We start from the raw sequence: 115343 nt of genomic DNA, 5'->3' as shown, positions 1-115343 counted from the left end.
TAACCACGCGAGTTAACATTTTACCGAAAGTTACAATGGTTACATCAGTACCTTCTTTGGTTACTTTTGCTTTACCAATTTCGATATAATATTCTTCAGCCGGAACATCACCTTTATCGCCGTACATTACTTCAGATTCCATAAAAATTACTGGATCTGGATCGATAATAGATTGTTTTAATAATCCTTTTGCATCGTATGGTGTAGCCGGAACGACTACTTTTAAACCTGGAGTATTAGCAAACCAGTTTTCGAAGTTTTGTGAGTGTTGTGCACCTAATTGGCCCGCATTACCTGTTGGGCCGCGAAAAACCATTGGGCATGAGAACTGACCACCACTCATTGATAAAATTTTAGCTGCACCGTTGATAATTTGGTCGATAGCTACCAATGAGAAGTTGAATGTCATAAATTCAACAATTGGAATAAGGCCTGCTGTTGCAGCACCAGTTGCAATACCTGCGAAACCTAATTCGGCAATCGGGGTATCGATAATGCGTTTCGCACCAAATTCATCAAGCATGCCCTGACTTACTTTGTACGCTCCGTTATATTCTGCTACTTCTTCACCTAATAAAAAAACGCGGTCATCTTTACGCATTTCTTCGCTCATGGCTTCGCGTAGTGCTTCTCTAAATTGGATTTCTCTCATTGTAAATTTTTATAACGGTGGCAAATATAATTATTAAAAGCATTGAAACCAAAGGCTATAATGCGTGTATTTTGTAATAATTGTGGTTGGTTTTGATGGAATATTTGGCTTTTTACTTTTTATTTAGATTGTTATTATCGAAAGGCTAAAATATAATTTCGCGGTGCATTAACTTAGGTTGTTTTTGTATTACATTTTGTTTATTTCTCCAAACATTTAATGATTGGGATTTAGTAATCCATAAATTTCGCTATCTAAAAATTTCCCTCTAAAATAGTAATCTTGTTTAAAGTGAGCTTCTTTTAAAAACCCATGTTTTATAAGCATTTGTCGAGATGCATCGTTGTCTACATTTATATTGGCACTAATTGTATGCAGGTTGATGTCTTGAAAACCAAAATCAATCGTTTTTTTCAAAGCTTCTGCAATAATTCCTTTTCGCCAATAATCGGGATGAAGCATATAGCCGATTTCCGCCCTGTGATTTGCAAAATCCGTTCGCCAATAACCGATAGAGCCAATCATTTGATTCGGATTTTTTTTCAAAGCGATTACCCAGGCTAAATTATCACCGTTTTCAAAACCCAGGTTAAACTTGGTAATGAATATTTTAATTTCCTCTAAATCTTTCGGCCTCTCACGGTCAATATATTTCATAACCGTTTCATTGGTTCGCATGGCGAATAAAGTTTCCGCATCAGAAATGGCATGTTCCCGAAGGATTAATCGTTCCGTTTCGAGGATAGGGAATTTTGTGAAGTTGAGGGTTAGCATTTTTTATTCGTTTCGTATTTCAAATTTATACTTATCTGCGAATTCTTTTACTTCCATTGCAAATGATTTTTTAGCATGATGTTTCTCTTGGTTTTTTATATAACTTGTTACAATTTCTAATTGCGATTCACTTACAGATATAGCGAAATAATCATCCTGCCAATTAAATGTATCAGTAGTTAGTTTGTTTTTGTTTATCCAATAAGCTGATTCTCCTTTAATCAGTTGTGCGGTCTTTGCAATAGTTTGTTCTTTTCCTAACGATATCAAACAATGCAAATGCTCAGTATGTCCATTTATAGCGGTTAAGAAAATAGATTTTTCTATACAATTTTCAATTATATGATTTTGAACTTTGTAACGGATGCTTTTGGTTAAATAGGGATGTCGATTTTTTGTTGAGAACACCAGGTGAACCCAAATTTTTACATACGACATAATGGATATTTTGGCTAAAGCCAATATATGAAATAATTTTTATCCGTTGGTTGAAACCAACGGCAAAGAAATGAACAGTGCAGTTGGCGATTTCATTATATTGATTGGTTTTCTATTTATTGCCGTTGGTTTCAACCAACGGCTTAAGATCATAAAAATGGGCTTTAGCCAACCCCTATTTCCCAAACAAAGTTTTATAGATCGAATACTTATAATTATCAGGTATTTCGCTGACATTAAAATACGGTGCGCCAAATAATTCTGCAAGTTTTTCTTTTAATCGGGCTAAAAACAAAGGCTTAATTTCTTCTAAAAAATCGCCTTTTAAAACCTGTCGGTTAGATTTAAACCAAACACCGCCATTAATCGGGTCGTTCATTGTTTTAACGATATATAAATTTGGTTCTACACAAGTTTTGCCTGCAGATTGCTCGTATGCATAGGTATAAAGCAAGGTTTGTATCAGTGCTTTGTTGATATGTTTACCGTTTGAATTAAAAAGTTCATCAACATCTTTAAATGCCAATTTATCACTACCCGTTTTATAATCTACAATTTTTGTTATGCCATCCTTAACATCAACCCTGTCAATATAACCGAAAATTTTAACACTTTCTTGCTTTCCATTTAATGAGAAGCTGATTTCGGCCTCTACTTTTTGCTCTAAACTTATAATGGTAAACGGCGTTTGCGTAATATCCTGATTTAAAATAATGTTTACATAAGCATCAACAATGGCAAGAATAACCTTTTGCATGCCTTTATATTCCATCACCTTGTCAGCATGATTAAACATTACTGCATTAAAGGCTTTTTGAATTAACTGAGGAACTAAATTTTTCCTTTCTTTAATTCTTTCTTCAGTAATCTCTGCACTTCTTAAATCTTCGTAAAAATATTCCATCACCTTGTGCAAAATTGAACCAATTTCATTTGCCTCAACAACTGCACTAATTTCCTTGGGTTCTTTGATACCTGCAATGTAGTTGAAGAAAAAATCAATCGGGTTAGCAATGTACTGCGTTAGCGCCGAAGGCGATAAAATTTTCTTCTTATCAAGATATTTTTGCAGCGTTTCCTGAATAAAAGCATTTCCTGTTTTTTCAATCTGAACGGCTTTAAATTCCTCTGTTTTTACTTCGAGATTTAATTCATGGTAGGTAAAATTAAAGCCGCTTTCATATTCCAGTTGCTTTAAAATTCTGCTGGCTTCGCCCGATGTAGATTCATCGGTTAAACTGTTGTAAACAAAGTTGATATTTTTCGCTCTTTGCATCAAACGGTAAACCATGTATGATGAGATGGCATCTAAATTTTCTAAAACAGGCAAACCATAAACCCTTCGAATAGAATCTGGTATAAAGCTATTGCCGATAGATGATTTAGGAATGATGCCTTCATTAAAACCGAGAATAACCACTTTATCAAAATTTAAGTTCCTGGTTTCGAGCAAGCCCATAACCTGAATACCATTTAGTGGATCGCCGGAAAGCGGAACTGCAATGGCTTGTAGCGATTTTTGCACAAGGTAAATAACAAAAGGAATTTCTTCTTTACCAATATGTGAATTAAAGGTGTCGTGCAGGCGGTTTAACTCCTGAATGGTTTTTACAAAAAGTTCAGCATCAATTTTCTTTAAAGTTTTTGCGTTTGATAATCTGGTTAAAACAAAATCCAGAACCTCTAATAAATTGGTCACAACCGATTGAGGATTATCGATTTTTTTATAAAAAACTTCAAAAAAACCACTTTGTCGCAATAAACGAGTGTGTTCTATTTCAACCTGATTTTCTTCTAATAGTGCAGTTAAAATTTTATCACGCATTTTTTGCGTTAAGCCAGTTAATGGATGCGTTAAAAAGGCTTCAACATTTTTGTAACTTACTTTATTGCCTTGCAAAATTTCCAGTTGGCAGGTTAACCATAAATCAACCAAACCAAAAATACTTGAGGTTGATAGTGCAAAACCCATGGTTACGTTAAGGTCGATTGCCTCACCATCATAATTTGTAGGGATGGTTTGTAACGTTGGAATAAGCAAACTCTCATCTGCCAGAACCACAACTGTTTTACCAACGGTTTCTGCATTGGTGTAATCTTCTTCTAAAATATTATTCAGGATTTTTGCCTGTGCCGATTGTCCCTGAACTTTGAAAACATTAACATTGTGCTCGCCCGTTTTCATTAAGCTTTCCTTTTCAGAAAATTCATTTCTTAAGCCTAAAAGGTTGAGGTTTTTTCTTAGAAACAATCCCGCCTCTTGCGAAGCATCATCTAAATAATAGCTATCTGCATCAAAATAAAAGAGCGCTTTATCTGTTTCTTGTAACTGACTAAAAATTTTTGCTTCAGCACTACTCAAAGCATTAAATCCGACGAAAATGATTTTACCTTTATCAAAATTTGAGATAAATTCCTGGTGACTTGTAATATCATCCGCCAGGTGGCGATAAACTGAACCATTGGTTAAATAGCCTTGTTCTTTTAATACAGCGTGAAATTTGTTATAAAGCTTTGGCATTCTGCGCCACATTTTTATAAATAATTCTTGCTGTTTTTTGTGTTTACCTTCTGAGTATGACGTCCAGAATTGTGAAAGGAATTGATATTGCTCCGGACTTAAATAATCAAAATCCTGATTGATAACTGAAATGTCTTCCAAATCGCGGTAGAGTTTTTCTGCATCAACTAAATCAGCATCAATTTGGTTAAAATCGCTTAAAATTATCTTTGCTAAAGGAAAAAATTTATGACTTGAAATGGTTTCAAGCTTTTCTTCAACCAAAAGTTGATTATAGATTTTATGAAGCGTAAAAAATTGCAAATAGAAATCGGCTATTTTATAATTTGTAGAGCATGCAAAAAACTCCTGAATGGTAAAAAAGGATGGACTGAAAAACGGCTTTTTAATTATATCTGCAAAATGCTTTTGCAAATAAGCAGCTGGTCTTTTATTATTGAAAACAATGGCACAATTAGCCAGCTGATTTCCAAATCTGCTAACTAAATCTTCGGCAACTTCTTGTAAAAATGGTTTCATAATTAAGATTTAAAAAACAGATTTGAAAGTTCTAAAGAAGATTGCTCTCCCGAAAAATCGGGATAGACTGTGCCTCGCAATAACGTTTGTGCGGTCGTCATTGCGAGGCACGAAGCAATCTTAAAGTGGTTAATATCTATGTCGTAGAACTTCATATTAGACTAATTTCAATTTGCCTTTAACAGCATAAAATAAATAGGTTTTAATATTATCATAACCCATTTCCGATAATAAATTTCTATAGCCATCAACTTGTTGAATGTGTTTCTCACTTTCTTCTAAAGTAAATTTATAATCCAGAATAATTACTTCATTATCATTTATAAGCACTCTATCCGGTCGGTGAAGTTTACCATTAACATCAATAATACTTTTCTCGGTTATACTTTCTCCGGCGGCATCTAAAAGTTCTTTAAGCTCCGGATGGTTTAAAACCTCCATTGCTGATTCAACCAGCTTTTGCTTTTCTTCTACCTTGATAATGCCTTGCAAAATAAGGTTTGCGGCATAATCTTCAACACCTTTCTGACTTGTTGCACTCGCCAATATATCATGAAGCAATGAACCTTTCCGACCCGATTTTTCGATATTAACCAAGTGTTTTAAATGCTTTTCTTCTGAAGAAGTGTAGAGCTCTGATAAACGTGTTGTAGTTGGATAGCTTTTCAAATTAATAAAATTTGATGCTCCATCCTTATTTTCGATTGTAATGTATTCTACAATTTCATAAACCCCGTTTTCATCAAATTCGTTTTCGAAAGTGAGGTTTATTACATCGCCCATATTGGATAAATTAATTTCTTTATTCCCTTTTGGTTCGGCCTTACCCATAGTTGCGATGTATAAATAATCTTTAGAGCGGGTAGTGGCTACATAAAGCATATTCAATGCATCCATATTGTTATAAAGTAACTCTTCATAATAGGCTTGTGCGATTGATGAATCAGCCAAATCTTTATTGTATTTTAATGGAATACCCCGCAGTTCCTTATAAACTGTATCTTCTGATGATACCCAAAAAGTAGAATTCGCTTTGCCTTTGACTTCCCAATTGCAAAAGGGGACAAAAACCGCCCTAAAAGCTAATCCCTTAGATTTATGTATGGTAATAATTTGAATCGCATCAGCGCCTTCTGGCGATGGTAGAGATTTTTTTACGCCATCTTCATCCCACCAGGTTAGGAAAGAAATAATACCTTTTTCGCCAAGCTTTCCGGCGTTTGCTGTTAAATCTCTAAAGGCCAATAAATAGGGTAAATGTTGAGCAAGATTTTTTAAATCATAAGCTTCGAGCAAAATCTCTATTAATTCTGCCAGCGGAAGTTGCAGCCACGATTGCCAGTTTTCGCAAAGCGATTTTGGGAGAACATTACCTAGCGTGCTTAATGAAACGTTAACTAAATTTAGATAGTGGTTGGCGTTTGCATCTTTATCATGTAAAGAATGATAGAGTGCAATGCAATTTGCCTTGTAAAGTGCGGTTTGAGCATCTAAACCTATCAATATTTTTAAAGTATTAATGATGAGCTGAACGGCAGAATTGTTTGAAATCAATAAAGCATCACCAGATAATACCGGAAGTTTTTGTTCCATCAACTTCTGCACCGTTAACATGGCTTCGCTATTGGAGCGAACTAAAATTGCAATGTCTTTTAGTGCATAATTTTGCTCGTTTTTAAGGTGAAGGATTTCTTCGATAACATCGTTTAAAGCAATATCTCTAAAAATTGTTTCTGTAAAACGTGCCTCGTCCGGAACCTGTTCTTTGCTAAATTTTTTAATTTTAATGGTTCCGCCTTTTAGCGTATTTGCTGCAAAATTTTGGGTTGAGCTTGCATAAATATCGGTAATGATGGAGTCGTAATGCTGCGTATTCCACCATGCTGTAATATTTTCTGGCTTGCTCGCTAAACTCTGGTTTAACTCATTTTGTAAGGTTATAGGAATTTGGCGGTATAAAAAGTTATTAAATGTGATGATGTTTTCTGTGCTCCGATAATTTTCTGCTAAACTGTCTTCGATAACATTATGCGGGCCAACATCCGTTTTTGCATGCTTGTGTAAAATATTCCAATCGCCATTTCGCCAGCGATAAATAGATTGTTTTGTATCACCAACAATAAGATGGTCGGTTAAATCTAAACTGGGTGTGGCAATAGCATTGGTTAAAAGCGATTTAAAACTTCCCCATTGGCTTGTAGAAGTATCCTGGAATTCATCAAAAAGAAAATTACGATAACGATTACCAACTTTTTCCCAGATAAACGAAGGGTTGTCGCCGGCATCTTCCGTAATTCCTGAAATTAATTTTTGAGCATCGCTGATTAATAGATTATCATTCTCGGCCCGATATTCCTTTAATAACACGGCAATTTCCTGCATCAACCTTAAATAATAAAGGTTTTTGTTAAAGGCAATTGCTAATTGATAAGTTGGTAAATGGTTTAGATAATGAGCTTTAATCTTTTGCAAAATCGGGTTAACGGTTGTAAAGGCTTCAGGATTATCTGCGTTTTTTTGAAACCATTCTTCAGGCTCATCAATTATATTAAAAATGGGTTCTATTTTGGAGAAATCGCCACGGGCAATTAGAATTAATTTTGTTAATGGGCTTCTCGATTTTCCTTTTAGCTGGTCGTTTTCTACACCTAAAACTTCAAGTGCCTCGTTTGCATCTTTAGCAAGCTGAATAATTTCGCTTTCGAAATTTTTAATTTCATCTTTAGTAACGCTGATGTATTTTTTAAAGAGAGCATCAATGTTTTCCAGCCCTAATTCTTCTACGGCTGATTCGAAAATTTGAAAGCGTTCTGAAAAAATTTCTCCGATTAGATTATATAATTCGATTTTGTAATTCCAGCTTTTATTATCGCTAATGCGCTCGATAGCCAAATCGATAATCCATTGCAGTAATTGTTTATTGTCGTTTAAAGCCTCATCAAGTTTATTTACTAAATCATCTTTAACTTTATCATAATTCATTTCTAAATTATAATCTGCATTTAAGCCAAGTTCAAAAGCAAAGCCTCTAATTACTTTTTGTACAAAACCATCAATGGTACTTACCGAAAAACGGCTGTAATCGTGAAGAATTTTCCGATAGATTTTATCAGCTTTAAATTGGAGTTCTTTAGCATTTAAATTTGGATGAGCCGCTAAAACCAATTTCCGATAATCATCAATTTTCTTTGCGGGATTTCCTTTTGCTAAGCCAACCAATACCTCCAGAATTCTGCTCTTCATTTCTTCGGTAGCTTTATTGGTAAAGGTTACGGCTAAAATTTCTCGGTATTTATTCTCGCCAGAAAAAAGCAAAGTAAGGTAGTGCGCAGTTAAACTGAATGTTTTACCAGAACCGGCAGAAGCTTGAAGGATTTTAAGGGGTTGAGGCATATTTTTCTTGGCTATGGGTTTTATTCCCCTCCTTTGGAGGGGTGCCTGTAAGGCGGGGGTGGCTATTTAAAAATATCCTAACTTACAACAATTTAAAATTTTCCCGAAATCAGGATATCCACAATAGCTTATTTCTTTTTAGCTTTTCTTTTTGCCAAAGTTTTATGACTAATTCTTGCAGGGCGTTCTGCCATTTCAATTTTGAGTCCTAATAAATCGCGAATAACAACTGATGCGCACGTACCGCCAAAAGCCGCCGGAAGGTAAGAAACTGTTCCGTAGGCAGAACGCTTAAAATTGCTGCCGTCTGTCATTATCATAGATTTTTTGTCCATTTCTTCAGTAGAAAAAACCGCCCTGATTTTATCTGCTCCAACGAGTTTGTTCAATCGCTTACGCACATAACTTGCAAAAACACATTGATAAGTATCGGGCAGCATTGCTATTCTGAGCTTCGTAGGGTCCATTTTGCCACCAGCACCCATAGAACTAACAATTGGAATGTTTTTCTCCAAAGCTTTTGATAGAAGTGTGATCTTCGGCATCACACTATCAATGCAATCCATAATATAATCAAATTTCGATTCTAATATTTCTCTGCATTTTTCGGGCGTTAGGAAAGTATTTACTACATGAAGTTTCAATTCGGGGTTTATGGCCAACAACCGTTCTTGCATAATGGCAGCTTTACTTACACCGTGATTGGTAGCCAATGCAGGTAATTGCCTGTTTCTATTGGTTGGGTCTACAACATCACCATCAACAATGGTCATTTCGCCAACACCAGCTCGACAAATAAATTCTGCTGCGAAAGAGCCTACGCCTCCTAAACCGACAACTAACACATGTTTCGATTGTAATTTATCAATTCCGTCATTTCCCACTAAAAGTGCGGAGCGTGAAAGCCAGCTAGTATCAGACATTTATTTAAGTAAAAAGTGTAAAGTAAAAACTAAAAGTAAAAATGGTTATAGCAAACTCAATTATACCAGTTAGCAAAAATATGTGCTTTTAAGATATTATTTTTCACTGACCCGGAACATGGATTAAAACGAAATAAATTTCTTAAAGCTTCCACTATTTCTGTGTTTCCGTTGCAAAGCTAAAGTAATTCCAATTTCTTCCAGTTTGCAAAAATAAGGGCTTTTAACTCATCAACCGAACATTTTTTTATAATAGAAGCAGCCTGGTAAATTTCTTCAATGGACGTTTCCGAATCATCGGTTTCCAGAAAAAAGTTGTCACTTTGTTTAATCAGCTTTGCTGCACCGGAATTTTCATTTAAAATAGCTGCTCCTAAAGATATTAAAAAGCCTTTTGCCAATAGTTGTTTCCCTAATTCTTCATTTTTATTGAAACCGTGAATTATCAACGGCACTTTAATGCTCAATCTATCTTTAACTTCTATTAATTCTGCAAATGCTTTTACACAATGCAAAATCATGGGTTTTTTCAATTGCTCTGCTAAAGCAATTTGTTGCTCAAAAATATAAATTTGGTCTTCCAGGCTTTCGCCCTTTAACTTATCTAAACCACATTCTCCAATCAATTTTACATTCTTCTGTTTAGCCAGAACAGTTAAATATCTTAATTGAGTTTCGAGTAATTCTTTTTTAGCGTACCAAGGGTGTAAGCCAATTGAAATGGGTTTGGTTTTCGGCATTGCCAAGAAAATATCGCTGGTTAGCGAAAGACTTTGAATACTAATAACTCCTTTTTGCTGAGTAGTTTTATGAGTGTGTACATCTAAAAAATCCATTTCGCTACAAAGATAGTATTTTGCAAAATTGTATTTATTCTGTAAAAGAAATGTGGGATAATCTATAAAAATGGTAGTCTTTATTACTTTTACGCTATTATATTAAAATCATGAAAAAACTAATCACAATTTTAGCGATTACATTTAGCTCAACACTTGCTTTTAGTCAGGCGAAAACAGCAGGCGTTCATATTTATAATCCGGAGGCTAACGCAATGGCCGATTTAAAAGCCGCAACAGAGAAAGCCGCAAAAGCAAATAAACATGTTTTGGTACAAGTTGGCGGCAATTGGTGTACATGGTGCATTGCCTTCCATAACCTGGTTGATACTACTGCTATTTTAAAACAAACAATAAACGATAATTTCGAGTACGTTTTGGTGAATTGGGATAAAGACCACCATAACGATGAAGCTATGAAATACTTAGGTTTTCCAAACCGTTTTGGTTACCCTGTTTTTGTGGTTTTGGATGGAAAAGGGAAGGTGTTGCATATTCAGAATTCCGCTTATCTCGAATCAGAAGAAATTGGAGCAGACGGTAAAAGAAAAGTTGGTCATGATGTTAAAAAAACAATTTCCTTTTTAAAGGGATGGACCGTTGCAGCTGTAGATCCTGAAACTTACAGGCCTAAAACCAAATAAGTTTAAAGACTAAAGTTTAAAGCCACAGATAATCAGATTTTAATTCTGATGATCTGTGGCTTTTTTGTTAATCATCCAAGTCATCTTCCTTCAAATCATCAACATTTAACTCGTAAGATGGTCTGGAAGCCTCATCAGCTTGTTTTAATAAATCTTTGTCGTGCTCTACTTTTGAGGTATCGCCATCCAATTCATTTATGTTTTCTGTATCGTCTTCCCTGCGTAATGCATCATTTGGGTCGTTCGAATAATCTTCGTTTTCTGGGTCTATCATAACAATAAGTTTTTATAGATAGATAATGATTTTGGGCGAAGATTTGTTTTAATGATTTTTCTTTAAATGAAGAAAGCCACAGATTTACAGATTATTCTAACTCATAAAATCTGCAAATCTGTGGCTCCTTTTAAAGCTTTTTTAAAGGCTTACATGCCATCGCCAAACTTATAGTTCGGCAAAATGCTTACCGGTAATTTTCCGGTAGGTACCAATCTGTTATTAATTACAGCCGCGGCCGAAACTTGCATATAATCTTCTTTCTGATAACCGATAATTAAACCTTTACTGTTTTCTAATCCTGGTAATCCGGCAAGGTTATAAGGGTTTGCAAACAAAGCAAATACGGTGTTTCTGGTCGATAAATCTTTAATAAAACTTTTAACACCTGCATTTAACTGAATGTTATTTGCTGGTCTTGCCCGGCTATCATGAATACCTACAATTACCTGGTCAAAAGCGGCAATTTCTCTCGCTACGTTCGATATTTGCGTAGCACTTGCATTTTTGTCAAGCACATAATAAACGGAATTGTAAAAACCTTTGGCTACTTCCTTTTGAAATCTGGTAACCGATGGCACACCAATACTAACAATTGCAGTTCTTCTAATTGGGATTAAGTTTTTAATATAATCCTTGCCTTTTAACATCGTTACAGAAGCATTCGCCAACTCCTGCACAAGTGCATTGCTAGCATTACGGTTAATGCCTGCAATTAAACCCTTGGTAACAACCGTATCTTTTTGCGATAAACCTGCCCAGTATTTAGCCGTCAAAATTTTTCTCACACTGGCATCAATTGTTTTAATATCAACTCTACCCTGACGAATCGCTCTACGAACCAAATGAATTGCCCTGTCGCTATTTTCCGAAAGCTCCAGAATATCATTACCGGCAATAATGCCCAATAAATCGGCTTCGCCCCCTTTAAAATATTTAACAACGCCTTTCATATCCATAGCATCCGAAATAATTAAGCCTTTAAAACCTAATTTCTCTTTCAAAATTCCGGTAACAATTGGTTTTGATAGGGTAGAAGGTAAATTTGGCGTATTATCTAAAGATGGAATATTCATGTGCGCAATCATCACTCCTGATGCACCTTGCTTTATCAATTCTCTAAATGGATAAATTTCCAAAGTATCCAGTCGGGTTGCGCTAAAAGTTAGCTGTGGCAAATCATAGTGCGAATCTACATCTGTATCACCATGTCCGGGGAAATGCTTTAAGGTAGTTAGCAAACCACCATCCTGCATGCCTTTCATATATGCACCGGTTTTAACCGCAACATTAAATTTGTTTTCTCCAAAAGAGCGGTAGTTAATTACCGGGTTTTTCGCATTGTTATTAATATCCGCATCGGGTGCCAAATTCATGTGCATACCCAAACGCTTATAATCTTTAGCCACTTCAAGCCCCATTTTATAAAGCAATTCTTTGTTTTGGATGGCGCCCAAAGTCATTTGATAAGGATATGAAATTGTACTATCTAAACGCATACCTAATCCCCATTCGCCATCATTGGCAACAATTAATGGTACGCGACTTACCTTTTGATAGGCATTTGTAGCCACAGCCTGTCTTACCGGGCCACCCTGAAAGAAAATTACACCACCAAGCTGTTCCTTTTTAATTACCAAACCAACCGAATCAGTATATTTCTGACCTAAATTAGTATGCGCCCTAACGAAAAACATTTGCGCAATTTTTTCTCTTCTATTTAATTTTTTAAATACAGAATCAACCCATTTTGGCTGATTAGCTAACATCTCTATATAAGAATTTTGTTGTGCGTGTGCATAAATTGCAAGCGTAAATAGGGCAATTAAGGTAATTAAGTTCTTTTTCACGGTGTTTTATTGTGTCGGCTAAATTAGTAAGTAAAATGTTAATAAAACAAAAACCAATCTAAGTAATCGATTTAATACATTTTAAAATTTAAAGTTGTGCGTTATAAAAAGCCAGGATTTTTATAAAAATATTTGGAAAACGAATATTCAGTAATACTATCAAAACTGCAGTCCTGCTTTCTGTTACAATCCTTTTAATACTTACAGAAGTGGCAATCTTTATCGTTAACCATCAAAAAAGGTATTTTCACGTCAATCCGGTTTATCTAACAAAGGCAGTATTTCAAATACAAAATTCAAAAGCCAATGCATCATTTAATAAAAAAATTAAAACATATTGTAAAATCAAAAGTTAATACAATAACGCTCTGGATAAAATATTAACCTAAATTTTTTAACCATGAAAAATGTAAATACACCTAAGAATAATCCTACAGTTCAGGGAAGTTCTATTGCCGACAGAGCAAATCACGACGTAAAAGTTGATAAGAAAATTCAAGGTATAACCAATGGCGGCGGACAACGTTCAGACCAAACCTCGAATAAAGATAATCAGCGTAAACACGATAATAAGAAATAGTATAATGTAAGATGGAAGAAGGAAAATGTATGATGGGATAGTTACTTTGGTTTACACTTCGTATTTTCCGTCGTCCATCTTACATTTTCCATTCCCAATTTTCCTTTCTACATATTCTTTCAGCCATTTACCCTATTCTATTTTCCCATTTACGTCTTCAATTCCTAATTTGGTTCATTAGCCAAAGCAATAATATCTTTTCCTTCTAATACTTTACGTTCGCCATTATGGCTTAAGGTATTAATCATTGCATCAGCAAGTTCTTCCATTGTACAAAAACCATTCGGGAAAAACTTTCTTCCGATAGGAAACATCCAATTCACATAGTTATAAAATTTATGTGCAAACTTTTGTGTTTTAATTGGTTTTATAAAGCCTGGTCTTAAATTATAAACCTGCTCAAAAGTTAGTGCGGTTAAATCATTTTCAGTTTTACCTTTAACTTTTTGCCATTTTAATCTTCCCTCCGGGTTGGTTCCACTACCAGAAACGTAGCAAAAAGTCATATCCTTATTTAACCTGCTTAATGTTTGTGCAACATGCATGGTCAATGTATATGTCATTTTATAATAAGTATCATCATCTGCACCAACTGATGTTATCCCTAAACAAAAAAAACAAGCATTATAACCTTTTAACTGCTCCTCAATCGAGCTAAAATCAAAAAAGTCTTCACGTATAACCTCTTTCAATTTAGGATGTAAATATCCACAAGGCTTACGGTTGATTACCAGAACAGCGTCAATTTCTGGGCTGTTTAAACACCTGATTAAAACGCCTTCGCCAACCATACCCGTGCTGCCGGTTATTATAACATTATTTGTTGCTCTGCTCTTTCCCATCTTTAAGTTTTATATATCAACCTCTAAAATTAATCATTGTTTTGCTTAGTAAACTCCAAAAAACTTTTCTTTATGTAGCTAAGCAACTGATAATCGTTCATTTTTTTTATCTCGGCTGCCGATGGACGATATTTGGTTATAAATTTTTGTAAAGAATCGCCTTCTAATTTCGTTAGAGAAACGATTTTTTCAACATCAAATCGGTGGTCTATGTATTTTGTTTCTTCATCTTTAAGCTGCGCTTTTTTCAGTTTTGAAACAGAAGATTTATTCTTCGCTAGTAAGCCCGCTATTTTCAAAACATCAACACTAAATATGGATGAGGTAGAGTTTGATACCAGATTAGAACCAGGTGTTTTATAGCGCAAACCTTTCTTTACAATTACATCCTTAATCGTTAACTCCTTATAGGCAAAAACCTTCGCAAAGTCTTTCCTTAACTGAATAGAATCTTTAAGATAATCCCGTTTCGGATAAATGGTAATCTCCTGAAGATTAATTTCTGATGCTTTAAGCAGAATTACAACTTCTTTAAATCTATTACTAAGGCTAACTTCCTGATTTATGTAACCTAATTTTTTAATGCTTATAAACTTAGTTGAAGTATCTCTAACAAATGAAAATTTACCAGTATAAGAGGTGATGCTGACACGATTGCCATAACTAACTATTGCATTTTCGATTGGCAACTTCGAAATATTATCGAGCACTTGCCCGGTAATTAATTGCTGGGCAACAATTTTGTTCGATGTTATAATTAGTACGAAGATAAGGAAGTAGCGCATTAGGTCAATATATTACATAACAATATGGTTTTCATAAGTTTAACATTACTTAACGTTTTAATAAGCATAAAAAAAGCCCTGCAAACTATTTAAAACTTGCAGGACTTAATATCAATTTGGGTTCGTACTATCTAATAATAGTTCCCTGCATTTTGTAATCTTTTGGTGGTTCTGCGTTTAATAAATGCTGCACAAAATAATCCCATCTTCTTCTCATCATATACGGCGAGTAAGCACCAAAGCCATGCGCACTATTTGGAAAAATTACCAAATCGAAAGACTTGTTTGCTTTTTGAAGTGCTTCCACAACCAATAAAGTATTTGATGGTGGAACATTATCGTCCATCATACCATGCACAAGCATAAGTTTACCTTTTAAATTTTTTGCATAATTTTGGTTTGCCTGCGCTTCGTAATCAGCATTTTCTACTAAACCGTTGTAGCGTTCTCCCCAGTCATCCTCATAGTTTCTGTTGTCGTGGTTTCCCGATTCAGCAATACCAACTTTAAAGAAATCCGGATAACGAAACATTGCTGTAGCTGTAGCAAAACCACCACCCGAATGTCCCCAGATACCAACTTTTGTTGTATCCATCGGGTATTTTTCTGCAAGTTGCTTAATCGCAGTAATTTGATCTGGCAATGTGTTTTCAGCCATATTTCCGTAACTCATATCATGAAAACTTTTTGAGCGGTCTGGGTTACTTGTTCCCTCAATTACCACTACAATAAAGCCTAACTCTGCCAATGCCTGGTTGTCGCCTCTTGATGCTGAAAATGCCCAGCTGCCCACACTTCCACCCTGTGGACCTGGATAGATATAATCAATTACAGGATATTTTTTCCCGGCTTCCATTTTTGTTGGCGTAAAAACCAAACCATAAATATCAGTTTTGCCATCGTGTGCTTTTACCGAAACCGGGGTTGGTGCTTTCCAGCCGGTAACGGCTAGCCTGCTTACATCTGTTTTTTCTAAAGTGGTAATTAATTTACCATTTAAATCTCTTATAACACTAACCGATGGAACATTTGGCTGAGAGTAGGTATCGAAAATATAATTTCCCGAAGGTGAAAAACTACTCACGTGATTTCCTTCTTCCGGAGTTAAAGAAACCATCTTTTTACCATCAAATCCGATTTTATAAAGATGTGTGAAATATGGGTTTCCTGGTTCCTTTCCATTTCCTATAAAGTATATTGTGCGGGTTTTTTTATCAACCTTTACAACTCTCGCAACCACAAATTCGCCTTTGGTAATCTGATTTTTAACTTTTCCGGTTGTAGAATCGTACAAATAAAGATGCCCCCAGTTATCTCTTTCAGAATACCAAATGATTTCTTTTGTGGCAGGTAAGTATCTCCAGTTTATGGCGCCCTGGCCCGATTCATATTGCGTTTTAACTACTTCTTCAAAAACCTCCCTTACCGCACCGGTAGTTGCATTTGCAATGCGGAATTTCTCTATTTTATGATCTCTCGAAGTTGAAACAAAAGCAACTTCAGAGCCATCTGCTTTCCAGTCAATATCATCAAAAGTGCCACTGCTCGAAATATCATCACTTAAAGTTGCACGGTGTGGATCTGGTGCTACATTTAAAGAAATCACCTTTGGTTGCTCCACATCAATAATTACACGTCTGATGGTTGGAATTTCTTTATCTCCCGGTAAGGGATATTTCCACGCTTCTAATTTTGGCGAACCAACATTTGTGGTCACTAAATACATGTCTTTTGTATTACGCTGATCTTGCTGAAATGTTGCAATTTTTTTTGAATCTGGCGACCAGCGAAGGATGGCGCCATCGCTGTGTTTCCAGCCGGCGTTATCCGTAGCATAACCGTAATCCTTAATGCCATCAGTTGTTAATTGGGTTAATTTACCCGAAGCAACATCCTTAACATAAAGGTTATAATCTTTAATTAGAATAGATTTTTTTCCATCTGGGGATAAAACTTCGCCTCTTGATCTACGTGGTCCCGGTGCAGAATTGCTGGCTTTGTAATCAGTTGTTAGCGTTTTTGTGTTTGCTTTTGGGTCAACCAAATAGCTTTTCTCCTCGCCGTTTATTTTCACCGAATACCAAAATTTATCACCATCAAGCCAGTTCGGACGCACACTTCCTGCATCTATAAATTTCTCGGTATTGTAACTCATAAAGCTTTCAGCACGCTCATAATCTTGAGCTGTAAAAGCAGTTTTTTGTTGTGCTGTAGCCGATAAAGCCAAAGCAACAACCGTTACGCTTAATAAATATTTATTCATTTTTAGGTTTGTTCTTTGCGATAAAATTAAAACTGTTTTCTCATTAGATTTTAATTTATCAATAATAATACAAAAAAGAAACGTATGGCTTTTATTCGGATAGGAGTTTTAAAAAAATTAGAAGTAAATGCTTGGGTTTGTGACTGCATGAATAAGTGTGGAATTCAAAAAAGCGGAGAGGGCGGGATTCGAACCCGCGGTACCTTGCAGTACACACGCTTTCCAAGCGTGCTCGATCGACCACTCTGACACCTCTCCGAATGGACAGCAAAAATATATTTTTTATTCAAAAAAAATGCTCCCAAAATTAATTGGAAGCATTTAATATTTCTTCGTTATCGAAATTAATCAATAACAGTGATTTTTAACATATTGGTTTTACCTTTTGCTTCCATTGGGATAGCGGCAGTATTGATAATGATATCTCCTTGCTTAACCAATTTTTTGCTTTTAAGGAATTCGTTAACCTCAATGATTGTATTATCTGTACTTTCCCATTTATCATAGTAAAAACCTCTAACACCCCATAATAAACTTACTGCATTTAATAAAGCACGGTTGCTTGTAAATATGAAAGTTAACGCTTCTGGGCGGTGACTAGAAATTTCGAAAGCGGTGTAACCACTCAAAGTCATAGAAACGATACCAATAGCGTTTGTTTGTTTAGCCAAGAAACAAGCCGAATCACAAATCGCATCACTTAAAAATGATGGAGATTTTGGTTTTAAAAACTTATCAGGATGGAATGGATAATTGTTTTCTTCGATGTTTTGAATGATTTTTTGCATGGTTTCGATAACAATCAGCGGGAATTCACCTACCGAAGTTTCTCCACTTAACATCACCGCATCTGCACCATCTAAAACGGAGTTAGCCACATCATTAACCTCGGCACGTGTAGGGCGAGGTGTGGTAATCATACTTTCTAACATTTGAGTTGCAACAATTACCGGTTTTGAAGCTGCTCTACATTTTGCAACTATCATTTTCTGTAATAATGGAACTTCTTCCATCGGACATTCAACGCCTAAATCTCCGCGGGCAACCATAATACCATCTGTTACAGCGATAATTTCATCAATGTTTGCGATAGCCTCCGGTTTTTCTATTTTGGCAATTACACGAGCAGTTTTTCCACGCTCAGCAATTATTTTTTTAAGTTCGATAATATCTTCGGCCTTACGAACGAAAGATAAACCAATCCATTCAACATCGTTTTCAAGAACAAATTCTAAGTTTTCTCTATCCTCTGGAGTTAAAGATGGAATTGAGACTTTAGTGTTTGGAAGGTTTACACCTTTTCTTGATGTTAAGATACCACCATGAACGATTTCACAAACTACTTCATCTTTCAAGTTTGTAGAAATCACTTTCATCTGCAGCTTTCCATCATCTAAAAGGATGATTTCACCTGCCTGAACATCTTGAGGAAAGTTTTGATAAGTGATGTAAATACGCTCTTCGTTACCGATGCACTCTTGCGTAGTAATTATTGTTGTTTTACCGTTGATAAGGTTAATGCCACCTTCTTTAACTAAACCGATACGAATTTTAGGGCCTTGTAAATCGGCTAAAATTCCAACATTATAATCGTATTTTTTATTTAAATCGCGGATTGTATCCAATACCGCTTGGTGATCTGCTTGTGAACCGTGTGAGAAATTTAAACGACAAACATCCAAACCTGCATTAAACATGCTGTATAATACATCTGGTTTAGCTGAAGCGGGGCCGAGTGTGGCTACAATTTTTGTTCTGGAATGAAAAGGTTTCATTTAATAATTGTTTTAGCAATGCTGTTTTGTATCTAATTAATCATCTAAATTAATTAAACTGCATTAATATTTATATATAATTTGTTTTGTACAGTTTTTTATAACCCTCAAATATAGTGTAATTAATACACCAAGTATATAATTTTTATATTACCAAATTCTCTTTCGATTTAAGTTTGGTGGGGTCTATTTTTGCAGCCACCTGAATATCAGGCAGTTTGTTTAATCCATTTATTAAATAATTCAAATCTTCCTTATCAATAAATTCTTTAATGATAATAAAAAAATCAACATTATTCATTTCCGGAACCAAAATTCCATCGCTGCTTTTATTACTTATCAGGTAATATTCTGTTTCTCCTTCCTCAACAAAAAAGTAATATTTAGAAAAATACCAGGCTGGTTCGTCAATGTTAAAAAATATTTCATGGTCGTCTATCTTCTCAAAGTGAGTGTTTAAACGCGTATTAATTTTGTGGCATAACACATAGTCTTTTAACGGGGCAGTTACCGCAATTAGTGTAAAATCAAGGTCTAAGGTTAATTTTAGGTAAGTTTTATTCAAGGCGAAATAAATTATTTACAGAACGAAATTAAAAAACTAATTCTATATTCGCTTGTTATTTCAGAGCCAAATTTAGGTGTCGAAATAAAAACATTTGAAAATTGTAAGAATTTATTTTTCTTTGCACAGAATTATTTAACCATTAAATTATAAAATTATGTCTGATATTGCTTCAAGAGTTAAGGCTATTATCGTAGAAAAACTAGGTGTTGACGAAAGCGAAGTTACGCCAGAGGCTTCATTCACCAACGATTTAGGTGCAGATTCTTTAGATACCGTAGAGTTAATTATGGAATTTGAAAAAGAATTCAATGTAGCTATTCCTGATGATCAGGCTGAAACCATCGGTACAGTTGGTCAAGCGATTGCTTATTTGGAAAAAAACGTTAAATAGAATTACGCTTTTTCAGTATAAATGGAATTAAAAAGAGTAGTAGTAACAGGGTTGGGTGCGCTCACTCCTATAGGCAATAATGTTCCCGATTTTTGGGAAGGATTGACTAACGGGGTGAGTGGCGCTGCTCCTATTGTGGGTTTTAATACTGAAAAGTTTAAAACTAAATTCGCTTGTGAAGTAAAAAACTTTAATCCTGAAGATTTTTTGGAGAAAAAGGAAGCTCGCAAGCTAGATCCGTTTGTACAGTATGCTCTTGTGGCTACCGAAGAAGCCGTTAAAGATGGAGGATTCGATTTTGAGAAATTGGATACCAACCGTATTGGTGTAATTTGGGGCGCAGGCATCGGTGGATTGAAAACTTTTTTGGATGAAATTTCAAATTTCGCCAAAGGAGATGGTACGCCAAGATACAATCCATTTTTTATTCCTAAAATGATTGTGGATATTGCTCCAGGGCATATCTCAATTAAGTATGGCTTGCGTGGGCCAAATTTTGCAACTGTTTCGGCATGTGCTTCTTCTACAAACGCAATGATTGATGCATTCAACTATATCCGTTTGGGTATGGCAGATGTTATCATCAGCGGTGGTTCTGAGGCTATCATTAACGAAGCAGGAATGGGTGGTTTTAATGCCATGCATGCATTATCTACACGTAACGATGATCCGCAAACGGCTTCACGTCCATTCGATAAAGATCGCGATGGTTTTGTTGCTGGTGAAGGCGCCGGAACTATTATTTTGGAAGAACTTGAACATGCTAAAGCAAGAGGTGCAAAAATTTATGCCGAACTTGTTGGTGGTGGAATGAGCGCTGATGCAAATCACATTACAGCTCCGCATCCCGAAGGTTTAGGTGCCAGAATGGTAATGTCTAACGCTATGAAAGATGCAGGATTAACAACTGCAGATATTGATTACATTAACGTTCACGGAACTTCTACTCCGCTTGGAGATATTAGTGAAACCAAGGCTATTGGTGATTTATTTGGTGAAGATGCTTACAGGTTAAACATCAGTTCTACTAAATCAATGACCGGGCATTTACTTGGTGCTGCTGGCGCTATTGAAGCAATTGCTGCAATTCTTGCTGTTAAAAATGATATTGTTCCTCCAACAATTAATCACTTTACAGATGATCCGCAATTTGATCCAAAATTGAATTTCACATTTAATAAGGCTCAAAAACGTACTGTTAGAGCTGCTTTAAGTAATACATTTGGTTTCGGTGGTCATAATGCTTCAGTAATTTTCAAAAAGTACGAAGATTAATTTTATCAGCCCTTGCTACATAATTTTGTATGCTAGTTAAAATTAGATAACTTAGTTAAATATGCTCTTAAGCCACTAATTCTGTTATTTATTTAATGCCGATATTAAAATTATATAAACTTTACATCTCTCCCGAAAAGGAATTTGTTAAAAAGCTAAAGAATATTCTTGGGTTTATACCAGGTAATGTAACGCTATATAAAATGGCGTTCAGGCATCGCTCTGCAGCAAAAGTTTTAAAAAACGGTAGTAGAAGTAGCAATGAAAGGTTAGAGTTTTTAGGCGATGCCGTACTGGGTTCAGTTATTGCTGAATTACTTTTTAAGCATTATCCATACAAGGAAGAAGGCTTTTTAACTGAAATGCGATCTAAAATTGTAAATCGGGCAAATCTTAATCAGCTTGCTAAAAAGATGGGTTTTGATAAGATGATTCAATTTGATCAGCGCTCAGTAAGTATTCAAACAAAGCATAATTCTATGTTAGGCGATGCCTTTGAAGCTATAATTGGCGCAATATACATGGATAAAGGCTACAATTTTACCAAAGAGTTTTTACTACGAAGGATTGTTAAGCCCCATATTGATATTCATACACTTGAGTTAACGGAAACTAATTTCAAGAGCAAACTTATTGAATGGTGCCAAAGACACGGTAAAGATATCATCTTTGAATTGGTAGAAAATGGTGAAGGCGAAAGCAATAAGCTCTTTACCATTAGCGCTGTTGTTGAAGGCGAAAAGGTTGGCATTGGCAGAGATTATAATAAAAAGAACGCTGAGAAACTAGCCGCCGAAAAGGCTTGTGAAGCGCTTTCTATCTAATTTGACTTTGAATTTTGTTAAACTGCTTAATTTGGCGTTATCAGAAGCTTTAAAAGATTGACTGACTTGCCAGAATTAAAACACAACAAAAAACTTATTTTCCTTTCCCTAAAGTATCGGTAAATTTCTTAGAGGTTTCTTTGATGTATTTGATATAATCGTAGCTATTCCAATATTGTACTTTTTGATATTCAGGGCGATAATCAATCATGTATTTTTCTAACGTATCACCTCTTAATTCTGTATTATTTTTGATTATAGAAGGATTGAAGTAAACATCAATTTGCGATTGCTTAATTTCATTATCTGCATAGCGACCAAATCTTCTGGCATTTTTTGGGTCTTTACCGAATAAATTATAAACAGCATTTAATGGATGGAACACAGATGATAGAATGGAAGATTTGCCACCATTGTAAACGCCTTTGTTTTTAAATTCCCGGCTTATTTCTGCTAAATCCTGCTTTTTAGTATTGCCATAAATAGTTACGTCGTTTAAAACTGTACTGCCTCGTACCAGATAAATTAAAATATCTTGCTGACCATGAATAATAATCCTTTGGTCGTTTAAATATGTTTTGCTGATTAAAAGTGTATCTCCAACTGCCGCTCTGATTTGAAACATCCCCAAATCATTACTGGTAACGCCCGTTTTTGTGCGTACATTGGTAATATTTGCCAGCGCTACCCTAACATTAGCACCTTTTTCAAACACAACACCTTTCACAATAAAATCCTGAGCTTTTGATGATAGGCTCATAGTTGTAACCGTGACTAATAAAATAAAAAGGTATTTGAAATTCATTTAGCGGTATTTTCTGGTAAAATTAACAATTGCTGCTGAAGTAAACTGTTAAAAAAACGTTAACGCTTATTAATTGTTTGTATTTTATAACTATACGCTGCATTTGTTAAAGCTATTTGCCTCCATATTTTTTAAAAGGAGCCAAAAACCACTTCAAGAATTACTTAGCCCCGACATTAGCGGAAATACTTTTGGCGCTTTAAATTTATGAAGTCTATAATGAAGATGCTTGTAAAACTTCGTTAGTTAAGCCAAAAGATTGGAGCATTGGCGGGACTGCATTTGCCATGAAACACAGTTCTTGCGCTTCAAAAAATAATTTTGAGGAATTATATAGGGCATTTTGCAGTCTGAAAAACATCAAATTTTTCTTACCTTTGCGCATGATAAAATCCATGACAGGATACGGACTGGCATCAGCTGATTATGCAAATGCTAAGTATAGTGTCGAAATCAAATCGCTAAACAGCAAGTTTCTTGAGCTGAATTTAAAATATCCTAAAGCTTTTTCTGATAAAGAATTAATTCTGCGAAACATTTGCAGCAAAGATATTGAGCGTGGTAAAGTTAGCTTAAGCATTACTGTAGATAGAAATTCTGGTGAGGTTACTGGAGCAAGTATCAACACCGCATTACTTACGCATTATTATAACCAATTACTGGCCGTTAATAACGAATTACAGGCAAATAGTAATAATTTATTACAAACGGCGCTCACTTTTCCGGAGGTAATTAGTTACAAAGAGGAGAGCGTTAGTGAAGATGAATGGAATGAATTATATAAAATCTTTAATGAGGCATTAGTTAATTTTAACAAATTTAGAACTGACGAAGGTGCTGTTTTAAAGGCTGATTTGGAGTTAAGGATAAAAAATATTTTATCTTATTTTAAATCTGTAGAAGAACTTGAACCTAAAAGAATTACAGCAATTCGCGATAAGTTTTCTAGCTTTTTAGAAGAGGCTGTTGGAAAGGTTAATATCGACCAAAATAGGTTTGAACAAGAGCTGATTTATTACATTGATAAAATCGACATTACTGAAGAAAAAACCCGTTTGAAAAGTCATTGCGATTATTTTTTACAAACCTTGGGAAGTAAAGAGGCAAATGGTAAAAAATTGGGCTTTATCTCGCAGGAAATTGGCAGAGAGATAAATACAATGGGGGCGAAAGCAAATGATGCGCAAATGCAGCAGTTTGTTGTGGGCATGAAAGAAGAATTAGAAAAGATTAAAGAACAGTTATTAAATGTATTATAAAAAGCTTAAAGCAATAAGCTCAAAGGCTAAAGCTTTGGACTTTTTGCTTTAAGCTTTATGCTTAACAGAATGAAACAAGGCAAATTAATTATATTTTCAGCACCATCAGGAGCAGGTAAAACTACAATAGTTCATCATTTACTTAAAAAGTTTCCTGAATTAAGCTTCTCTATTTCTGCAACAACTCGCGAATCGAGAGGCGCTGAAAAACACGAGAACGATTATTATTTCATCTCTAAAGAGGAGTTTTTACATAAGGTTGCGCACCAGGAATTTGTAGAATTTGAAGAAGTGTACAATGGAACTTTCTACGGAACTTTGAGGTCGGAAATTGAACGTATCTGGAATGACGATAAACACGTTATTTTTGATATTGATGTAGAAGGTGGACTTCGTTTGAAGAGAAAATATGAAGATGATGCTTTGGCTATATTTGTGCAGCCACCATCTTTAGAGGTTTTGAAAGAACGTTTAAGCGGACGCGGTACAGACAGCGTAGAAAAACTTCAGGAACGTTTTGTGAAGGCCGAAAAAGAATTGCTTTACGCTGATAAATTTGATGTGATTTTAAAGAATTTCGATTTAGAAACGGCTTGTGCGGAAGCTGAAAAGCTGGTAGGGGATTTTTTAAAGAGATAATTTTTTAGTCTAAAAATAAACAGTCGTCATTGCGAGGTACGAAGTAATCTATTTGTTAGAGAGATTGTTTCGTGCCTCGCAATGACGTTTTAATAAACTAAAACTTCCAAATGAAAATAGGTTTATTCTTCGGTTCTTATAATCCAATACACACCGGTCATTTAATTATTGCCAACTATATGGCCAATCATACTAATCTGGATGAAGTATGGTTGGTTGTATCGCCACATAATCCTTTGAAAGAGAAAAGTGGTTTGGCTAATATGTACGATAGGTTTGAAATGGCAACTCTAGCAACCGAAAATGCCCTAAATTTACGTGTGAGCAATATTGAGTTTAGTTTGCCTCAGCCATCTTATACTATTGATACGCTGATCCATCTAAAAGAGCGTTACCCTAAAAATGATTTTGTATTAATTATGGGTGCCGATAATCTGGTTTCTTTTAAAAAATGGAAGAACTACGAGGTTTTGCTAAAGGATTATCAGATTTTCGTTTACCCACGGCCCGGTGCCGATGTTACCGAATGGGAAAACCATCCATCTATAACTTTTACCAATACGCCGCTTATGGGAATATCTTCTACATTTATCCGTAAAGCGATAAAAGAAAACAAAAATGTTCAGTATTTCCTGCCGGATAAAGTAATCGACTTTATTGACAGCAAAGGCATGTATAAATAAAAAGAGCGATAATTAAGGAAATTGTAATTTGCCTTAACTCGCTCTTTAATCTACTTAGTACAGCAAAAATATCGTTGGTTTTTTATGCAAATCTATCTGCTCTTTGCGCCAATTGTAAACACTTTGTGTTTTTATAAACTCATCTTCGGCAGTTAAATTGGAGGCAATGCAAAGCTGGGTATTTGGCTTGCAACTTTTTAATACCTCTTCCAGCATTTGATTGTTTCGAAAAGGAGTTTCTATAAAAATTTGAGTTTGTTTGTAACGGCTCGCTGATAAATCCAAATCTTTAATGCGTTTGGTGCGTTGTTCTTTATCAATAGGTAAATATCCCCAAAATGCAAAACTTTGTCCGTTAAAACCAGATGCCATCAGCGCTAAAAGAATTGAACTCGGACCAACCAATGGAACTACTTTAATACCTCTTTTGTGTGCTTCAGCAACGATATCTGCACCAGGATCTGCAATGCCCGGGCAACCTGCTTCACTCATTAAGCCAACATCTTTACCAGCTTTTAATTCATGGAAAAATTGATTTAAATCGTTTCGGTTATGTTTACCATAATCATGTACAATTAAATCCTTTTGAGCAGTTTTTAAACCAGCTTCTTTCAAAAATCTTCGGGCAGTTTTGCTATTTTCAACAATATAGGTATCAATTTGATTAATTGTTTCTACCAGATAAGGTGTGAAAGTTTTTGCAGCTGCTTCTTCTGCCAGCGGTACAGGTATTAAGTATAAGGTGCCATTTTGCATATCGCAAAAATACTTACAATAAATAAAATATATGTTCTAAAATTTATATTGATAACAATATATTCTTTTTTATAAACAGTGGTGTAGCAAATTTTATTGCAGATCGACTTATTTTCTGCACAATTAATAACTACCCAAATCGTTAATAATAAGTAAAATATGCCCTGCAAGCCAATATTTTAAATATTTAAATAAACTATGCTAGCATATTAAACTAAAATTAAAATTGGTGCTCTAATTGTTACACACACATTAGGTTATTAAAATAAACACACAAATGAAAACACTGAAAACTACGGCACTTGTGCTGGGGCTTTTTTCGCTCCTTGCCGGAACCACAACCCTCGCCCGGGCACAAGGCTATGATGACAATTACCAGAACGATCGTTACAATACAGGAAATGTTTCTATGCAAACATTTTATGATGAGCTTTCGCCGTATGGTACCTGGATTCAAGACCCTCAATATGGTTATGTTTGGCGTCCGGATGTAGATCAGGATGATTTTCGCCCATACTACACTAACGGCCGTTGGGTAATGACTGAATATGGTAACACATGGGTTTCTAATTACGACTGGGGCTGGGCGCCATTTCACTATGGAAGATGGGTAATCAATAATTACAGACAATGGATTTGGCTTCCTGATACAAATTGGGGACCAGCATGGGTTGACTGGAGAAGTGGCGATGGATATTACGGTTGGGCTCCGATGGCACCATCTATTAATATAAATTTAAGCTTTGGTCGCCGTTATGTTGTGCCGGAGTTTTGCTGGAATTTTATCCCTCAAACTAATATTTATATCAACAGATTTCCTAGATATGATTATGGAAGGAATAATGTTTACATCCGCAATACTACAATTATAAATAACACTTATGTTTATAACAGAAGAAGTTATTATGGTGGGCCGAGGGTAGAAGATATTAGAAGAGCTACTAACAGAGATGTAAGGGTTTATCGTTTTGAGCAAAGTAACAGACCAGGTGCAGGAAGAATTAATGATAGAGCAGTATCTATTTATCGTCCAAGACCAGAACGTAACGGTGTTGATAACCGCAACGCGGCACCCAGAAAATTTGAGCAAGGCAATGCCGGCTTTAACAGAAATGGAAGGGGAGAAACAGGTTATGCGAATCGCGATCAAAGAGATGGAAACAGAAATGATAATCGATTTGGAGATAGAAACGATAACAGAATGACCCAACCCAACAGACGAGATAATGGTGCTGTAGATAATCGGAGAGATAATCAACCGAACAATCGTCCGGATGTTAATAGTCGCGATGCGAATGGAAGAACTGATAGAGGTAACCAGAATTTAGGTAATACTGACCAAAGGAACCGACAAGCGAACGACAGAACAAGAGAGCAGGGAAATCGTGATCAGGAACGCATTCAGCAAATGCAGCAACGCAGTCAGCAGGAGAGAGCAAATCGCGACCAGCAGAATGCACAGCGTAATGACCAAATGCAGCAGCAGCGCCAACAAATGGATCAACAAAGGGCTCAACGTAGCGAGCAGGTGCAACAGCAACGCCAGCAACAAGAACGTTCACAGCAAATGCAACAGCAAAGAAATGAGCAGATGCAGCGTTCTCAACAAGTTGATCAGCAACGCCAGCAAATGGAACAACAAAGAGCGCAACGTAGCGAGCAAATGCAGCAACAACGTCAACAACAACAAGAACGTTCGCAACAAATGCAGCAGCAAAGAAATGAGCAAGTTCAGCAGCAACGTCAGCAAAGAATGGAGCGCCCTGCGGAAACCAGGCAACAAGCACAGCCGCAACAGCAAAATAGAGGTGGTGGTGAAAGAAGTAGTGAGAGTGGCCGGCCTGGTAGAGGTGGCAGAGGATAATTCAATAATGAAAGTCCCGATGAAGTTCGGGACTTTTTTATGCCTGCCCCGCCGCTTTATGAAGTTCGCTTAAATCCTTTCCCCGGAAGGTGGTTTTTGCATTCGGATGAAGGTTTTCCGGGTCTAAAAGAAAGGTAGAAAGCCCCAATTCCAATCCGTATTTTATTTCTGATTCTGCATCATCACCAATAACTAATATTTCTTCCGGATTTAGCTTATGTTTTTTTATCAATGCTTCGAAAGCATCTTTTTTGGTTTGATTTGATGTGGTTACATCTACAACATATAATTCTTCAAAATCATCGCTAATACCTAACATTTTTACTTTAGTGGTCTGTTTTCTTAAAAACCCGGCAGTTACAATAAATTTTCTTCCTATTAAATTTTTGATGTAATGGTAATCTTCTGATGTACTCAATGGTTCAGTAACTTCTCCTGTTACCAGATATTTTACTGCATTATCAATTGCAGTTTGTTTAAAACCGTATTTAGCAGCAACCTTTTGAAATGGCGTTTTGAGCATCTCTGTTTTTGCCATTTGATATTCATCTACAGAAATACCTAAATCTTGGTTTTCTAAAACTGCGTAAAGCCCACCCATTAATTGTTGTTCGTTTGGTTTTGTGAAATAAATGGTATTATCTAAATCAACGAAGAAAATTTTTTTCATTATGGATTGGTTTTTGTAAGATTAAAAAAAATAAAAACAGCAAGCGCTAATTTATGTTTATTAATTAAAAATTAAGATTATGACAAAGGAAACAAAAATTATAGTAGGCGTATTAGCCGGAGCAGCATTGGGTGCAACAATCGCGTTAGCATTATCTTCAGATTCGAACAATGATGTTAAAAATAAACTTTCAGATTGGTTTAGCGACTTGTTAGATTCATCAAAAGATAAAATATCAGATTTAGTAGGCAAAGCAACAGATGTTGCAGATAAAGTGAAAGATAAAGTTTCTGAAATTAAAGCTTAAAATAATTGGAGATGCCGGATAATTCTGGCATTTTTATTCAATTATAATTTCTAACCATCAAAAATGAAAATCGCATTTCATGGTGCTGCTCGAACAGTTACGGGCAGTAAGCACCTTATTACGCTCAAAAACAACACTCAAATACTATTAGACTGTGGCCTATTTCAAGGCATGGGACATATTACCGATAAGCTTAACGGCTTTTTTGGTTTCGACCCTAAAAAAATAACCTATCTGGTTTTATCGCATGCGCATATCGATCATTGTGGTTTATTGCCACGTTTGGTAGCCGAAGGCTTTAACGGTAAAATATTTTGTACCGCTGCTACTATGGATTTAGCTAGAATCCTGATGATGGATTCGGCCAAAATACAAATGCAAGATGCCGAATTCTCCAACCGCCACCTAAAACCCGGACAAGAAAAGGAAGAGCCTCTTTATACAGATGATGATGTAACCAAAACGGTTGGATTGATGAAGATTGTTGATTACGAAGAGGATTTTGAAATTCAGCCCGATATCCGTTTAAAATTTACCGATGCTGGTCATATTTTAGGTAGTGCAGCGGTTCATTTAACAATAACTGAAGATGGCAAGGCTACAAAAATTACTTTTAGTGGCGATGTTGGCCGCTATGGCGATTTGTTATTGAAAAGTCCGCAACAATTTAGCCAGGCAGATTATATATTGATGGAATCTACCTATGGCGATTCGCTTCACAAAGATTTAGACCCAATTGAGGATATGCTTTACCAAGTGATCAACAATACCTGTAATGTAAAAAAGGGTAAAGTTATTATTCCGGCATTTAGTGTAGGTAGAACGCAAGAGCTTTTATATGCATTAAATAGCTTAGAATTAAAGCACAAACTTCCTGATGTTAAGTATTTTGTTGATAGCCCATTATCATCAAAAGCCACAGAAATTTTAAAAAATCATCCTGAAGTTTATAATAATGGTGTTAAAGAAGTTTTAAAGATTGATAAAGATATTTTTTCCTTTAAAGGTTTGCGCTTTATCGAAAGTGTTGAAGAATCGAAAGCTTTAAATGCCGATCCAAGACCATGTGTAATTATTTCCTCATCAGGAATGGCAGAAGCTGGCCGCGTGAAACATCATATAAGAAATAACATTAGCAATTTTAAAAATACAATTCTAATGGTTGGTTATTGCGAGCCATCATCATTAGGCGGCCGTTTGATTGCCGGGCAAAAAATTGTAGATATTTTTAACGATGATTACGAAGTAAAGGCTGAAGTTCGCTCTATAAAATCTATGAGTGCGCATGGCGATTACGAAGATTTACTTCAATTTTTATCTGGCCAGGACCCTCAAAAAGTGAAACAAATTTTCCTTGTTCATGGTGAATATGAAGTACAGCAAAATTTCGCAGAGCGATTAAAAAACCATGGTTTTAAGCATGTAGCTATTCCAGAGTATCATCAGGAATTTGAATTAGGATAACTTCGCTCAAAATTTTTTCGCCACAAATTTTCAGATTCATATTTATTTAAAATCTGTTAATATGTGGCTCTTTTGCAGAACAACATGACTAATTTCCATCATTAGCTTTGTTCCATTTTCCATCCCACATCTTCCATTTTTTTTATCTTTGCCCTATGGATGTTTTTGGTAAAGCAATTACTGATTTTTATAAATCTGGCGAAGCAGATATACTTTGGCTACACAATTCTTATGGTGAGCCAGAGGAAATGCCTGTAGATTTTTTCTTTCGAGATGATGAAGATATGCCGGTACTAGAGTTGCAGGCCTTGCAGATGTGTAATGGTAAAGTATTGGATATTGGCGCTGGTGTGGGAAGCCATGCATTGGTTTTACAGGCTTTTAATGTTGATGTTACCGCAATTGATATATCTGAAGCTGCGGTGAAAATTATGAAAGACAGAGGCGTTAAAAATGCGCTTCATCAAGATATTTTTAACTACACAGAAAAGTTCGATACCATTTTAATGTTGATGAATGGCATCGGTTTAACGGGAACTTTGCCTGGTTTTAAAGATTTTTTAATTAAACTAAAATCACTGCTAAATCCTGATGGGCAGGTTTTATTTGATACTTCAGATATTGCATATCTATATGAAGATTTGCCTAAACCTCAAAACCAATATTACGGAGAGGTTTCTTATCAATATGAATATAAAGGTGAGAAAGGAAACTGGTTTAAATGGTTATACATCGACCAGCAAACCATAGCCGAAATTGCAAAAGAAACCGGTTGGGTTAGCGAAATTGTTTTTGATGATGATGAAGACCAATATTTGGTTCGGTTGGTGTTGGCAAAGTTGTAGCATTCTAATAATTACAAGTTATTACAAATTAGTTTCTTAAACGATTTGTAGCGCAAAAGCAGTAAGAATAGGTCGCAGCAGTCCCGCCAATACTGCAATCTTTTGGTTAAAGTTTGTACAATTTGAACTTTTGAGTTACCAAAAGGATTTTCGTTATGTCGGGGCTATTTAAATAAAGCTGTGCTTTTGTTGAAACATTTTGTGCACAAATCTATGTGCCTAAACCCGACATTAACGAACACGGAACGCAGTGAAGTAAAGTGTTTGGCGGGACTACAAGCCGCCATTGAAATCAAACTTTAATTTTCTAATAATTTAATTGAAGAGATTCTGAAACAAGTTCAGAAAGACGATTATCTATAATCGCGTCATTGCGAGGCACAATGCAATCTCATTTGTGGAAGATTGATTCGTGCCTCGCAATGATGCAGTAAATAGGTTTAAATACTACTTTAAATCGTTATAGTTAATAATTTTAACATTACTGTTTTTGGCTAAAATTTCTTCCATAATTTTGCGATGAGATGCACCAACGCCAACCACAATTCTTTTAGCGTTTTTTGCTTTTGCCTGTTCTAAAATATTTTTACACATGCCTTCATTTCTCAGTGTCCATTGTGCAATCATTTCTTTAACCGTTTCGGTTGGGAAGCCTGCATAGCCATAAAATTTTCTTCCACCGTAAAAATTCCAAACCTCATCAAGTTCTGCATATTTTAAACTATTCATACCTGCGTACTCATCTGCCATAAATTTTTGTTCTTCACCATCTGCATAGCTAGAAGCTTTTTCGATTGCTTTTACGGTTTTAGCTTCGGCAGAAAGTGTATCAGCCTTTGCCTTCGCAGAAAGGATTTTAATAAGAGAGTCTGTTTTACCCCAGGCAATTCCCCATGGTTTATCGTAAGTCTGGCAATCCATATTATAAATTTGATTTTGCCCTAATTGGTAAATTAATGGGAAATAAATTTTATTGTATTCACTTCCTGGTCTGATTACGCCAAGTTTTTTTAGAGAATCTATACTTCCAAACATTTTATCGTAGGCTGCTTTTTCTTCTTTGCCAAAATTCTGTTTCATGTAGTTTTCTAAAACATATACTTGATAATCAAAGTTCCCACGGTCCCAATTTTTAGCATAAGCAACGGCCAAATTCATTCTTGTTTTATGATAGTATGGAAATGAAGCCAAGGCTTTTTGACTTTTATTAATAAAATTTGATGTGGTTTTTACCGGCTCGGGATTTAATTTATTTACATAATCCAGTTTTTTCTTAAACCCTTTTTTCGCCCAATTATCATCATCTAGTTTTGCATAGTCTGCGGCTGGTATGTATTCTCCAAAAACCATATCCGGTTTAAAGTTTTTTAATCTATCAATAACCGCCTGAAAATTTTGTTTTGAATTAGTATTGTTATGGCTCGAGCCAACAATAACGATTTCGATTTGTGCTTTTGAAGTTAATGCCGAACTAATAATGAATAGTAGGGATAAGCAGATGTTGTGTATCTTTTGCATAAGGAATCTTGTTTTTGATTTGTTGATTCAAAGATGTTAAGAAGATATAAATGCAGCTATTTAATTATCCCAACGGGTTAAAATTTTATCCCAATAGGTTATTTAAAATGAAATAAGTAAATTACCTAAAAAATTAGTTATATGAGATTTTCAATAATGATTGTGTTGTCTTTAATTTCATTATCTGCAGCAGGGCAACAAAAACTTAATTCTGTTTTAGTAAATAAAATATCAGCAATGTTTGAAGAAGACCAGAAATGGCGAACAGAATACAACAAAATAAATTTTGGTGAAAAGTCTGATTTTAATGAAAATATTATAAATAAAAAACTGGCTGAAACCGATAGTATCAATTTGAGATTGGCAAAAGAGATTACAGCCAAATATGGTTTTCCTGGATATAGTTTGGTCGGTTCAGAAGGCAGTAATAAGTTTTGGTCAATCATTCAGCACTGCGATGAAGACTTAGCTTTTCAAAAGAAGGCACTTTTTCTTATGGATAAAGAAGTGAAACTTAAGAACGCTTCAGCTTCAAATAATGCGATGCTAAAGGATAGGGTTTTGGTTAGCGAAGGTAAAAAACAGATTTATGGAACACAGGTACGTTATAATGCAGCACTCAAGAAAAGCCAACCTTTTCCAATAGAGAATCCTGATCAGGTAGATTCAAGAAGAAAATCTGTTGGGCTTTCTACTTTGGCCGAATATTTAAAGTTATTTAACCGTTAAGTTAACCATCAACCTATTATTAAAACTGACAATCAATTTAAATAAATCATTGTATTCCGTTAAAGGAAGATTTTTTTCTACGTCTAACACGTCATGATATGCGCTTGGTCCGCCTTGAGTGTAAAAGAAAAATGCAGGTACATCACTTTCAGTAAAGAAATAATGGTCGCTATTGGCTGCTTTTCCTCTTTGGTTTATTTTAGAAATCAGATTTTCAGAATTGTTAATTTCGTTAAGTAAAGCAAAAGCTTTTGGATAAACGCTTGCATTTACAACGGTCATTCCACCTTCACCTGTTCCAACTAAATCTAAGTTTATTAAAAACTTAATATTGCTCAATGCAACCAATGGATGCTCTACAAAATATTTGGAACCTAATAAACCGGCTTCTTCTGCAGCAAAACATATAAAACCAATAGAATAAGGCTGCGGATTTGCCGCATAGTATTTAGCTAAACTTAGCAAAGTTGCAACACCCGCTGCATTATCATTTGCACCAGGGAAATAAGTGTTTGCACCCATTCCGCCTAAATGGTCGTAATGTGCTGTAATCATTAAAACAGAATCGGGGTATTTGGTACCCTTAACCATTCCAACTACATTTGAAGCTTTAAAATCGCGTATGAAGTGATTTTCTATATCAACCTTCACCGAATTAAATGGTTGTTTAATGGCCGATTTTTTAACACTTATTGTTGTCCAATCTGTAGTTTTTTGTGCAACCGACCAGGTTAATTTATCAACAACTTTAATGGTTAAACTTGTAGTATCCGATAAATTTAAACTGTCTTTAATTTTATCAATAACGCTTTTCTTACCAATGCTTTCGGGGCTTATTATAAAATCTCTACCAGCAATAAGTTTTTTGCCATCAATATTAAGGCTCATTATACCCGGGAAAGTATTAACCGGAAAACTAAAATCCTGTTTATATTTATCGCCCATTGGCAAAACACCTATTTTTTTATACTCTGAAGCGATAAACTCGGCTGCTTTAGCCATTCCATTTTTTGTGTAACCCCTGCCCCAAAATGCTTTAGATGTTAAGGTTTTAATCAGGCTACGCGTGTAGGTAGAATCTTGAGCGAATGTATTTAATGAGCAGCACAAACATAAAAGGAACAGGGTTTTTCTTAAGGTGGAGATTTGCATACCGCAATTTAATAAATGTAATTAAATCAAAATAAAAGCCGTTTAATTTTAGGTCAAACGGCTTCAATAATATGTTATGTAAGCAAAGATTTAGAATATCATTAAAAGAATATTTACCTCTTTATTCTGTATTCTTTTTTATGGTTTTTGAGCTTTCGATTTTTTACGATTTCTGCCAATCCATATTAAAACGCCGGTTATTGGCATACTTGCCGCAATTAAACTGGCAAAAAAGGCAATAATTTTACCTGGAATGCCTGCAATGGAACCAACGTGTATGTCATAATTCATTCTGTAAATCTTATCGGCAACAGTTGCATTTTTAATTTTGCCAAAAACATGCTTAACCTCAATTTCTTTGAGCGTGTGCTGGTCATAATATCTATAATCAGATTTCCAATAAGTGTCCGGGTCGGGGTTTTTGGCTATTTCAATAGATGCCTTTTCATTTTCAGGAACATGAACATCAATGCTGCCTTTAAAATTTCGATCTGCTTTGAGGTAATCATTCCAGATTTTATCAGCCGCAGAAGGGTTTAATTTAAGATTTGAATTGCTTGTTGTATCAGAAAATGTTTCGGTAAATTCTGTTAATGGTTTACCCGCCGAACTTACATAATAAACAGATTTAGCGAACCATTGAAAACCCATAACCATACCGGTTAGGGCAATAAATATGATTATCCAGGTGATGTAAAAACCAAATACGTTATGAAAATCGTAATTTACCCTTCTCCATTTTGCATTCCATTTTACTGAAAATCTTTGTTTTGAGGCCGCCTTGTTTTTTGGCCACCAAAGGATTAATCCGGATATTAACAATAAAACGAATATTAAGGTTGCACTGGTTAATATAGGCTGACCAATCTCTGGCGGTAGCCATAAATAATAATGCCCCATAATTACAATCCTGAAGAAATCTTCGTTCATGTTTTTAACATTTATTACTGCTCCGGTGTATTGATTTACAAAAACAATGTAATAATACTCTGGCTCAAAATTATAGTAAACCACTTGTGCCGATTTACCCGGTTGGTAAGTAACACTATGCGCATGTTTGTTAGGTAAAGCTTTATCGGCAATTTGCTTTAGTGTAGTTGGCGATAATAATGGTTTATTCTGAGTTTCTAACTTGCGGTACGGTTGAGTATAAAATTCAATTTCTTTTTCGAAAGCTAAAATGCAGCCCGTAATGCCTAAGAAACATACAAATAGCCCGGAAATTAATCCGAACCATAAGTGTAATCTTCCAACCCAATACTTAAAGGTTTTATTTTTTTTATTTACAGCCATCTATCTCAATTAAAATTTATAGGCTACACTAATTCTGTAATTTCTTGGTGCTTCGGCTTGATAATAATAAGCGTTTAACCATTGATAGTAAGAACCGCTAAACAGGTATTTATTTAAGATGTTAAATGCATTACCGGTAATCTTGAATTTTGGGCGTTCGTAAAATAGTCCACCATCTAATTTGAAATAATTAGGTAATTTTTGCAAACCAACACTCCAGGTATCCGTTGCTCTATCTGCTAAATAGGTAAAGCCTGCCGAAATTCCAGAACCTTTTAAAGTACCTTCTTGTAAGGTATAAGTTAGCCAGGCATTTGATACATGTTTTGCAAAACCCGGAATTACGTCTCCAACATTAATGCCGGTAACACCAGACGTAACTTCAGTAACTTTCGAATCTGTATAAGCATAGTTTGCAATTAATGTTAACCCATCGGTTATTTTACCTCTTAAATCAAACTCAATTCCCTGTGCTCTTTTTTCACCTAATACAACACTAAAATTTGTGCCTGGTGTATTCGTCGGGTCGGCGGTTAACTCATTTTGCTTAAGAATTCTATAGGCCGATAGGGTTGTATTCCACTTGCCATCAAACCAATCTTTTTTAATACCGATTTCGTTATTTGTTCCGGTAATAGGTTCTACTTTTCCGCCATTGCGTAACAAGCCGCTTTGTGGTGTAAATGCTTCATCGTAAACAGCATAAACTGCTGTGTTTTTATCAAGCGATACGCTTAAACCAACTCTGGGCGTTATTTTTTTAGCTTTATCTGGCGCACCTCCCCAATTTGCCTGGCTAACATAAGTATATCTTCCGGCTAATGTTAAGCGGATTCTATTCTCCCAGAATCCTAATTCATCCTGAACATAACCACTAATATATTTCGAATCCATTAAACCGCCTGCGCTGATAGCCCTTTGCGCTAATGGTGTAATGCGATTAAAGTTTGGTAAGCCATTGGCCGGGAAACCATAGTTTGGATTGTTCAAATCAAACGGCGATGAGGCTAAATCTAAATCGTGAGTTTGGCCCCAATCGGCCATGTAGTTTTTCTTACCTCCATCAAAACCTGCTAAAATTCTATGGTTTATGCCGCCCGTTTTCGCTTGTCCGTTAATAAAAAATTGGGCTAATTTCATGCTGCTTGCTGCATCCCAAATGGCAACGTTTCTAATAACTGTATTATTTGCATTTACAGCTGATGGCCATGAGCTGTATCCCATTTGATTGTACTTAAAATATGCAGCCTGAGCTGTTAATTTCCAATGCTCATCAAAATTATGTTGCAAATTTAAAAATAAACTTTGGTCGTTAATTCGCGTTGGCGGAACACCTGGTTGTGTCATAGTTAATTCCCTCGGAAAGGCAGCATAGCCATTTGGCGAGAAAATATAATACGAACCAACTTCGGTCATTTTTGCATTCTGAAAAGTATATTCTGCAGTTAATTTTGTTTTATCTGTTATTTGATAACTCAAAACAGGCGCAATGCTGTAACGGTCATTTTGCTCATACGGTCTGAATGAGCCTTTAGTTTGTGCAGCACCATTTAATCTGAACAATAACTTACCATCGCTGGTTAACTTGCGGTCTAAATCTATACTGGTTCTGTATAAATCATAACTTCCTAAAGTAAAAGAAACTTCACCGCGGTTAAATCCTGTTGGTTTTTTTGTTACCACATTATACATACCACTTGGGTCGCCATTGCCTAGCATAAAACCCGCCGGACCTTTAACAAATTCAATATGGTCTACAAAACTCATGTCTTCCGTTAGCGGACCCCAAAATGAAGAAACCACATTAAAGCCATTACGCATAGCCTGAATTTGAGAACCACGCATAGTAATGTTGGTGTACATATCACCCCAATGTTCAACACGAACTGCACCGCTCACATTTCTTATCAAACCATCGCTCATGCTAATAATTTGTTGATCTTTTATAACCTGGTCGCTAACGGTTTGAATATTTTGGGGTGCCTCAAGTAATGGCTCATTAAGTCGTAAAGAGGCAGAAGGCAAACTAATTTTATATCTGTTTTTTTTTCCGGCGATGATTACATCTTCCAAGGCCTCGTCTGTTTCTTGAAGTGTAAAATCTATTACTTTGTTTTCGCCGGCAATAACTTTAACTTCTTTTTCTGCTGATGTAATACCAACCGCTGATGCTTTAATAGTATAGGTGCCGGGTTTAACTCGATGAATGGTGTACTTTCCATTATCATCGGTAATTGTACCATTACCGCTTCCCTTTAAACCTATAGAAATGTAAGCGGCAGCTTTACCATTTTTGGTTGTTATGGTACCTTTAATGGTTCCAAATTGTTGTGCAAATGAAGTAGTGGAGCTTAATAATATAACTAACGTTAAACAAAATGGGATAAATCTTTTCATTGTTTTTATTTGGATTAATTCTAAAGAGCTGCAAAATAACATTACAATTCTTAAAATTCCAAATTATTTTGAATAATTCTAAATAAGGTTTGCCGAATCAATTTTGATGGTTCTCAATTCTGCATGCAAATGTTTTTGTATTTAAAGCGGTTCAATTTGGCTATCTGAGATCATAAAAAAAAGCCGTTCTAAATATAGAACGACTTACAATTTAATTGATTTTTTGGGTAAGATTGAGTTTATTTAATGGCTAAAACCTGTATGGTCAATGCTTTTTCAGTATCATTTGCCGGATTTATCAATCCGCCAGAAATTACATCATAATGTATACCTGCGCTAAGCACAACATCTGTTTGGGTTGCTCTGATAATTCCGGTTGAGGTATCCTTTATGTCGAACGAAATTGTGCCGGCATCAACAGCAATAAATGAACTTGCAGTTTTATAAGTTTTATTGGTAATTAATGATGTGGTAGCGCCGGTTTTTGCTAAATCAAATGCTACTGCATCTGTAGATAAATTAATAAATCGGATATATGCCTTATCGTTTGATGAAACAGACAGGTCATCACTAACGATAAAACCATCTAATTGCCCTGGTTTATTAACCAGATAATACGAGTAATTTGTACTTGGCTTTAGTGTGATATCTTTAGAGAATAAAGCTTCGGCGCTACTTGCGCTGGTAAATTTTAAATTATATGCTCCAGAACTTCTTGAGGTATACGATGTTGAGCCTGCGAATGGTAATGCTGCTGAATTAATAATATTTCCGGATAAATAAACGTTAAAAGTGGCCAAGCTTGGCGAGCCGTTTACTACTCGCAGATAAGAAACTGTTGTGTCTGTAACGTCTGTTTTTCCACAAGAGGATAAAAATATTGAGCATACCGCTAGAGCTAAAATTATAAAACTGTTTTTTTTCGATGTAAAGTTTCTCATTCGTTTTAATTTCTTTTTGAATTTTAAAAATAAACGAAGGGACAGAGCCATTCGCTACATGGATACAAATATTGTGTTTAAACCTATTGGGAGGTTGTTAAATGATGTTAAGCAGATGTTAAAGTTCTGCTCTGTATTTTAACATTGTTGAAAACGCTACACAAAAATTCGTTTCTTAAGCTGAAATCTATCTGATAGAAGGATGGTTATTTTTATGAAACGTTGTCTAGAACCGTCAGATTACTTTAATAAATTGTTATTATAAAATAAAAAAATCAGTTTAATATTGTGGAACTCGATAATTATTTAAACCTTTGCACCTCAATGGAGTTAAAGCCGTTTTAATACGTAAATAATGATTAAACAATTTTTACATAAACTTTCAAATATCACAGCATACTTAATTGCTGGTGAGAGTTTATTTATTAATCGTTTTCAGCCCGTATTCTACTATCCCACAAGTCGGCAAAATTTTACTCCACGTATTTAGTAACTCAACTAAACGTAATGAGGAATTGATCCTCTCTAAAAACCCAATTAACAAGAATACTTATAATTTTTCGTTAGAAAACGAATGGATATTAACGAATTTATAGTGCAGGTTGCACTACCTGAACATCGTGTATTTGCAGAACAAATCGTAACCGAGATGGCCGAATCTGCTAAAGCACGTGGTACAGGCATTGCAAAACGTTCATCTGAATATGTTGCAAATAAAATGCAAGAAGGCAAAGCTGTTATTGCATTCCATAAAGATGGTACATGGGCAGGTTTCTGCTATATCGAAACTTGGAGCCATGGGCAATTTGTTGCCAACTCCGGATTAATCGTATCTCCTGAATTTAGAAAAGCAGGTTTGGCTCATGCCATTAAAGAGAAGGTTTTCGAACTTTCGAGAAGCCTTTATCCTAAAGCCAAAATTTTTGGATTAACCACTGGTTTAGCCGTAATGAAAATCAATTCTGATTTAGGTTATGAACCTGTTACTTATTCTGAATTAACGCAGGATGAAGAATTTTGGAAAGGTTGCCAAAGCTGTGTAAACTTTGAGATTTTGAAAATGAAGGAGCGGAAAAATTGCATGTGTACAGCAATGCTATACGACCCAGCTACTCAGAAGCACGATGCAGCCAAGAAATTTGCTGAAGAATTGCAGAAGAAACCGAAATTATACGAACGCTTTATGCGTATAAAGCAGCGTTTAGTTGTTAAACCTAAGCCGAAATCGGGCTTTAAAGTATTGATGTTTTTATTTACCCTATTATTTAATAAATAATGAAGAAGAAAGTTGTTTTAGCTTTTAGTGGAGGTCTTGATACCTCATTTTGCTGTATTTATCTTGCTCAAGATCGTGGCTTAGAAGTTCATTCTGTTATTGTAAATACTGGTGGTTTTTCTGATGAAGAATTGCAGGAAATTGAGAAAAGAGCCTATGCTTTAGGTGTAAAATCTCACGCTGTGGTAGATGAAACAGATAATTATTACGATGGTTGTATTAAATATTTAATCTTCGGCAATGTATTAAAAAATGCAACTTATCCGCTTTCTGTTAGTGCAGAACGTGTTAGTCAGGCAACGGCGATTGCAAATTATGTAAAAAAAATCGGTGCTGATTATGTAGCTCACGGAAGTACAGGTGCTGGAAACGATCAGGTACGTTTCGACATGATTTTTAACATCATTATTCCAGAGGTTGAAATCATTACACCGATTAGAGATTTAAAATTATCCCGCGAAGCGGAAATAGAATATTTGGCTGAACATGGTGTTGAATATAGTGCTGAAAAAGCAAGATATTCGATTAATAAAGGCTTATGGGGAACTTCTGTAGGTGGTAAGGAAACTTTAACTTCTAATGAAACTTTACCAGAAAGTGCATGGCCAACTCAGGTTTCTGAAACAGAATCGCGTAAGCTAGAGTTAACTTTTGAAAAGGGAGAATTAGTGGCAATTGATGGCGAAACTTTAGCGCCTGTAAGAGCGATTCAGAAATTGCAAGCTATTGCACAGCCATTTGGTATTGGCCGCGACATTCATGTTGGCGATACAATTATCGGTATTAAAGGTCGTGTTGGTTTTGAAGCAGCCGCCCCAGTTTTAATTATTAAAGCACACCATACATTAGAAAAACATACTTTAACGAAATGGCAGCTAAGCTGGAAAGAACAATTATCTTCTTTCTACGGTAACTGGTTGCATGAAGGTCAGTTTCACGACCCAATTATGCGGAATATAGAGGCTTTTTTAGCGGATACTCAAAAAGTAGTAAGCGGTAAAGTTTTTGTTGAATTGTTGCCTTATCGTTTCCAAATTATTGGTATAGAATCTAACCACGATTTAATGAGCAATAAATTTGGTAGCTACGGCGAAATGAACAACGCCTGGAGCGGAGAAGATGTTAAAGGTTTCTCTAAAATCTTCGGTAACCAGGTAATGATTTGGCATAAAGTGAATTCTGAAGAAGCTTAAAGCTAAAAGACTAAAATAGAAAGCTTCCGTTCCTGCTTCCTCATTGCGAGGAGGAACGACGAAGCAATCTCTTTACAATTGTCATCCTGACTTGTCCCGATTTACATCGGTAGCTTGTCGAAGGGTTATTAAAACTAATTTTCATATCCATCTATAATTGATAGAACAGATTATGAGTAACAAAATTAAGGCAGGAATAATTGGTGGTGCAGGATATACAGGCGGCGAAATGCTTCGTATCCTAATTAACCATCCAAACGTTGAGATTGCTTTCGTAAATAGTACAAGCAACGCCGGAAACCTAATTTCTGATGTTCATACCGATTTAATTGGCGATACTGATTTACGTTTTGTAAGTGATATTCCACAAGATATCGATGTGCTGTTTTTGTGCGTTGGGCACGGTGATGCAAAGAAATTTTTGCACGCTAATCAGATTAACGAAAACATAAAAATCATCGATTTATCTCAGGATTTTAGGTTAAGTCAAAATTCAAAACTCATAATTCAAAATTCTAATAGAGAGTTTGTTTATGGGCTGCCGGAGTTAAATAAGGGCAAGATTGCTTCCGCAAATAATATTGCTAATCCGGGCTGTTTTGCAACTTGTATTCAATTGGGCTTATTGCCATTAGCTGCAAAAGGTTTAATTAAAAATGAAGTTCACATCAATGCAACTACAGGTTCAACCGGCGCCGGACAAAGCCTTGCTTCAACTTCTCATTTTAGCTGGAGAAATAATAATCTTTCGGTTTATAAGGCTTTTGAGCATCAGCATTTAAATGAAATTGGCGAAAGCCTTCTGCAAGCTGCTAAAGCCTCCACTTCTGCGGGAGGTTTGGAGGGGGCTGTTTTAAACTTCATCCCGCAACGCGGAGATTTTACCAGAGGGATTTTGGCGGCGATGTACCTGGAAAGCGATTTGACTTTAGAAGAAGCGCAAGCCATTTACGAGGATTATTACAGTACACATCCATTTACGCACGTTAGCCGGAAAAACATCGATTTAAAACAGGTTGTAAATACCAATAAAGCACTGGTTCATGTAGAAAAGCATGGCAATAAATTATTTATCATCAGTATTATTGATAACCTCCTAAAAGGCGCCAGCGGTCAAGCGGTTCAAAATATGAACTTAATGTTTGGCTTGGAAGAAACAGCAGGCTTGCGTTTGAAAGCGGTGGGGTTTTAAGTTTTACATAATACGTTATAAGTGTATGCAGAATTTTAAAGATTTGAAGGTTTGGGATAAAGCCCATCAGCTTACACTAAGCGTTTATAAAATAAGTGCCAGATTTCCAAAAGAAGAAATTTACAGTTTAACAAATCAACTACGGCGGGCAGCGGCATCAATACCAGCAAACATTGCCGAAGGTTGTGGTAAAAATTCACAAGCGGATTTGGCTAATTTTTTAAATATCTCTTTGGGCTCGGCTAATGAAACTGAATACTTTTTGATTTTATCAAAAGATTTAGATTACCTAACTGAAGATGAATTCACAATTTTATCAAATAGTATTAACGAAGTTAAGGCAATGCTTATCAATTTAATTTCAAGAGTAAGAGCACCCAAACCTATAACTTAAAACGTACAACTTATAACAAGTAATATGAACTTATTCGACGTTTACCCTCTTAACGATATAGAAATTACAAAGGCATCAGGCAGTAATGTTTGGGATGCTAATGAACAAAAATACTTAGACTTATACGGCGGTCACGCGGTGATTTCGATTGGCCATACCAATCCGCACTATGTAAGTCGTTTAACTGACCAATTAAATAAAGTTGGATTTTATTCTAATTCGGTTAAAATTCCTTTGCAAGTGCAATTGGCAGCAAAATTAGGTCAGGTTTCTGGAAAGAAAGATTACCAGCTGTTTTTGGTAAATTCTGGTGCAGAAGCAAATGAAAACGCTTTAAAGCTTGCTTCTTTTTACAATGGCAGAAAGAAAGTTATTGCTTTTAGTGGTGCTTTCCATGGTCGTACTTCTTTAGCGGTCGCGGTAACCGATAACCCTAAAATTGTTGCACCGGTTAACCAAACCGAAAATGTAATCTTTTTGCCTTTTAATAATGAGGTAGCTTTAAAAGAAACTTTTAAATCGCAGGGCGATGAAATTTCTGCTGTAATTATCGAAGGTATACAAGGTGTTGGTGGCATAAAAGAAGCTTCAAAAAGTTTCTTACAAAAAATCCGTTCGCTTTGCGATGAATATAACGCGGTTTACATAGCCGATTCAGTTCAGTGTGGTTACGGTAGAACAGGCTTATTTTATTCGCATGATTGGTCTGGAGTTGAAGCTGATGTTTACACCATGGCAAAAGGGATGGGTAACGGATTTCCGGTTGCGGGAATTTCTATCGCACCCAAATTTAAGCCTTGGCATGGCGAATTGGGCACAACTTTCGGCGGTAACCACTTAGCTTGTGCGGCAGCTTTAGCAGTTCTTGAAGTTATGGAGCAAGATAACCTAATGAAAAATGCCGAAGAAATTGGCAACTACCTTATCACTGAATTAAAGAAATTTGAGCAGGTAAAAGAAGTTCGCGGTCGCGGACTGATGATTGGAATTGAATTGCCGGAGGAGTTAGCACATGTAAAAAAAGAATTGTTATTTAAGCACTTCATTTTTACTGGCGAAGCTAAACCAAATGTAATCCGTTTATTGCCAGCATTAAATTTAACTAAAGCACATGCTGATGAATTTTTAGCGGCTTTCGGGAAGCTGGTAAAGTAATATAATACACTCGTCATTGAGACACGAAGCAATCTAATTAGATAGATTGCTTCGTGCCTCGCAATGACGACAGCATAAGAGGTTAGTGTGAGCTGGCATAATTTTATTTTTTAATGAGGGATACACAAAACTTATAACGTATAACTTACTACTTACAACGTCTTAAAATGAAACTTTTCACTTCCGTACACGATGTTCCAAACATCAAACAATTTGTAAAAGATGCGCTTGAATTAAAGGCGAATCCTTATGCGCACCAGAGTTTGGGTAAAAACAAAACTTTAGGTTTGGTTTTTATGAATCCTAGTTTGCGTACCCGTTTAAGCACTCAAAAGGCTGCTTTAAATTTAGGTATGAATGTAATGGTTATGAATTTGGATAAAGAGGGTTGGGCTTTAGAAACCCAGGATGGTGTAGTTATGAATGGCTCAACAGTTGAACATATTCGTGAGGCTGCTGCTGTGATGGGTCAATATTGCGATATTTTAGGATTACGCTCTTTCCCAAAACTGAACAACCGCGAGGAAGATTACAGCGAAGATTTCTTTAACAAATTTGTAAAATATTGCGCTGTTCCTGTTGTGAGTTTGGAGAGTGCTACTCGTCATCCGCTGCAGAGTTTTGCCGATATTATTACCATTCACGAAACCTGGACAAAGCAACCTGATGGCAGAAAACCCAAAGTTGTTTTGGCTTGGGCGCCACATGTAAAAGCTTTGCCGCAAGCAGTTCCAAATTCTTTTGCAGAATGGATGTGTAAAGCACAAGCAGAGGGGATGATTGATTTTACCATTGCCCAACCTGAAGGTTATGAACTGGCTGAAGAATTTACACCGGGTGCAGATATTCAATATAATATAGAAGAGGCTTTGGCTGGCGCTGATTATGTTTATGTAAAGAACTGGAGCAGCTATAAAGAATATGGCAAGGTTTTAACTTATCCTGATGGATGGATGATGAACAACGAAAAGTTGAAATTTACGAATGATGCAAAAGTGATGCACTGTTTACCTGTTCGTAGAGATTTGGAATTATCTTCTGAAATTTTAGATGGACCAAATTCATTGGTTATTCATGAAGCAGGTAATCGTTTATGGGCAGCGCAAGCGGTGATTAAAGCGATATTGGAGGAATTATAAAAAGCAGAAAGACTAAAGCTAAAAGACCAAAGCTTTCAGCATTTTGCTTTAAGCTTTAAGCTAAATAAAATGAAACAACTTACAATCATAAAAATCGGTGGAAATGTAATTGATAATTCTGCAAACCTACACCAGTTTCTGTTGGATTTTACGGCTTTGCCCGGTGATAAAATTTTGGTTCATGGTGGCGGTAAAATTGCAACCGAACTGGGCGAAAGCTTAGGTATTGAAGCAAAAATGGTTGAAGGCAGGCGGATTACGGATATTGAAACCCTGCGTGTTGTAACAATGGTTTATGCCGGATTGATTAATAAAAACATGGTTGCCCAATTACAAGCCAAAGGCATCAATGCAATTGGTTTAACAGGCGCTGATGGAAACATTATTAAAGCTAAAAAAAGACCCATTATAAAAGTCTCCCCAACTGGGGGAGATTTAGAGGGGGCTACTATTGATTATGGTTTTGTTGGCGATTTAGACGAAAACTCAGTTTCCGCAGAAACATTAAAAAGCTTGTTGAAAGCTGGATTAGTTCCGGTTTTATGTGCCATTACGCATGATGGAGATACACAATTGCTAAACACTAACGCAGATACAATTGCATCTTCGGTTGCCGTGGCGATGTCTGCTTTATATGAAACACGTTTGGTATATTGCTTTGAGAAAAAAGGAGTTTTGAAAGATGTTAATGATGATTCATCTGTTGTGACAGAAATCAAAGCTGATGAATTTGAGGGTTTAAAAGCAGATGGTACAGTGCAAGGTGGCATGATTCCGAAATTACATAATGCATTTGAAGCCATTAAAATGGGTGTTTCAGCAGTTTATATCGGCAAAGCCGATGAATTAAATGAGCTTGCTAATGGAGTTTTTGGAACGAAGATGTTGAAATAGGGTATAAGCTAAAAGGTTGACGACCTATCGCCGTTTCTTCATTGCGAGGCACGAAGCAATCTTAAAACTATCGCTATTCAATTATCGCAATAAGATTGCTTCGTGCCTCGCAGTGACGGAGATTTTATAAACCTGATAGAAACGAAAATACTTTTTTAGTGGAACAAACCATAAAGATTGCCACTTGGTTCCTCCTCGCAATGACGATGTTGGGGCGCATGACAATGAGTTTAAAAAAGATCGAAGTGAATAGCAGGACTAACATTAAAAAGAACCAGAGAAACTGCTTTTCATATCTTGAATACGCTTAAAGTATTACAATTTAAATTCAATTAGTAGAATTAATTAAATCGAACCAAATGAACAAGAAAATAGCCATTATCGGGAGTGGAAATATTGGTTTATCTTTAGCAAAAGGCCTTGTAAAGGCTGATTTTGCCAAAGCTGCAGATATTACGCTAACCCGTAGAAATATTGACCATTTAAAATCTTTCGCTGATGCGGGCTTTGGTGTAAGCAATAATAATAAAGAAGCGGTTTCTGCTGCCGATGTTGTAATTCTTGCTGTTTTGCCCCAACAATTAAATACGGTTTTGGATGAAATTCAACCTTCTATAATTGCAGCCAAACATCTGGTTATTTCTGTAATTTCTGGTGTGAGTTGCGCTGCGGTTAGAGATAAATTAGGCGAAAACGTTGAGGTTGTTCGCGTAATGCCAAATACAGCTATTGCAATTGGCCAATCGATGACTTGTATGGCAAGTGATAATGCTTCGGCAGAAAATATTACGGATGTGACCAAAATGTTTGAGACGGTTGGCTCTGTCGTGAAAATAAATGAAGATTTGATGACTTCGGCTACGGCACTTTGTGCTTGCGGAATTGCTTTTTTCTTAAGAGCAATTAGGGCAGCATCGCAAGGTGGTGTAGAAATTGGTTTCCATGCAGATGAAGCGCTTAAAATGGCGGTGCAAACGGCAAAAGGCGCAGCCGATTTGCTTTTATTACACGGCACGCACCCGGAATCAGAAATAGATAAAGTAACTTCGCCGAAAGGTTGTACCATTGCCGGTTTAAACGAAATGGAGCACAATGGCTTTAGTTCATCATTGATAAAAGGTATTAAATTATCGGCGCTAAAAGCAGGAAATTTGTACACAAAAGAAAGCTAAGCTTAATGTAAAATGGTTAAGGTAAAATGGAAGATGTACCTGGCCAATAATTTAAAAAGTGCAAGTTTGAGATTAGTCTTGATACTTGATACTAACTACTCGATACTATGTTGTTAGAAAAAATACAAAAGGAAAGTCTGGATTTGTTGCGACAATTAATTCGCATTCAGTCGTTTAGCAAGGAAGAAGACAGAACTGCAAATTTAATTGCGCAGTTTTTAGAGGAGCGAGGTGTTAGCATTCATCGTAAAATGAACAATGTTTGGGCATATAATAAGCATTTTGACGCCAGCAAACCTACTTTATTGCTAAACTCACATCATGATACAGTGAAGCCCAATTCTGGTTACACCCGCGACCCTTATGATGCAGCAATAGAAGGCGATAAACTTTTCGGCTTAGGCAGTAACGATGCAGGCGGTTGTTTGGTTTCACTAATTGGCACGTTTTTGTACTATTTCGAGCAAGAAAACTTAAAATATAACATTTGTTTGGCCGCAACTGCGGAAGAAGAGATTTCTGGGAACAATGGTTTAGAATTGGTTTTGCCTGATTTGGGCGAACTTGAATTTGGGATTGTAGGCGAACCGACAGAAATGAATTTGGCTATTGCCGAACGTGGTTTGTTGGTTTTAGATTGTGTGGCTCATGGTAAAGCGGGTCATGCGGCTAGGGAAGAAGGCGAAAATGCTATTTACAAAGCTTTAGCAGATATTGAATGGTTTAGGAATTATCAATTTCCAAAAGTATCTGAGGTTTTTGGTCCGTTAAAAATGACTGTTACGATTATTAATGCAGGTTCGCAACATAATGTAGTGCCGGCAAATTGTACTTTCACGGTTGATGTTAGGGTAACTGATGCTTACACCAATGAACAAGTTTTGGAAATTATTCGAGCAAATGTAGGTTGCGATGTTACACCACGCTCTATCCGTTTGAAACCATCATCAATTGATAAAAATCATCCTGTAGTTCAGGCGGGTGTGGCTCTAGGTAAAACAACTTATGGTTCGCCAACAACATCAGACCAAGCTTTATTGGATATTCCATCGGTAAAATGTGGCCCGGGTTTTTCTGGCCGCTCACACATGGCTGATGAATTTTTATATGTTAGAGAGGTTGCAGAAGGTGTGGAAGGTTATGTAAATATGTTGAAACCAGTTATACTGTAATACGTCATTGCGAGGTACGAAGCAATCTTAAAGCACTCGTACTCGCAACGATAAACTTAATTTGAAAGAGGATTGTTTCGTGCCTCGCAATGACGAAGTTCGCTTTGCGGTTAAATTGAAGTTCTTATAATATTGCATATCTTTACTACATGAAAACTTATTCTAAGTTTATAGAAATTGATTCCAGCAAACGTTTTGGAAAACCTTGCATAAGAGGCACTAGAATTGCGGTTTATGATGTTTTAGGATGGTTAGCTAATGGAATGACCGTAGAGCAAATTCTTGTAGATTTTCCTGAAATAAGTGAGGAGGAAGTTTTATCATGTTTGGCTTATTCAGCAGATAGAGAGCATAAAATTAGAGTTGCCTAGTGAAATTGTTATTCGACCAAAATATTTCTTACAGAATTGTAAAACTTTTGGAAACCGAATTCTCGGACTGCAATCAAATCAGGCAGTTGAAATTAGAAAATAAATCTGACAAGGAAATCTGGACATTTGCTGGCCAAAATAAATTTATCGTGGCAATTTTCAATGCTGACTTTTATGAGTTTTCCAATCTATATGGACATCCTCCAAAAATAATTTGGCTGCGTTTTGGAAATAATACAACATCAGGAATCGCTGATGTTTTGATAAAGAAAAAGCAATTAATAAATGATTTTATGACGCAAGAGGAATTCTCTTGTTTAGAAATACAATGAAAACTTTATTGAGAGGTATGAAGCAATCTATTGCCTAGTACCTTGCAATAATAATTTGATTATAAACAGCTTAGCGCTCTTCGTGAAAAACTCAGCGCACTTTGAGGTTAAATAAAATGAAATGAAGATTTGGCAAAAAAATATTGATGTAAATAAATTCGTGGAAACCTTTACTGTTGGTAAAGACCGAGAATTGGATTTACAAATGGCAAAGTTTGATGTGTTAGGCTCATTGGCGCACACGCAAATGTTAGAAACCATTAGTTTGCTTACCGCGGATGAATTGGAAACTGTACAAAAGGAGCTTAAAAATATTTACGCTGAAATTGAGGCCGGCAACTTTACTATAGAAGATACCGTTGAAGATGTACACTCGCAGGTGGAGTGGCTGCTAACCCAACGTATTGGTGAGGCCGGTAAAAAAATTCATAGCGGTCGCTCGCGTAACGACCAGGTTTTGGTTGATTTAAAACTATTTTTTCGGGCTTGCATTGAAGATATGGTTAACCAAACATCAACTTTGTTTAATCAACTAATAGAGCTGAGCAATACGCATAAAGATAAATTGATGCCCGGTTACACGCATTTGCAAATTGCGATGCCATCATCATTTGGTTTATGGTTTGGCGCTTATGCAGAAAGCCTTGCCGATGATATGGAACTGATGTTAGCTGCCTGGAAAATCACCAATAAAAATCCATTAGGTTCTGCCGCAGGTTACGGTTCATCTTTTCCACTAAACAGAACTTTAACAACTGATTTATTGGGTTTTGAAAGCTTAAATTACAATGTAGTATATGCACAAATGGGTCGCGGTAAAACCGAAAGAATTTTAGCGCAAGCAATGAGCGCAGTTGCTGCAACTTTAGCTAAAATGGCAATGGATGTTTGCTTGTTCATCAACCAGAATTTTAGTTTCATTAGCTTTCCGGCAGAGTTAACTACGGGTTCTAGCATTATGCCACACAAAAAGAACCCTGATGTATTTGAGCTGATTCGTTCTCGTTGCAACAAAATTCAGGCTTTGCCAAATGAAATTGCCATGATGATTACCAATCTTCCATCGGGCTACCATCGCGATTTACAATTGCTAAAAGAAAACCTTTTCCCTGCAATAACTTCGTTAAACGAATGTTTGGAGATAGCTACATTTATGTTTCAAAACATTACCATTAAGGATGATATTTTAAAAGATAAAAAATACGATTATTTGTTTAGCGTAGAAGTGGTTAACGAATTGGCTTTACAAGGTGTTGCTTTCAGAGAGGCTTATAAAATAGTTGGCGAACAAATAGAAAATGGTACTTTTGCACCATCGAGCCAAATACATCATACACACGAAGGAAGCATCGGCAACCTTTGCAACGAACAAATTGCTGCTTCAATGCAATCGATTTTAAATCAATTTGGTTTTGATAAAGTGAATAAAGCAATAGAAGAGTTAATCCGTTAAGTCGTCATTGCGAGTTACGAAGCAATCTCTTGGTTTGAATTGCTTCTTGCCTCGCAATGACGTGTGTAGCGACAAAAAACATTATAATGAAAGTATCAAAATTAGCTGGAGCATTAATTGGCTCAGAGATTATAAAAATTGGTAACGAGGTTAACGATATGAAGCGCAAAGGTGCATCAATCGCTAACTTAACCATAGGCGATTTCGATTCAAATATCTACCCAATCCCAACAGAATTGAAAGCTGGAATAGTTGAAGCCTATAATGCAAATCAAACTAATTATCCGCCAGCTGATGGTGTTTTACAATTAAGAGAAACCGTTTCGGAATTATTAAAAGATAGGTTTGGTTTAGAATATAACACCAACAGTATTTTAGTTTCTGGTGGCTCTCGTCCGTTAATTTATGCGGCGTATTTAGCCGTAATTGACCCGGGAGATACTGTTGTTTTTCCGGCGCCATCATGGAATAACAATCATTATTGTCATTTAACTTCGGCTAAATCAATTGCTGTTGAAACCGATGCGGCGCATAACTTTATGCCAACTGCAGCGCAACTGAAACCACATTTAAAAGGTGCAACAATGTTGGCTTTATGTTCGCCATTAAACCCAACCGGAACAATGTTCGATGCGGAGTCTTTAGCTGAGATTTGCGATGTAATTTTAGAAGAAAATGCATCCCGCGGAGCGGATGAAAAACCATTGTACTTAATGTACGACCAGATTTATTCGCTTTTAACTTTTGGAAAAGAGCATGTAAACCCGGTTTCATTACGCCCGGCAATGCGTGAGTTTACTATTTTTGTTGATGGTACTTCGAAATGTTTAGCTGCAACTGGCGTACGTGTTGGTTGGGGTTTCGGTCCGGAAGATATCGTTAACAGAATGAAAGCTTTGGTTGGACACATGGGCGCCTGGGCACCAAAAGCCGAACAAGTTGCCATGTCAAATTACTTTAATGATAAAGCACTAGTAGATTCGTTCTTAACAAGCTTCAAAGCTCAAATTCAAGATAGTTTAAACGCACTTTACAATGGTTTTAACGAGTTGAAAAACGAAGGTTTTAATGTTGATGCGGTTGAGCCAATGGGCGCAATTTATTTAACCATTAAAATAGATTACATTGGTAAAACTACTGAAGACGGACAATTATTAAAAGATAGTGCAGATGTAAACTTCTATTTAATTAAAGAAGCCGGAGCTGCACTTGTTCCATTCTCTGCTTTCGGTAATGAACATAGTATGCCTTGGTTCAGAGCATCAGTTGGTGCATGTACCTTGCAAGATATTAAGGATATGTTACCGAGAATTAAAACGGCGCTTAACAAGTTGAAATAATTATATATTTTACAAAAAAACCGCTCAAAATATTTTTGAGCGGTTTTTTTATTGGAGTTTAATCAGTTAACTCTTAAACTCACTAGTTTTATGGAAATCGATATCAGGATAATCCTGTTTGGTTAGATTAATCATATAATCACTATCTGATAAATAAACCGGGTTTGCTTCTTTATCAAAACCAATATGTTGTTGCTTACGCTTCACAAATTCATCTAATTTTTTTCTGTCTGTTGATGTTACCCAGCTCGAGCGTGTGTAACTCAAGGTTCGGAAACGACATTTCGCACCATATTCATGCTCCAAACGGAAATTTATAACCTCAAACTGAAGTTCCCCAACCGCACCAATTACTTTTCTATTTCCGGGTTGCATTACAAATAATTGCGCCACACCTTCATCCGTTAATTGTTCAATACCTTTTTCTAATTGTTTGGTGCGCATTGGGTCCATATTTTCTACCTCTTTAAAAATAGATGGAGAGAAACTCGGAATACCTTTAAACTGCAATTTTTCGCCTTCGGTCAATGTATCGCCAATTTTAAAGTTGCCACTGTCATATAAACCAACCACGTCGCCTGGCCAAGCCTCTTCAACTATGCTTTTCTCGTTTGCCATAAAATCCATCGGATTCGAAAATTTTAATTTCTTATCCTGACGGGTATGATAGTAAAATTTATTACGCTCAAATTTACCCGAGCAAATACGTAAAAAAGCAATTCTATCGCGGTGTTTTGGGTCTAAATTGGCGTGAATTTTGAAAACGAAACCACTAAAGTTTTTCTCTTCTACCAACACATCACGTTCTTCGGCTTCGCGGTGGCGTGGCGATGGCGCAATATCAATAAACGTATCTAAAAGCTCTTTTATGCCGAAATTATTAATCGCACTGCCAAAAAATACAGGGGCTACTAAGCCTTCGGTATATAAATCTTTTTCAATTTTACCATAAATTCCATCTACCAGTTCAACATCATCTTTTAAGGTGTTAATTTCATTTTCTTTTAAATAATTTAATAACGATGGGTCGTTTAAATCATTTGCAGCCACAACCGAATCGGTTACTTTGGTTTTATCAGAATTAAATAAATTTAAATGTTTGTTGTAAATGCTATAAACACCTTTAAATGTATGTCCTTGCCCAATTGGCCAAGAAAGTGGGCACAAACTAATATTTAACTTTTCTTCAATTTCATCTAATAAATCGTAGGCTTCTTTACCCTCACGGTCCATTTTATTTACGAAAATGATTACCGGTGTGTTACGCATACGGCAAACCGACATCAGTTTTTCGGTCTGTTCCTCTACACCTTTAACACAATCCACAACCAAAATAACACTATCCACAGCCGATAAAGTTCGGTAAGTATCTTCGGCGAAATCCTTGTGACCAGGCGTATCCAAAATATTAATTCGCTTGCCGCTATATTCAAAACCCATAACCGAAGTTGCAACCGAGATACCACGTTGTTTCTCAATTTCCATAAAATCGGATGTATTGCTCTGATTTGCCTTGTTACGTTTTACCGCTCCAGCCGTATTAATTGCACCACCAAAAAGCAGAAATTTCTCTGTTAAAGTGGTTTTTCCCGCATCGGGGTGACTAATAATGGCAAAGGTTTTGCGTTTTTCTATTTCAGGGTTAAGCATAATAAAATTTTTGGGTACAATGGCGATGAAACCTTGTTAAAGGAATTTAACAGCGATAAGATTTGAATAATGTTGTTTCATCAGGCTGCAAAGATAAGAAAATTGGTTAACTGTTTTTACCGCTTAATTGTTTAATTGAAAACCCAGTAGCTAATCATTTTTTGTAAAGCAATTGCAGTAATTCTTAGGTTAAATCTGCCCCGCTTTTGTTACAATCTTTTTGTCATTGTCAATCTGAGCTTGTCGAAGATCTGCACCAAAAAGGATTTCTACGTCAATCGGTTTTAATTAACTCAAAATCTGCTAATAAACACCGTTTTGCTGTGCCAAACCAAAGCCACTTCTCAAAAAATCCTTTTGGGCATTTTTATCCCATAACAATTTATTAGTATGGTTTAAATGAATGAATTTAATTTTCGATTTCACACTTGCAGGTTCATCCTTAAATATTTTTATGGTTTCTGTAACCAGAGGATGCGGCACCTCGCTTATTGGTCTATTGCCAAGTTCTTCGGCATTGTAAAAAGTAGCATCTAAAAAGGCAAAATCTACATTTTTCACCCGCTCAACAATACTTTCATTCCATTTAGACCATTTATCAATATCAGGTATAAAAAGATATTTTTTAATTTGCGTAGCAATTTCAAAGCCAGCGGTTTCTGAGTATTCATCACGATGTGGAACTGTGAAAGCCGTTACTTTATTTTCGCCCAGCTCAAAAGGTTTATCATTCTCTAAAACTGTAATTTTAATATTTTGTAATGTCACCAATTGATTCCACGGTCCATTATCCTCCAAAAAGGATTTTAATTTGGGCAATACATAAATGTTCAGGCTTTTGGTATTCATCACCTCCCGGCCAAATTCCATCAAACCTGTATAATGACCGATGTGTGCATGTGTGATGAAAATACCATCTGGCAAATAGGGGTATAAATTTTTTGTTTGCTTTCTAAAATTCTGCAATTGCTTCTTTATATCGGGTGTAGCATCAAACAAATACCATCTTTTTGTTTTCGGGTCAACGAGCGCTAATGAAGCGACAGCCTTTTGCGTTTCAGGATTTTTCCATGCATTGGTACAACAAATTTTGTTACATCCCATGTGTGGAAAGCCGCCATCTTGTGCAACGCCTAAAACTAAAACGAAAGCTTTGTTGTCCGTTTGTGTAAATCCGTTTAATGAGGATAACAAAATCAATAAAAATGATATTCTAAATGGCATATTTATAATTTAAATGCTCACGAAATTAGCAAGTAATACGTTACTTTGCTAAATATTGGCTAATTTTAAAATTATCCCGCCATATTATTTACACAAGTTTTTTAAAAGAAATGCCAGAATTAGAGGAAACTTCTATGCCAGCAGAAATTGCTGCAAAATTTGTTAATTACACTTCAAAACATGTCTTTTTAACGGGGAAAGCCGGTACTGGTAAAACCACTTTTTTGCGCAAATTAATTCAGCTCACGCATAAAAAAGCAATGATTTGTGCGCCAACCGGCATTGCAGCAATTAATGCAGCTGGTGTTACCATTCACTCCCTTTTTCAGTTGCCCTTCGGGGCGTTTTTTCCGGATGCGGCCTCCAGTATTATCAACCAAAACATCACATTTAACTTTAATACGCCTAAAACAATTGTTAAGCATTTAAATATGCAAGGCAACAAACGGCGCATGATTCAAGAGTTGGAATTGCTTGTAATTGATGAAGTAAGTATGCTTCGAGCGGATATGCTCGATGCGATTGATTTTTCTTTACGTTACATCCGCAGAAACAGAAACGTACCGTTTGGCGGTGTTCAGCTGCTTTTTATTGGCGATTTACATCAGTTGCCACCAGTGGTAAAAAACGATGAATGGCGGGCAATGGCTGCTTTTTATAAAAGCATTTACTTTTTTGATGCCTTGGCTTTGCAAAATAACCCACCAATTTATATTGAGCTGGATAAAATTTATCGCCAGGATGATGCTGTGTTTATCGATTTGTTAAACAATTTAAGAAATAATAAAATCACGCCTGAAGACACAGCATTACTTCGTCAGCACTTCATGCAAGATTTTAAGCCTGCAGCGGATGAAAATTACATTACTTTAACTACCCATAATAATAAAGCTGATGCCATTAACAGAGAAAGGCTGACTCAGTTAAAAACTAAATCTTACTTTTTTGATGCAAAGATTACAGGCGAATTTAGCGAATATGCCTATCCAAACGAGAAAAGTTTAGAGCTTAAAGTTGGGGCGCAGGTTATGTTCATTAAAAACGATATGACTGCCGAAAAGCGTTATTACAATGGTAAAATAGGCGTTGTTCATCACATTGAAAAAGATACTATTGAAATTGAACTTCCGGATGAGCGAACTGTAATTTCCATTTCGCCATACACTTGGGAAAACGTTAAATACAAATTAAACGAAGCTACAAACGAGATTGCAGAAAATGTTGCCGGTTCATTTGTACAATATCCTATAAAATTAGCCTGGGCAATCACAGTCCATAAAAGTCAGGGTTTAACTTTTGATAAAGCGATTATTGATATTGGCGATGCATTCGCCCCCGGGCAAGCATACGTAGCGCTTTCGCGTTTACGCTCGCTTAAAGGTTTAGTTTTAACTTCGCATTTGCGTGAAACTGGTTTGCAGCAAGACCAAAACATTCATTATTTCTCAAGCACTAAACAACCTGCTGAAGTTTTAACGCAGCAAATTAGTGTAGAGAGTTATGATTTTATCAAAACCTATTTATTTGCGGCTTTTGATTTGAATTTGGTTCGTTATTACCTTAAAGAACATGTACAAACTTTCGATAAGGGAGAAAAATCTACCAAACAACATTATGATGATTGGACGATGGAATTGTACCGCGATTTTCAGAAAATTACCGCAACCGCAGATACTTTCATAAACCAATTAAAAGGTTTGTTTACCACACAAACCGAGCATACATTGTTTAATGTTTCAAAAAGGGTGGATGCTGCGTTGAAATATTTTAATCCATTAATTAAGGAAGTTTCTGATAGACTACTGACGCATATTGAAGCCATAAAGGCAGAAAAACAGATTAAAACCTATTTAACTGAATTACTTGAACTAGAGATTTTAGTTTATGAACAGTTAAAGAAAATGCACAAAAGCAAAGCTTTATTGCAAGCCATGATTGATGGAAAAGAGTTTAGCAAAGCAGATACAGATGCGCTTTTAAATACTTCTGAGCGTGAAAAACAGTTGCAGAAGGCTATCCAGCTAAAAGGAGAAACCTTAAAAGTAAAATCTGCAGTTGAAAAAAAGAAGAAAGAACCAAAGGTTGATACTAAGCTTGTTAGTTTTGAACTCTATGAGCAAGGAAAAACGTTAGCAGAAATTGCTAAGGAGCGAGGCTTTAGTGTTACAACTATCGAAGGTCATTTAGCGTATTATGTTTCTACTCAGCAAATTGATGTTAAGAAATTAGTTAAACCAAACAAAATCAGAAATATAAGTGATGCCGTTGAAAGCCAGAAAACTAAATCAATGGCCGTAATTCGAGAGTTTTTAGGTAAGGATTATTCTTTTGGAGAGATAAAACTAGTGTTAGCTTCATTGTTTCCAACAGAGGAATAGTTTTTGTTTAACCGCAAAGAACGCAAAGAGAAAAACACGAAGAACGCTAGAGCTATTTCAGAATATGGAAGAAAATGAATTATCTAGAATTGTTATCGGCTTAGCAATTGAAGTACATACTGCGCTTGGTCCGGGATTATTAGAAAGCGCTTATAAAGAATGTCTATATTATAAAATTGCTAAAGCTGGTTTATTTGTTGAAAAGGAAAAAGCTATGCCTTTAATTTATGAGGATGTAAGACTTGATTGTGGGTACAGAATCGATATTTTAGTAGAAAGAAAATTCGTTTTGGAGTTGAAAAGTTGTGAAGCACTCAATGATATACACTTGGCTCAAGTACTAACTTATATGAAACTGGGGAATTATAAATTAGGATTATTGATGAATTTTAATGTAATCAGGTTAAAAGATGGTTTGAGAAGAATCGTAAATGGCTTATAAATCTTTCTTTTCTTTGCGGAAAACTTTGCGAACTTTGCGGTTAAATGGAGAAAGTTAATGTTTTAGCACAATATATGCCTGCCCAGGCTGCGCCTTTAATTGCTAAATGGATAGATTATTTTCAATGTGAATTCAAAATTTCTAAAACACGTTCTACCAAATTAGGTGATTACCGCCATCCATATCAAGGTAAAGGTCATAGAATTTCAGTTAATTTTAACTTAAATAATTACGCTTTTTTAGTAACCACCGTGCATGAATTTGCACATCTTTTAACCTGGAACGATTATAAAAATAAAGTAAAGCCTCATGGTGCAGAATGGAAGAAAAACTTTCAGCGAATGATGGTTCCTTTTTTCAAAATGAATATTTTTCCGCAGGATATACACAAGGCTATTGATAATTACATGTCTAATCCGGCAGCATCAAGTTGTTCTGATTTACACTTGTCGCGGGCACTAAAAAAATACGATTCTGATAAAATTGAAACTTTACATTTAGAGCAATTACCCATTAACACCGTTTTTAAAATTAAAGATGGAAGGCGTTTTACCAAAGGCGAACGCATCAGGAAACGTTATCGTTGTATTTGTTTAGATGATAAACGGGTATATCTGTTTAATCCGCTGGCAGAGGTTTTTGTTAGTTGATTGGTTTGTTGGTTGTTCAATCTTTTTGCTGCCGTCATTCTCAACTTGTTTCAGAATCTCTTCAAATAATGTTTCCGTCTGTGCCTCGCAATGACGAGATTTTGGTGCTAAAAACTAATCAATCAAAAAACCGAATGTATCGCCATCAAACAAACCTTTATCACTCAATTTTAAATGAGGAATAACCAGCAATGCCATAAAAGAAAGCGTCATAAAGGGAGCGACTAATGTAGAGCCTAGTTCTTTAGCAAATTTATCAATAGAAGTGTATCGCTCAGCAACTTCGTAACCGTTATGGTTGCTCATTAAACCCGCCACAGGTAAAGGCAAAACTTCCTCTTTACCATTCCCTATCGCTACAACTCCGCCGGTTTCGTTTATAACCAGATTAACAGCATCGCAAATGCTTTTATCATCTACACCAACTGCAATAATGTTATGACTATCATGGGCCACGCTCGATGCGATTGCGCCACTTTTCATTCCGAAATTTTTAACAAATGATACTGTAACGGGCGCATCATTATAACGGTTGACTACAACCATTTTTAAAACATCATTATCCAAATCACTAATGATGTTTCCATTATCAACCTTTGGTGCAAAAAACAATTTATTGGTAATGAGTTGCCCATCTAATGCTTCAATTACCGGAATTTCCTTTTGGTTTTGGTAAGGATAGATAAAGTCTTCTACTTTTTTAAGGCTGCATTCGAAATGATTTACGGAGGATCTATCGTCAACAGTTTTGACCCAATCGCCAACCATTTTACCATTTTCGGCTAGTAAAACGCCATCAATATAAGTTTGCTTTATGTTGAAGTTTACCAAATCTTCAGCAATGATAAAGTCTGCGTAATCGCCAATTTCCAGTGCGCCAACATCTAATTTATAATGAAGTATTGGGTTGATACAAGCTGCCTGCAAAATATTAAAAATGTCTATTCCTTTAACCACCGCTCTTGCGCATAGCGAATTTATATGATTTTCAACCAAACTATCAGGATGTTTATCGTCACTGCAAAACATCATCATTTGCGGCCAATCGTTCATTAAATCAATCAAAGCTTCAAAATTTTTAGCAGCGCTGCCTTCGCGAATAAGAATTTTCATGCCACATTGAAGTTTATCCAAAGCTTCTTCGGCAGTAAAACACTCATGGTCGGTAGAAATTCCTGCATCAATATATTGCTGAACGGCATCGCCTCGTAAGCCCGGTGCGTGACCATCAACTGGTTTACCCAATTCATGTGCAGCAGCAATCTTTTTTAATACTTCTTCGTCGCTATTAAGCACACCCGGGAAATTCATCATTTCGCTCAAGTATTTCACTTCAGGTCTTTCTAAAAGCGCTTTAACAGCTTCATGATTTAACTCAGCCCCCGCAGTTTCAAAAATCGTAGCCGGCACACAACTTGGTGCACCAAAATTAAATTTAAACGGAACGGTATTGCCGTTTTCAATCATAAATTCTACACCTTGCATACCGCAAACATTAGCAATTTCGTGTGGATCGCTGATGGTTGCAACGGTGCCATGCACAACAGCTAACCTGGCAAATTCGCTTGGAATGAGCATGCTGCTCTCAATATGAACGTGGCTATCAATAAATCCCGGAAGGACAAAATGTGTGTTATCTTTTGCTTCGGAAATATTATTTATTGATTTTATCTTTCCGTTTTCTACCTCTACTTCGCCAAAGAAAATATTTCGCTTTGTGATGTCAACTATATTTCCTTCGACTTTAAAATTGCTCATTTCTGTTATAAATTATTTGAAGTTGTGATGATTTTAGGATTGACCTTTGTAAGTTCTATAACAAAGCGTTCAACTTCTTTGGGGCTTATGTAAATTTCATTCCATTTATTATATTTTATAATAATTCCGTTGCATGCCAAAGCCGGTTTAAAACCTACAAAACTCTTTGTATTTAATTGTAATTCCCTAATCTCATCAATTTTTATTTGTCCAAAAAAAGGACCAGACCTATACTTTAAAACCTTATTTTGAATGGTATATTTTGTATCAAACAATAACCATAAGAGTAAAGTACCAACCAACGTTGATATGATAAATGTATATAAAATTGAGAAACCATCGGTACATCTTATCAAAGTATAAATCGATACGCTGATTAATAACAAGATTGTTATTACTACGATAATAAGGTAAAATAAGTCGACCTTACTTTTGAATGTCATATTAGTATACAAGCAATTTTTCAACGGTTTCTGCCAATCTTGCCTTTGCCAAAAATTCATCCTCCAACGCTTTATTCATCGGGATTGCAGTATCTAAACTTGCACAACGCATTACTGGCGCATCCAAGTCCTGAAAACAATGTTCGCCAATCCATGCTGAAATTTCTGCCCCAAAGCCATTGGTAAGTGTATCTTCATGTAATATTAAAACCCTTCCGGTTGCTTTTACTGCTGCTCGAACGGTTTCTTTATCCCAAGGTTGTAACGTACGTAAATCAATTAATTCTGCATCACTTTGTGGATTGTTTTTTAAATAATCTAACGCCCAATGAACCCCTAAACCATAAGTAATGATTACGAATTTATTTCCTTTGTTTAAGGTTACTGCTTTGCCAATTTTGGTGATGTAATAACCATCAGGAATAGGAGTGGATAAGCTTCTGTATAGATATTTATGTTCAAAATACAATACCGGATTTGGGTCTTCAATTGCAGCCAAAAGTAAACCTTTAGCATCTTCAGGAAATGCCGGATAAACAATTTTCAAACCTGGTGTTTTGGTAAACCAAGCTTCGTTACTTTGTGAGTGAAACGGACCAGCGCCAGTTCCTGCGCCCGTAGGCATACGTACAACAACATCGGCCTTTTCGCCCCAACGATAATGCGTTTTAGCCAAATTATTTACAATCTGATTAAAACCAACCGTTACAAAATCTGCAAACTGCATTTCTACAACGGCTTTGTAACCATTAATGGATAAGCCTAAACCTGCACCAACAATTGCCGATTCGCAAATTGGCGTATTCCGAACCCTGCCTTTACCATATTTGCTTGTAAAACCATCCGTAATTTTAAATGCGCCACCATAATCGGCAATGTCTTGCCCCATTAAAACTAAATTTGGGTATTTCTGCATGGCCAAATCCAAAGCATCAGTTATGGCATCTAAATATCTTTTTTCTGTTGATGATTGATTTGCATGAACCACGTTTTGCTCGTGAGGATAATACATATCGTTTTCCTCTCGAACGGAATCAACCTCTGGCTCAGGTTCCTCAAAAGCTTCCTCAACTTCTAACTCAATGTCTTTTTTAAATCTTGCTCTGATATCGATAATTGAGTCAATAGTCAAAATTCCTTCTTCAATTAAATAAGCTTCGTAGTTGCTTAACGGGTCTTTCTTTTCCCATTCATCAAATAATTCCTGCGGAACATATTTTGTGCCCGATGCTTCCTCGTGGCCTCGCATCCTAAAAGTTAAACATTCTAATAAAACCGGGCGGGGATTTTGGCGGATATCTTTTGCGATTCTGTCTATAGTATGATAAACTTCAAGGATGTTATTTCCATCAATCTGAATACCCTCTATACCATAACCAATCGCTTTATCAACTAAATTTTTACATCGAAATTGTTCAGATTTTGGGGTAGATAAACCGTAGCCATTATTTTCGATAAGAAAAATTACAGGTAAATTCCATACAGCAGCAACGTTAATTGCTTCATGAAAATCGCCTTCACTGGTGGCACCTTCTCCAGTATACACCAAAGTTGCCTTTTGCTTCTTTGCTAAAACATCAGCCAATGCAATGCCATCAGCCAATGCCATCTGCGGACCGAGATGAGATATCATCCCAATAATTTTATAGTCTTGCGTTCCAAAATGAAAGGATCGGTCGCGGCCTTTGGTAAAACCGCTAGCCTTTCCTTGCCATTGCGCCATTAATTTTTTTAGGGAAATATCGCGAGAAGTAAAAACACCTAAATTACGATGCATAGGCAAAATGTATTCATCGCTCTGCATGGCTAGAGTCGAACCAACGGCAATTGCTTCCTGCCCAATACCTGAAAACCATTTTCCAATTCTACCTTGACGCAAAAGTTTTAACATTTTATCCTCAACCATGCGAGGATAAAGCAATCTTTTATATAAATTCAGTAAGAATGAGTCGGCTTTATCAGCTCGGTTAAATTGCATATTTGGTTAGATGGATTGTATCAGATATCAAATCATTTTTGTTTATTCAAGTATTAAAGACATCATAAGCCGAGCATGATTTGTTAATTCTCCTTACCTTTCTTCAAATCATCCCATTGTTTTGAAAAGGATTTATCAGCAACCTTTGGCAACTCGCGATATTTACCCCAGCTTTTTTTGAAGAATGTTTTTAGCATAAAGTTTTTAAATTTTCCGCCAAATAAATCCATCAGTTTTCGCTTTTGCATCATGCGGTTAAACATTCCCCAACCTATTTCTTCTACTTTCTTGTTCTCGTGTGAGGTTGCCGCATCTCTGCGATTAAGTAACAGCATTTTGTGGATATCGATTTTAACAGGGCATACCTCCGTACATTTTCCGCATAAACTGGAAGCGTAGCTTAAATGTTTAAACTCTTCCATTCCTTTTAAATGCGGGGTAATTACCGAACCAATTGGTCCGCTATAAGTGGTATTGTAGGTATGGCCGCCAATATTTTTATAAACCGGACAAGCGTTTAAGCAAGCTCCACAACGAATGCAATATAAACCTTGACGCTGGTCTTTTTGAGCCAATAAATTGGTACGCCCATTATCTAAAAGGATAACATACATTTCTTCCGGTCCATCGGTTTCATTTGGTTGCCGTGGACCGCTCAAAATGGTATTGTAAACTGTTAAATTTTGACCAGTTCCGTGTGATGCCAATAAAGGCCAAAACAAATCTAAATCAGCAATTGAAGGAATAATTTTCTCTATACCTACGATTGCGATGTGGATTTTTGGAAAGGTTGTACTTAATCTGGCATTACCTTCATTTTCTGTAATGGCAATGCTTCCGGTATCCGCAATTAAAAAGTTTCCGCCACTTATTCCAATATCAGCATTTAAATATTTATCACGAAGCAATTCTCTTGCTTTTTGTACCAATTGCGGCGGTGTGGCATCAAGCGGCGTTCCGAATTTATCGTGAAACAATTGCGCAATGTCTGTAGCGCTTAGGTGCATTGCAGGAGTAACAATGTGGTAGGGCGCTTGCCCTAATAGCTGAACAATATATTCACCTAAATCACTTTCTAAAGATTCTATTTGATTGCTTTCCAAAAAATCATTTAAATGGATTTCTTCCGTAGTCATCGATTTTGATTTGATAACCGTTTTACCATTGTTTCTTTTAATGATATTCAGAATTTCCTGCTGCGCTTCTGCTGCATCGTTTGCCCAAATCACTTTTCCACCTCGACGCTGAAAATTGGATTCAAATTCTGGTAAGAATTTGTCCAAATTTTCCATCACCCGCCATTTTGTAACATGTGCTTTCTTTTTTGATGCTTCGAGATTTTCGAATTTTGATAAGCCACGCTCAACAGCCGTATTGTACTTACCAATGTTATAATTTATGGTTTTACGATGCGGTAAATCGAAAGCTTTCTCATCAGACTTCTCTAAAAATTCCTCGGCAGTTTTGATCATACTTCAAAGATAAGAATTTAAGCAGGCACGAAAAGTAATGTGCATAAAAAAGCCCCGATTGAGATATCGAGGCTTTTTAAATATTTATTTCTTAGGATTTCCTTTTCCATCCCTATCAACTGCCGGTCGTTTAGCTTGATTTGCCAATTCCCATGCCGTATAGTAGGTTAATTGAGCTCTTTTCGCTAAAAGTGGGAAGTTAATCTTGCTTACTTCATCTCCTGGTTGGTGATAATCTTGTTGCAACATTCCATCATAATAGAAAATAATAGGAATACCCAACTTCGCAAAGTTATAATGATCAGAACGATAATAAATGCGGTCGGTATCATTTGGATCATCATATTTATAATCCAGTTTCATTTTTGTGTAAGTTGCGTTTACTTGCTCACTTAGTTTTCCTAACTCGCTACTAAGCATATTAGAACCAACAGAATAGATGTAATTAGCTGAATCTGGTGTATTCAAATATAATTCACCAGTACGGCCAATCATATCTGTATTTAAGTTTGCAATTGTATTTTCAACTGGGAAAACAGGATGAGAAGAATACCAATCAGAACCCCAAAGTCCTTTCTCTTCGCCAACAACTGTCATAAATAAAATACTACGCTTTGGTCCTTTACCTGCTTTTTTAGCATCAGTAAATGCTTTCGCCATTAATAAAACACCAGTAGTTCCCGAGCCATCATCATCAGCGCCATTGTTTACTTTATCTTTAGCATTTGGATCTGCAACTAAGCCAATATGGTCATAGTGTCCGGTTAATACTAAAACTTCTTTCTTTAATTTCGGGTCAGAACCTTCTAAAAATCCTAAAACGTTTTCGGCTCTAACCGCCACTTCAGATTTCATTGCGCTTGCAGAAACTGCAACGTTAATAACTTGAGAAGCTGGCTTTTTAGTTTCTGCAATTTTCTTTTGAATAGCCTCTACCGAAGTATTTGCAATTTTTAAAATTTCGTTAGCCGTTGCCGTAGTTACACTAATCATGGTAAAAGGATTTTGGCTTTTCATGCGCTCCACAACTTCCGGAGATTTCATTACCGGTTGTCCTTCGCCATAAATAGCCTTTAGCTGCTCTGCTCTGTTATCCAATGATGGGTCGATAATTATAACTGCTTTAGCTTTGCTTTGAGAGATAAAAGTAACTTTTCTGGCTCTTGCCATCATCATTGTTCTTCTGTCTTGTTTGTCTTCAGGTTTAGCTGTTGGGTCTCCGCTTCCAAAAATAACTACAACTTTTCCTTCAAGATTTAACCCTTCAAAATCGTTGTATCCATCTTTATTTACACCGTAACCAGCAAAAACTAAATCATCAGCACTAAAAGTAAAACCGTTTAACCCAACCGAATTGCTGGTTATTAAATAATCGTTATACAATTGTTTTGGCTGGCCATTGATAGTTAAAGAACTTTGTGTTATCGAAAAATTAGCCAAATCAATTTTTTGAAAATAACTACCATCAACAGGACCTTTTAAGCCAATTGATTTAAAATAATCACGAATGTAATCTGCAGCCATCCATGCACCTTTCTTACCGGTTTCTCTGCCCTCATATTCATCAGAAGCTAAAACAGATAAGTGTTTATAGCCGTTTTCTGGATTGATGACTTTGCTAAACCTTATAGCATCCTTATTTGGAACTAATGGTTTAACCTGAGCGAAGCTACTTGCAGCAAGTAGTGACACAAAGCCAAGTGTTAAAAATTTTTTATTCATTTTTTTAGTAAAGTTAGTTGCAATTAAATTTAGCAGGATATTTTATTTACCCTGTTTTGATGTCTGCCACCTTCAAATTCGGTATTTAAAAAGGTTGTTGTAATTTCTTTAGCTTGTTCTTCAGAAACAAATCTAGCCGGAATGCATAAAACATTCGCATTATTATGTTTTCTTACTAACGATGCTACCTCATTTTCCCAGCATAATCCGGCTCTAATGCCCTGATGTTTGTTAGCTGTTATGGCAACGCCGTTTGCCGAGCCACAAAGCAAAATACCGTAGGTAAATTCACCACTTTCTACGGCAGAAGCTACCGGATGAGCAAAATCTGGGTAATCTACAGAATCTAATGAATGGGCGCCAAAATCCTTAACCTCATAATCTGAAAGGTGAGTTTTAAGCATTTCCTTGTATTCAAACCCAGCATGATCTGCTCCAATGGCAATTTTGATTTTTTTATCAGACATGGCCAAATTTATAGAGAATTATGAAATCTATTCGTAATGTTTTTGTTAGTTAGCATAGAACGCTTTATCTTCTTTTTTCTTCTTTCTTTCGATGTATGCCGAAACGAAAATACTCAATTCATAAAGTAAGAATAATGGCGCTGCAACGGTTAGCATGGTTAAAATATCAGGCGTTGGTGTTACAATTGCTGCGATAATTAAGATGATAACAACGGCATATCTTCTACTTGCCCTCATAAACTTCGGCGTCATTAATCCAAGCTTTGAAAGTATAAATATGATTATTGGTAATTCAAAGATAATTCCTGTTCCGAGGGTTAGTGTAGCAATAGATGATACGTAAGAATCAATGGTAAAAGTATTTTTAATTTCAGTACTAACCGTATATCCTGTTAAGAAATTTATAGATAAAGCACAAATAATAAAATACCCAAAAAAGATACCGATGATGAACAGAACAGAAGCAAAAAATACAAAACCACTAGCAGATTTGCGTTCATTTTCGTGTAATGCTGGTTTTATAAATCTCCATATTTCCCAAAGGAGATAAGGAAAGCCAACAACGATACCGCACATTACACAAACATTTAACTGCAAATTAAATTGCCCGGCCATTTCCGTGTTAATAATTTCGCCATTAATTTTGGTTATACACATATCTTTTCCTAATGATGGAAACATATCAACCAGTTTACACATCATTCTATATGTCCAGAAATCTGGTTTTTTAGGACCGAAAATAATTTTATCTAATATTTCTTCATTAAAATAAAATGCAACCCCTGTAAATACTGCAATTGCGATTGCTGCTCTGATTAAGTGCTTACGTAAAACATCAAGATGATCGAAGAAGGACATTTCTGCCTCTAAGGTTGTACTGCGTTGGCCAATGGCTTTGGTAAGGGATGATTTTTCTCTAGTGTTGCTCATGTTGAAAACAAAAATACCATTCTAATTGAATAGAATGGTATCTACGTGTTAAATATAAGAATAGTTTATATTATTGTGAGAAATCGCTATAAAAATGCGGGCTGTATAACAAAGTATTTTATAACGATGCTGATTTATCAACTCTGATTAAACTTAGTTGTTTCATATTAACAGGATTGAAATAGGCAAACTGATAAACGCCATCTGCTCCGGTAACGATTAAAGATTTTGGTCCGGCAATTACATCATAACTCTTTATATTGTTAATGTGCTGTAGCATATTTTTTCCAACTTCCATTTTGTTGGTGATGTTGAAGCTTTTAATACCATAATCGCCTTCACACAAGAATAAATTATTACCACTTACACTTAAGCCATGTGGGTTTAGCATTGGGAACACCGCAACCTGCTTAGGTTTAGTTGGGTCTTCTATATCAACAACTTCTAACTGATTTACAGCTTGCCTGCAGGATGTACCCATACGTAAGGTTACATAGGCATATTTTCCTTGCACAACTACAGGGTCGCAAGCAAAAATATGGCTGTAAGTAGAAAGTTTTACTGGATTTGCGGCATCGGCAGCGTTAAAAATATGCATGCCAGTATTCGTTCCGATAAATAATTTGTTATCGTATGGAAAGATGGTTTCTACGCCCCAACCTAAATTTATTGATTTTACAAATGTTGGATTTGCAGGCGCTTTTACATCAAATAAACTCAAATCCATCGTTCCAACTGTGTATAAATGATCGTTTAATAAAGTAAATCTTGCCATTGAACCTCCCTGACCTGATGAACTGCTTGATGCCGAACTGTAAAAGGCTATATCGTTTTTGAAACCTGATGATGCGTTATTTTCTCTAACCAGGGTATCTTTATAGGTAACTACATATTTTTGATTACTATAGCCCAAGGCGTAAAACTGTTTGAAAACATCAGGTAATCTTTTTATCTGTTTAATATTGGCTACTGAAGTGATATCGAAAGCCAATAAATCCACGTAACTATCAGCATACAAAACATTATTGCTTATCGCCAAATCTACATTACCCGGAATTTGCAAAAACGCCAGGTTAACAGGAGCATTAGGGTTAGCATTGTTATAGATATGGATGCCCTTATTTGGCTCATTAATAAACAGATAATCGTTGTAGATGTATATTTTGCCCGGCTTTTTTACCGCTATTGCTTTCGTTAGGCCAACAGGAAGCGTTCTCATGGCTTCAACAGTAATTAACTTACTAATCTGGATTAGCTTTAGATCATTGTCTTCATTTTTTTTGCACTGGCTAAATATCGCTATAGCGAATATTGCCATAAGTCCGTTAAGTAAATAGTTTTTCATTGTTTAGTGGTTTTAAGGCAAAACGATGGCAATTACCTAAACGCTACAAGGTTAGCGTTAATTTTTTAAAAGACTTTGGATGATTTTCTAATCCCTTGTAACAAAAAAAGCCAGGCGTTTTTAAAAACCTGGCTTTATAAAATGATTTTAAATATTTTATTGCGAATCTACATAATCAAATGTTTCCATAAATTTTGTAGTGAAATTCCCCGCCCTAAAGTTAGGGTCTTTCATTAATTGTAAATGGAAAGGAATTGTTGTTTTGATACCTTCAATTACAAATTCACTTAAAGCACGTTCCATTGTACAAATTGCTTCTTCGCGTGTTTGTGCAACGCAAATTAATTTTGCAATCATCGAATCGTAATTCGGCGGAATTTGGTATCCTGCGTACACATGTGTATCAACACGAACCCCATGTCCGCCCGGCGAGTGGAAATTTGTAATTTTTCCAGGTGATGGCCGGAAGTTATTTGCCGGATCTTCTGCATTAATACGACATTCAATTGCATGCATTTCTGGAGTATAATTTTTTCCAGAAATTGGAATACCTGCAGCAACTTTAATTTGTTCTTTAATTAAATCGAAATTAATTACTTCTTCTGTTACCGGATGCTCTACCTGAATACGGGTATTCATTTCCATAAAGTAGAAGTTACGGTGTTTATCTACTAAAAACTCAATAGTTCCCGCACCTTCATAATTTACAGCTTGTGCACCTTTAATAGCGGCTTCGCCCATTCTTACCCGAAGTTCATCCGTCATAAATGGAGAAGGAGATTCTTCAACCAATTTCTGGTGACGGCGCTGAATAGAGCAGTCACGTTCAGATAAGTGACAAGCCTTACCAAACTGATCTCCAATAACCTGAATTTCAATGTGGCGAGGATCTTCAATATATTTTTCTAAATATAAACCATCGTTACCAAATGCAGCACCAGATTCCTGACGAGCACTATCCCATGCATTTTCGAAATCTTCATCTTTCCAAACTACACGCATACCACGGCCACCACCACCGGCAGTTGCTTTAAGTATAACCGGGTAGCCCATTTCGTTTGCAATTACAATACCCTCCTTAACGCTAGATAATAAACCATCAGAACCTGGAATAGTTGGTACGCCAGCTTTTTTCATGGTTTCCTTAGCCGAAGCTTTATCACCCATACCGTTTATCTGCTCAGGAGTAGCACCAATAAATTTGATATTATACTCACGGCAGATATTTGAAAATTTAGCATTTTCAGATAAAAAGCCGTAACCAGGGTGAATCGCGTCGGCGTTAGTTAATTCGGCAGCCGAAATTATATTAGGAATATTTAAGTAAGAATCTTTGCTAGGCGGAGGTCCAATACAAACGGCCTCATCAGCAAAACGTACATGTAAACTTTCGCGATCGGCGGTAGAGTAAACAGCAACCGTTTTGATGCCCATTTCCTTACAGGTACGGATAATACGCAAAGCGATTTCTCCCCTGTTGGCAATTAGTATTTTTTTAAACATAATGCTTGTTTATTAGCTAATTAGCTAACTGATTAATTCGCTAATTAAATAGGTTCTACTAAAAATAATGGTTGATCGTATTCAACTGGAGAAGCATTATCAACTAAAATTTTAACAATACGGCCAGAAACTTCACTTTCAATTTCGTTAAAAAGTTTCATTGCTTCGATAATACAAACAACTTTACCAGTACCGATTTCATCACCAACATTAACAAACATAGGTTTATCAGGGCTTGATGAACGGTAGAAAGTACCAATCATTGGCGATTTAATTGTGATGTATTTAGATGTATCATCTGCAACTGGTACTGCTGGTGTAGCCGCAACAGGTGCAGTTGGGGCGGTTGCTACCGGCGCTGCTGCCTGTACAAGCGGTGCTTGAGGTACAGTGGCATGCACAACAGTAGGTGCTTGATTTGTTTTAATCGTAATTTTGAAATTTTCTTGCTCAATTGCAACTTCATTTACGCCAGAACGAGAAACAAATTTAATCAGTTCTTGTATTTGTTTGATATCCATTTTTTAATCCTTGTTATGTAAAAAATAGTGTATAAAATGAATTAACTAAGTTATACTTTTTTTGTTTTATTCTTTGTTGTTTGCTTGTTCGGTTTCTCGATTTTTCGTTTTTTTGGAATGATGTACAATCCTAACCAACTAAGAAACCAATTAACTAACTATTGTATGCCCATTTTAGGTAAATAGAACCCCAGGTAAAGCCACCGCCAAAAGCTGCAAGTACAATATTATCGCCTTTTTTAAGTTTGCTTTCCCATTCCCATAAACATAATGGAATTGTACCATTTGTTGTATTACCGTAACGCTCAATATTTATCATCACCTTATCAGTAGATACACCCATGCGGTTTGCGGTAGCATCTATAATGCGTTTGTTTGCTTGGTGAGGCACTAACCAGGCAACATCATTTGATGTTAAGCTGTTGCGCTCCATAATTTCGGCTGCAACATCTGCCATATTAGTTACCGCAAATTTAAATACTGTTGGTCCTTCCTGGTGTGCAAAATGTTCTCTTGCATCAATGCTTTCGTGTGTGGCAGGTTTAACAGAACCGCCAGCCTTCATGCCTAAGAAATCTCTTCCAGCACCATCCGTTCTTAAAATAGAATCTTGAATTCCAAAACCTTCTTCATTAGGTTCTAATAATGCACAGCCACAACCATCACCAAAAATGATACAAGTTGTACGGTCTTCATAATTAATAATTGACGACATTTTATCGCCGCCAACCACTAAAACTTTTTTATGTCTGCCCGATTCAATAAATGAAGCTCCAGTTGCCAAGCCGAAAATAAAGCCAGAACAAGCTGCTTGTAAATCCCAACCCCAGGCATTTGTAGCACCAATTTTATCTGCTAAAACATTTGCGGTAGCAGGAAAGGTAAAATCAGGAGTAGTGGTGCAAAAAATAATTAATTCAATTTCCTTTGCATCAATACCGCGTTTTTTAAGCAAGCCATTCACGGCATGTACTGCCATATCTGATGTGCCTAAGCCTTCACCTTTTAAAATTCTACGTTCTTTAATTCCCGTTCTACTGGTAATCCATTCATCCGAAGTATCAACCATAGTTTCTAACTCTGCGTTTGTAAGCACATAATCAGGAACGTAACCATTTACTGCCGTAATAGCAGCGTGAATTTTACTCATTTTAAAAATTTTAATAAATTAATTAAATGCCGTTCTAATTTTTTCTACCAAACCGGTCGTAATCATTTCTCTAGATTGAAGTACCATATTTTTAACAGCCAGCGGACTAGAAATTCCGTGTCCGATAACTACAGGTGCATTAACCCCCAGAACAGGGCTTCCGCCATATTGTTCGTAATTAAAGCGATCAAAAAACTCATCTTTTAATCCTTTTTTAACCGTCATCACATAAAATGATTCTGCTAACTTAAGCATCACATTTCCTGTAAAACCATCACAAACAATTACATCAGCTTTATCGTTGAATAAATCTCTACCTTCAACATTGCCCACAAAATTATATAAGTTGGTATCTCTCATTAACGGAAAAGTAGCCATGCTTAGCATGTTACCTTTCTCATCTTCTTCACCAATATTCATTAAAGCAACCTTAGGGTTATTTATCTGCAATAAATTTTCTGCATATAAACTGCCCAAAGCACCAAATTGAAGTAAAATATCAGGTTTGCAATCGGCATTTGCACCAACGTCTAATAATAAACCGGTACCGCCTTTAATTTTTGGAAGGATTGTACATAAGCATGGGCGGATAATGCCCGGAATGGTTTTAACGCTAAAAACAGCGCCAACCAACATTGCGCCAGAATTACCGGCACTTGCAAAAGAATCGATTTTACCACCTTTTAAAAGGTTAAAACCAACGGCTATGCTCGAGTTCGGTTTCTGAACAATTGCTTTTGTGGGATGTTCGCCCATACCAATAACTTCATCAGTATGAACGTATTCAAAATGATCTGGATTAAATCCTTCTTCTGCAAGAATTGGTTTAATCTGCTCGGTATCGCCGATAAGAACTAAATGTTCACCAGCGTTTAGCGATTGATGAGCTGCTATTGCTCCCAAAACTACAGCTTTGGGAGCATAGTCTCCGCCCATTATGTCGAGGCCTATTTTCATAGAAAAAATCTGTTTGTGTTAGTACAGGTAAAATCCTGATTTTTCAGTTGACTAAGGTATGACTAAAGCCGCTGAAAACACAAACAATTTTTTAAGAAAATTACCCGATTTGAGTATTTTCGATAACCAATTTACCGTTATAGTATAAGTTACCATCAACGTTATATGCACGGTGAGGTACGTGGATAGCACCTGTAGTTGCGCAAGTTGCTAAAGAAGGAAGCTCAGCTTTATAGTGCGTTCTTCTTTTATTTTTTCTCTGTTTCGAGATTTTCCGTTTTGGATGTGCCATTGGTGTATAATCTAATTATTTTTTTAACTTATTAAGTGCTTCCCAACGTGGGTCGCTTATTTGTTCATTTTCTTCAGCTTGCTTGTCGATAGAAAGTTGTTCTAATCTATCAATCATTTCCTGATCACATTCTTTACCAGCCTGCTCGCAGTTTTTGATATAAGGCACTGCTACGTTAATCATTTCGTATAGTGGCTTCGATATATCAATCGAAGTTTCTTTTCTGCTTAATGAAATAATTTCTTCATCATCGCTTTCAAGTTCATCTTCTGCAAACTTTACAATTTGCCTTTCGTACAAATTGATTGGTAAAGCAAATTCCGAAAGGCATTTATCGCAATCTAAATTAACAGTACCTAAAACTTTAAATTTAAGTAGCAACATGGTTTCTTGTTTCTCAAGTTCCAGGTCAACTTTTAAATTACCATTTTTAATCATCGAGTACTCAAAGGCACCAAAAAAGGTGTCATCAAGCTCATATTCAAAATGATGGCTTCCCAATTTTAATCCGGTAAACGGTACTGAAAATTGTTTTAGCGGGTTCAAAGTACTGTAAAATTTTAGCCTGCAAATGTAGGGATAAAATAGTTAGATTAAAAATGTTTTTTAAAAATTGTTCGCTGTAAAAAAACCTGTGAGGTTTTTAAAACCTTAAAGGTTTAGCTTTTTAATATCATTTCCTTATTGTTTCGGCTCCACTCACTCCACGAGCCTACGTAAAGTTTTGGAATTTGTAAGCCGGCATAATCCAGTGCTAATAAAGTATGGCAAGCCGTAATGCCAGAGCCGCAATGAACGATTACATTTTCAGGTTTAACAGCAGAGAGTGTGGAAGTATATTTCTCTTTTAAAACTTCAGGCGCTAAAAAACGGCCGTCGTTATCAAGATTTTCTGTAAATGGAATATTTATGGCACCAGGAATATGGCCGGCAATGGTATCAATTGGCTCGGTTAATCCTGCATAGCGATTAGCATCACGAACATCAATTACAATACTTTCGTTTGATTTTGAAGTTTTTTCTACTTCATCAATATCCGTTAATGGCAAACTCCAGTTATCTGCTTTATAACTGTCTACAGATTTTGGTATTTCTGTTTTATGAGTTACCGGAAATCCAGATTTAACGGCAGCCTGATAACCACCATCAATAACTTGTACGTTTTCATGTCCTATTGCCCTTAACATCCACCAAAATCTGGCAGCAGCATTCCCACCATTTTTATCGTCATACACAATAACGTGGCTATGTTTTGTTATTCCAAGTTTTTGTAAAACCGTAGCGAAACGCTCTGGTGTAGGTAGCGGATGGCGTCCACCTTCAGCAAAATCTCCTACTGTGGCTAAATCTTCATTTACATCGGCAAAAATTGCACCGGCCAGATGTTCTTCATCGTATCTCGATTTTGAACCAGCGCTAGCATCTATGATTACAATTTCTTCATCGAAATTTAACCAGGTTAAATCTTCGGGTTTTATAATTGGTGAAAGTTTTTTTTGCATTTGATTAATTTTTGCAATTAAGTAGCCAGATGATAATTATTGTTTCATTTGTTCACGCATCATCTTCATCATCATTTCTTTACGTTCAGCAGGACTCATGTTTTTCATTTTTTCTGCATTGAAATTTACGCTGCTTTTTTTGTAACCCGCCGGAATTGTAAACAAAGAGGCGTCAAGATTTTTAGGCTCGTATTTTTTTAACAGCATAGTCATTGATGGTAGGGTTGTACCTGGTTTAAGAAAAGCAATTTTTACGGGCATACCCGTTACGCCTTTACTTTTTAACTCTGCTACAATTTTATCGTCGCTAATGTTGCTGCCATTTACCGGGAAGTTAATGGGAGGTAAATCCTTACTGTACCAAACATCCCACGATTTGCCATCAGATGTCATTCTAACATGGTTACAGTTATATTTTCCAATCTTTTCATTACCTATTACCTTAACCGTAAAATTTTTTACCGCAGCATTTTTGCCACTTTTGGTTTCTGTATAAGTTTTCGTCATCGAATTAAAAACCATTGTTACACCCGGGTTGCTTTTAAGCATTAGTGTTGTAGTATTGATTTGACTGCCTGCCATTTTCATATTTACTTCTGTACGTATATTACCATTTTTACTATACATTTTACTAATTACCGGGCTTGGCGTCATTCCTGTAATTTCGTATTCAGCATAAACATCAGCGGCTATTGCAGCATTCGAAATTACAATCGAAACAAATAAAACAGAGAGAAATAATAGTGATTTTTTCATAGCTGTAGGTTTTGGTTTCTTTAAAGTTCAGCAATTTTATCGAATCATGGATAGGGAATTTCCATTTTTTTTAATGTTTTTTGCTTTTTGAAAAGCGCCTGAAGCCTAAGGATTGGTCAGATAAAAAAAAGCTTTACATAGTTAAATGAATGCAGTTCTTTCTGCTATTATAATTATTGAATTTTTTTTGTGCCGCTCATTTTGCCTTATTGCACAGTTTGTACTGAAATAAACCTGATAGAAGTAGCAATACTTTTTTGTTGCAGTGTTTCTACAAGCTCAGCATGGCAATTACCAAAAAAGATTGCAACGCATAGCAGGACTATCGAAACCGATGAAAAGCCGGAATTGCTTTTCTGAAAAAAAAGCTTTAAACTTTAAGCTTTCTGCTTTAAACTTTAAGAAGCATCGTCTTTAATATCGAACTGTGTTTCTACAACCTTTCCGCCTGTGCGTAACTGGTTGATTAGCATTTCCTCTTGCTCTCTGCGGTTTTTTACGATGTGGATAGCAGAGAATAGTGCTTCGGTAAATGAGGTTGAGTCTGCTAAGTCTTTGCCGGCAATATCGTAGCCCGTGCCATGATCGGGAGAGGTGCGCACAAAGTTTAAACCTGCTGTATAATTAACACCATTGTGAAAAGCCAAAGTTTTGAAAGGAATTAAGCCCTGATCGTGATACATGGCCAAAACGGCATCGAATTTTTTATAACTGCCGTTGCCAAAAAAACCATCGGCAGGGTACGGACCAAAACACATAATGCCTTTGCCGTAAGCTTCCTCAATTGCTGGGGTAATAATTTCGGCCTCTTCTGCACCAAGCAAACCGTTATCGCTGGCATGTGGATTTAAGCCCAAAACAGCAATTTTTGGCTTCTCAATCCAGAAATCTTTCTTTAAACTTTCGTTTATTAAACGAATTTTATTTATGATTTTTTCTTTTGTGATGGCTGTGGGTACATCTTTAACAGGGATATGTCCGGTTACTACGCCCACGCGTAAACCTTCGCTAACTAAAAACATCAGCACATCTTTACTGCCGCTTTTTTCCTGCAAATATTCGGTATGACCGGGGAAAGAAAAAGTATCTGATTGAATGTTATGTTTGTTAATCGGCGCTGTAACCAAAGCGTCAATTTCGCCGCTAACTAAATCGGCTGTTGCCCTTTCTAATGATAAAAGCGCATATTTTCCGCCAGTTTCTGTAACCTGGCCAAGTTCTATTTTAACATCTTCTTCCCAGCAATTTATCATATTCGCTTTTTTAACTTGCGCCTGATTTGCATGATTAATTACGTTGAAACTAAAATCGCCAAGGTTATTTGCTTTTCTGTGGAAAGAAGAAACCTTTGTATGGCCGTAAACAATTGGTGTGCAATAATTTAGAATAGCCGGATTAGAAAGCGTTTTAATAATCACCTCTAAACCTATACCGTTCACATCGCCTATACTAATACCAATTTTAAGTTTACTGCTCATAATTAATGGAAAATTTTAGCGCAAAATACTGATTTGATTTGATAATTAAGGTATAGGGCGGAAGGTTTAAGGTATAGGCTTTATAGATTGAATTACCATACCTTACGCCCTAAAGCTTACACCTTCCATCTTAAATCATTACCTTTGTTTCCATGAGTTTAGTAAAAGCAAAAAAACATTTAGGTCAACATTTTTTAACTGATAAAGGCATAGCAAACCGAATTGTAGAAAGTTTGGTTAATACCGATAAATATAATCAGGTTTTAGAAGTTGGTCCGGGGATGGGAATTTTATCCGATTTTTTGCTTCAGCGCCAGGATTTGCAAACCTATTTAATTGATATTGATACAGAATCTTTTCATTTCTTGAATGAGAAATATCCCCAACTGGGAGATAGATTAATAAACGGCGATTTTTTAAAGCTAAATTTCGACGATATTTTTCCAGGTCAGTTTGCCATTATCGGTAATTTCCCATACAATATTTCATCTCAGATTTTGTTCAAAATTTTAGATAATCGTCATAAAGTAGTTGAAATGGTTGGGATGTTTCAGAAAGAAGTTGCACAACGTTGCGCATCACCAGCTGGAACAAAAGATTATGGTATTTTAAGTGTTTTTCTGCAAGCATATTATAAAATTGAATATTTGTTTACCGTAAAACCGGGTACGTTTAATCCACCGCCAAAAGTTCATTCGGCTGTTATTCGCTTAACAAGAAATGAAATTGAAACTTTAGATTGCGATGAAAAACTGTTTTGGCGTGTGGTTAAGGCAGGTTTTAATCAACGTAGAAAAACATTGCGTAATGCGGTTTCGGCTGTAATGCCAAAAGATAAAATGGATAATCATATTTATTTCGAAAAACGAGCAGAGCAATTAACAGTTGCTGATTTTGTAGCTTTAACACAACATGTAAGTAAATTAATGGAAGCTTAATATTTTATTTTGTAGCTGTTGAAATTGTTAAATTTGTGTAGCCTTCGCACAAAACCTACGTTTTACTTAAAACCGGCCTCATAAATTTTTGGGGCTATTCTGTTAAAGCCAAAGCAGTGGCTTCAATACAAAAATTTTCAGCCGGCAATTTGTTTCTTTTGTTGTCAAAAGAAAAAAGCCTGTCTGGCTAAGACAAATCCTATTTACTGCTTAGTCTTACATTGTATTTATGAATTAATTATCCTTCAAATTTTCTTGCAAAGCGATGATTAATTTATTCCAGTTTCTCCTTTCCTTTGCGGCATAAAATTCTATAAATATCATGATTAACTACAGCGAAATTTTCAACGAACAAGGCATGGACTACCAATCTTACAGAGCATTGGTAGAGCAACTGTTATTGGAAGGTAAAGCTACAGGTGATGTTAGTTACGATTTGCACTACACTAAAATGAATGTGCAACGAATGAACAGAGTTGATAAAACAGTTAGTTTAACTGAAGATTTATCTAATATTATCGGGAGCTTTAAAATAAATTATAAATTCTTGGTCATTACCGAAGGTTGGTGTGGTGATGCTGCGCAAATTGTTCCCGTTTTTAATAAAATTGCGACAGCATCTCTGGGTAAAATTGATTTAAAATTTGTTTTGCGGGATAAAAACCTACCCTTGATTGATGCGCACTTAACCAATGGTGGCAGGGCAATTCCGGTTTTAATTATTTTAAATGAAACTGCTGATAAAGTTTTAGCAACATGGGCACCAAGGCCAAAAATTTTGCAAGGCTTGTTAAAAGAATGGAAACAGGAAACTACAGAGATGACTATTTTAGCTGAAAGGCTTCATGGCTGGTACGCTAAGGATAAAACTTTAACTACGCAGGCGGAATTAGCGGAGCTTTTTAAAGGATTAAAGAATTAAGCCAAATCAACCGGTAGCCGCAATTTGTTGAAATTAATACTTAATGTGAGGGATGATGAAACAACTTTGGCATAACGATGAGATTTATATATATCTAATCTACAGAAACCGTTAATCCTTCTTGTTGTAGAATTTTTCTGTAAACTTCCATCTCCGTAAAAGAACCTTCTAAAACCGGGCATTTACCGTCGTTGTGCACTTTCCAGGCAATTTTTTCTGCCTGAGATTCGTTATAGTCTAAATATTTCATCATGCAATAAATTACATGCTCGAAAGTATTTACATCATCATTCCATAAAATTAAACGATGTACAGTTTTTAAGGAAGTTAAAATTTCTTCGAGCGTAAAGGTCTCTTCTTTTGTTTCTGTAGACATTTGGCAAAAATAAACATTAGTATTAAGTATTTAGTATCAAGTATCAAGATTTTGTTCATTGGTGAATAATAATACCTTAACCAATAAATGATTAGCTTTGATTAACCAATATATAATAACATGCACCAATCCAAAATTGCCGGAATAGGTTACTACGTTCCTAAAAATGTATACACCAACAATGATTTAAGCCGTTTTATGGAAACCAGCGATGAATGGATTCAAGAAAGAACAGGTATTAAAGAACGCCGCTTTGCAGATAGGAATGAAGAAACAACCACCACAATGGGGATTGAAGCTTCTAAAATTGCTTTAGAAAGAGCCGGAATTACGGCAAAAGACGTGGATTTTATTGTTTTCGCAACATTAAGCCCTGATTATTATTTTCCGGGTTGTGGTGTTTTATTACAACGAGAAATGGGCATGGGCGAAATTGGCGCACTGGATATCCGCAACCAATGTTCGGGATTTGTTTATGCACTTTCTGTAGCCGATCAGTTTGTTAAAACCGGCATGTATAAAAACGTTTTGGTTGTTGGTAGTGAAAAGCATTCATTCGCTATGGATTTTGAAACCCGCAGTAGAAATGTTTCAGTAATTTTTGGTGATGGGGCAGGAGCTGTGGTTTTGCAACCAACTAATGCGCCTGGTAAAGGAATACTGAGTACACATTTGCATAGTGATGGTGCAGATGCCGAAATTTTGGCAATGTATTATCCAGGTTCTCATGCCAATAAGTGGATGAAAGATAAACCGGCTTTTCCTGAACAAGAATTGGGTGGTTTGTTTATGACACCAGAAATTTTGGAAAGCGGAGCGGCTTTACCCTACATGGATGGTCCATCGGTTTTTAAAAAGGCGGTTGTTAAATTTCCTGAAGTAATTAAAGAAGCTTTAGCCGCAAATAAGCTAACGGAGAAAGATATTGATATGTTAGTGCCGCATCAGGCTAATTTACGCATAAGCCAATATGTGCAGCAGTTACTTGGCTTAAGAGATGACCAGGTTTTTAATAACATTCAAAAATATGGCAATACTACTGCTGCCTCTGTTCCGATAGCACTTTGCGAAGCCTGGGAAGCTGGTAAAATTAAAGATGGAGACTTAGTTTGTTTAGCGGCTTTCGGTTCGGGTTTTACTTGGGCAAGTGCGCTTATCCGTTGGTAAAAAAAGGTTTGGTAACTAAATTTTGACATTTCGTGTAAAAAAACTGAAAACCAGCATATTAATTTATAATTTTATGTTGTTTCAAGATAATTTGCATGGCGATAGACATTTACGCAGGAAATTTCGGGGCAAAAGAACTAAATCATCTACTAAAACGTACCTTATTCGGAGCTAAAAGAAGTGATATAGCTGGTTTTGTCGGGCAATCTGTTGCTCAGGTTGTTGATTTTTTATTAAGAGATTTACCGCTACCAAATCCTCCGGTAAACAATTACAACGACACAGCTTACACAGACGCAAATGTTCCAGCGGGGCAAACGTGGGTAACAGCGCCATATACAGATGGAACGGCCAATAGTAGAAGAGTTGCTTCTTTCAAAGCATGGTGGATTACACAAATGTTAAATCAGCCGGCATCTATTCGCGAAAAACTTACCTTATTTTGGCACAATCATTTTGCAACAGAAGCCGATATGGTTGATGATGCCAGATACATCTACAAACATAATGCTTTGCTGCGGAGCAATGCAATGGGCAATTTCAAAATCTTAACCAAGCAGGTAACTATCGACCCTGCAATGCTGCGCTATTTAAATGGATATGCCAGTACCAGAACAGCACCCGATGAAAATTACGCCCGGGAGTTACAAGAGCTTTTTACTTTAGGCAAAGGGCCGGATTCTAAATATACAGAAGCCGATGTTAAGGCTGCCGCCCGATTGTTAACTGGTTTTACTTTAGATAGCACAAATATCACTTCGGTATTTAACACAAGCAGGCACGATATTACTGATAAACAGTTTTCATCATTTTATGGAAATAAATTAATTAAAGGGAGAACCGGTACAGATGGTGCAAAAGAAGTTGACGATTTACTTGATATGATTTTTGCGCAGGTAGAAGTTAGCAAATATATCTGCAGGCGCTTGTACAGGTTTTTTGTTTACTATGATATTACAGCAGATGTAGAGGCGAACTTTATTACGCCTTTGGCCGAAATATTTAGAAATGCCAATTATGAAATAAAACCAGTGTTGAAGGTTTTGTTTACCAGCAATCATTTCTTTTTAGCACAAAATCGTTCTTGTAATATTAAAGCACCGGTTGATTTTGTTGTGGGTTTGGCCCGCGAATTTGAAATCGTTTTTCCTGATGCCAGTGATTATGTGAATGTTTATTACATGAGTGATTATTTGCGCAGCACAGCATCTAACCTACAGCAAAATCTGGCCGATCCGCCTAATGTTTCCGGTTGGCCGGCTTATTATCAAATACCTCAGTTTTACGAACTTTGGATAAACTCAGATACCTTACCAAAGCGAAACGTTTTTACCGATAGATTCATTAGTACGGGTTATACCCGAAACGGGAAAAAAATAGTTATCGACCCAATTGCTTACACCTCTAAATTTAGTAAACCAGAAGACCCAAATATCTTACTCGATGAAGCATTGGCGCATCTTTACACCATTGATGTAAGTGCCGACGTAAAGAAGTTTTTGAAAAGTATTTTGTTAAGTAACCAGGTTACTGATGCCTATTGGACCACCGCCTGGCTCGATTATAAAGCCGCCCCAACTACTGCAAAAACTGCAATTGTACAAACCCGTTTACAGGAGTTTTATAAATACATTATGAACCTTGAAGAGTATCAGCTATCATGAAAAGACGGGAATTTTTAACTAAGGCAATGCCAGCCGGCGTAGTGCTTCCTTCCTTAATCGGTGGATTTTCGTTGAAGGCATTTGGTGCGTCCAGTTTGTTATCGGCAATTACGGCCGCTAATCAAGAAACAGACCATGTACTGGTTATTATTCAGCTAAATGGCGGTAATGATGGCTTGAACATGATTCTACCTTTAGATCAATACGATAACCTTACATTGGCTCGCCCCAATATTATTCTTCCACAAAATAAAATTATAAAGCTTTCTGGTTTTAACACGGGTATACATCCATCTATGTCGGGTTTGGCAGGTTTGTACGATGATGGTAAAGTTCAGGTTATTCAATCAGTAGGTTATCCGCAACCAAATTTTAGCCATTTCAGGGCTACAGATATTTGGCTTTCTGCATCAGATGCTGACCAAACCATAGAAAGTGGTTGGGCTGGCAGATATTTAAGCGAAGAATATACAAATTTTCCGATAGGTTATCCAAACACAGTAATGCCCGATCCTTTGGCCATTCAAATCGGTTCATTTATTTCACCCGCTTTTCAAGGTCCTTCGGTAAATATGGGTATGGCAATTTCAGACCCGGTTAATTTTTATAATTTAATAAATGGCATTCAATCGCCTGCACCAAATTCAAACGCAGGTAAAGAGCTAACCTACATCCGTCAGGTTTCACAACAAACACAACAATACGCTTCGGTAATTAAAGCAGCCGCAGGCAAAGTAACCAAGCAAGGTGCATATCCAACAAATAATTCGCTTGCCGACCAGCTAAAAGTTGTGGCAAGATTAGTTGCCGGAGGTTTAAAAACCCGTTTGTACATGGTAAATATTGGCTCATTCGATACACATGCAGCACAGGTAAATACGGGCTCAACCGAAACCGGAACACATGCTGTTTTGTTGCAAAGAGTTAGTGATGCCATTAAAGCCTTTATGGACGATTTAAAAGGTCTTGGTGCATCAAAAAGAGTAGCCGGTATGACTTTTTCAGAATTTGGGCGTAGGATAAAATCAAACGCAAGTAACGGAACAGACCATGGTGCTGCAGCACCCTTAATTGTTTTTGGAGATGCTATTCAGGGCGGGGTTTTAGGTAAAAATCCAACGATTTCCGCCGCAACATCTGTGAATGATAATATCCCGATGCAGTATGATTTCCGTTCGGTTTATGCAACATTATTAGAGAACTGGTTCTGCGTAGATAAAGCAACCTTATCAAGCGTTATGCTAAAAAATTTCCAATCGCTGCCGCTTATTCAGGCCGGCACCAATTGTATGTCTACCAATTTAGCGCAAACTAACCGGTTAAGTGGCGAAAGTTTAATCAGTAATTACCCAAATCCTTTTACCACAACCACTACCATAAAATACACCTCAAAAGGTGGTCATGTTTTAATTCAGGTGTTTAATACCATGGGTAAATTAATGGCTACCGTTGTTGATGCTGTAAAAGATGAAGGCACGTATAATATCAATTTTGAAAACCAGCATTTTGCGCCAGGGGTTTATTATGCCCGCTTACAAAATGGAGAATTGCAGCAAGTAAGAAACATGCTAATCGTTTCCTAAGCTAAAAATTAGGTACTTTTGTATCCAATCGTTTTATTTAGGATGATTGATTTTCAGAAATATCTTAATATGAAGTTTAATCTTGGTGATTTTGTACGTTTTGTAGATGAAAAACGTGAGGGCTATGTTACAAAAATAATTGATGCGCAAACTTTGGGTGTAACTGATGAAGATGGCTTCGAAATTCCGGTTGCCATAAGTAATTTAACCTCGGTTCATGGCCACGGTGTTGTTGCCGAAGAGCAAGATGCGCCAAAACCAATTCAGGTTAATGCACCATCAATCCACAAGATAGAAAACGGAATTTATATCGCTGTTGCAGCAGATGGAAAAGCCGGCAGCGTGGTTCATTTTCATTTACAAAATCAATCTCCAAATACTTTACTTGTAAGTTTAACTACTGAAAGAAAAGAAAAATATACAGGTCTTTATCACGGGATTATTCAAAATTTCCAATCAGCAATGGTACATTCTGCTTCCCTATCCGAATTGGATATGTGGCCGGAGTTTACCTTTCAATTTATAGTATTCAGCAAAGCTGATGTAAAACCTTTGGAGCCATTGGTGATAACTAAAAAATTCAGAGCAAAAGATTTTAGTTCTGAACAGAAGGAATTACCTGGTTTAAAGCAAAAAGGCTGGTTAATTCGGTTGGATGAATTGGCCTCAGTAAATATAGATCCTCAAAAATTAAAAGAAAGCTTCTTTAAATCTCCTTCAGAAAAAAGAACTGTCGATGTGCCTAATAAGGAAATTGATTTGCATATCGAAAAACTAAGAGACGATCATCATTTTTTAGAAACTGATGAAATCTTACAAATTCAATTATCCCATTTTCAAAATGCTTTAGATGCAGCGATTGTTCATCATTTTGATAAAATGATTTTTATACATGGTATTGGCAATGGTACCTTGAGGGATAAAATCCATAAATTGATAAGCAAAAATCCGCATATCAAAACTTATATGGATGCAAGAAAGGAAAAGTTTGGTTATGGCGCAACCGAAGTAGTTTTTAAATAATTTAGATTAGTGGCGGCGTTCGTTATCCCTAATGCAAACCCTGCGCCTTTAAAACTATGAATAATATTTTTCGCTAAATCAATGGAAATAACTCCAGGGTAACAACAATTGCATTATTGCTAAGTGCTTCAATTTCTATATTCTCGGTAGCCCACAAGGCCAAACCATCGCGGCCATGCATTAATCGGCCTTCAATTTCAAAAGCACCATCTACAACAAACGCATAAAAAAAATTATCCTTTTCCAAAAGGTTATAAATTACCGCTTCTCTACCCGCAAAGATGCCTGCACTAAGTTTAAAAGGAAATTTATAGCCCGAAATAATATCAATTAATTTGTTAGGGTTTTTATCAAAATCGAAAGAAAATTGCTGATCTTTAAAGAATATAAAATCATCATTTAGCATACCTAGATGGATATAATTAACCACATCATTTTGGTAAGGATTGCTTATTTCTAAAACTTCACCTTTCTCTAAACTCAGTAGTTGAACCTGCCCCGTTTCAACAGAAAACTCCTTGTTTTTGGCAACAATGTCAATGCCGCCAGTAATTGGGATAAATAAATGCAAAGAGTTTTGTTTGGCTAAATAGAAATTGAGTTTTCCTGCAGCAATAGAATCATCATTACAAATAAATAAGTTTTCGAAAGCTGTTCTATGCTCATTAAAATAGCTTTCAAAATTGAATGTGCAATATCTTCTTATACTTGAATTTTCAATTAATCCACGTTGATCTGCTAAATAAATTTTACCGGGCTTTTCCAATATGTTTAGTTTTTTATGGAGTGAATACTTACAAAAGGCTGTAGCTTAAATAAATTTGTGAAAATTTCTTTTTCCTCATTTTCTGCAAACTGCGATATAAGTAAATGTTCTCCAAAAGTTTGGTGTAAAACTAAAGGTTTTGAAAAAAAGTTTAGTGCAATTTTATGCTTATTAATGTCATTTATATCCGAATTTATAATTTCAAACCTAAAGTTTTCAAAAACTAAAAAGCGTCTGCCTAAATTGTCTAATACATCTGGTATAATACCATTTAGCTGCTGAATATAACCTACAATTGCGCCGCCAACCAAGAAATGAAGCTTTTTGGCTTCGGGCACATTTATCAAAAGCTCAGAAAAAGTAGGGTATATATTTCCCTGATTATAAAATTGAGCTTGCATTTTAAATTCTGCAAAACTATCCTCATGTACAAACTTATCCCAAGGGTTAATATTTGTTACATCAATTATTTTCCGATAACACAGGGTAATTATTTTTTCTGACATCATTTGTGCATAAAAAAACGTTGAGAAGTTAATCTCAACGCTGCATAAAAATAAACAAACAATTATAAGTTATGCTCTTACATTTAATTTAAATGCTAAATCGAAACCGGTAGCTATTGTACCGGTAACAGTAGCAATTTGTACACCGGTCTTGTCATCACTAAAAACATTATCAGCATTATTGTAGGTATAACCGCTTAAACCTTTATTGTAACCATTAACTAAAGCAACTGATGTTCCTGCACCTTCGGGAAAGGCAATTTGTGTTACGTTTAAAGAAATGCCTGCCGCGTTATAAACATGAACGTGAATATGAGTTGCACGGCCGTTATACCATCCTGGGAAGATACTTGTAAAGGTTACCAAGCCATTTGCATCGGTAATTTGCCTTCCACGTAGAAAATGAACGGCTTGGTAATTTGTGCTTTGCATGCCTGTTCCTCCGTATTCAGAATAATTTCCCTCTGCATCACAATGCCAAATATCTACAATTGCTCCGGCTAATGCGGCACAACTATTATTTAGATTGCCAATGTTAATTTTGGCGGTCATTTTGTAACCATTTCGTCCGTCTGTAATGTCGCTTCTAACGTAAGATGCCGGAACTTTTGTTGGGAATGGACCTTCAGTTTCCGTAGGTGCAACTGTGCAGGTGCCATTTGTGCTGGTCGTTGTACCAGCGCTACCAGAACCTGACGCTGCATTAGTACCATCGCTTGAGCTTGTTTTTTTACAAGCTTCGATTATTGCAGGCGTTGAGATTGCTCCAACCATTAAACTCCTGATAAAATTTTTCCTTTCCATATATTGTTCGGTTTATTAACTTACTGGTTAGCGCTTCTTTAGACATGTAATGCTTGTAACAAATATATATATGAAAGAATGTTTTTCGTTGTTAAAATAAGTTAAATAGAAGATTCGCAGGATTTTACTGTTCTAGGTTGTTTTCATCACAATGACTATCCAAGATGAGTTAATAAATAGAGGTATAGTTTTTGCGAAGATGAAATTTCATTTTATAAAAGAATAAAAGTAGCTTTGCCGCTAAATAATGAAGCACCTCGTTACCATATCCCTTGTATTTTTTAGCTTAACGCATTTGGCCAAAGCCGAGCGTGTTGAAGGGCTCAGGATATTAAACGAATATTGCACTGAACACATTATTGTTATAAATGCCGCAGGTAAGGCATCTGTTCAGCTCAACGAAGACCGCAATCCATATTTGCTTTCTTACAGTAGCTTAGCTTTAATTGGAACTCAAGCGCCATTAAAAGCTGCAAAATATATTACTGTAAATCAAATAGTTTCTGATTTATCCATTAGGAAAAAACCTAAGAATAATAGTCCGTAGTATCTTCCTCGAAGCAGATCTTAATTTAAGATCTTTCATCATTTTATGCAGCTAACAGCCAAAATGACTTAATGCAAGTTGTGGCTTAGTTGTTGTAACACACCATTTTTTAAATAAATACCAATAAAACATAATGTTAGGATTTTTAGCGAAGGTTTTCGGAAGTAAATCGGAAAGAGATATAAAAGGCATACAGCCATTAGTTGTAAAAATAAATGAAGAATATGCAAAATTATCTTCTTTAAGCAATGATGAGCTACGTGCTAAAACAATAGAATTTAAAGGCAGAATTTCTTCTTTTTTAGAAGAGATTGATAGCAGAATTTCGGCGCTTAAAGCTGAAGCAGAGCAAGAAGATTTAGAGCTTCATCAAAAAACAGCTTTGTATGAGCAGGTTGATGCGTTAGGTAAAGACCGCGATACCGAATTAGAAAAGGTATTGCTGGAAATTTTACCAGAAGCTTTTGCTGTAGTGAAAGAAACTTCTCGTAGGTTAAGTGAAAACGATTATTTAGAGGTTACCGCAACGCAGTTTGATAGAGATTACGCAGCACGCAAGAACAATGTAAAAATTGTGGGCGATAAAGCACAATGGGCAAATCGCTGGGATGCTGCAGGTACTGAAGTTGTATGGAACATGGTTCATTACGATGTACAGTTAATTGGCGGTATTGTATTGCACAGCGGTAAGATTGCCGAGATGGCTACTGGTGAGGGTAAAACCTTAGTAAGTACGCTTCCTGCTTATTTAAATGCTTTGGCAGGCGAAGGCGTGCATGTTGTAACGGTAAATGATTATCTTGCTCGTAGGGATAGTGAATGGAACGGACCTTTATTCGAATTCCACGGCATTAGTGTTGATTGTATTGATAAACATGAGCCAAATTCTGAAGAAAGAAGAAAGGCTTATGCGGCTGGAATTACTTACGGAACAAATAATGAGTTTGGTTTCGATTACCTGCGTGACAATATGTCGCAAACACCAGATCAGCTGGTTCAGCGCAAACCTCACTTTGCAATGGTTGATGAGGTCGATTCAGTTTTAATTGATGATGCCCGTACACCATTAATCATTTCCGGACCTATTCCGCATGGCGATCAGCATGAATTTTACGAGTTAAAACCTAGAATAGAAAGATTGGTAAATGCTCAAAAGGCTTATGTTACGCAATCATTAAATGAGGCTAAAAAATTAATCAACGCAGGTAATAGTGGTACAGAAGAAGGCGAAGGTGGTTTAGCTTTATTACGTGCTTACCGTGGTTTGCCTAAAAACAAAGCTTTAATTAAATTTTTAAGCGAAAGCGGCGTTCGTGGTTTACTATTAAAAACGGAAAACTATTACATGGCAGACCAATCGAAGAATATGCCTAAGGTAGATTCTGAATTGTTCTTCTATATCGATGAAAAAAATAATCAGGTTGAGTTAACGGAGAAAGGTATCGAATTGATTACCCAATCAGGTGAGGATCCTCATTTCTTTGTATTGCCTGATGTAGGTACTGAAATTGCTGAGCTGGAAAAATCTGATTTACCATTGGATGAAAAAGTAGCAACGAAAGATGCTTTAATGCGTGATTATTCTGTTAAGGCAGAACGTATCCACTCGGTAAATCAATTATTAAAAGCTTATACTTTATTCGAAATTGATGTTGAATACATCATCGACGAAGGAAAAATTAAAATTGTTGATGAGCAAACCGGCCGTATTATGGATGGTCGCCGTTACTCTGATGGTTTACACCAGGCAATAGAAGCTAAAGAAAATGTTAAAGTTGAAGATGCTACGCAAACTTATGCTACCGTAACCTTACAAAACTATTTCCGTATGTACCACAAGCTTTGCGGTATGACGGGTACAGCAACTACTGAAGCAGGTGAGTTCTGGTCTATCTACAAATTAGATGTAGTAGAAATTCCTACTAACAGAAATATTTCTAGAAGAGATGAGCAAGATTATGTTTACCGCACAGTTCGCGAAAAATATAATGCAGTAGCTGATGAAATTGTAAAACTAACAGAAGCCGGCAGACCAGTATTGGTTGGTACAACTTCGGTTGAAATTTCTGAGTTGTTAAGTCGAATGCTTAAGCTTCGTGGCATTAAGCATAATGTATTAAATGCTAAGATGCACCAAAGAGAGGCTGATATTGTGGCGGAAGCCGGTCAGGCCGGAACGGTTACCATTGCAACCAACATGGCTGGTCGTGGTACGGATATTAAGCTTGGGCCAGGCGTTAAAGAAGCCGGTGGTTTAGCAATTGTAGGTACCGAGCGTCACGAATCTCGTCGTGTAGATAGACAGTTACGCGGTCGTGCAGGTCGTCAGGGTGACCCAGGTTCATCTCAATTCTTTGTTTCATTAGAAGATAACTTAATGCGTTTATTTGGTTCAGAAAGAATCTCAAGCATTATGGTTCGTATGGGCATTGAAGATGGAGAAGTTATTCAGCATTCGATGATTACCAAATCAATTGAGCGTGCACAGAAAAAAGTAGAAGAAAATAACTTTGGTATTCGTAAGCGTTTGTTAGAGTATGATGATGTGATGAACTCACAACGTACGGTAATTTATGCAAAACGTAAAAATGCATTATTTGGTGAGCGTTTAGATGTTGACATGAATAACATGGTTTACGATGTTGCTGAAGATATTGTAACCGAATACAAAGAAGAATCAAACTACGAGGGTTTTAAATTAGAAGTAATTAAAAACTTCTCTGTTGATACTTCAATTACTGAAAAGGAATTTTCATCAACAAATATCGCAACCTTAACCGAGAAATTATTCGAGGAAGCGGAAGCTTTCTACTCCCGTAAATCAGATGCAATAATTGAGCAATCAATGCCGGTATTAAAACAGGTTTTTGAAGAACGTGGAGAGCACATTGAGCAAATTGTAGTGCCTTTTACTGATGGTATCCGTGGTATTCAGGTTGCTGTAGATTTGAAAAAGGCAATTGATAATAAGGGAAAAGAAGTTGTTCGTTCATTCGAAAAAACAATTGTGCTAGCCCTAATTGATGATAGCTGGAAAGAGCACTTACGCGAAATGGATGATTTAAAGCAATCTGTTCAGAACGCGGTTTACGAACAAAAAGATCCATTAGTGATTTATAAAATGGAAGCTTTTAACTTATTTAAAAACATGCTTAATGCAGTTAATAAAGAGGTTGTAAGTTTCTTATATAAAGGTGGTATCCCGGTTCAGCAAGAGCCAGATCAGGTTAGAGAAGCACCAGCTCCGGTAAAGCAGCCTAAATTGCAAACCACAAAACAAGAGTTTGGTGCAGAGCAACCAGGTTTAGAGTTAGGCGATACGCGTGAGCCAATTCAACAACAGCCAATCCGTAAAGAAGCAGCAATCGGGCGTAACGAGCCATGCCCTTGCGGTAGCGGTAAGAAATACAAAAACTGCCACGGCGCAAATTTGTAATCAAATTTCACCTTTAGATAATATAGCCGAGTTTAAATAAACTCGGCTTTTGTGTTTTAAATTAATCCGAAATAATTTTAGTATTTTTAATCTATGGAAACATTAACAATAGAAATTCCAGATGATAAAAGTATTCTAATTCGTCAGGTACTCGAAGAATTTGGTGCGAAGGTAATTAGCAGTGATACACAAAATAAAACCGTTAATTTATCCCCACAGCAAGAACAAGAAATCAACTCATCCCAAAAGCAAATAAAAGAAGGTTTATTTACAGAGCATTCTGAGATTGATGATGAAGTTGAAAAATGGCTAAAAAAATAATATGGTCGCATAAAGCGAGAATTAAACTTTTCACTATTCTTGAATTTTATGCCGATCGGAATGGAAATAAAAACTATTCGGCTAAATTATACAAGCGATTTAATAAAGAAATTAAACTTTTGATTCGAAATCCTTTTTTAGGTATTCAATCTTCTGTTGAGAATGTTCGAGGTTTGATTGTATTGGATTATATTATTTTTTACGAGTGTGATGAAGACAGTATAATAATCCACACGCTTTGGCCCACCAGTGAAAATCCTGATAGCTTAAGTATTTAGATATAAGCATTTGCACAACCCATAAAGAATGCCGAATTTTGCAGAAAGTTCGGCATTCTTGTTTTAAAACATTTTTAGCGCCAGCGATGTCATAACAACATGAAAATATTTTATACAATAAGCTTCATCCTATTTATTTACAGTACATCTTTTGCTCAAAAAGGGGAGGTAATCGTTAATAAAGACCCGCTGATTGATAGCTTAATTGCAAAACGAATAGAGGTTTACAGAACTGGCAGTGATGCCGCCGTTAAAATAAATAAACCAATAGTTTCGGCTTATGGATATCGGGTTCAGGTTTTTTATGGCTCTGATAGGAGAGAAATGTTTAATCAGCAATCTCGCTTTAAAAACAGTTATCCAAAAATCAATACCTACATTATTTACAAAGAGCCAAATTATTATTTGCGGGTTGGCGATTTCAGAACGAAGTTAGAAGCACAACGATTAATGAGTGAGCTTCGCCCAACTTTCCCTACTCTATTTATTTTCAGGGAAAAAATTAATGCACCAACTCTAGATACCACTACTGATGATCAAAGATAAAATCAAAAACTTAGCAGATATCATTTTCAATGATGTTGTAGGTTATCGTCGCCACATACACGCAAATCCTGAATTATCATTTAAAGAATTCGAAACATCATTATATGTAAAAGATAAGCTTAGTAAATGGGGCATTGAATTTACAAGTTGTGCCAACACCGGTGTGGTGGGTTTAATTAAGGGCAATTTACCATCTGATAAAATTATTGCTTTACGTGGAGATATGGATGCATTGCCCATCCATGAGGACAACGACAAACCTTACCGTTCTAAAAATCATGGAGTTATGCATGCCTGCGGACATGATGTGCATACATCTTCACTTTTAGGCACAGCGTATATTCTAAATCAGTTAAAAGATGAGTTTGGCGGTACTATAAAATTAATTTTTCAGCCTGCTGAAGAACTATTACCGGGTGGTGCAAGTATTATGATTAAAGAGGGCGTATTGGAAAATCCAAAACCTCAATACATAGTTGGGCAACATGTAATGCCTTTAATCGAATCTGGTAAAGTAGGTTTTCGCTCGGGAATATATATGGCTTCTACAGATGAGCTGTATGTTACAGTTACCGGAAAGGGTGGCCATGGTGCACAACCACATCAAAATATAGATCCGGTTTTAATTGCATCTCATATTATTATTGCTTTGCAACAAATTGTGAGTAGAAATGCAGATCCACGTTTGCCATCTGTGTTGTCTTTTGGTAAAGTGACTGCAAATGGCGCAACCAATATCATCCCTAATGAAGTTAAAATAGAGGGTACTTTTAGAACTTTAGATGAAGACTGGCGTGCCGAAGCCCATAAAAGAATGAAAAAAATGGCTGAAGGTATTGCCGAAAGCATGGGTGGTAGTTGTGATTTTGATATCCACAAAGGTTATCCGTTTCTTATTAATGAAGAAAAATTAACGGCTAATGCAAGAGGTTTTGCCGAAGATTTTTTAGGAAAGGAAAACGTTATTGATTTAGATATCTGGATGGCTGCTGAAGATTTTTCTTTTTATTCTCAGGTAACTGATGCATGTTTCTACCGCTTAGGAACTGGAAATACAGCTAAAGATACCACACATTCTGTACATACACCAAAATTTGATATTGATGAAGATGCCTTGAAAATATCAACAGGTTTAATGGCTTACATCGCTGTTAAGCAACTTGGAAACTAGCGATTGCTGTACGATGTGATTTATGGATGATGGAAGGTGGATAGAATATCTAATTTTCCGCTCACATCTTACATCATCCGTTATCCTCCACCCATTCTCCATCATTCACCCATAAACGGGCATCATTTTTGACAATTCACCACCACATGAAAAAAATAATTTTATCAATATCCTTTTTAACGCTTTTTACATCACAGGTTTACAGTCAGGTTATTGATAGGTTTAATCCGGATACCGTAAAAACAATTATGCTCGATTCTGGAGCAGTAAACATTAAAGCCGAGCGATTAAATATTGAAACTTTTATCAATGCAATTGTTAACGATACTAGTTTTTATCAGTCGTTTAGAGATATGAAACGTTATAGTTTTATTGCAGAAAACCGCATTTATAGTTATGATAAAAACAATAAGGTTGATGGAAAGATTTATCGGAAGATAAAACATAATAATAACGGCCCTTACCGCATGGAATATCTGGTAAAGGAGGATGAAGGCAAAATGTATAAAAAGAACGGGAAGTATCAGTTATATACTGTAGAGATGTTTGATTACATTTTTATGAACGCTTACAATACCGATTTCGTTCCAAACGCACCAGCTAGTGATCGAAAAGGCGGTACAAACGAAAGTTATAAAAGCAAACTTAAAACGTTAATATTTAATCCTGGTCGACCGGTAAAAGTGCCGTTTATAGGCAGTAAAACTGAAATTTTTAGTGCAAATATGCGTCAGTATTATGATTATGGCTTTACAAGCGGAACCTATCTTGATTCCATTCCGGTTTACCGTTTTAAGGTTTCTGTTAAACCTGATTTAAGCAGCTGGACAAAAGACGGCATCATGATAAAAGAGCTGGTTACGATTTTCGATAAACGTAATTTCAATATTTTAGGTCGATATGTTGATATGAAATATAGTAACATGCTTTTCGATTTTGATGTGCAAATGAATATTGAAATGGGTTATTTCGGCGAAGATAAACTCCCTACAAAAATCACCTATCAAGGCAATTGGGATTATCCATTAAAAAAGGAAGAACGAGCAAGTTTTTTGATTCTACACAAAGATTACAGATTAGAAAAAAAATAAGGCAGTTCTTAATCTAGCTTATTACAGCTAACAATTTGTCAACCTAAGCTTGTTGAAACTCTTTAAGGTTTCTGCAAGTTCAGCTCGTCAGTGTTTAATTGTCAAATATTAATCTTTCTTAGATACTTGATCTACACATAAACCAATAATAATACTTTGGTATATCGACATTCAATTTATAAATTTACGTTACAATCTAATTCCAAGAAAATAAAAATACCGCGATGAGAACCACACTAAAAATTACCCTGTTTTTTTCTTTATGCCTAATTATTCTAACATCTATGACATTTAAGCCAAAGAGAATCGTGTTTTTTGGTGATTCTATAACACAGCAAGGTGTATCTAAGAATGGATATGTAACCTTAATTAAAAAAGCTTTGGATTCTACCAAATACACCGTAATGGGTGCGGGTATTGGTGGCAATAAGGTTTATGATTTGTATTTGCGTTTAGAGGATGATGTTTTAAGCAAAAAGCCTGATTTGGTTGTAATTTACGTGGGTATTAATGATGTTTGGCACAAGCAATCTTCTCACACCGGAACCGATTATGATAAATTTTTAAAGTTTTATCAAGCGCTGATTAATAAAATTCAAGCTGCAGGAAGTAAGGTTGTAGTGGTTACACCTTCAGTTGTTGGCGAGAAAAAAGATGGTACAAATGAATTAGATGCAGATTTAAATAAATATGCAGAAGGTATCAGGCAATTAGCCGCGAAGAACAATCTGCCAGTTTGTGATTTAAGAAAAATCTTTGCTGAATACGAAGCTGAAAATAACCCCGAAGATAAAGAAAAAGGCATTTTAACAGGTGATAGAGTTCATTTGAACGAAACCGGGAATAAATTAGTTGCTGACCAATTGCTGCCTTTGGTAAAATAAGTGATAAGTTATAGGTTGTAAGTTGTAAGTCTGTGAGCCTACAAACCTATTGTAAAATTTAAACCTCTAAAATAGTTTTGAACTTATAGGTTTCCAATTCAAAAAACTACCCCAACATATTAAAAATTTTAAGTAATACGTTTAAGTAGGTACACCTATAACGTATCACTTAAAACTTACAACCTAAATGATAAACCGCGAAACGATAGATAAGATAATGGATACCGCCCGTATTGAGGAGGTAGTTGGGGATTTCGTACACTTAAAAAAACGCGGAACAAGTTTAATTGGTAATTGTCCCTTTCATGGAGAGAAAACACCATCTTTCCATGTTTCGGTTACGAAGGGAATTTATAAGTGCTTTGGTTGCGGTAAGGGTGGCGATTCGGTTCGCTTCATTATGGATCATGAGAAATATTCATATCCCGAAGCGCTTAAGTTTTTAGCCAATAAATACAATATTGAGGTTGAGGAAACAGAACTTACTCCTCAAGATACAGAAGCCCAAAACGCAAAGGAAAGCCTTTATGTAGTTTCGCAATTTGCGACGGCTTTTTTTGTTAAACAACTTTGGGAAACTCAGGAAGGTAAAACCATTGGTTTAAGTTATTTTAAAGAACGCGGCTTTAGAGAAGATATCTTAAAGAAATTTGAAGTCGGTTACTCGCCTGATGTTTGGGACGCTATGACACAGAGTGCCGTAAACGCAGGTCATAAACTCGAATTTTTGGAGCAAACCGGTTTATCAATTAAAAACGATAATGGAAAAATTTACGATAGGTTTAGAGGCCGTGTAATGTTTCCAATTCATAATTTTACAGGTAGAGTAATTGGTTTTGGTGGCAGAACCCTAAAAACGGATAAGAACGTTCCGAAATATGTAAACTCGCCTGAAAGTGAAATTTACCATAAATCGAACGTGCTTTATGGTTTATTCCATGCTAAAAAAGCCATTCGTGATTTAGATAACTGTTATTTAGCCGAAGGCTATGCCGATGTACTTTCTGTTCATCAGGCAGGCGTAGAAAACGTAGTTGCATCTTCTGGTACTTCTTTAACTGTAGAACAGATTAAATTAATTGGTCGGTTTACGCAAAATGTAACCATTCTTTTTGATGGCGATGCTGCGGGTATAAAAGCCTCTCTTCGAGGTTTGGATATGATTTTGGAAGAAGGATTAAACGTTAAAATCGTTTCCTTTCCTGATGGTCATGACCCCGATTCGTACATGCACCATGTAGGTGCAGGTGCTTTTAAAACTTACATCGAAGATAACCGTAAAGATTTTATTCTATATAAGGCCAACGTTTTATTAAAAGAAGCCGGAACCGACCCAATTAAAAGGGCAGGTATTATACGAGATATAGTAGAAAGTATTGCAAAGATTCCTGATCCCATTAAAGCTTCCGTTTTTATTAGAGAAAGCAGCAGCTTATTACAAATTGAGGAAAGCATTTTACTTTCTGAATTGAATAAAATGCGCTCTAACAAAAGCAAAAAAGCTTTTGAAAGTAACCAACGGTCTAATCAAAACAACTATAATTCTGGTGCGCCAGAACCGCTTGGACCGCCTGATGATTTATGGGATGATAATGGCCCATCTGCTACAACTCAAGTTGCCGAAACCGATGAAAATCAGGAAAAGGAAATTATACGCTTGTTACTCGCATACGGACATGAGTTTGTAAACTGGGATAATATTGATGATATGTACATTGGTTCTTTCATCATGCAAAACTTAGCCGATGTAGAGTTTGAAAATTCGGTTTGCAAGCAAATTGTTGAATTTTATAAAGTGGAGTTAGATAACGGAAGACTTCCAACGGCAAATCATTTTATTAAGCATGAGGAGCGAATCATTGCTGATTTAGCTATAGACTTGTCAACCTCGCCTTATGCGTTAAGCGAAAATTGGTTAAACAAGCATCTTATTTATGTTAAAGATGAATCCATGAATTTAAAAGCTACCATCTTAGGCGGAATATTTCACCTAAAAAAGCGTAAAGTTGATAGAATTTTAACTTCATTGTTAAAAGAAATTAAGGATGAATCAGATGGCGATAATCAAATGATTTTAATGCAGCGTTATGGTGTAATTAAAAATGTTGAGCGAGAAATTTCCAAGTTTTTAGGTTCTGTTATTGTTAAGTAGCTACAAATATTTAACTATTCAAAATTCAATCACTCAATAATTAAACATGGCAACGCATAACGATTTAGGTCGAAAAGGTGAACAAATTGCCAAAACTTATCTTGAAGATAATGATTACGAAATTTTGGACGAGAACTGGGTTCATGGCAAAACCGAGATAGATTTAATCGCTTACAAAAACCAAATAATGGTATTTGTTGAGGTTAAAAGCAGAACATCGCTGGCCTTTGGTCAGCCAGAAGATTTTGTAGAAAAAAGAAAACAAAAACAAATGGAGTTAGGTTCATTGGCTTACATAGAAATTATGAATCATCAAAACGATATTCGCTTTGACATCATTGCCATTACCTTTAAAAAAGATAATACATTTACACTAAACCACATTGAAGATGCTTTTTGGCCTGAAGATTAACAAAATCAAAACCTTATTTTTTATCGCGGTTGCAATCAGTTTTGCAAGCTCTTGCAAAGAAGAAAGTTCTACCTATCGTAGTTTTATTTCGCCACTTACCGGCTTAAATGTAAAATCTGGAAACGAGATTGATGTAAAAGTCCTTTTCGGAAAGGAGAAAGCCGTAGATTCTGTAGTTTATTTAATTGATACGATAAAATCAGTTTCTAAAACTGATACTTCGGCAATAAAACTTAAAACTGAGGGATTAAAGCTCGGCAACCACATCATCACTGCAAAAATTTATAATGGTAGCGAATCTGAAGATTTAACTACAAATATCAATATCCTTTCGGCTAAAGCACCAGACTTATATACCTATCAGGTTGTCGCGAAATTCCCACATGATACTAGTGCATACGTAGAGGGACTAGAATATCATGATGGCAATTTTTATGAAGGAACTGGCGAAAAAGGCAACTCATATCTAAAGAAAGTTGATGTTAAAAGTGGTAAAACGCTTCAGCAGGTTAAGTTAGATACCGCATATTTTGGCGAAGGCATTACGGTTATCGATAATAAAATATTGCAAATAACATGGAATGAAAAAACGGCCTTTGAATATGATAAAAATACCTTTAAACTAATAAAGCAGTTTCCTTTTTCTGTAGGGCAAGCAGGATGGGGTTTAACTTTCGACGGCGTGAAAATTTTAAATTCTGATGGAACAAACACCATCTATTTTCTTGATAAAAACACTTACAGGCAAATTGGGTCTATTGATGTTTACGATGATAAAGGTGCTATTTCACAGTTAAATGAACTCGAAGTTATCGAAGGTAAAATTTACGCGAATGTTTACCTAACAAATGATATTGTTATTATAAACCCTAATACTGGTGCCGTAGAAGGTAAAATTGATTTGACAGGTTTATTCTCCACATCATATTTCAAAACTGATAATGAAAGGATGAATAACGTTTTAAACGGAATCGCATACGATAAGGCTACTAAAAGGTTGTTCGTTGCCGGCAAGAAATGGCCTTATATCTTCGAGATTAAAATTAGCAAAAAGTAATTTTAATAAAAGCACCTAATGGGATTCCGTCATTTTGTATGGCTATTTTCCAACGAGTTTAAAAGACCTCTCCACTACTGCCGAGGTGATGGCTTAGTTAAATGTCTAATAGGGCATCGTCATTTCGAGCGTAGTCGAGAAATCTTTGAATCTAATTATAAAATGTTGTATTGCAGAGCTTTTAGTAAATTTAAAAAATGCACTGTAATAACCAAATTGTGGTTTGTACAATTTCTGTAGTCTTCTAATCTTTTTTCGGCTCTGCTAAAACACCCTGAAAATTTATAGATTGTTTATTATTGCTAAAAACGACAAGGTTTCCATAACCATTTTGAGAAACCGTTAAAGTGAGCTGGTAGTTTTCCTGTTTCACATCATTTGTTCTGATGTTTACGGTGTACGAGCCCTTTTTGTTTTTAGTAAGTTTATAATTAAAATCTTTCGATTTAAATTTAATTCCGCCCTCCGAAGGATTATAAGGAGCATTAAATGCTCTGCCATAAAAAGGTAGATAAGCAACAACACTATCTTTAGTTACCCTTAAATCGTACTGCGAGCCAATTAAATTAATGGTTCCGCCACCCATAGCTCCAGGTAAACTTCTTAACACCTGGTTTACATCATTGCTTGCCAATGGTAAAGCCGTTTGTGCGTTAAAAGTATAATTTTGCTCTTTAATAATTTTGGCAGTGGTTTCTTTGTCGGTTTGAGCAATTGCCTGCATAAATGTAGCGGCAAAAATAACAGTCAATAATATTTTTATCTTTTTCATTTGTGTTTATGTTTTATACAAATTATAGATGCTAGTAGTGTGCATTTTCCATAATTACTTAAATGAAATTTAGGTAGATGACTATTAAATATAACCAATTTCGAGCCAAAAAACACAAAAAAAGAGGCTGTACCATAAATTCAATTTGTCATCCTGAGCTTGTCGAAGGAGTTGCTGAAACACCATTTTCGGCGTTTCGACAAGCTCAACATGACAAGGTTAGAAGAGATTTGATTTATGTTACAGCCTCTAAGAGTTGTAAAATAATGCTTTAGTTAAAATCAGCTGCTTGTAAAGCTGGATTTACTTTAATCTCTTTAATGGAGATGTTAAATTCTTGTCCGCCTCTTGCAGTTTGCACACTTTGCATCATGGTATGAGGATACAAAACATCACCAACTTTTTTATAGTCTGCGTATTCTGTACTTTGCGTAATCTCGTTGCCATCTTTGCTTGTAGTGCTTTCTTCTTTCAAAAGTAAACCAGATGTTGTATCATAATATTCTGTTTTCTTTTTACCAGCAGCAGAAGTAACAATTAGCTTGTAAGCATCGGCTTTGCCAACTTTTGCCGTGCCTGCTGCCTCTAATTTACTTCCATCAGTTCCATAATAAAGTTGATTGAAAATTCCTTTATCTGCTTTGGCTTCAGCAATTTCTTCAGTGGTCATTTCTGCTTTTTTACCCATTTGCATTTGGTAGCCGCTTGTGCCGTTAAAGGTTTGTTTCATTGCAGTTTGGCCCATCATCGAGATTTCCATGCTGCTCATGTTGGGATTCATCTTTTTAAATGAAACAGCAAGTTTATTGCCTTGCATATCCATTTCGCCGCTTTGCTGTAGCGATGTTACTTTCTTTAATGCAGCTTCGCCGCCAATGGCTTTAATGTAACTGCCAATAATATCCTGTGCAGATTTTACTGGTGCCGTAGCTGCACTTGATGTTGCCGTAACCGGTGCGGCATAGTTATCAAAGGTTTTGACATTGAAACCAGCCTTTGTTAAGCCAGGAACAAAAACATCGGTTTTACCAACAATAATTATACGTGTATTATCATGATTAAAATACTTTTTAGAAACTCGTAAAATATCATCAGTAGTTACTGCATTTATTTTTTGTAAATAAGTACGGTAAAAATCTTTCGGTAAACCATTTATTAAGATGCTACTTGCAAAGCCAGCCGTACGTGCCGGGTTTTCTAAACCTAGCGCAAACGAACCATTGTATAAATTTTTAGCGTTTTGAAGTTCTTCAGCACTTACTTTAGTTGTACGGATGTTATTAATTTCTCTTAAAAATTCTACAACTGCACTATCTACTTTTTCGTTTCTAACGGCAGCATTTGCAGAGAATTTAGATTGAAATCTACCCGAACCTGTTCCAGAATAAGCGCCATAAGTAAAACCATGTTTTTCTCGAAGGTTCATAAATAATCTCGATTCAGAACCGCCACCTAATATTTGATTTGCCAATAAAACAGCAAAATAATCAGGACTGCTTAAAGGCAAATCGACTAAGTTAGCAACAGTAATTTCTGATTGTACCGCATTGCTTACATTCACTACATCTACTTCTGTTTTTGCAGGGTTACTAACTTTCGCAACGGTTGGTAATGTTAAGGCCGTACCTTTCCAATCGCCGAATGCTTTTTCTGCAAGCGCTTTAGCCGCCTCAGGCTTAATATCGCCAACAAAAGTTAAATAACCTCTTGATGGTGTGATGTATTTGGTATAAACCGATTTAACATCATCTAGCGTTAATCCATTGATTGATTTTTCAGTGGTAAATTCACCGCTTGGATGATTAATACCATAAGAAAGTGCATTTACAACTCTTGTAGAAATTGCTTTTGCACTTTTTTCGTTTGATTTTAATCCTGTTAAGGTTTGAGATTTTAATTTTTCGAATGAAGCAGCGGGAAATACCGGTTTACGTAAACTTTCGGCCATTAGCATAAATGCCTGGTCGAAATAGCGTGTTAAAGCCGAAACCGAGCCGCCAGATGCACTTGCAGAAACATCTGCACCTAATTGGTCAACAGCTTCGTCAAACTGAGCCTTTGTTTTTGTAATTGTGCCCTCATTTAACATACTTCCCATTAAACTAACAACACCTGCTTTAGCGCCTTCAGTAATCGGACCAGCATCAATGCTGTAACTTGCCGTAACTTTTGGTAGTTTATGGTTTTCTACAACCAGTACGGTAATGCCGTTTGCTAATTTGTAAATAACAGGGTCGCCAATGGTAATAACTGGTGCCGGACCAGGTTTTGGTTTTTGGCTACGATCTATTGTTTGTGCTGAGATACCTTGAGCCAATAAGGAAACTGCAGCTATTATGAATAATTTTTTCATGTCTTAAATAATGTAATTTGAAAATAGCTTTAGTTATTTTTTAGGTAAATAATACAAAACAATACGTTGGTCTTTGTTCAGGTATTTTTTAGCCACATCTCTAATTTCCTCTCTGGTAATCGATTTAATTACATCAAGTTCTTTATTTATGTCGTTTGTATCCTTATTGTGAAAAGTATATCCGTTAGCCAAATTTTCTGCCACGCCTAGCATTCTGCTGTTTGCACTCACATAACTGTTTTCAAATTGATTTTGAAGTTTTTTGTAATCGCTTTCGCTGATTAAATCAGTTTGTAAGCGTAAAACTTCTTCATCAATATCTTTTAATAAATCGTTAAGCGGCGTGTTTTTATTTGGTAAAGCTAAAGTGATGTACGCACCATAATCTTCAAGCGTGTAGTTAAATGCAGCAACTTGTAAAGCCGTTTTCTTTTCATCAACCATTTTAGTACTTAATCTAGAGCTTCCTCCGCCAGATAAAATCGAGCTTATCATACCTAAAACCTTATTTTCTCTACTCTTCATTCCAGGTACGCGGTAAGCTGCAAAAATTGCCGGTATTTGGATGTTCGCATCGTAAGCTGTATCAATAATTTGCTTTTTAATCTCAGGAAGAACAATCTCTTTTCTAACGATTGGTGCACCTTTTGGCACTTCGTTAAAATATTGTTTTACCAAGCCTTTAGTTTTTTCTACGTCTAAATCGCCTGCAATAGTTAATACTGCATTATTCGGCACATAGTATTTTTTAAAGAATGCAATAAATTCACTAAGCTTTGCAGCATCTAAATGCTCCATCGAGCCAATTGGTTGCCATCTGTAAGGGTGACCATCAAAAAGATGCGTAAAAATTTTCTCGGTGAATTTTCCGTACGGAGAGTTATCAATCCTCATACGTTTTTCTTCCTTAACAACTTCGTTTTGAGTTTTTACACCAACTTCATTAATAATTGGATGTAACATGCGTTCGCTTTCCAACCATAAACCTAATTCTAATTGGTTTGATGGGAAAACCTCGTAGTAAAATGTACGATCTTGTGAGGTGTTGGCATTATTCTGGCCACCATTACTGCTCACTAGTTTCATAAATTCTCCTCGTTTAATGTTTTTAGAACCTTCGAAAAGTAAATGCTCAAAAAAGTGTGCAAAACCAGTTCGTTCTGTTTCTTCATCTTTTGAGCCTACATGGTACATTACCGATACGGCTACAACTGGAGCAGTTTTGTCTTGATGTAAAATTACATGCAAGCCATTGTCTAAATCAAATTCCGAGAATTGCACTTTTTGAGCAGAAGCACTAAAGCACAAACCGGAAATGGCAAGAGCAAAAAGAAATCTTTTTTTCATTAGATAATTTGTTTGTTTTTGAAATCGTTGGGTTTGATTTCGTGGTTTAAAAAATATTAATAATCACTTGAGAATTGTAACTAAACAAATAGGAGATTCGGCTAAATTATATAATTATCACAAAAAAAGCGAGTGTTTTAGCTCGCTTTTTTATATGTTCTGATATTATCGCCAGGTTTTGTATTGATTTATCAATCCATTGGTTGAGCTGTCATGGCTGCCAACTTTTTCGTTTCCTTCCAGCTCTGGCAAAATTTTCTTAGCCAATTGTTTACCTAATTCAACACCCCATTGGTCAAAACTGAAAATATTCCAGATAATGCCCTGTACAAAAATTTTATGCTCGTACATGGCCACAAGGCTACCTAATGTGTAAGGCGTAACTTTTTTCAATAAAATTGAATTTGTCGGCCTATTGCCTTCAAAAACTTTAAAAGGCGCTAGCTTTGCTATTTCATCTGCATTTTTACCATCTTTTTTTAATTCTGATGAAACTTCTTCTTCCGTTTTACCATTCATTAAGGCTTCGGTTTGAGCAAAGAAATTCGATAATAAAATAGGGTGATGCTCGCCTAGCGGATTTAAACTTTGTGCTGGTGCTATAAAATCTGCAGGAATAATTCTGGTTCCCTGGTGTATTAATTGGTAAAATGCATGTTGGCCGTTTGTTCCGGGTTCACCCCAAATAATCGGACCAGTTTCATAATCAACCTCATTACCATTTCTATCTACATGTTTACCATTGCTTTCCATATCTCCTTGTTGGAAATATGCCGCAAAGCGATGCATGTATTGGTCGTACGGTAAAATAACCTGCGTTTCTGCATTGTAAAAATTGATGTACCAAATTCCCAATAAGCCTAAAATAACAGGCATATTGCTTTCAAATTCTGCATCTTTAAAGTGATTATCTGCCGCATGCGCACCTGCAAGTAATTGTTTAAAATTATCAAAACCGATACTTAATGAAATTGATAAACCAATTGCACTCCATAAAGAATAACGACCGCCAACCCAATCCCAGAATTCAAACATATTTTCTGTATCAATTCCAAATGCAGAAACATCCTTCGCATTGGTTGATAAGGCTGCAAAATGTTTAGCAATGTCGTTTTCTTTACCACCCTTTTCTAAAAACCAAGAACGGGCAGAATGCGCATTAGTCATGGTTTCTTGCGTTGTAAAGGTTTTAGAGGCCACTAAAAATAATGTAGTTTCTGCGTTTAAACCGGCCAAGGTTTCAGCAATGTGTGTTCCATCAATATTTGAAACGAAATGGATGTTTAAATGATTTTTGTAGTGCTTCAAAGCTTCGGTAACCATAACCGGACCTAAATCAGAACCACCAATACCAATGTTTACGATATCAGTTATTGCCTTGCCGGTATATCCTTTCCATTCGCCACTGATAATACTGTTGCTAAATTTCTCCATTTTAGCAAGCACGGCATTAACATCAGGCATAACATCTTTACCATCAACTAAAATCGGTGTGTTGCTTAAATTACGCAATGCGATGTGAAGAACAGAGCGGTCTTCTGTTTCATTTATTCTATCGCCATTATACATCGATTTTATGGCTTCATCCAGTTTGCACTCACGGGCAAGCTGAATCAATAAAGCAAGCGTTTCTTCCGTTATTCTGTTCTTGCTGTAATCCAGTAAAATGTCTTCAAAAAATAAAGAGAACTTCGAAAAGCGGTCTGCATCTCCAGCAAATAAATCCTTTATGCTTTTCTCGTTGATATCTATAAAATGATCTGCCAAATATTTGTAGGCTTCCGTTTCGGTAAAATTTATTTTTGGTAACATAGTATTTTTGTTTTTTGTAAAAGTAGTAAAGCAAACTTTTAAAAGTATTCTTTTTTTGTTCAAAAAAATTCATTTTTTATTTCTGATAAAGAATTAACTTGCGGTAAACATCTCCTAAATTACTAAGCATCCTATTTTGTAAACATTAATTAAAAATGTTATGTTAGAAAATTTGAGTGAATTGGTTCGAGAGAACGTACAGGAAAGCGTTGTAAACAATAGCGCAGTTCCAAATGAACAAAATGAGGCCGTAATTCAAGCAGCTTCAGGTTCTATTTTTGATGCTTTAAAAAATCAATTGTCTTCTGGCAATATTGGTGGTTTGGCAGAAATTTTCAATACCGGCAATACGGAAAATTCGCCAGTTACTGCGCAGGCAGCAGGGAGTTTTACAGATAAGTTGGCTGGATTGGGCATTAATGCAGAAACGGCTAAAACATTAGCAGCAACAGTTATTCCGGTAATTTTAAGCAAGCTCACCAAAAAAACTGCCGATCCAAATGATAGCTCTTTCAACATTCAGGATGTTTTAGGAAATCTTGCTGGCGGTGCGGATGGAAAGTTTGATGTTGGCGATGTAATTGGTATGTTTAACGGCGGTAATCAGGCTCAAGGCGGTAGCGCTCAACAGTCTGGTGGTATTATGGATAAGCTTAAAGGCTTATTTAATTAAAACTTTCTCACTAAAGATATTAATTTGAATATCTTTAGTGATTTTAAAATCAAACTAATGCTCCACTCTAATAAAATTAAAACATTACTCGTAATACTTACGAGCTCATTTTTATTTTCTTGTGATAAAGAAGTTGAAACAATTGTTGAAACAAAAACCATAAGAGATACTATAAGGATTATTGATACATTAAATATCGATAGACCAATAAATTTCAAAGCTACCAAAGGCGTGTATGGTTCGAGAATTACCCTTTCGTGGACGCCCATGCCGCTTGCTCAGAAATATCAGATATGGAAATTTAATGGCTCGACCCAGAAATATGATCTGTTTAAAGAGCTTGCAGATACAACATTTGATGATGCTAACATTAGCAAAGCGCTAACTAAAAACTTTTATAAAGTAAGAACCTTTAACAGCACTTCTGTATATAGCCGTTTTAGTGATGCAGATTTTGGATACACCTCTGGTTTAAATTATTACAGAGCATCTTTCTTTGGTTCTGAAGGAACCGGGCCTACACAGTTTAATTTTACAATGCATATTGAAGTTGATAAAGCAGGCAATATTTATGTCAGCGATGAGGGTGCCAATAGAGTTTTAAAATTCGATCCGGCTGGTAAATTTCTCGAACAGTTTTACACCGGTTCTGGAGCACGGGCAATTGCATTTTTACCTAATGGAAATTACATTGCAACCAGAACACAAAGCAATAGCTATGTTCAAATATTTAATGCCAATAAACAACTGATAAGAGAGTGGGGAACCTACGGCACTGGCGATAGTAATTTTGGTAACATTGAGTGTTTAACTTTGGATGATGAGCAAAATATTTGGATTGTTGATGGCGTAAATCATCGAGTAAAGAAGTATGATATTAATGGAAACCTTTTATTAAAATTTGGGCAGCAAGGTAGTGGTAACGGAGATTTTAATGCACCTTTCGGTATTTGTTATCTCAATAATAAAATATATGTTTCTGATACCAGAAATAACAGAGTTGAAGTTTTTGATAAGGCCGGAAAGTTTTTAAAGATATTTCCGGTAAAAGGCTATATACACGGAATGAGGACAGATGGTACAAACCTATTCTTAGCTAATTCACCAGGTTATGTTATAAAAACAGATGAAAGTGGTGATGTTCAGGAAAAAATTGGCGAAGGTACTTTTAACAATTTAGTAGATATGGCTATTGGCCCGAATGGAGAAGTTATTACTTGCGATGTTTATGGAAGAAGGATTTCTATATTTAAAAAAGGATAAAATGTTTTTACAGATAGTTTAATTAATTTTAAATAGTATTCAATAACTATAAATTCCTTTCATGAAAAAAATCTATTCTCTATTTATCATTTTAATTTCTACTCAACTATATGCACAAAAAAGTACATTAAATGTTGCAGTTTCAAAAAAGGCTGATGCCATCGAGCAGAAAGTAATAACCTGGCGTAGAGATTTTCATCAACACCCAGAATTAGGTAATACCGAAACCAGAACTGCCGGGATTATTGCTAAACACCTGGAAGCATTGGGGATTAAGGTAACTACTGGTGTTGCAAAAACCGGGGTAGTTGGGATTTTGAAAGGTGGTAAACCTGGTCCGGTGGTTGCTTTAAGAGCAGATATGGATGGTTTGCCTGTTACTGAAAGGGTAGATGTACCTTTTGCATCAAAAGTAAAAACTCAATACAACGGACAAGAAGTTGGGGTAATGCATGCCTGCGGACATGATAGCCATGTTGCAATCCTGATGGGTGTTGCAGAAGTGCTTGCTTCTATGCAAAAGGATATCGCCGGAACAGTAAAATTTATTTTTCAGCCTGCAGAAGAAGGTGTTTCGGCTGGCGAAGAAGGTGGAGCTGCTTTAATGATAAAAGAAGGCGTTTTAGAAAATCCAAAGGTTGATGTAATTTTTGGCCTGCACATTAATTCTCAAACCGAAGTTGGCGATGTTACCTATCGCCCCGGTGGAACAATGGCGGCAGTAAACGATATGAAAATAACGGTTACCGGTAGGCAGGCGCATGGTGCTTACCCATGGAGTAGTATCGATCCTATTGTAATTTCTGCACAAATTGTAAATAATCTGCAAACCATTGTGAGCAGAAATTTAAATGTTACTGAAAACCCCGGTGTAGTAACCATTGGTGCTATTAATGGTGGTGTGCGTTCAAATATCATCCCAGAGAAAGTGGAAATGCTTGGTACAGTTCGTAATTTTAGCAAAGAAGATGAAGCAATGTTTATCGAAAGAATAAAAACAATTGCTACCAAAACAGCTGAGGCTGGAGGTGGAAAAGCAGAAGTTAAAATTCCTTACAGCAATCATTATCCCGTTACCTTTAATAATATCGCATTAACAGAAAAAATGCTGCCTAGTATGCAGGCAACTGCCGGGTCAGCTCATGTAAAACTTAAACCACCTGTAACCGGTGCAGAAGATTTTTCTTTCTTCCAAGAGAAAGTTCCAGGTTTATTTGTGTTTTTAGGTGGAATGCCGAAAGGAAAAGATCCATTAAAAGCGCCTTCGCACCACACCCCTGATTTTTATTTGGATGAAAGCGGATTTGTATTGGGTGTTAAATTGCTATCGAGTTTAACGCTTGATTATATGTCGATGAAGAAGAACTAACTTTAAAGATTCCGTTATTGCGAGTCACGATGCAATCTAATTTTCGTAGAGATTGCTTCGTGCCTCGCAATGACGGAGTTTTCTGTGGTATTTTTATATACTATCGCTGCTCAGGATGCTAGCAAAGCGCATCTAGATAGACAAATCGTTATTGCAAGGCACGAAGCAATCTATTTTGTTTTAAAGATCGCTTCTCCGAATTGTCGGGGCAGGCTGTGTCCCGTAATGTCCGGCTAGGTTTATAAAGAATTAAGCAACTAACACATTTACTAATCAGCTAATTTATATATTTGTCAACATGACTAAAGAACAAATACAGGATTTAAGAGACAGAATAACGTCTCTGAGGAGGCATCTTTGACGTCGACGAATTACTTTACGCTATTCGCGAAGAAGAAAAATTAACAATGGCGCCTGATTTCTGGGAGGAGCCAAAAAAAGCAGAAAAAATTCTTGCAGAAATCAGTTCAAAGAAAAAGTGGACAGATGGTTTTGAAAAGGCAAACAGTGCAGTAGAAGATGCTGCGGTAATGTTTGAGTTTTTTCAATCTGGCGATGCTACCGAAGCAGAGTTAGAAGAACTCTTCGAAAACAGTAAACAAATCGTTTCTGATTTGGAACTGAAAAACATGCTTCGTACTAAAGAAGATCAGCTGTCAGCCGTAATGCAAATTACAGCTGGTGCAGGCGGTACCGAAAGTTGCGACTGGGCATATATGCTTATGCGTATGTACATGATGTGGGGCGAAAAAAATGGTTATAAAATCACCGAACAGGATAGTCAGGAAGGGGAGGTTGCTGGTATTAAATCTGTAACCCTGCAATTTGATGGCGATTTTTCTTATGGCTATTTAAAAGGAGAAAATGGTGTTCACCGCCTAGTGAGGATATCTCCATTCGATTCTAACGCCCGCAGGCACACTTCATTTGCTTCAGTTTATGTTTATCCGCTTATTGATGATACCATTGATATAAATATTAACCCTGCTGATGTGGAGTTTGAAACATTTAGAGCGGGTGGTGCGGGTGGACAAAACGTAAACAAGGTGGAAACCGCAGTTCGTTTATACCATAAACCTTCGGGCATTATTATTAAAAACCAGGAGTCGAGATCGCAGTTGCAAAATAAGGAAAATGCTTTGCGTTTATTAAAATCTCAGCTTTACGAAATTGAACAACGCAAGCGTAACGAAGAAATCGCTGCTATTGAAGGTTCAAAGAAAAAAATTGAATGGGGTTCGCAAATTCGCAGTTATGTATTGGATGATAGAAGAGTGAAAGACCATCGAACAAATTTCCAAACCTCAAATCCAGATGCCGTTTTAAATGGCGATATTGATGGTTTTTTAAAGGCCTATTTAATGGAGTTTTAAATCTATTTTTATGAAAAAAGTTTCCCTTTTGTTTATCTTAAGTGTATTGCTCATGTTAAAATCAAATGCACAAGAAGTTATTCCGTTGTATATTGGAGTGGTTCCAGGTTCAAAAGTTTCTACAACTTATACCGAAGTTATACAAAAGGGAAGCGATGGCATATCGAGAATTAGTAAGGTAACCGAGCCTACACTAACCGTTTTTGAAGCTCCGGCTGATAAAGCAACCGGTACGGCTGTAATAATTTGCCCGGGTGGTGGTTATGGCATTTTGGCTATAGACCATGAAGGTTATAACGTAGCCAAACGATTTAATGAAATTGGCGTAACTGCATTTGTGTTAAAATACAGATTACCCAGCGAAGAAATAATGGTTGATAAAACCTACGCACTTTTGCAAGATGCGCAGCAAGCAATCTATTTAGTTCGGAAAAATGCTAAAAAGTATCGTGTAAAAAGAAATAAAATCGGGATGATGGGCTTCTCCGCAGGTGGACATTTGGCTTCAACTTTATTAGCGCATTACGCTGATATCAAAATTGAAGACAAAGAAAAAGTTAATCTTCGTCCTGATTTTGGGGTTTTAGTTTACCCCGTAATAAGTTTCGAGGAATCGGTACACACCGGAACCATGAAAAACTTATTGGGTGCAACGCCAAGCGATGAATTAAAGCACTATTTCTCTGCAAACCAAAACGTAAATAAGAAAACGCCACCAATATTTCTGGTTCACGCAAAGGATGATAAAACAGTTCCGGTTGCAAACAGCATTCTGTTAAGCGAAGCTTTGAAAAAGAATGGCGTTAAAACAGAACTTTATCTTTATGAAAAAGGCGGACATGGCTTCGGTTTAAAAAATAAAACTTCAGATGTAGATTGGTTTAACCTAATGGCCGATTGGATGAAGAAGGAAAAATTTTAAATCCGTTATAAGGATTTGAAAATTAAAGGTTAATCACTTTTGACTAAACCAGCCCCGCTAAACGCTGTAGCCCTCATTGCATTTCGGGGCTGCCGCTTATATCGGGTTTAGACACGAGGGTTCTTCGCCCAGACATTAAAAAAAGCGAAAGTTTTTGCCATTTAGCCCCGGTTGCAGCGATACCCTGCAGCAAGTAGGGAACCAACTGCGAAGCCTGTCTGCCGGACAGGCAGGCGTATATGCGAAAAACGGGAAGCAACTTTAAAAATTGTACTGTTTTTGCGCTTCAAAAACTAAGGTTTAATGGCTTTATCTATTTCATTTAACAAACCATTTTCGTAAGCATCTTCGGTTAGTTCCCAAAACATAATGCCGTTTAGTTTCTGGTCTATAACATACTTGGTTTTCAAAGCTATAGATTTTTCATCATCAAAACTGGCTATGCGCTTGGTTTGGGCATTGTAGTAATAGGGCGCTTTAGCCACATCGTCCCAAAAATATTTATAGCCATTTGCTTCGGTAAACTCTGTTTTAAAAGATTTTGAGGCAATGCCACGCAAAAATTTAGTGGGTTGGTACAAGCCGTTATTTGCATCGGTTGTGTTTTGAAAAATTCGGGCGTAAAACGCAGCACCTAATGCAATTTTATTGGCCGGAACACCATAAGCTTTCATCGCATTTATTGCAAAATCTGCAGAAAGTTGTTGCTGAGGTGTGGAGTACAATGGCGTATGGTGACCGCTAACGGTAGCGTATCCGCTCACTAAATCGTAACTCATTAAATTAATGCGGTTAACTAAAGGCATTACCTTGTTCCACTCAAAGCAAGAATCTATGCAGTTTTTGGTTCCGCCTGCGGCGAAACTAATTTCAGCTTTTTTGCCCAGGCTTTTGCGTAATTCTTTTACCAATTCGGTAAAGTTTTGCTTATCGGCTTCTTCATATCTATGCCCCGGATGCCCAACTACTGCAGGATATTCCCAATCAAGATCAATACCATCTGCTTTAAAATAATCTAGAAGCGTTTTGGTTGTTTTGGCGAAAGTTTTTCGGCCGTTGGCCCTGCTAAAAACTTCAGAACATGGCGCACAACCACCCCAACCACCTAAGGCAATCATAACTTTTAAATCTGGATTGCGTTTTTTTAAACCAACCATTTTTTCGATAAGGGAAGAATCTTTTGCAGAACTGATGTGAATACTATCGCCTTTCAAATGTGCAAAGCTATAAATCAAATGGCTTACCTTTTCAATAGGGAAACTATCGATTACGGTACCATTACCGGTATAATAAGCGATAACATTTGGTTTAATTGATTTTTGTGCGCTAAGCTTCGCCGTGATGGCTATGCAAACAATAAATAATAAGATAGGTTTTAATAGATTTTTTATCATTTGCAATTATTTTTTAATCTGTTTTAGTATCGTCTTTAATTAAATTTTGCAGTTGATTAAGCTCTGCCACTTTATCGGTTGCACCTGCGTTTTCATAAGCAGAAATCAAATTTCTCAAAACCCTGCGGATAATATCAGTGTTGCTGCATGGACGATAATATTCGGGCATTGGTTCTAAATTTAGCTGACGTAAAAACTGATCAACATCGTGCTTGCCGAAAATATTGCCACGATTAAAGGCATTGATATAAAAGAGCACACCGTATTCTGTGCTTTCCTGCTTGCTTTCATCAATAAAGCCAAGTATAAAATGCTGCGGTAAATTAATGCCGTAAATTGGTAAATCCAGCTTTTGCGCAAGGGTAGAGTATATAATCGCAAGCGTAATTTGATTGCCTTTTTTACTTTCTAAAACTTGACTCAGGTAAGAATTTTGCGGGTCGTGGTGGTTTTTTGTGTTACCGCCAAAGCCGTATTGCTGATAAAGGATATGGTTTATTAGTTTCACTTTCTCAACCGAACTCATTTCGTATTGTAAACCAAGCCAAATATCACGCTTAATTTCTTCAAGCTGATTGATAACTTTCTGCTCGTCTAAATCGGGATATTGATAACGATTAATGATTAAAGCGCCTTGTAATAAATCAAAAGCGCCACTTAAGTACCATAGATTTAAATCTTCTTTTACGGTATTAAATTGTATTTGATGAACGATGTTCTCGATTCTTTCCTGCATTAAACCATCAAAAGATTGCTCCCAGGCGTTTTCCAGAAAATGAATAACTTCTCCGCCATACTCTAAAAGTTTCTTTTCTACGTGCTGGTAAACTTCCTGATCAGGATCATCAAGTAATTTTACTAATGCGCTTATCTCTGCGTTATTTTCCATAAAAAATACATTGGTTTGCGGCGTTTAATTACTTTTGCAATATATGATAATTCAATTTATTACAGATTATTTAAAACACCGTTTAACGGCAAAAACCCGACATGGAACGCACTCGCCATTCGTTTACAAGCTTGCCGACGATGTAATTTACGATTTTACCGAGAAATCTGAATATGAAAATATAGAAGCACAACGAAAAAAACTTTTTAATGACGATTCTGAAATCACGGTTACCGACCTTGGCGCAGGTTCGCACTTAAATAAAAATAACGTAAAAAAGGTAAGCCAAATTGCTAAAAATGCACTTAAAAGCCCGCGGCTTGCTAAATTGATTTATCGCCTTGCAAAAAATACAAAGCCAAAAACTGCAATAGAATTAGGTACTTGTTTAGGCATTACCTCTGCTTATTTATCGGCAGCCAATCCCGAAGCACAAATTATAACTATTGAAGGTTGTCCACAAACGGCAGGCGTGGCAAGCAATAATTTTAAAGATTTGGCTTTGAATAACATCGAACTTCATGTAGGTAATTTCGATTTAATTTTACCTGACATTATTGCCAAGCAGCCAACTTTAGATTTTGTGTACATTGATGGCAATCATAGAAAGGATGCAACTCTAAATTATTTTAAATGGTGCTTACCAAAAGTTACAGAAAATTCTTTGCTCATTTTTGATGATATTTATTGGAGCAAAGGCATGAAAGAAGCTTGGGAAGAAATCAAAAACCATCCTGATGTTACCGTTACAGTAGATTTATTTTGGATAGGATTGGTTTATTTTAAAAAAGGGCAGGCAAAAGAACATTTCAAATTAAAATTTAAGCAATAAAATTTAATGGAAACTGAACCAAAATTGACCGGCATACAAAAAGTTTCGGCGTTATATATTTTATTGCTGAGCTTAGGCACCGGATTGCTTGCTTATTTTGGTTCTTTTTTGTTAAATATGGATGGTTTAACACGCATTATGTTCGGTTGGGATGTATTTTGTGTGATTTTGATATCGCTTCATTGGTATATGTTTTTTAATACAACAGCATCAGAAACACACTTAAAGGCAAAAAAACAAGATGAAACCAAAGGTGAAATCTTCGTAATTGTAGTTGTTTCTACCTTTGCCGGGATGTTAGCGGTTATTCTGCTATTGCTCGATAAAAACATTAAAACGCTCGACTTGATAATTGCAATATCTGGTATGTTTTTATCCTGGTCGCTGATGCATACTACTTTTGCAATGCGTTATGCTCATTTATTTTATGGCGATAGTAAAACTAAAAAAGGTGGTTTAGAATTTCCTAATGAAGATGCACCTGATTTTATAGATTTCGCCTATTTTTCTTTTGTTATCGGGATGACTTTTCAGGTTTCTGATGTCGAAATCTCTGCTCGAAACATTCGCAGATTGACCTTATTGCATAGTATAATTTCTTTTATTTTTAACACTGTAATTGTTGCGCTAACCATTAATGCGCTTGCAGGTTTAAGTAAGTAGGTTTTAAGTTTTACGTTATAAGTTATAAGTTTTGGGTTTGTTAAACTTGTAGTTTGTGAGTACGTACAAAATAGCCTCCGTTTCTTATTGTCGCTAAGTTCAAAGATTCCTCGGCTTCGCTCGGAATGACGGTTATGGGTTTTTGTTGTCTCTAAAACCTTGGTTCCTGTCTCAACAGATTCTACGTCTTGCTAAACAGTCCGTTAATTTTAAACCCGCAGCCCCGAGTTTTTTCTACGAGGGCTACAGCGAATGGCGGGACTTCAAATCGCCAAGAACGACTGAAATTCGTTTTCAATAAATTTTAATTGTCTGAAAATCAGGTAAATAATATTTTAAACTGATTTTTACGTTTAATAACTTATTTTATAGTTGTATAACTGAAAAATAAGTTATAAGTTTGAGTTATGGAAGAATTAACCAAAACGGAAGAGCGCATTATGCAGGTTTTATGGAAATTAGAAAAGGCATTTGTAAAAGATATTATTGATGAATTGGATGACGAGCCAAAACCACCATACAACACCATCTCATCAATTGTTCGTTTGTTGGAAAAGAAAGGCTATGTTAATTATAAAGCTTATGGCAAAACCTACGAATATTTTCCATCCATCAGCAAAGAAGATTATGCTAGAACCACATTTTCTAAAATGATTTCGGGGTATTTTAATAATTCGCCTGCAAGTTTGCTATCCTTTATGGTGAAGGAAGAAAAATTGAGTGACAAGGATATAGAAGAGATTAAAAAGATTATTAACGAAAACTCGAAATCATGATTTTACTCTATTTGCTAAAGGTATCGGCTTGTACATTAATATTTTTTACAGCCTATAAATTATTGCTTAGTAAGCTTACGTTTTTTAAGCTTAATAGGATTTATCTACTGA

The 115343-nt window shown here is 36.2% G+C and carries 106 protein-coding genes and 1 tRNA gene (2 of these 107 cut by a window edge); 55 read left to right on the top strand and 52 right to left on the bottom strand.

From position 1 onward, the window contains the following. The 7 genes from LUA90_RS11520 to LUA90_RS11490 all read right to left on the bottom strand — a co-directional run. A protein-coding gene (locus tag LUA90_RS11520) for a pyruvate dehydrogenase complex E1 component subunit beta (RefSeq protein ID WP_231460422.1) crosses the window boundary here: on the bottom strand, positions 1-652 show its 5' portion. The gene continues 335 nt to the left of window position 1, outside the view; only the first 652 of its 987 coding nucleotides appear in the window; it begins with the start codon at positions 650-652; its stop codon lies off the left edge, out of view. A gap of 216 nt (positions 653-868) precedes the next feature. Beyond that, positions 869-1426 (bottom strand): GNAT family N-acetyltransferase, encoded by a 558-nt coding sequence (locus LUA90_RS11515; protein ID WP_231460421.1) that lies wholly within the window; start codon positions 1424-1426, stop codon positions 869-871. 3 nt (positions 1427-1429) lie between these two features. Continuing rightward, positions 1430-1864, bottom strand: a complete 435-nt coding sequence (gene tnpA, locus LUA90_RS11510) for an IS200/IS605 family transposase (protein WP_231460420.1) — start codon at positions 1862-1864, stop codon at positions 1430-1432. Between the two features lie 175 nt (positions 1865-2039). Next, positions 2040-4904 (bottom strand): PD-(D/E)XK nuclease family protein, encoded by a 2865-nt coding sequence (locus LUA90_RS11505; RefSeq protein ID WP_231491028.1) that lies wholly within the window; start codon positions 4902-4904, stop codon positions 2040-2042. Positions 4905-5060: 156 nt separating this feature from the next. Further along, positions 5061-8297, bottom strand: a complete 3237-nt coding sequence (locus LUA90_RS11500; protein WP_231491027.1) for an exodeoxyribonuclease V subunit beta — start codon at positions 8295-8297, stop codon at positions 5061-5063. 128 nt (positions 8298-8425) lie between these two features. Then, on the bottom strand, positions 8426-9220 hold the full coding sequence (locus LUA90_RS11495) for a ThiF family adenylyltransferase (protein ID WP_231491026.1): 795 nt from the start codon (positions 9218-9220) through the stop codon (positions 8426-8428). 179 nt (positions 9221-9399) lie between these two features. Beyond that, the gene (locus tag LUA90_RS11490; RefSeq protein WP_231491025.1) at positions 9400-10056 is read right to left on the bottom strand and encodes a TatD family hydrolase; all 657 of its coding nucleotides are present in this window, start codon (positions 10054-10056) and stop codon (positions 9400-9402) included. A 110-nt stretch (positions 10057-10166) separates the two neighbouring features. Between LUA90_RS11490 and LUA90_RS11485 the strand changes: the two genes are divergently transcribed. After that, positions 10167-10700, top strand: a complete 534-nt coding sequence (locus LUA90_RS11485) for a thioredoxin family protein (protein WP_231491024.1) — start codon at positions 10167-10169, stop codon at positions 10698-10700. 67 nt (positions 10701-10767) lie between these two features. Here the strand turns inward: LUA90_RS11485 and LUA90_RS11480 are convergent, their stop codons facing one another. Together LUA90_RS11480 and LUA90_RS11475 are read right to left on the bottom strand one after the other, a co-directional pair. After that, a complete protein-coding gene (locus LUA90_RS11480) occupies positions 10768-10974 on the bottom strand; it encodes a hypothetical protein (RefSeq protein ID WP_231491023.1) in 207 nt (68 codons plus the stop codon). A 149-nt stretch (positions 10975-11123) separates the two neighbouring features. Next, positions 11124-12824: a glycoside hydrolase family 3 protein gene (locus LUA90_RS11475; protein ID WP_231491022.1), complete on the bottom strand. Its 1701-nt coding sequence runs from the start codon at positions 12822-12824 to the stop codon at positions 11124-11126. A gap of 400 nt (positions 12825-13224) precedes the next feature. Between LUA90_RS11475 and LUA90_RS11470 the strand changes: the two genes are divergently transcribed. Beyond that, on the top strand, positions 13225-13404 hold the full coding sequence (locus tag LUA90_RS11470) for a hypothetical protein (RefSeq protein WP_231460413.1): 180 nt from the start codon (positions 13225-13227) through the stop codon (positions 13402-13404). Positions 13405-13568: 164 nt separating this feature from the next. On the opposite strand, the gene LUA90_RS11465 is transcribed toward LUA90_RS11470, so the two are convergent. The 6 genes from LUA90_RS11465 to LUA90_RS11440 all read right to left on the bottom strand — a co-directional run bounded on the left by LUA90_RS11465 (position 13569) and on the right by LUA90_RS11440 (position 19634). After that, positions 13569-14246, bottom strand: coding sequence for an epimerase (locus tag LUA90_RS11465; RefSeq protein WP_231491021.1), 678 nt, complete (start codon positions 14244-14246; stop codon positions 13569-13571). Positions 14247-14275: 29 nt separating this feature from the next. Next, complete coding sequence (locus tag LUA90_RS11460) at positions 14276-15031, bottom strand: carboxypeptidase-like regulatory domain-containing protein (RefSeq protein WP_231491020.1); 756 nt, start codon at positions 15029-15031, stop codon at positions 14276-14278. A 127-nt stretch (positions 15032-15158) separates the two neighbouring features. Beyond that, a complete protein-coding gene (locus LUA90_RS11455; RefSeq protein WP_231491019.1) occupies positions 15159-17294 on the bottom strand; it encodes a S9 family peptidase in 2136 nt (711 codons plus the stop codon). Positions 17295-17467: 173 nt separating this feature from the next. Next, positions 17468-17552: transfer RNA gene (locus LUA90_RS11450), tRNA-Ser, on the bottom strand. Positions 17553-17638: 86 nt separating this feature from the next. Next, positions 17639-19069, bottom strand: coding sequence for a pyruvate kinase (gene pyk, locus LUA90_RS11445; protein ID WP_231491018.1), 1431 nt, complete (start codon positions 19067-19069; stop codon positions 17639-17641). Between the two features lie 145 nt (positions 19070-19214). Then, positions 19215-19634 carry an IPExxxVDY family protein gene (locus LUA90_RS11440; protein WP_231460408.1) on the bottom strand — a complete coding sequence of 140 codons (420 nt, stop codon included), beginning with the start codon at positions 19632-19634 and terminating at the stop codon, positions 19215-19217. A 157-nt stretch (positions 19635-19791) separates the two neighbouring features. Between LUA90_RS11440 and LUA90_RS11435 the strand changes: the two genes are divergently transcribed. From LUA90_RS11435 to rnc, 3 genes are all read left to right on the top strand, one after another. After that, on the top strand, positions 19792-20028 hold the full coding sequence (locus LUA90_RS11435) for an acyl carrier protein (protein WP_008508386.1): 237 nt from the start codon (positions 19792-19794) through the stop codon (positions 20026-20028). Positions 20029-20049: 21 nt separating this feature from the next. Beyond that, a complete protein-coding gene (fabF, locus tag LUA90_RS11430) occupies positions 20050-21303 on the top strand; it encodes a beta-ketoacyl-ACP synthase II (protein WP_231460407.1) in 1254 nt (417 codons plus the stop codon). A gap of 95 nt (positions 21304-21398) precedes the next feature. Next, positions 21399-22127, top strand: coding sequence for a ribonuclease III (gene rnc / locus LUA90_RS11425; RefSeq protein WP_231460406.1), 729 nt, complete (start codon positions 21399-21401; stop codon positions 22125-22127). Between the two features lie 94 nt (positions 22128-22221). Here rnc and LUA90_RS11420 read toward each other — a convergent pair whose 3' ends face one another. Beyond that, a complete protein-coding gene (locus LUA90_RS11420) occupies positions 22222-22932 on the bottom strand; it encodes a hypothetical protein (protein ID WP_231491017.1) in 711 nt (236 codons plus the stop codon). A 395-nt stretch (positions 22933-23327) separates the two neighbouring features. Between LUA90_RS11420 and LUA90_RS11415 the strand changes: the two genes are divergently transcribed. The 3 genes from LUA90_RS11415 to nadD all read left to right on the top strand — a co-directional run bounded on the left by LUA90_RS11415 (position 23328) and on the right by nadD (position 25513). After that, positions 23328-24191, top strand: a complete 864-nt coding sequence (locus LUA90_RS11415; RefSeq protein ID WP_231460644.1) for a YicC/YloC family endoribonuclease — start codon at positions 23328-23330, stop codon at positions 24189-24191. 69 nt (positions 24192-24260) lie between these two features. Then, positions 24261-24830: a guanylate kinase gene (gene gmk, locus LUA90_RS11410; protein ID WP_231491016.1), complete on the top strand. Its 570-nt coding sequence runs from the start codon at positions 24261-24263 to the stop codon at positions 24828-24830. Between the two features lie 110 nt (positions 24831-24940). Beyond that, positions 24941-25513, top strand: coding sequence for a nicotinate (nicotinamide) nucleotide adenylyltransferase (gene nadD, locus LUA90_RS11405; RefSeq protein ID WP_231491015.1), 573 nt, complete (start codon positions 24941-24943; stop codon positions 25511-25513). Between the two features lie 54 nt (positions 25514-25567). Here the strand turns inward: nadD and LUA90_RS11400 are convergent, their stop codons facing one another. Then, entirely contained in the window at positions 25568-26269 is a 702-nt protein-coding gene (locus LUA90_RS11400; protein WP_231460402.1) for an SAM-dependent methyltransferase, read from the bottom strand. Positions 26270-26546: 277 nt separating this feature from the next. Between LUA90_RS11400 and LUA90_RS11395 the strand changes: the two genes are divergently transcribed. Continuing rightward, entirely contained in the window at positions 26547-28133 is a 1587-nt protein-coding gene (locus LUA90_RS11395; protein ID WP_231491014.1) for a DUF6600 domain-containing protein, read from the top strand. 37 nt (positions 28134-28170) lie between these two features. Here the strand turns inward: LUA90_RS11395 and LUA90_RS11390 are convergent, their stop codons facing one another. After that, complete coding sequence (locus LUA90_RS11390) at positions 28171-28803, bottom strand: HAD family hydrolase (protein WP_231491013.1); 633 nt, start codon at positions 28801-28803, stop codon at positions 28171-28173. 79 nt (positions 28804-28882) lie between these two features. On the opposite strand from LUA90_RS11390, the gene LUA90_RS11385 reads away from it, so the two are divergent. The 3 genes from LUA90_RS11385 to LUA90_RS11375 all read left to right on the top strand — a co-directional run bounded on the left by LUA90_RS11385 (position 28883) and on the right by LUA90_RS11375 (position 31419). Then, positions 28883-29110: a YtxH domain-containing protein gene (locus LUA90_RS11385; protein ID WP_231460399.1), complete on the top strand. Its 228-nt coding sequence runs from the start codon at positions 28883-28885 to the stop codon at positions 29108-29110. A gap of 63 nt (positions 29111-29173) precedes the next feature. Continuing rightward, the gene (locus LUA90_RS11380) at positions 29174-30574 is read left to right on the top strand and encodes an MBL fold metallo-hydrolase RNA specificity domain-containing protein (protein WP_231491012.1); all 1401 of its coding nucleotides are present in this window, start codon (positions 29174-29176) and stop codon (positions 30572-30574) included. 155 nt (positions 30575-30729) lie between these two features. Continuing rightward, entirely contained in the window at positions 30730-31419 is a 690-nt protein-coding gene (locus tag LUA90_RS11375; RefSeq protein WP_231491011.1) for a bifunctional 2-polyprenyl-6-hydroxyphenol methylase/3-demethylubiquinol 3-O-methyltransferase UbiG, read from the top strand. A gap of 447 nt (positions 31420-31866) precedes the next feature. Here LUA90_RS11375 and LUA90_RS11370 read toward each other — a convergent pair whose 3' ends face one another. Beyond that, entirely contained in the window at positions 31867-32937 is a 1071-nt protein-coding gene (locus LUA90_RS11370) for a DUF5694 domain-containing protein (protein WP_231491010.1), read from the bottom strand. A 141-nt stretch (positions 32938-33078) separates the two neighbouring features. On the opposite strand from LUA90_RS11370, the gene LUA90_RS11365 reads away from it, so the two are divergent. Beyond that, positions 33079-33666: a DUF6624 domain-containing protein gene (locus LUA90_RS11365; RefSeq protein WP_231491009.1), complete on the top strand. Its 588-nt coding sequence runs from the start codon at positions 33079-33081 to the stop codon at positions 33664-33666. Here the strand turns inward: LUA90_RS11365 and LUA90_RS11360 are convergent. The 4 genes from LUA90_RS11360 to LUA90_RS11345 all read right to left on the bottom strand — a co-directional run bounded on the left by LUA90_RS11360 (position 33652) and on the right by LUA90_RS11345 (position 39449). Continuing rightward, positions 33652-34818, bottom strand: a complete 1167-nt coding sequence (locus LUA90_RS11360; RefSeq protein WP_231491008.1) for a M28 family metallopeptidase — start codon at positions 34816-34818, stop codon at positions 33652-33654. The two genes, LUA90_RS11365 and LUA90_RS11360, sit on opposite strands and share 15 nt — an antisense overlap. Positions 34819-34956: 138 nt before the next feature. Next, complete coding sequence (locus tag LUA90_RS11355) at positions 34957-36111, bottom strand: PepSY domain-containing protein (protein ID WP_231491007.1); 1155 nt, start codon at positions 36109-36111, stop codon at positions 34957-34959. Positions 36112-36120: 9 nt separating this feature from the next. Then, the gene (locus LUA90_RS11350) at positions 36121-38508 is read right to left on the bottom strand and encodes a TonB-dependent receptor (protein ID WP_231491006.1); all 2388 of its coding nucleotides are present in this window, start codon (positions 38506-38508) and stop codon (positions 36121-36123) included. A 239-nt stretch (positions 38509-38747) separates the two neighbouring features. Continuing rightward, on the bottom strand, positions 38748-39449 hold the full coding sequence (locus LUA90_RS11345) for a DUF4397 domain-containing protein (protein WP_231491005.1): 702 nt from the start codon (positions 39447-39449) through the stop codon (positions 38748-38750). 574 nt (positions 39450-40023) lie between these two features. Here LUA90_RS11345 and LUA90_RS11340 point away from each other — a divergent pair. From LUA90_RS11340 to LUA90_RS11280, 13 genes are all read left to right on the top strand, one after another. Further along, the gene (locus tag LUA90_RS11340; protein ID WP_231460390.1) at positions 40024-40725 is read left to right on the top strand and encodes a GNAT family N-acetyltransferase; all 702 of its coding nucleotides are present in this window, start codon (positions 40024-40026) and stop codon (positions 40723-40725) included. Then, the gene (argG, locus tag LUA90_RS11335) at positions 40725-41918 is read left to right on the top strand and encodes an argininosuccinate synthase (protein WP_231460389.1); all 1194 of its coding nucleotides are present in this window, start codon (positions 40725-40727) and stop codon (positions 41916-41918) included. The genes LUA90_RS11340 and argG overlap by 1 nt, the downstream gene beginning before the upstream one ends. Positions 41919-42090: 172 nt before the next feature. Next, positions 42091-43110 (top strand): N-acetyl-gamma-glutamyl-phosphate reductase, encoded by a 1020-nt coding sequence (gene argC, locus LUA90_RS11330; RefSeq protein WP_231491004.1) that lies wholly within the window; start codon positions 42091-42093, stop codon positions 43108-43110. Positions 43111-43135: 25 nt separating this feature from the next. Beyond that, positions 43136-43504, top strand: coding sequence for a four helix bundle protein (locus LUA90_RS11325; protein WP_231460387.1), 369 nt, complete (start codon positions 43136-43138; stop codon positions 43502-43504). 24 nt (positions 43505-43528) lie between these two features. Beyond that, a complete protein-coding gene (locus tag LUA90_RS11320; protein ID WP_231460386.1) occupies positions 43529-44659 on the top strand; it encodes an aspartate aminotransferase family protein in 1131 nt (376 codons plus the stop codon). 167 nt (positions 44660-44826) lie between these two features. Beyond that, complete coding sequence (locus LUA90_RS11315; protein WP_231460385.1) at positions 44827-45798, top strand: acetylornithine carbamoyltransferase; 972 nt, start codon at positions 44827-44829, stop codon at positions 45796-45798. Positions 45799-45867: 69 nt separating this feature from the next. Continuing rightward, complete coding sequence (gene argB, locus LUA90_RS11310) at positions 45868-46692, top strand: acetylglutamate kinase (protein ID WP_231491003.1); 825 nt, start codon at positions 45868-45870, stop codon at positions 46690-46692. A gap of 359 nt (positions 46693-47051) precedes the next feature. Beyond that, entirely contained in the window at positions 47052-47864 is an 813-nt protein-coding gene (gene proC / locus LUA90_RS11305; protein WP_231460383.1) for a pyrroline-5-carboxylate reductase, read from the top strand. Between the two features lie 107 nt (positions 47865-47971). After that, positions 47972-49036 (top strand): M20 family metallo-hydrolase, encoded by a 1065-nt coding sequence (locus tag LUA90_RS11300; RefSeq protein ID WP_231460382.1) that lies wholly within the window; start codon positions 47972-47974, stop codon positions 49034-49036. A gap of 149 nt (positions 49037-49185) precedes the next feature. After that, positions 49186-49407, top strand: coding sequence for a DUF433 domain-containing protein (locus LUA90_RS11295; protein ID WP_231460381.1), 222 nt, complete (start codon positions 49186-49188; stop codon positions 49405-49407). Next, on the top strand, positions 49407-49739 hold the full coding sequence (locus tag LUA90_RS11290) for a DUF5615 family PIN-like protein (RefSeq protein ID WP_231460380.1): 333 nt from the start codon (positions 49407-49409) through the stop codon (positions 49737-49739). The genes LUA90_RS11295 and LUA90_RS11290 overlap by 1 nt, the downstream gene beginning before the upstream one ends. A 121-nt stretch (positions 49740-49860) precedes the next feature. Further along, the gene (gene argH / locus LUA90_RS11285) at positions 49861-51192 is read left to right on the top strand and encodes an argininosuccinate lyase (protein ID WP_231460379.1); all 1332 of its coding nucleotides are present in this window, start codon (positions 49861-49863) and stop codon (positions 51190-51192) included. Between the two features lie 86 nt (positions 51193-51278). Next, the gene (locus LUA90_RS11280) at positions 51279-52532 is read left to right on the top strand and encodes a pyridoxal phosphate-dependent aminotransferase (protein ID WP_231460378.1); all 1254 of its coding nucleotides are present in this window, start codon (positions 51279-51281) and stop codon (positions 52530-52532) included. Between the two features lie 66 nt (positions 52533-52598). Here the strand turns inward: LUA90_RS11280 and LUA90_RS11275 are convergent, their stop codons facing one another. Continuing rightward, positions 52599-54182 carry a peptide chain release factor 3 gene (locus LUA90_RS11275; RefSeq protein WP_231460377.1) on the bottom strand — a complete coding sequence of 528 codons (1584 nt, stop codon included), beginning with the start codon at positions 54180-54182 and terminating at the stop codon, positions 52599-52601. Positions 54183-54485: 303 nt separating this feature from the next. Further along, complete coding sequence (locus LUA90_RS11270; protein ID WP_231460376.1) at positions 54486-55406, bottom strand: MBL fold metallo-hydrolase; 921 nt, start codon at positions 55404-55406, stop codon at positions 54486-54488. 110 nt (positions 55407-55516) lie between these two features. Here LUA90_RS11270 and LUA90_RS19505 point away from each other — a divergent pair, with 110 nt between their 5' ends. The 3 genes from LUA90_RS19505 to LUA90_RS11245 all read left to right on the top strand — a co-directional run bounded on the left by LUA90_RS19505 (position 55517) and on the right by LUA90_RS11245 (position 58876). Next, positions 55517-57784, top strand: a complete 2268-nt coding sequence (locus tag LUA90_RS19505; protein ID WP_304622672.1) for a helix-turn-helix domain-containing protein — start codon at positions 55517-55519, stop codon at positions 57782-57784. A 64-nt stretch (positions 57785-57848) separates the two neighbouring features. Further along, a complete protein-coding gene (locus tag LUA90_RS11250; protein WP_231460375.1) occupies positions 57849-58226 on the top strand; it encodes a GxxExxY protein in 378 nt (125 codons plus the stop codon). Between the two features lie 44 nt (positions 58227-58270). Continuing rightward, positions 58271-58876: a SprT-like domain-containing protein gene (locus tag LUA90_RS11245; protein WP_231491002.1), complete on the top strand. Its 606-nt coding sequence runs from the start codon at positions 58271-58273 to the stop codon at positions 58874-58876. Between the two features lie 114 nt (positions 58877-58990). Here LUA90_RS11245 and ade read toward each other — a convergent pair whose 3' ends face one another. From ade to pdxA, 17 genes are all read right to left on the bottom strand, one after another. Continuing rightward, positions 58991-60634, bottom strand: coding sequence for an adenine deaminase (gene ade / locus LUA90_RS11240; RefSeq protein WP_231491001.1), 1644 nt, complete (start codon positions 60632-60634; stop codon positions 58991-58993). Between the two features lie 5 nt (positions 60635-60639). After that, positions 60640-60909, bottom strand: coding sequence for a PH domain-containing protein (locus LUA90_RS11235; RefSeq protein WP_231460372.1), 270 nt, complete (start codon positions 60907-60909; stop codon positions 60640-60642). A gap of 169 nt (positions 60910-61078) precedes the next feature. Then, entirely contained in the window at positions 61079-63055 is a 1977-nt protein-coding gene (locus LUA90_RS11230; RefSeq protein WP_231491000.1) for a thiamine pyrophosphate-dependent enzyme, read from the bottom strand. Positions 63056-63138: 83 nt separating this feature from the next. Further along, positions 63139-64527 (bottom strand): LutB/LldF family L-lactate oxidation iron-sulfur protein, encoded by a 1389-nt coding sequence (locus LUA90_RS11225; RefSeq protein WP_231460370.1) that lies wholly within the window; start codon positions 64525-64527, stop codon positions 63139-63141. Positions 64528-64611: 84 nt separating this feature from the next. Further along, the gene (locus LUA90_RS11220) at positions 64612-66249 is read right to left on the bottom strand and encodes a M28 family peptidase (RefSeq protein WP_231460369.1); all 1638 of its coding nucleotides are present in this window, start codon (positions 66247-66249) and stop codon (positions 64612-64614) included. 29 nt (positions 66250-66278) lie between these two features. Continuing rightward, positions 66279-66716 (bottom strand): ribose 5-phosphate isomerase B, encoded by a 438-nt coding sequence (rpiB, locus tag LUA90_RS11215; RefSeq protein WP_231460368.1) that lies wholly within the window; start codon positions 66714-66716, stop codon positions 66279-66281. Between the two features lie 45 nt (positions 66717-66761). Next, positions 66762-67646, bottom strand: coding sequence for a twin-arginine translocase subunit TatC (gene tatC, locus LUA90_RS11210; RefSeq protein ID WP_231460367.1), 885 nt, complete (start codon positions 67644-67646; stop codon positions 66762-66764). Positions 67647-67764: 118 nt separating this feature from the next. Next, a complete protein-coding gene (locus tag LUA90_RS11205; protein ID WP_231490999.1) occupies positions 67765-68991 on the bottom strand; it encodes an LVIVD repeat-containing protein in 1227 nt (408 codons plus the stop codon). 156 nt (positions 68992-69147) lie between these two features. Continuing rightward, the gene (gene accC, locus LUA90_RS11200; protein WP_231460365.1) at positions 69148-70494 is read right to left on the bottom strand and encodes an acetyl-CoA carboxylase biotin carboxylase subunit; all 1347 of its coding nucleotides are present in this window, start codon (positions 70492-70494) and stop codon (positions 69148-69150) included. Between the two features lie 44 nt (positions 70495-70538). After that, positions 70539-71015 (bottom strand): acetyl-CoA carboxylase biotin carboxyl carrier protein, encoded by a 477-nt coding sequence (accB, locus tag LUA90_RS11195; RefSeq protein WP_231460364.1) that lies wholly within the window; start codon positions 71013-71015, stop codon positions 70539-70541. 154 nt (positions 71016-71169) lie between these two features. Beyond that, entirely contained in the window at positions 71170-72165 is a 996-nt protein-coding gene (locus LUA90_RS11190) for a beta-ketoacyl-ACP synthase III (protein ID WP_231460363.1), read from the bottom strand. Positions 72166-72183: 18 nt separating this feature from the next. Next, the gene (gene plsX, locus LUA90_RS11185; protein ID WP_231460362.1) at positions 72184-73122 is read right to left on the bottom strand and encodes a phosphate acyltransferase PlsX; all 939 of its coding nucleotides are present in this window, start codon (positions 73120-73122) and stop codon (positions 72184-72186) included. Between the two features lie 100 nt (positions 73123-73222). Then, positions 73223-73414 carry a 50S ribosomal protein L32 gene (gene rpmF / locus LUA90_RS11180; protein WP_231460361.1) on the bottom strand — a complete coding sequence of 64 codons (192 nt, stop codon included), beginning with the start codon at positions 73412-73414 and terminating at the stop codon, positions 73223-73225. 15 nt (positions 73415-73429) lie between these two features. Next, the gene (locus LUA90_RS11175) at positions 73430-73960 is read right to left on the bottom strand and encodes a DUF177 domain-containing protein (protein ID WP_231490998.1); all 531 of its coding nucleotides are present in this window, start codon (positions 73958-73960) and stop codon (positions 73430-73432) included. A gap of 113 nt (positions 73961-74073) precedes the next feature. Further along, the gene (locus LUA90_RS11170) at positions 74074-74916 is read right to left on the bottom strand and encodes a sulfurtransferase (RefSeq protein WP_231490997.1); all 843 of its coding nucleotides are present in this window, start codon (positions 74914-74916) and stop codon (positions 74074-74076) included. Between the two features lie 36 nt (positions 74917-74952). Continuing rightward, on the bottom strand, positions 74953-75672 hold the full coding sequence (locus tag LUA90_RS11165; protein ID WP_231460358.1) for a DUF4412 domain-containing protein: 720 nt from the start codon (positions 75670-75672) through the stop codon (positions 74953-74955). A 398-nt stretch (positions 75673-76070) separates the two neighbouring features. Further along, positions 76071-77150, bottom strand: coding sequence for a 4-hydroxythreonine-4-phosphate dehydrogenase PdxA (pdxA, locus tag LUA90_RS11160; RefSeq protein ID WP_231460357.1), 1080 nt, complete (start codon positions 77148-77150; stop codon positions 76071-76073). A gap of 152 nt (positions 77151-77302) precedes the next feature. Here pdxA and rsmA point away from each other — a divergent pair, with 152 nt between their 5' ends. Beyond that, positions 77303-78088 carry a 16S rRNA (adenine(1518)-N(6)/adenine(1519)-N(6))-dimethyltransferase RsmA gene (gene rsmA, locus LUA90_RS11155; RefSeq protein WP_231460356.1) on the top strand — a complete coding sequence of 262 codons (786 nt, stop codon included), beginning with the start codon at positions 77303-77305 and terminating at the stop codon, positions 78086-78088. A 322-nt stretch (positions 78089-78410) separates the two neighbouring features. Then, positions 78411-79010 carry a thioredoxin family protein gene (locus LUA90_RS11150; protein ID WP_231460355.1) on the top strand — a complete coding sequence of 200 codons (600 nt, stop codon included), beginning with the start codon at positions 78411-78413 and terminating at the stop codon, positions 79008-79010. 94 nt (positions 79011-79104) lie between these two features. On the opposite strand, the gene LUA90_RS11145 is transcribed toward LUA90_RS11150, so the two are convergent. After that, positions 79105-79386, bottom strand: a complete 282-nt coding sequence (locus tag LUA90_RS11145; protein ID WP_231460354.1) for an ATP-dependent Clp protease adaptor ClpS — start codon at positions 79384-79386, stop codon at positions 79105-79107. A gap of 120 nt (positions 79387-79506) precedes the next feature. On the opposite strand from LUA90_RS11145, the gene LUA90_RS11140 reads away from it, so the two are divergent. The 4 genes from LUA90_RS11140 (at position 79507) to LUA90_RS11125 (ending at position 84823) form a co-directional block, all read left to right on the top strand. Further along, the gene (locus LUA90_RS11140; RefSeq protein WP_231460353.1) at positions 79507-80553 is read left to right on the top strand and encodes a 3-oxoacyl-ACP synthase III family protein; all 1047 of its coding nucleotides are present in this window, start codon (positions 79507-79509) and stop codon (positions 80551-80553) included. Between the two features lie 95 nt (positions 80554-80648). Further along, positions 80649-82217 (top strand): DUF1800 family protein, encoded by a 1569-nt coding sequence (locus LUA90_RS11135; RefSeq protein WP_231460352.1) that lies wholly within the window; start codon positions 80649-80651, stop codon positions 82215-82217. After that, positions 82214-83800, top strand: a complete 1587-nt coding sequence (locus tag LUA90_RS11130; RefSeq protein ID WP_231460351.1) for a DUF1501 domain-containing protein — start codon at positions 82214-82216, stop codon at positions 83798-83800. The genes LUA90_RS11135 and LUA90_RS11130 overlap by 4 nt, the downstream gene beginning before the upstream one ends. 69 nt (positions 83801-83869) lie before the next feature. Then, the gene (locus LUA90_RS11125; protein WP_231460350.1) at positions 83870-84823 is read left to right on the top strand and encodes a Smr/MutS family protein; all 954 of its coding nucleotides are present in this window, start codon (positions 83870-83872) and stop codon (positions 84821-84823) included. Between the two features lie 73 nt (positions 84824-84896). Here the strand turns inward: LUA90_RS11125 and LUA90_RS11120 are convergent, their stop codons facing one another. The 3 genes from LUA90_RS11120 to LUA90_RS11110 form a co-directional block, all read right to left on the bottom strand. Next, positions 84897-85589 (bottom strand): hypothetical protein, encoded by a 693-nt coding sequence (locus LUA90_RS11120; protein WP_231460349.1) that lies wholly within the window; start codon positions 85587-85589, stop codon positions 84897-84899. Between the two features lie 5 nt (positions 85590-85594). After that, positions 85595-86098, bottom strand: coding sequence for a hypothetical protein (locus LUA90_RS11115; protein WP_231460348.1), 504 nt, complete (start codon positions 86096-86098; stop codon positions 85595-85597). A gap of 66 nt (positions 86099-86164) precedes the next feature. Continuing rightward, on the bottom strand, positions 86165-86899 hold the full coding sequence (locus LUA90_RS11110; RefSeq protein WP_231460347.1) for an intradiol ring-cleavage dioxygenase: 735 nt from the start codon (positions 86897-86899) through the stop codon (positions 86165-86167). Between the two features lie 247 nt (positions 86900-87146). Here LUA90_RS11110 and LUA90_RS11105 point away from each other — a divergent pair, with 247 nt between their 5' ends. The 11 genes from LUA90_RS11105 to LUA90_RS11055 all read left to right on the top strand — a co-directional run bounded on the left by LUA90_RS11105 (position 87147) and on the right by LUA90_RS11055 (position 98794). Then, the gene (locus LUA90_RS11105; protein WP_231460346.1) at positions 87147-87446 is read left to right on the top strand and encodes a hypothetical protein; all 300 of its coding nucleotides are present in this window, start codon (positions 87147-87149) and stop codon (positions 87444-87446) included. A gap of 133 nt (positions 87447-87579) precedes the next feature. Continuing rightward, positions 87580-90882: a preprotein translocase subunit SecA gene (secA, locus tag LUA90_RS11100; protein ID WP_231490996.1), complete on the top strand. Its 3303-nt coding sequence runs from the start codon at positions 87580-87582 to the stop codon at positions 90880-90882. Between the two features lie 93 nt (positions 90883-90975). Then, positions 90976-91203 (top strand): hypothetical protein, encoded by a 228-nt coding sequence (locus LUA90_RS11095; RefSeq protein ID WP_231460344.1) that lies wholly within the window; start codon positions 90976-90978, stop codon positions 91201-91203. Continuing rightward, positions 91188-91481, top strand: a complete 294-nt coding sequence (locus LUA90_RS11090; RefSeq protein ID WP_231460343.1) for a type II toxin-antitoxin system RelE/ParE family toxin — start codon at positions 91188-91190, stop codon at positions 91479-91481. Before LUA90_RS11095 ends, LUA90_RS11090 begins: the two co-directional genes overlap by 16 nt. A 99-nt stretch (positions 91482-91580) precedes the next feature. After that, positions 91581-92027: an SPOR domain-containing protein gene (locus LUA90_RS11085; protein WP_231460342.1), complete on the top strand. Its 447-nt coding sequence runs from the start codon at positions 91581-91583 to the stop codon at positions 92025-92027. Further along, positions 92014-93198, top strand: coding sequence for a M20 family metallopeptidase (locus LUA90_RS11080; protein ID WP_231460341.1), 1185 nt, complete (start codon positions 92014-92016; stop codon positions 93196-93198). Before LUA90_RS11085 ends, LUA90_RS11080 begins: the two co-directional genes overlap by 14 nt. Before the next feature lie 146 nt (positions 93199-93344). After that, on the top strand, positions 93345-94289 hold the full coding sequence (locus LUA90_RS11075) for a hypothetical protein (RefSeq protein WP_231460340.1): 945 nt from the start codon (positions 93345-93347) through the stop codon (positions 94287-94289). A gap of 284 nt (positions 94290-94573) precedes the next feature. Further along, entirely contained in the window at positions 94574-95173 is a 600-nt protein-coding gene (locus tag LUA90_RS11070; protein WP_231460339.1) for a GDSL-type esterase/lipase family protein, read from the top strand. Between the two features lie 187 nt (positions 95174-95360). Then, positions 95361-97325, top strand: coding sequence for a DNA primase (dnaG, locus tag LUA90_RS11065; RefSeq protein ID WP_231460338.1), 1965 nt, complete (start codon positions 95361-95363; stop codon positions 97323-97325). A 46-nt stretch (positions 97326-97371) separates the two neighbouring features. Then, complete coding sequence (locus LUA90_RS11060) at positions 97372-97737, top strand: YraN family protein (RefSeq protein ID WP_231460337.1); 366 nt, start codon at positions 97372-97374, stop codon at positions 97735-97737. Then, positions 97715-98794 (top strand): glutaminyl-peptide cyclotransferase, encoded by a 1080-nt coding sequence (locus LUA90_RS11055; protein WP_231460336.1) that lies wholly within the window; start codon positions 97715-97717, stop codon positions 98792-98794. The genes LUA90_RS11060 and LUA90_RS11055 overlap by 23 nt, the downstream gene beginning before the upstream one ends. Positions 98795-99038: 244 nt before the next feature. Here the strand turns inward: LUA90_RS11055 and LUA90_RS11050 are convergent, their stop codons facing one another. From LUA90_RS11050 to pgi, 4 genes are all read right to left on the bottom strand, one after another. Next, positions 99039-99566 carry a DUF4251 domain-containing protein gene (locus tag LUA90_RS11050; protein WP_231490995.1) on the bottom strand — a complete coding sequence of 176 codons (528 nt, stop codon included), beginning with the start codon at positions 99564-99566 and terminating at the stop codon, positions 99039-99041. Positions 99567-99837: 271 nt separating this feature from the next. Beyond that, positions 99838-101919 carry a pitrilysin family protein gene (locus LUA90_RS11045; protein ID WP_231460334.1) on the bottom strand — a complete coding sequence of 694 codons (2082 nt, stop codon included), beginning with the start codon at positions 101917-101919 and terminating at the stop codon, positions 99838-99840. Positions 101920-101952: 33 nt separating this feature from the next. Then, entirely contained in the window at positions 101953-103266 is a 1314-nt protein-coding gene (locus tag LUA90_RS11040) for a pitrilysin family protein (RefSeq protein ID WP_231460333.1), read from the bottom strand. A 165-nt stretch (positions 103267-103431) separates the two neighbouring features. Continuing rightward, positions 103432-105078 carry a glucose-6-phosphate isomerase gene (pgi, locus tag LUA90_RS11035; RefSeq protein ID WP_231460332.1) on the bottom strand — a complete coding sequence of 549 codons (1647 nt, stop codon included), beginning with the start codon at positions 105076-105078 and terminating at the stop codon, positions 103432-103434. Between the two features lie 160 nt (positions 105079-105238). Between pgi and LUA90_RS11030 the strand changes: the two genes are divergently transcribed. From LUA90_RS11030 to LUA90_RS11010, 5 genes are all read left to right on the top strand, one after another. Further along, positions 105239-105751, top strand: coding sequence for a hypothetical protein (locus LUA90_RS11030; RefSeq protein ID WP_231460331.1), 513 nt, complete (start codon positions 105239-105241; stop codon positions 105749-105751). Positions 105752-105808: 57 nt separating this feature from the next. Further along, positions 105809-107014, top strand: coding sequence for an NHL repeat-containing protein (locus tag LUA90_RS11025; RefSeq protein WP_231490994.1), 1206 nt, complete (start codon positions 105809-105811; stop codon positions 107012-107014). Positions 107015-107075: 61 nt separating this feature from the next. Next, positions 107076-108383, top strand: a complete 1308-nt coding sequence (locus LUA90_RS11020) for an amidohydrolase (protein WP_231460329.1) — start codon at positions 107076-107078, stop codon at positions 108381-108383. Between the two features lie 298 nt (positions 108384-108681). After that, positions 108682-109756 (top strand): peptide chain release factor 2 gene (gene prfB, locus LUA90_RS11015; RefSeq protein ID WP_231460328.1). Its coding sequence is split into 2 segments (ribosomal slippage): positions 108682-108741 and positions 108743-109756, totalling 1074 coding nucleotides; the frame shifts between segments, so codons are not numbered across the junction. Between the two features lie 10 nt (positions 109757-109766). Continuing rightward, positions 109767-110678, top strand: coding sequence for an alpha/beta hydrolase (locus LUA90_RS11010; protein ID WP_231460327.1), 912 nt, complete (start codon positions 109767-109769; stop codon positions 110676-110678). Positions 110679-110971: 293 nt separating this feature from the next. Here the strand turns inward: LUA90_RS11010 and LUA90_RS11005 are convergent, their stop codons facing one another. Both LUA90_RS11005 and LUA90_RS11000 read right to left on the bottom strand, forming a co-directional pair. Next, positions 110972-112072 (bottom strand): glycoside hydrolase family 18 protein, encoded by a 1101-nt coding sequence (locus LUA90_RS11005; protein WP_231465788.1) that lies wholly within the window; start codon positions 112070-112072, stop codon positions 110972-110974. Positions 112073-112085: 13 nt separating this feature from the next. Further along, on the bottom strand, positions 112086-112961 hold the full coding sequence (locus LUA90_RS11000; RefSeq protein ID WP_231465787.1) for a transglutaminase-like domain-containing protein: 876 nt from the start codon (positions 112959-112961) through the stop codon (positions 112086-112088). Between the two features lie 43 nt (positions 112962-113004). Here LUA90_RS11000 and LUA90_RS10995 point away from each other — a divergent pair, with 43 nt between their 5' ends. The 4 genes from LUA90_RS10995 to LUA90_RS10980 form a co-directional block, all read left to right on the top strand. Further along, positions 113005-113793 carry an O-methyltransferase gene (locus LUA90_RS10995; RefSeq protein WP_231465786.1) on the top strand — a complete coding sequence of 263 codons (789 nt, stop codon included), beginning with the start codon at positions 113005-113007 and terminating at the stop codon, positions 113791-113793. Positions 113794-113799: 6 nt separating this feature from the next. Next, a complete protein-coding gene (locus LUA90_RS10990; RefSeq protein WP_231465785.1) occupies positions 113800-114456 on the top strand; it encodes a DUF1345 domain-containing protein in 657 nt (218 codons plus the stop codon). 407 nt (positions 114457-114863) lie between these two features. Beyond that, a complete protein-coding gene (locus LUA90_RS10985) occupies positions 114864-115232 on the top strand; it encodes a BlaI/MecI/CopY family transcriptional regulator (RefSeq protein ID WP_231465784.1) in 369 nt (122 codons plus the stop codon). Then, positions 115229-115343, top strand: the start of a protein-coding gene (locus tag LUA90_RS10980) for an N-acetylmuramoyl-L-alanine amidase (RefSeq protein WP_231465783.1). It continues 1553 nt past the right edge of the window; 115 of the gene's 1668 nt are visible here — the first part of the coding sequence; its start codon is at positions 115229-115231; its stop codon lies beyond the right edge, outside the window. Before LUA90_RS10985 ends, LUA90_RS10980 begins: the two co-directional genes overlap by 4 nt.

This window comes from Pedobacter sp. Leaf170 (assembly GCF_920984665.1).
GTDB lineage: Bacteria > Bacteroidota > Bacteroidia > Sphingobacteriales > Sphingobacteriaceae > Pedobacter.
This window is presented reverse-complemented; position numbering and strand designations above follow the sequence as displayed.

What these genes read in the sequence shown, in the direction of transcription:
- LUA90_RS11515 (WP_231460421.1), bottom strand. Translation starts at nt 1,426, where the DNA reads ATGCTAACCCTCAACTTCACAAAATTCCCTATCCTCGAAACGGAACGA.
- tnpA (WP_231460420.1), bottom strand. Translation starts at nt 1,864, where the DNA reads ATGTCGTATGTAAAAATTTGGGTTCACCTGGTGTTCTCAACAAAAAAT.
- LUA90_RS11505 (WP_231491028.1), bottom strand. Translation starts at nt 4,904, where the DNA reads ATGAAACCATTTTTACAAGAAGTTGCCGAAGATTTAGTTAGCAGATTT.
- LUA90_RS11500 (WP_231491027.1), bottom strand. Translation starts at nt 8,297, where the DNA reads ATGCCTCAACCCCTTAAAATCCTTCAAGCTTCTGCCGGTTCTGGTAAA.
- LUA90_RS11495 (WP_231491026.1), bottom strand. Translation starts at nt 9,220, where the DNA reads ATGTCTGATACTAGCTGGCTTTCACGCTCCGCACTTTTAGTGGGAAAT.
- LUA90_RS11490 (WP_231491025.1), bottom strand. Translation starts at nt 10,056, where the DNA reads ATGGATTTTTTAGATGTACACACTCATAAAACTACTCAGCAAAAAGGA.
- LUA90_RS11485 (WP_231491024.1), top strand. Translation starts at nt 10,167, where the DNA reads ATGAAAAAACTAATCACAATTTTAGCGATTACATTTAGCTCAACACTT.
- LUA90_RS11480 (WP_231491023.1), bottom strand. Translation starts at nt 10,974, where the DNA reads ATGATAGACCCAGAAAACGAAGATTATTCGAACGACCCAAATGATGCA.
- LUA90_RS11470 (WP_231460413.1), top strand. Translation starts at nt 13,225, where the DNA reads ATGAAAAATGTAAATACACCTAAGAATAATCCTACAGTTCAGGGAAGT.
- LUA90_RS11465 (WP_231491021.1), bottom strand. Translation starts at nt 14,246, where the DNA reads ATGGGAAAGAGCAGAGCAACAAATAATGTTATAATAACCGGCAGCACG.
- LUA90_RS11460 (WP_231491020.1), bottom strand. Translation starts at nt 15,031, where the DNA reads ATGCGCTACTTCCTTATCTTCGTACTAATTATAACATCGAACAAAATT.
- LUA90_RS11455 (WP_231491019.1), bottom strand. Translation starts at nt 17,294, where the DNA reads ATGAATAAATATTTATTAAGCGTAACGGTTGTTGCTTTGGCTTTATCG.
- pyk (WP_231491018.1), bottom strand. Translation starts at nt 19,069, where the DNA reads ATGAAACCTTTTCATTCCAGAACAAAAATTGTAGCCACACTCGGCCCC.
- LUA90_RS11435 (WP_008508386.1), top strand. Translation starts at nt 19,792, where the DNA reads ATGTCTGATATTGCTTCAAGAGTTAAGGCTATTATCGTAGAAAAACTA.
- fabF (WP_231460407.1), top strand. Translation starts at nt 20,050, where the DNA reads ATGGAATTAAAAAGAGTAGTAGTAACAGGGTTGGGTGCGCTCACTCCT.
- rnc (WP_231460406.1), top strand. Translation starts at nt 21,399, where the DNA reads ATGCCGATATTAAAATTATATAAACTTTACATCTCTCCCGAAAAGGAA.
- LUA90_RS11420 (WP_231491017.1), bottom strand. Translation starts at nt 22,932, where the DNA reads ATGAATTTCAAATACCTTTTTATTTTATTAGTCACGGTTACAACTATG.
- LUA90_RS11415 (WP_231460644.1), top strand. Translation starts at nt 23,328, where the DNA reads ATGACAGGATACGGACTGGCATCAGCTGATTATGCAAATGCTAAGTAT.
- gmk (WP_231491016.1), top strand. Translation starts at nt 24,261, where the DNA reads ATGAAACAAGGCAAATTAATTATATTTTCAGCACCATCAGGAGCAGGT.
- nadD (WP_231491015.1), top strand. Translation starts at nt 24,941, where the DNA reads ATGAAAATAGGTTTATTCTTCGGTTCTTATAATCCAATACACACCGGT.
- LUA90_RS11400 (WP_231460402.1), bottom strand. Translation starts at nt 26,269, where the DNA reads ATGCAAAATGGCACCTTATACTTAATACCTGTACCGCTGGCAGAAGAA.
- LUA90_RS11395 (WP_231491014.1), top strand. Translation starts at nt 26,547, where the DNA reads ATGAAAACACTGAAAACTACGGCACTTGTGCTGGGGCTTTTTTCGCTC.
- LUA90_RS11390 (WP_231491013.1), bottom strand. Translation starts at nt 28,803, where the DNA reads ATGAAAAAAATTTTCTTCGTTGATTTAGATAATACCATTTATTTCACA.
- LUA90_RS11385 (WP_231460399.1), top strand. Translation starts at nt 28,883, where the DNA reads ATGACAAAGGAAACAAAAATTATAGTAGGCGTATTAGCCGGAGCAGCA.
- LUA90_RS11380 (WP_231491012.1), top strand. Translation starts at nt 29,174, where the DNA reads ATGAAAATCGCATTTCATGGTGCTGCTCGAACAGTTACGGGCAGTAAG.
- LUA90_RS11375 (WP_231491011.1), top strand. Translation starts at nt 30,730, where the DNA reads ATGGATGTTTTTGGTAAAGCAATTACTGATTTTTATAAATCTGGCGAA.
- LUA90_RS11370 (WP_231491010.1), bottom strand. Translation starts at nt 32,937, where the DNA reads ATGCAAAAGATACACAACATCTGCTTATCCCTACTATTCATTATTAGT.
- LUA90_RS11365 (WP_231491009.1), top strand. Translation starts at nt 33,079, where the DNA reads ATGAGATTTTCAATAATGATTGTGTTGTCTTTAATTTCATTATCTGCA.
- LUA90_RS11360 (WP_231491008.1), bottom strand. Translation starts at nt 34,818, where the DNA reads ATGCAAATCTCCACCTTAAGAAAAACCCTGTTCCTTTTATGTTTGTGC.
- LUA90_RS11355 (WP_231491007.1), bottom strand. Translation starts at nt 36,111, where the DNA reads ATGGCTGTAAATAAAAAAAATAAAACCTTTAAGTATTGGGTTGGAAGA.
- LUA90_RS11350 (WP_231491006.1), bottom strand. Translation starts at nt 38,508, where the DNA reads ATGAAAAGATTTATCCCATTTTGTTTAACGTTAGTTATATTATTAAGC.
- LUA90_RS11345 (WP_231491005.1), bottom strand. Translation starts at nt 39,449, where the DNA reads ATGAGAAACTTTACATCGAAAAAAAACAGTTTTATAATTTTAGCTCTA.
- LUA90_RS11340 (WP_231460390.1), top strand. Translation starts at nt 40,024, where the DNA reads ATGGATATTAACGAATTTATAGTGCAGGTTGCACTACCTGAACATCGT.
- argG (WP_231460389.1), top strand. Translation starts at nt 40,725, where the DNA reads ATGAAGAAGAAAGTTGTTTTAGCTTTTAGTGGAGGTCTTGATACCTCA.
- argC (WP_231491004.1), top strand. Translation starts at nt 42,091, where the DNA reads ATGAGTAACAAAATTAAGGCAGGAATAATTGGTGGTGCAGGATATACA.
- LUA90_RS11325 (WP_231460387.1), top strand. Translation starts at nt 43,136, where the DNA reads ATGCAGAATTTTAAAGATTTGAAGGTTTGGGATAAAGCCCATCAGCTT.
- LUA90_RS11320 (WP_231460386.1), top strand. Translation starts at nt 43,529, where the DNA reads ATGAACTTATTCGACGTTTACCCTCTTAACGATATAGAAATTACAAAG.
- LUA90_RS11315 (WP_231460385.1), top strand. Translation starts at nt 44,827, where the DNA reads ATGAAACTTTTCACTTCCGTACACGATGTTCCAAACATCAAACAATTT.
- argB (WP_231491003.1), top strand. Translation starts at nt 45,868, where the DNA reads ATGAAACAACTTACAATCATAAAAATCGGTGGAAATGTAATTGATAAT.
- proC (WP_231460383.1), top strand. Translation starts at nt 47,052, where the DNA reads ATGAACAAGAAAATAGCCATTATCGGGAGTGGAAATATTGGTTTATCT.
- LUA90_RS11300 (WP_231460382.1), top strand. Translation starts at nt 47,972, where the DNA reads ATGTTGTTAGAAAAAATACAAAAGGAAAGTCTGGATTTGTTGCGACAA.
- LUA90_RS11295 (WP_231460381.1), top strand. Translation starts at nt 49,186, where the DNA reads ATGAAAACTTATTCTAAGTTTATAGAAATTGATTCCAGCAAACGTTTT.
- argH (WP_231460379.1), top strand. Translation starts at nt 49,861, where the DNA reads ATGAAGATTTGGCAAAAAAATATTGATGTAAATAAATTCGTGGAAACC.
- LUA90_RS11280 (WP_231460378.1), top strand. Translation starts at nt 51,279, where the DNA reads ATGAAAGTATCAAAATTAGCTGGAGCATTAATTGGCTCAGAGATTATA.
- LUA90_RS11275 (WP_231460377.1), bottom strand. Translation starts at nt 54,182, where the DNA reads ATGCTTAACCCTGAAATAGAAAAACGCAAAACCTTTGCCATTATTAGT.
- LUA90_RS11270 (WP_231460376.1), bottom strand. Translation starts at nt 55,406, where the DNA reads ATGCCATTTAGAATATCATTTTTATTGATTTTGTTATCCTCATTAAAC.
- LUA90_RS19505 (WP_304622672.1), top strand. Translation starts at nt 55,517, where the DNA reads ATGCCAGAATTAGAGGAAACTTCTATGCCAGCAGAAATTGCTGCAAAA.
- LUA90_RS11250 (WP_231460375.1), top strand. Translation starts at nt 57,849, where the DNA reads ATGGAAGAAAATGAATTATCTAGAATTGTTATCGGCTTAGCAATTGAA.
- LUA90_RS11245 (WP_231491002.1), top strand. Translation starts at nt 58,271, where the DNA reads ATGGAGAAAGTTAATGTTTTAGCACAATATATGCCTGCCCAGGCTGCG.
- ade (WP_231491001.1), bottom strand. Translation starts at nt 60,634, where the DNA reads ATGAGCAATTTTAAAGTCGAAGGAAATATAGTTGACATCACAAAGCGA.
- LUA90_RS11230 (WP_231491000.1), bottom strand. Translation starts at nt 63,055, where the DNA reads ATGCAATTTAACCGAGCTGATAAAGCCGACTCATTCTTACTGAATTTA.
- LUA90_RS11225 (WP_231460370.1), bottom strand. Translation starts at nt 64,527, where the DNA reads ATGATCAAAACTGCCGAGGAATTTTTAGAGAAGTCTGATGAGAAAGCT.
- LUA90_RS11220 (WP_231460369.1), bottom strand. Translation starts at nt 66,249, where the DNA reads ATGAATAAAAAATTTTTAACACTTGGCTTTGTGTCACTACTTGCTGCA.
- rpiB (WP_231460368.1), bottom strand. Translation starts at nt 66,716, where the DNA reads ATGTCTGATAAAAAAATCAAAATTGCCATTGGAGCAGATCATGCTGGG.
- tatC (WP_231460367.1), bottom strand. Translation starts at nt 67,646, where the DNA reads ATGAGCAACACTAGAGAAAAATCATCCCTTACCAAAGCCATTGGCCAA.
- LUA90_RS11205 (WP_231490999.1), bottom strand. Translation starts at nt 68,991, where the DNA reads ATGAAAAACTATTTACTTAACGGACTTATGGCAATATTCGCTATAGCG.
- accC (WP_231460365.1), bottom strand. Translation starts at nt 70,494, where the DNA reads ATGTTTAAAAAAATACTAATTGCCAACAGGGGAGAAATCGCTTTGCGT.
- accB (WP_231460364.1), bottom strand. Translation starts at nt 71,015, where the DNA reads ATGGATATCAAACAAATACAAGAACTGATTAAATTTGTTTCTCGTTCT.
- LUA90_RS11190 (WP_231460363.1), bottom strand. Translation starts at nt 72,165, where the DNA reads ATGAGTAAAATTCACGCTGCTATTACGGCAGTAAATGGTTACGTTCCT.
- plsX (WP_231460362.1), bottom strand. Translation starts at nt 73,122, where the DNA reads ATGAAAATAGGCCTCGACATAATGGGCGGAGACTATGCTCCCAAAGCT.
- rpmF (WP_231460361.1), bottom strand. Translation starts at nt 73,414, where the DNA reads ATGGCACATCCAAAACGGAAAATCTCGAAACAGAGAAAAAATAAAAGA.
- LUA90_RS11170 (WP_231490997.1), bottom strand. Translation starts at nt 74,916, where the DNA reads ATGCAAAAAAAACTTTCACCAATTATAAAACCCGAAGATTTAACCTGG.
- LUA90_RS11165 (WP_231460358.1), bottom strand. Translation starts at nt 75,672, where the DNA reads ATGAAAAAATCACTATTATTTCTCTCTGTTTTATTTGTTTCGATTGTA.
- pdxA (WP_231460357.1), bottom strand. Translation starts at nt 77,150, where the DNA reads ATGAGCAGTAAACTTAAAATTGGTATTAGTATAGGCGATGTGAACGGT.
- rsmA (WP_231460356.1), top strand. Translation starts at nt 77,303, where the DNA reads ATGAGTTTAGTAAAAGCAAAAAAACATTTAGGTCAACATTTTTTAACT.
- LUA90_RS11150 (WP_231460355.1), top strand. Translation starts at nt 78,411, where the DNA reads ATGATTAACTACAGCGAAATTTTCAACGAACAAGGCATGGACTACCAA.
- LUA90_RS11145 (WP_231460354.1), bottom strand. Translation starts at nt 79,386, where the DNA reads ATGTCTACAGAAACAAAAGAAGAGACCTTTACGCTCGAAGAAATTTTA.
- LUA90_RS11140 (WP_231460353.1), top strand. Translation starts at nt 79,507, where the DNA reads ATGCACCAATCCAAAATTGCCGGAATAGGTTACTACGTTCCTAAAAAT.
- LUA90_RS11135 (WP_231460352.1), top strand. Translation starts at nt 80,649, where the DNA reads ATGGCGATAGACATTTACGCAGGAAATTTCGGGGCAAAAGAACTAAAT.
- LUA90_RS11130 (WP_231460351.1), top strand. Translation starts at nt 82,214, where the DNA reads ATGAAAAGACGGGAATTTTTAACTAAGGCAATGCCAGCCGGCGTAGTG.
- LUA90_RS11125 (WP_231460350.1), top strand. Translation starts at nt 83,870, where the DNA reads ATGAAGTTTAATCTTGGTGATTTTGTACGTTTTGTAGATGAAAAACGT.
- LUA90_RS11115 (WP_231460348.1), bottom strand. Translation starts at nt 86,098, where the DNA reads ATGATGTCAGAAAAAATAATTACCCTGTGTTATCGGAAAATAATTGAT.
- LUA90_RS11110 (WP_231460347.1), bottom strand. Translation starts at nt 86,899, where the DNA reads ATGGAAAGGAAAAATTTTATCAGGAGTTTAATGGTTGGAGCAATCTCA.
- LUA90_RS11105 (WP_231460346.1), top strand. Translation starts at nt 87,147, where the DNA reads ATGAAGCACCTCGTTACCATATCCCTTGTATTTTTTAGCTTAACGCAT.
- secA (WP_231490996.1), top strand. Translation starts at nt 87,580, where the DNA reads ATGTTAGGATTTTTAGCGAAGGTTTTCGGAAGTAAATCGGAAAGAGAT.
- LUA90_RS11095 (WP_231460344.1), top strand. Translation starts at nt 90,976, where the DNA reads ATGGAAACATTAACAATAGAAATTCCAGATGATAAAAGTATTCTAATT.
- LUA90_RS11090 (WP_231460343.1), top strand. Translation starts at nt 91,188, where the DNA reads ATGGCTAAAAAAATAATATGGTCGCATAAAGCGAGAATTAAACTTTTC.
- LUA90_RS11085 (WP_231460342.1), top strand. Translation starts at nt 91,581, where the DNA reads ATGAAAATATTTTATACAATAAGCTTCATCCTATTTATTTACAGTACA.
- LUA90_RS11080 (WP_231460341.1), top strand. Translation starts at nt 92,014, where the DNA reads ATGATCAAAGATAAAATCAAAAACTTAGCAGATATCATTTTCAATGAT.
- LUA90_RS11075 (WP_231460340.1), top strand. Translation starts at nt 93,345, where the DNA reads ATGAAAAAAATAATTTTATCAATATCCTTTTTAACGCTTTTTACATCA.
- LUA90_RS11070 (WP_231460339.1), top strand. Translation starts at nt 94,574, where the DNA reads ATGACATTTAAGCCAAAGAGAATCGTGTTTTTTGGTGATTCTATAACA.
- dnaG (WP_231460338.1), top strand. Translation starts at nt 95,361, where the DNA reads ATGATAAACCGCGAAACGATAGATAAGATAATGGATACCGCCCGTATT.
- LUA90_RS11060 (WP_231460337.1), top strand. Translation starts at nt 97,372, where the DNA reads ATGGCAACGCATAACGATTTAGGTCGAAAAGGTGAACAAATTGCCAAA.
- LUA90_RS11055 (WP_231460336.1), top strand. Translation starts at nt 97,715, where the DNA reads ATGCTTTTTGGCCTGAAGATTAACAAAATCAAAACCTTATTTTTTATC.
- LUA90_RS11050 (WP_231490995.1), bottom strand. Translation starts at nt 99,566, where the DNA reads ATGAAAAAGATAAAAATATTATTGACTGTTATTTTTGCCGCTACATTT.
- LUA90_RS11045 (WP_231460334.1), bottom strand. Translation starts at nt 101,919, where the DNA reads ATGAAAAAATTATTCATAATAGCTGCAGTTTCCTTATTGGCTCAAGGT.
- LUA90_RS11040 (WP_231460333.1), bottom strand. Translation starts at nt 103,266, where the DNA reads ATGAAAAAAAGATTTCTTTTTGCTCTTGCCATTTCCGGTTTGTGCTTT.
- pgi (WP_231460332.1), bottom strand. Translation starts at nt 105,078, where the DNA reads ATGTTACCAAAAATAAATTTTACCGAAACGGAAGCCTACAAATATTTG.
- LUA90_RS11030 (WP_231460331.1), top strand. Translation starts at nt 105,239, where the DNA reads ATGTTAGAAAATTTGAGTGAATTGGTTCGAGAGAACGTACAGGAAAGC.
- LUA90_RS11025 (WP_231490994.1), top strand. Translation starts at nt 105,809, where the DNA reads ATGCTCCACTCTAATAAAATTAAAACATTACTCGTAATACTTACGAGC.
- LUA90_RS11020 (WP_231460329.1), top strand. Translation starts at nt 107,076, where the DNA reads ATGAAAAAAATCTATTCTCTATTTATCATTTTAATTTCTACTCAACTA.
- LUA90_RS11010 (WP_231460327.1), top strand. Translation starts at nt 109,767, where the DNA reads ATGAAAAAAGTTTCCCTTTTGTTTATCTTAAGTGTATTGCTCATGTTA.
- LUA90_RS11005 (WP_231465788.1), bottom strand. Translation starts at nt 112,072, where the DNA reads ATGATAAAAAATCTATTAAAACCTATCTTATTATTTATTGTTTGCATA.
- LUA90_RS11000 (WP_231465787.1), bottom strand. Translation starts at nt 112,961, where the DNA reads ATGGAAAATAACGCAGAGATAAGCGCATTAGTAAAATTACTTGATGAT.
- LUA90_RS10995 (WP_231465786.1), top strand. Translation starts at nt 113,005, where the DNA reads ATGATAATTCAATTTATTACAGATTATTTAAAACACCGTTTAACGGCA.
- LUA90_RS10990 (WP_231465785.1), top strand. Translation starts at nt 113,800, where the DNA reads ATGGAAACTGAACCAAAATTGACCGGCATACAAAAAGTTTCGGCGTTA.
- LUA90_RS10985 (WP_231465784.1), top strand. Translation starts at nt 114,864, where the DNA reads ATGGAAGAATTAACCAAAACGGAAGAGCGCATTATGCAGGTTTTATGG.